Genomic DNA, 110127 nt, shown 5'->3' on the forward strand with positions numbered 1-110127 from the left:
ACTCGTGAGCGAACTCGCCGACCGGGACCACGAGGTTCTCGGGCTGACCCGCGACGACTCGGGCGACCGGGTGGTCGAGGAGGCGGGCGGCGTCCCCCGACGCGGGGACGTACTCGACCGCGAGTCGCTCCGCGAGGCGTGCGCGAGTGGAGGCGGCCCCGGAGCCGAGAACGGCGTCGACGCGGTGGTCCACGCCGCCACCGCCATCCCCACGGGGGAGAGTCCGACCGCCGACGACTGGGAGCGCAACGACCGCGTGCGACGCGAGGGCGCGCGCAACCTGACGGCCGTGGCGAGCGAGGCGGGGGCCGACCGGTTCGTGCAGGCCAGCGTGGTGTGGCTCGCTCGCCGACCGGACGGCTCGGCGTTCGACGAGTCGGCCGACCCGAACCCGGACCCAACCACGCAGTCGGCGCTCGACGCCGAGCGAATCGCGCGCGAAGCGGGGCGAGCGGAGGGCTTCGAGTCGGTCGTCCTCCGATGCGGGTTCTTCTACGCTCACGACTCGGCACACGTCCGCACCTTCGGCGAGCGACTGCTCGACGGGGAGATGCCGATTCCGGGCGGCGGCCTGCTCGGTCGCCGGGACGCCGACCTCTCGTTGCTCCACGCCGACGACGCCGCGACGGCCTTCGCGGCGGCGGTCGAGGGCGACGCCGCCGGACTGTACCACGTCGTCGACGACGACCCCGTGGCGACCGCGACGCTGTTGGGCGCGCTCGCCGACCGCCTCGACGCGCCCGACCCCCGGCGAGTGCCGAGGTGGCTGGCGAAGCACCTCGCGGACGAGGACGTGATTCGCCTGCTGACCAACCCGATGCCGACCAGCGCGGGGCCGTTCCGCAGGGACTTCGACTGGGAGCCGGAGTATCCCACGTATCGGGAGGGACTCGACGCGGTGGTCAGGCGGTGGCGGGCCGACGGGACGCTGGTCGAGACGCCGGACGGCTACGAGTGGCGCGGGAAGGGCAAGACGCGTCCGAAGGGCGAGGCGTGACTCCCGGAGCCGTTCACTCGCCGTCCACCAGCGCCGCCTCCAGCACCTCCATCGGATGTCGGACCTCGTAGCGCGTGCCGTGTTCCATCTGCATCGCGCAGGTGGGACACTCGGTCAGCCCGGTCTCGGCGTCGGCCTCGTCCATGTGTTCGAACATCTCCGCGCCGATCTCCATCGAGGCGTCGTACTTCTCGGCCTTCCAGCCGTACGTGCCCGAGATGCCCGAACACGAGGGGCCGACGTCCTCGGCGCTCGCGCCGTCGAGGCGGTCGAGAAGTTCGACCGCCTGCCCCGCGATGCCCTGATTCCGGGCGTGACAGGGCGCGTGGTACGCGAACCCGGAATCGTCGAGGTCGACCTCGGCGTCGTCGAGCGCGCCGTCGAGGTCCTCGTGAACGCGGAGGAACTCGGCCGCCTCGTAGGTCCGGGCCGCCACGCTCGCGGTGCCCTCGAAGTCGAACAGTTCAGGGTACTCCTGTCGGAGCGCCATCGAGCAGGAGGTACACGAGGCGACGACGTCGGCCCCGTCCTCGATGGCGGCGGCGAGTTCCCGGACGTTGGTCTCGGCCGCCCGGCGGGCGTCGTCGAGCATCCCGTTGGCGAACATCGGCGTGCCCGAACACTTCTGGGGCGGGACCAGCACTTCGTAGCCGAAGTGTTCGAGCACCCGGACCGTCGCCTTGCCGACCTCGGGCGTGTTGTAGTTGGAGTAACAGCCGTGGAAGTAGGCGACGCGCTTCTCGTCGGACTCGACGCGCGACCCTCCCCTCTCCGTCCACCACTCGCGGAACGTCTCGGTCGCGAACTCGGGGAACTCGCGCTCGCTCGTGACCCCCAGCAGTCGCTCGTTGACCGCCTGCACGAGCGAGTTGTTCAGCACGAAGTTGGCGAGTCGCGGGACCGTGCTGGCGAGGCCCGCCAGCGTGCCGTAGTTCGACAGCAGCCGGTTCCGGACGTACTCCCGCGAGAGTTTGTCCATCTGCTCGTCGACGTACTCCCCCCGAGCCGTGTTGTGCATCTGACTCAGGGGCACGTCCGAGGGACACGCCGAGTCACACCGCATGCAGTTCGAACACGACAGCACCGAGTCGTCGACGTCGTGGTCCTCCTTGCGCTTGAGCCGCCACTGCTCGGGCCCCTGAAACTTCGGGCCGGGGAACTCGTCGTCGACTTCCGCGACCGGGCAGTTGGTGTCGCAGGTCGAACACTTGTAACAGTCGTCGCTCCCCGGTCGGAGGTCCATCTCCTCGCTCGACTCGAACACCTGTACCGGTTCGAACTCGTCGGGGTCGGTCACGTCCTCGTCGCTCGCGTCGGTCACGTCCTCAGTTTCACTCATCGAGACACCTCCTTCGCCGCCGCGCGTCCGGCCGCCAGCCCCGTGGCCAGCGAGACGCCCGCGCCGGACTTCTCCGCCGCAAAGTCGTACCCGCCCAGCACCGCACCGGCGGCCCGCAGATTGTCGACCGCCACCGTCCCCGCCGAGTCGAGCGGTCGCAGGTCGTCGTCGGTTTCGACCCCGAACCGGGCGAACGCGTGGTCGCCGAACGCCCCGTCGGCCGACCAGTCGTAGCGGTCGTCGGGGTGAGCGACGTGGCAGTCGAATATCGGCTCCCGGACCCGCTCGCGGTCCGAGTCGACCCCCTTGCCGACGAGTCCGCCGGTCGCCAGCACGAACTGGTCGGCGTGGAACGGGACGGCCGCGCCGTTGCGGTCGACCCGGACGGCCCGGACGCGCTCGTCCTCGCTCCCCTCGTAGCCCACGACCGGATTTCCGGTCGTGAACCGCACCCCGGCGTCCCGGCAGGCCCGCCGGAGCGCGCCGTCGAGGCGCATCCCCGGGAGACTGGGCGGCCCGGTCGGCACCTCGAAGACGGCCGCGCCGAGTTCGGCTTCGAGGTCGGCCACCACGCTCGGGGGGTCGTGCTGGCCGAGCAGCGCCGGGAACCCCACGCGCTCGGCGTCGCCGAGGTGGGGTTCGACGGTTTCCGCGAGCGCGCGCCGGGCCGGGAGCGTGGTCGAGTAGGCGTCCCGCCCGCGCCCGGCGTCGCCGCCCCGGACCTCGACGCGCTCGTCGGCGTCGAGCGCGTCCGCGAGTCGAGTTCTGGCGGCGTCGGCCCGGAACTCGCCGGGGAACCGGACGGTCGCGCCCCGCACCTCGAAGGGGACGCCCGCCGCTCGGAGGTGGTCGGCCGCGAGGGGCGCGTCGAAGTCCGTGACGGTCTCGAAGCCCACCAGCAGGGTCGAACGGTCGTCGCTGGCGAGGCCATCGGCCACGGTCGCCGGATATCTGGCCGTGGGCTTGACCGTCCCGCCGTGGGTCGGCACCAGCGCGTTGCGGTCGGTGTGACCGCCCCGGTAGCGGTCGCCGACAACCTCGTCGAACAGCGCGAGCGCCTCCCGGACCGTCCCGACGCCAACGGTTCGATACGGGTGGCGCTCGGGCAGGCCGGGAATCGCGTCGAACGGGTCGGCGAGCGGTCCGCCGGACCGCTCGCCGACCTCGGGTTCGTCGGACGTGGATTCGCCGATAGCCGACTCGTCGGCCTCGGACTCGCCGACTTCGGGCCGATACCCCAGCACGTCGACCAGTCCGCTGGCGCTCTTCAGGGTCGAGTCCTTGTGCGAGACCACCCGGACCGCCGCGCCCTCGCGGGCGGCCGCGAGCGCGGCGACCATTCCGGCGAGACCGCCGCCCACGACGGTCACGTCGTCCTCAATCGCCATCGCTGACCTCCGCACCGCCCGAGTCGAACGCCCCGAAATCGAGGGGTCCGTCCCGCGTCGCGGGGTCGCGGTCCCGGTTCATCGTGGTCGCGTGGAGCGCGTAGTTGAGCGCGGCCTGCGAGAGCTGTTCGCCCCACAGCGCGTGGCGCTCGCCCGTCCAGCGCTCTTCGAACAGTTCGTCGAGCGCCGCGCGGGCCTGCACCTCGTCGTACTCGGGGTGGAGTTCGGCCGCCAGTCGGTGACAGCAAAAGCCCCCCTGACAGTTGCCCATCGAGGCGCGGGTCCGGAGCCGGACGGCGTTGAGGTCGGTGCCCGACTCCTCGATGGCGTCCCGGACCTCAGCGCGGGTGACGGCCTCGCAGTCACAGAGGACGGGGTTCGGCCCCTCGGTCGAAAGCACCTCGTCGGCGCGCGAGCCGAGGCGCTGGACGCTCCGGCGGCCGACCGGCGAGCGCAGGCCGAACTCGTCCATGTACTCCCGGAGGACCGAGAAGTCCTCGCTGCCGGGCAGCGGTTCGTCGGCGGTCCGACAGGTGGCGGAGACGCCGAGTTCCGCGCAGACGTGGTCGGCGACGTCCTCGGCCATCAGCCGGTAGGTCGTGAACTTGCCGCCGACGACGGTGGTGAAGCCGGCGACGCCGTCCCGGTCGGCGTGGTCGAGCAGGAAGTAGTCGCGGGTGACGTCGGTCGGGTCCTCGGTACCGGTGCCCGGCGGTTCGTAGAGGGGTCGCACGCCCCAGAACGACCGGACGGTCCGGGCCTCCGAGAGGATGGGGACGAGGTCCGAGAGTTCGTCTATCAGCAGGTCGACCTCCCACCGCTCCTCTGGGTAATCCTCCGGGTCGTCGACCTCCACGTCGGTCGTGCCCAGAATGGCGGTCGCCTCGTGGGGCACCACGATGTCGGCGTCGCCCTTGGGCTGGCACCGGTTGAGGACGGTGTCGACCTGCCGGCAGTTGGCCACCACCATCGCGCCCTTCGAGGGTCGGACCGCGACCTCGACGCCGGCCATCTCGCCGAGTCGCCCGGCCCACGCCCCCGTGGCGTTGACGACGTGGTCGGCCGTGATGCGCTCGCGCTCGCCGGCTTTGCGGTGTTCGCGTTCGCCCGGCCCGGAGTCGTGGCGCACCTCGACGCCGGCGACGCGTCCCGAACTTTCCGCCCGGAGCACGTCGACCACCTCGGCGTGGGTCTCGATTCGCGCGCCGTGTCGCTCGGCGCTGGCGGCGTTGGCGACGCAGAGCCGGAACGGGTCGACCGCGCCGTCCGGCACCCGAATCGCGCGCTTTACGTCCTCGGTGAGGTATGGTTCCTCCTCGCGGGCCTGTTCGGCGGTCAGTACCTCGGCCGGAATCCCGCAGTCCCGACAGGCCGCCAGCTTCTCCTCGAAGTAGTCGTCGGAATCGTCCGCCAGTTGGACGAACTGGCCGCCGGTCATCTCGACGCAGTGGGCGGCGATGTCCCGGAGGACGCGGTTCTCGGCGATGCACTCCTCGGCGCTCGCCCGGTCGGAGACGGCGTAGCGCCCGCCGCTGTGGAGCAGTCCGTGCATCCGGCCGGTGGTGCCGTGGGTCAGGTTGCCCTGCTCGACGAGGGTGACCTCGACCCCGCGCATGGCGAGGTCGCGGGCCACGCCACAGCCGGTCGACCCGCCGCCGACCACGACGACCTCCGTGTCCGTCATTCGGTTTGGCGTTGGCCGCCGGAGACTTGAGTGTACCGCTGTCGGCGACTCGTCGCCTCGCGGGCCGCGGACTCGCGCGGTCGCTCCCCGCAGAGTCGCTCGGTTACCCCTCGACGCTCTCGGGCCGACCGCGCCGCCGCGAGCGGCGGGCCGAATCGCTTCGCAAACGTGTTAACCCCCGGAGCGAAATCCTCCCGCATGGTCACTTCGAGCGCTCCGGGCAAGGTCTACCTGTTCGGGGAGCACGCGGTCGTCTACGGCGAGCCGGCGGTGCCCTGCGCCATCGAGCGCCGGGCGCGGGTCACCGTCACCGAGCGGGCCGACGACCGCATCCGGGTCCACGCGGAGGACCTGAGCCTCGACGGGTTCACGGTCGAGTACGGCAGCGACGCCGGCGGGACCCCCGACGTGAACGTTTCCGAGTCGGTGGTCGAGGCGGGCGTCCGGTACGTCGACGCGGCGGTCGAGCAGGCCCGCGACGCGGCCGACGCTCCGAGCGCGGGCTTCGACGTCGACGTCGAGAGCGAGATTCCGCTCGGCGCGGGACTCGGGTCGTCGGCCGCCGTCGTGTCGGCGGCCATCGACGCCGCGACCCGCGAACTCGGCGTCGAACTCGACGAGGCGGAACTGGCCGACCGGGCCTATCGTGCGGAGTTCGACGCCCAGGACGGCGAGGCCTCGCGCGCGGACACCTACTGCGTCACGGTCGGCGGCGCGGTCCGGGTCGAGGGCGACGACTGCCGGTCCATCGAGGCCCCGGACCTGCCGCTGGTGGTCGGTTTCGACGGCGGGTCGGGCGACACGGGCGAGCTGGTCGCTGGCGTGCGCCGACTCCGCGAGGAGTACGACTTCGCGGCCGACACGGTCGAGACCGTGGGCGACCTCGTGCGCTCGGGCGAGGACGCGCTCGCGGCGGGCGACCTCGAGGAGTTGGGTCGGCTCATGAACTTCAATCACGGACTGCTCGCGGCGCTGGGCGTCTCCTCGCGGTCGCTCGACAGCATGGTGTGGGCCGCCCGCGACGCGGACGCGCTCGGGGCCAAGCTCACCGGCGCTGGCGGGGGCGGCTGTATCGTCGCGCTCGACCCGACCGACGAGACCGAGACCGCGCTGGCGTTCACGCCCGGCTGCGAGGACGCGTTTCGGGCCGAACTCGACCGCGAGGGCGTCCGGGTGGAGGCGGCCTGAGATGGCGGGCGACATCGTCGTCCTCAAGCTCGGCGGGAGCGTCATCACGGAGAAAGACGACCCCGAGACGCTGGACGGCCCGGCGCTCGACGCGGCGGCCGACGCCGTGGCCGACGCGCTGGCGGCCGACGTTTCGAACCTCGTGGTGGTCCACGGCGCGGGGAGCTTCGGCCACCACTACGCCAGCCGCCACGGCGTCTCGAAGACCGAGGGCTCGCACGAGGCGGGCGCGGCGGTCGAGATACACCGCTCGATGCAGACCCTCGACGAGTTCGTGCTGGCTCGGCTCCACGACCGGGACGTGCCCGCCGTGCCGGTCCACCCGTTCTCGGCGGCCAGTCGGGACCGCGACGGGACGCTGACCTTCCCGACCGGGCAGGTCCGGACGATGCTCGGCGAGGGGTTCGTCCCCGTCCTCCACGGCGACGTGGTGGCCCACGAGGGCGCGGGCGTGACCATCCTCAGCGGCGACGAGGTGGTCGTCGAGGTCGCCGAGGCCGTCGAGGCCGACCGCGTGGGCTTTTGCTCGACCGTGCCGGGCGTCCTCGACGAGGCCGACGCGGTGATTCCGGAGATTCGGTCGTACGACGAGGTGGCCCCATACCTCGGCGACAGCGACGCTACCGACGTGACCGGCGGGATGGCGGGGAAGGTCCGGGAACTGCTCGAACTGGGCGCGCCCGCCTCCATCTTCGGTCCGGACGCGCTCGCGGAATTTCTGGCGGGGGAGACGCCGGGGACGCGAATCGACGCGGAGTGAGGTCGGGACGGAGAGTTCGGAGTGGCGACTGTTCGTGATTCAGCGTCGGCGCGTGCTGGCGCGGCCTCCGTGCCGCGCCGAAGCGCGCGAGGTCTTGCTGAGCGAAGCGAAGCAAGGCTCGGAAGACGCGGTTTGTCTTCCGGCGGCTGAGGACCGCAGCAACGCGAGGACCGCAAGCGGTTGGGGAGGCGTGAGGCTCGCGGTTGCGGTCGCGGTTGCGGTTGCGGTCGCGGTTGCGGTGCTGTGCGAGTGCGGTCGCTCATTTGTCTCGGCAATAGCTAGCTTCTTCGTCGCCGTCCACGAGTCTGCAGGGTCAACCACGACAGCGACCGTACCTAGCGCTTGCGCCGACGAGAACCGCGACAGCACCGCGACCGCAACGACAACCGCCGCGACCGCAACCGTCACCGCGACAACCGCCGCGACCGCAACCGTCACCGCGACCGTCGCTATTCTTGAGCCAATGAAACCCGCGACAGCGTCCGCAACCGCGTCCACACCGACAACCGCTAGTCTCGCTTCCGACCCGACTCCGAGAGATTCAAGGCTCGGCCCGCACCCATACCACTCGATGGACCACGACCACCTCGTCACGACGAAACAGCTCTCGCGGGCGGACGTCGAGCGCGTCCTCGACCGGGCGGCCGAGATCGACGCCGACCCGGCCGCGTTCGCCCAGCGCCACGACGACGCCATACTCGGATTGCTGTTCTTCGAGCCGAGCACCCGGACCAAGATGAGCTTCGAGACCGCGATCAAGCGGCTGGGCGGCGACGCGGTCGACATGGGGAGCGTCGACTCCTCGTCGGTCAAGAAGGGCGAGAGCCTCGCCGACACCGCGCGGGTCGTCGAGGGGTACGCCGACGCGCTCGTGTTGCGCCACCCGAGCCAAGGCGCGGCCCGGATGGCCAGCGAGTTCGTGGACGTCCCGCTGCTCAACGCCGGCGACGGCGCGGGCCACCACCCGACCCAGACCCTGCTCGACCTCTACACCGTCCGGGAGTCGGCGGGGCTGGACGACCTCACGGTCGGCATCATGGGCGACCTGAAGTACGGCCGGACCGTCCACTCGCTGGCCCACGCGCTGGCCAACTTCGACGCCGACCAGCACTTCGTGAGCCCCGAGAGCCTGCAACTCCCGCGAAACGTGCGCTACGACCTCCACGAGTCGGGCGCGAGCGTCCGCGAACACACCGAACTCGACGCGGTGTTGCCCGAACTCGACGTGCTGTACGTCACCCGCATCCAGCGCGAGCGCTTCCCCGACGAGAACGAGTACCAGCAGGTCGCCGGCGAGTACGGCATCGACCTCGACACGCTCGAGGCCGCCAAGGACGACCTGACCGTGATGCACCCGCTGCCCCGCGTCGACGAGATAGCGCCCGAGGTCGACGACACGCGGTACGCGAACTACTTCGAGCAGGCCCACAACGGCGTGCCGGTCCGGATGGCGCTGCTCGACCTCATGTTGGAGGGAGACCGATGAGCGACCACGAACTCCGCGTCAGCAAGATACGCGACGGCACCGTCCTCGACCACATCCGCGCCGGGCAGGCGCTCAACGTCCTCGCCATCCTCGGCATCGACGGCACCGGCGGGGAGACGGTCAGCGTCGGCATGAACGTCCCGAGCGACCGGATGGGTCGCAAGGACATCGTGAAGGTCGAGGGCCGCGAACTCAACCAGGACGAGGTGGACGTGCTGTCGCTCATCGCGCCCGAGGCCACCATCAACATCGTCCGGGAGTACGACGTGGTCGAGAAGCAGTACCTCGACCGGCCCGAGCGCGTCGTCGGCGTGCTGTCGTGCCCGAACCACGACTGCATCACCAACGCCGACGAGCCCGTCGACACCGAGTTCGAGGTGCTCGACGACGGCGTGCGATGTGCCTACTGCGAGACCATCCTGCGCGAGGATTTGGCGGCCCACATCGGCGTCGCGTAGGTTTCGGTCGCGGCCGTGGCGATTACGAGTCCGAGACCCGGTGCGGCGGTCAGTCCGCCGACGGCCCCCGACCGCCGCTTCGGCTCGCGCTCCGCACGCCGCGAACGTAGGTCGTGGCGAGGACGGTGGCGAGGCCGAGCGTTCCGAGGGCGCGGGCGACCGGGAGTTCGACTACCGGCGGGAGATTCCGGGGGAGGACGAACGCCTCGACCGCCATCACGCCGACGGCGAGCGCGAGCACCGCGAGCCACAGCCACATCGTCGCGTACCCGAGTTCGTCGAGGTGGGCAGTTTTCGCGGCGTGACCGACGGCGGCGACGCCGGTCAGGACCGGTGCGACCAGAAGTCGCCGGGCCGGGTGTATTACCAGAACACCGACGCCGAGCGTTATCGCGGTGAAGTACACGAGCATCGAGAGGGCGCGGTGTACCGGACGGCGACTACTCATCGCCGGGTGGTACTCGGCAGACAATAAAACGGTTTCCCGGGCGAGGCGCGGGGCGACCGGCGAGGGGGTTCCGCGCGGCAGGTCGAACCCCAGGCGCGTCCGACGAACGTTAGACTCGCGGGGAAACGCGACAGGTCGGGACTAACCGGCTCGAAACCTCGCGTTACGGCCGAAAACGGTCAGAACGGTCGAGTTCGTTTATTCGGCGCATCGGCGTAGACGCCCGGAGGATGAGACCACGAGCCGCGTTCGCCGTCGGACTCGCCGGGCTCCTGCTGGCTGGCGGGGTCGCCTCGGTCGCCGGCACCGCTCCCCTCGTCGAGCCGCACCGAGGGGACCGCGCGCCGAACGTCGCGGACCAGAGCTACGAGATATCGCTGGACAACGTCACCGTCGAGACGTGGCTACTCCGGGACGCCACGGTCCGAAACGCCACGGTCGAGGAGGTAGTCATCCACAACGCCACGACGCCCGACGGGGCGAGAGCGAACGTCACGCTCTCGAACGTCACGGTCGGCGAGTTCGCCGTCGAGCGGGGCCGACTGCTGAACGTGAGCGCGACGCGACTCGTCGTGCGGAACAAGTCGGTCCTCGACGTGCCCGGCGGGGAGTTCATCGACCCGAACGTCGAGAACCGGACCGTCAAGCGCCAGTGGACGCGCAACGCCACCGTGGCCGGCGTCGTCATCGACCGGATGCGCGTCGACGCGGCCGTCCTCTGCGCGAACGCCACGCTCGGCGAGCAGGCCGACGACCCCGCCGCGTTCGACCCGCAGGCCGGCGACGACGACCCCGCGATCACCGTCGAGAACGGCTCCGCCGAGGAGGCTCTGCTGATTCGGGGCCACGCGTCGGAGTGGCGGGTCGGGTCGGCCGACGGGCCGGCGGCCGAGAACGCGAGCCTCCCGCAGGGGTGCGAGCGCGGGCAGGGCGACGACGGCGGCGGAGATGGTGACGACGGAGGCGGAGAAGGCGACGACGCCGGGGGCGGCGACGGGGAGTAGCCGCGAGAGCGAACCACTTACCCCGCCGGCTCACCTACTTCGGGTCATGTTCGGCGTCGTCACGCGCAACGAGGAGGAACTGGAGTGGCCGGAGTTCGACGCGAGTTTCTACGAGGTCAAGGACGTGACCGGCCGGTCGGCCGAACCGGTGGCCGACGGGGTGAACATGGTGTCGTGTTTCGGCGACAACGCGGCGGTCGAGGCACGGCCGGAGCTCGCGCCCGTCAGCGACGCGGGCGAGCGCGCGACGCGCGAGCGACCCTACTTCGACTGGGCGTACGTCTGCCCGACCCGCGCGGACTACCGCGAGGGGATGTTGGAGATAATCGAGGACTGCGCCGAGGTCAACCCCGACGTGCGCCTCGACGACGTGGGATTTCCCCGCGCGGAGTACTGCCACTGCGAGCGCTGTGCCGAGCGGTTCGAAGCCAGCGAGTTCGACGACCGATTCGCGTGGCGCGCGGACGTCATCACGGAGTTCGTGGCGGAGGCCGCCGAGCGCATCCCCGGCCGGACCTACCTCACGCTCTATCCCGACCCGTATCCCGGCCACCTCTACGAGCGCTCGGGACTCGACCTCGACGCGCTCGCCGAGTACGTCGACGAGTTCGTGGTGCCGCTGTACGACATGGCCTACACCACGACCTACTGGCTCGAAACCATCGCCAGCGGGTTCGAGGACGCGCTCGACCGACCGTTCAGCGTGGAACTGTACGCGGTCGACGTGGACGTGGACAGTCTCATCCACGCGGCCGAAGTCGCCGAGGCCTACGGCGAAAACGTGCTGTTCGGCTACGACGCCAGCAACGCGCGGGCCGCGCTGCGCCGGATGCAGGCCGAATCGCGCGACGGCGTTTCGCACGGATAAAACGGTGAAGCCGGGTGTCGTCGGTTCGGAAACGGGTATCGATTTGTTGCGTTGGAGCTCCACAGCTCTCGAATTTCCCACTCTCGCTAGCTACCGGGAAGGTTTCGGCGAACAGGGCGGCCGCGAGAGCGTCCGGCAGTTCCCACTCGTCGCTAGCTATTGCCGAGACAAATGAGTGACCGCACAGCCCCGCAGCGCGGCCGCGAGCCTCGCGCCTCCCCAGCCTCGGGGCGCACGAGAGCGCCCCGCTACCGTCAGAGGCGAGCTCTGACGAGCCTGCGCGCGCTTCGCTTGCGCAGACCTCGCGCGAGATGGCGGACCACGAGGGTCCGCCAGCGCGCGCCACCGTGAATTGTGGAAACGCGCGATACCGAAATGGAGTCGCGGTGGCGCGTGCCGGCGCGCTCTCTCGTGAGCGCGCCGAACCGCGCGAGGGCTGAGTAGCGCAGCGAAGCGAGCAACGCAGGCGGTTGGGGAGGTGTGAGGCCCGTGCTGTGCGGTCGCGGTGCGGTCACTCATTTGTCTCGGCAGTAGCTAGCTTCGCCGAATTTTCACCATCCCAGTCTGTCGTCAGTTTCACCGAATTTTCACCATCCCAGTCTGTCGTCAGCTTCGCCGAATTTTCACCATCCCAGTCTGTCGTCAGTTTCACCGAATCTCTCCCGGAGGCCTCTCTCTATCCATTTCACTCTAGCGCGTACTCGCGCCACGCCAGCAAATCCTCCCTGTCGCGGGTCTCTTCCGGCAACTCCCCGAACCACCGCGCGTCGGTAATCTCGCCGTCGGGGTCCGCCGGGTCGGGCGCGACCTCCTCCTCGACCCGGACCTCGAACAGCGGGAGGACGCCCCACGTCGAGTACTCGTCGCACCGGAGGTCCACCCGGACGTTCATCGCCAGTCCGTCGCAGGTCGCGTCCGCGCTCGGGTCGACGCCCGCCTCCTCGCGGAGTTCGCGCTCGGCGGCCTCGCGGAACGACTCGCCGGCGTCGGGTTCGCCGCCGGGGACGACCCACATGTCCACGCCGGCGTGCCACACCAGCAGGAGTTCGCCCGAGGGCCGGTAGACCACCGAGTGCGCGCCGTAGGGAGCGCCGCAGTCGGCGATGCGCTCGGCCAGCGTCCGGAACCGCGACCGGGAGACCCGCCGGGAGTGGGTGCGGTCGAGGAACTCCTCGTGGGCGTCGGCGAGTCGGTGATGGGCCCGTTCGGCCTGCTGTTCGGCCTGCGTGGTCAGAAACCACAGGTCGTCGACCGACGTCATCGCGGCGACGGGTGCGGACGGACTGCTCGGGACGGGGGGACTGCTCGCGGCGGACGCGCGCAAACGTCGGAGAGTGTCATAATCCGGCGATTGTGGTGCCGGCCGAATAAGCCTTCGGCCGGGACGGCGCGACTCCACAAGGACTATACCCGCCGACCGAACACCACGGAGCGATGACCGAGCCCCGAGACCGAATCGGCGGTTCCGCGTCCGGGCGCGAGTCGTTCGAGTCGCGGCGTTCGCGGGCCGCCGTCGCCCTGTTCGCCGTCGGACTCGGGGTCGTCGTCGCGAGCAGCGCGCTCTACTTCTTCGGGGTCGGAGCGTTCTCGGAGCCCGCCGCCCCGGTGCTGGGGCTGGCGCTGGGGTTGGCGTTGCTCGCGCCGCTGTCGCTCGGGTCCCGTTGACCGCTGGCGCGGCGCGTCCGCCCGCTGGCGTCGATTCGGATTGGGGGGTGTCGGGCTCGCCGACCAGCCGTCGCCGCGCCGGGTTGCGGTTTCCTCGGCGAAAGCTTTACCCCCACAGTTGTCCTACCGGGGACACGATGACCGACCAGCGACCCCCGGAGCGGCACCTGAACTCCCCCGTTCCCGGAGGTGAGGGATGGAACTGATAATCACCGAGAAGGACAACGCCGCCAGACGCATCGCGGACATCTTGAGCGGCCAGTCCGCCGAGGCCGACCGCCGGAACGGCGTCAACGTCTACGAGTGGGGCGGCCGCCGGTGCATCGGCCTCTCGGGCCACGTCGTCGGCGTCGACTTCCCCGACGAGTACAACGACTGGCGCGACGTCGAACCCGTCGAACTCATCGACGCGCCCATCGAGAAGAAAGCGACCAAGGAGAACATCGTCCGGACGCTGCGCCTGCTCGCTCGGAAGGCCGACGCGGTGACTATAGCGACCGACTACGACCGCGAGGGCGAACTCATCGGCAAGGAGGCGTGGGAACTCGTGCGCGAGGTCAACGACGACGTGCCCATCAAGCGCGTGCGGTTCTCCTCGATCACCGACAACGAGGTGACCGAGGCGTTCGAGAACCCCGACGAACTGGACTTCGACCTGGCGGCCGCCGGCGAGGCCCGCCAGGAGATAGACCTCATCTGGGGCGCGGCGCTCACCCGGTTCCTCTCGCTGTCGGCGCGCCAACTCGGCGAGGACTTCATCTCGGTGGGCCGGGTCCAGTCGCCCACCCTCAAACTCATCGTGGACCGCGAGCGCGAGATAGAGGCGTTCGACCCCGAGGACTACTGGGAACTGTTCGCCGACCTGCGGAAGGCGGCCGACGCGGCGGCCGAGGCGAACGAGGCCGACGAGGACGCGACTGCGGCGTTCGAGTCCCAGTACTTCTATCTGGACGACGACGACAACGAGGCCGAGCGCGTCTGGGACGAGGACGCCGCAACGGCGGCGTTCGATGCGCTCGACTCGGCCAGCGAGGCCATCGTCGAGCGCGTCTCGCGGCGCACCCGGACCGACGACCCGCCGGCACCGTTCGACACCACGCAGTTCATCCGCGCGGCCGGGAGCCTCGGCTACTCGGCCCAGCGCGCCATGAGCATCGCCGAGGACCTCTACACGGCGGGGTACGTCACCTACCCGCGAACCGACAACACGGTGTACCCCGACGACCTCGACCCCGAAGAGCTACTCGACACGTTCGCGGGCGACCACCGCTTCAGCGACGACGCCGAGGCGCTGCTCGAACTCGACGACGTCACGCCCACGGAGGGCGACGAGGAGACCACCGACCACCCGCCCATCCACCCGACCGAGGACGTGCCCGCGCCCGGCGACCTGAGCGACGACGAGTGGGAGGTGTACGAACTCGTCGTCCGGCGGTTTTTCGCCACGGTGGCGGAATCCGCGCGGTGGGAACACCTCAAGGTCGTGGCGAGCGTGGCGGCAGACGGCACCGACCACCGGCTCAAGTCCAACGGCAAGCGCCTCGTGAAGGAGGGGTATCACGCGGTGTACCCGTACTTCAGCACCAGCGAGAACTACGTGCCCGACGTGACCGAGGGCGAGGCGTTGGCGCTGTCGGACGCCCGCATCGAGGACAAACAGACCCAGCCGCCACGGCGGTACGGCCAGTCGCGGCTCATCGAGACCATGGAGCAGATGGGCGTCGGGACGAAGGCGACCCGCCACGAGACCATCGAGAAGCTCTACGACCGCGGCTACGTCGAGGGCGACCCGCCCAGACCGACCCAGTTGGCGAAAGCGGTCGTGACGGCGGCCGAGGAGTTCGCCGAGTTGGTGGTCAGCGAGGAGATGACCGCCGAACTGGAGGAGGACATGACCGCCATCGCGGAGGGCGAGGCCGACCTCTCGGAGGTGGCCGACGACTCCCGGGAGTACCTCGAACGCGTGTTCGAGGAGTTACGGGACTCCCGGGAGGAGGTCGGCGACCTGCTGCGGGAGTCGCTGAAGGCCGACAAGACCCTCGGCCCCTGCCCGGAGTCCGACGACGAACTCCTCGTCCGCCAGAGCCGCAACGGCTCGTACTTCGTGGGCTGTGACGGCTATCCGGACTGCGAGTACACCCTGCCGCTGCCCAACACGGGCAAGCCGCTCATCCTCGACGAGGAGTGCGACGACCACGGCCTCCATCACGTGAAGATGCTCGCGGGCCGCCAGACGTTCGTCCACGGCTGTCCGCTCTGCAAGGCCGAGGAAGCCGAGGAGGCCGACGACGAGGTCATCGGCGAGTGTCCCGACTGCGGTGGGGACGAGGGAGGGGAGCTGGCGATAAAGCACCTCCAGAACGGCTCGCGGCTCGTCGGCTGTACCCGGTATCCCGACTGCGACTACTCGCTCCCGCTGCCCCGCCGAGGCGACATCGAGGTGACCGACGACCGCTGCGACGAGCACGACCTGCCGGAGCTCGTGGTCCACAGCGGCGACGAGCCGTGGGAACTGGGCTGTCCCATCTGCAACTACCGTGAGTTCAAGGCCCGCGAGAGCGAGTCGGGGACCGACCTCGAATCGCTCGACGGCATCGGCGCGAAGACCGCCGAGAAGCTGGCCGACGCGGGCGTCGAGAGCCTCGACGACCTCAAGGACGCGGAGGTCGAGACGGTGGCCTCGGAGGTCAGCGGCGTGAGCGAGGACAGACTTCGCGGCTGGCAGGCGAAGGCCGACTGACCGCTCGCAGGCGCTTTTCGGTCAGTCCGACCTGCGCGCCCGGCCGTCGAGCTGGTCTTCGAGCGCGCCGACCACGTCGGTCAGGTACGCCGTCCCCCAGATGGCGACGATGACGCCGCCGACCGTGTCGAACATGAGGTCGCGCATCGTGTCCTCCAGCCCGTACTGGGTCAGGACCGAGTCGACGCCGACTATCGAGGCGAGGCCGGCCACGCCGAACTCGAGGACCTCCCAGACGACGCCGAACGCCATCACGAACAGCAGGATGAACACGAACATGAACTTCGGCGGGAGTTCGACGTCGTCGCTGTGCTGGTCGATGGCGCGCGTCGTGGCGTAGCCGATGGCCGCCACCAGCGACGCCGAGAGGGTGTGGGTGACGCTGTCCCACCCGATGCCCATCACCATCGCGCGGCTCTGGTACGGGCCGAGCGTGCCGACCGCGTGGAGGAACACCGCGCTGGTTATCCAGAGCGTGAGGCCGGCGTCCATCGGGATGTCGTAGTCGCGTTCGAGGAGCGCCGGCAGGAACGTGACCGCGAGCGCGACTATCGCGTTGACCATCGTGCCGATGCTGCCCCGGACGAGGCCGAGGACGAAGACGCCGACCAGCACCAGCTCCATCACGCGGGTCAACTGGCCCTGTCGGCGCTCGGAGATGCGGAGGACGTCGCGGACCCTCATCGGCCATCACCCACGCCGTCGGGGAGTCGCGGCGCGACTCGCGCGACCCGCCGGAAGTACCACTCGAAGAGCACGCCCGCCACCCCGCCGACGACGGTGGCGGCCACGAAGTCCCACATCAGCCGGTGTTCGCTGTGGAGGAACGCCGTCCCGAGGTAGACGTCCGAGAGCCACTGGACCACCGACCACGCGCCGACGGTCGCTATCGTGGCGACGACCACGAACAGCACCGCGAACCACGCGGTCATCCTGACCGACGTGAACGCGTGGAGTTCGACGGCGACGATGAGCGCCAGCGCCGCCACCGAGAGGTAGGTCGCGACCCGCGAGGTCGCCACCATCGTCGACAGCGTCCGACCGAGTATCGGGAACGCGGCGAGCGCGAGCACCTCCCACGGGAGCATTACGGACCAGTCGCGGTTGGCGGCGGCCGGAATCAGCGCCAGCGCCACGACGAACGCCGCGAATCCCGCCCACAGCAGGTTCCCGAGCAGGAAGCTGGCGACCGCGACGAGCGAGAGGAACGCCACCAACGCCCAGCCGAGACCGGCGTTGATTCGCTCGTCCTCCACGATTCGGTCGAGGGTACCCGCTGGACGGCTCATAGCTGGTGCTATGCAACCCCGGGACAAGAAAGCACAGGTCGTGCGCGCGACCGCGGTCGCCGGCCCGGCGTCGCGGACGTCGCACCGAGGCGCTCACCCCGCAGGAAACAGCACGTAGGCCAGCGCGTACGACACCGCGGCGATGCTGACCGCCCCGAGTCCCGTCATGCCCCACGTGATGGTCTCGTGCCACTCCGCCGACAGCAGCGGTCGCGAGGGCAGGAGCCGCGGCGCGACGCCGACGATGGCCAGCGCGAGTATCGTGAACACGAAGTGATACGACACCTGCAGCGTGGGCGCGGGCATCGCCACCACGGCGATGGCGTAGGCGACGCCCACGGCCGCGCGGGCGTCCAGATGCGCGAAGACGCCCCGGTCCGTGACATGGAGGTAGACGAGCCCGGCGAACCAGATGGTCGCGAGTTCGACCCCGAACACCGCGAGCAGGTTGAGCGTCGGGTCGGCCGACAGGACCACCCGGTCGGCCAACATGCCGGGGTTCGCGGCGACGCCGCCCGGTAGCCACTCGTCGAGCGGGTAGAACAGGCGGGGCGGCGCGCCCGTGAACACGTCGCCGAACGGGTGGGAAAGCAGGCCGAGCAGTCCCGCGACCAGCAGGTCCCTCGCTCCGAGGTCCGTCCACCGGTCGGCGGCGAGCGAGACCGCGACGCCCGCGAGCAGGAACGCCAGCATGACGGCCCCGCCGAGCAGGTCGCTCGCGAGGAACGCGAGCGCGACCAGCCCGGACAGGACCAGCGCGGCCGCCATCCGACCCCGGTTCGACGCGGCCCAGGCGAACCCGACCGCCGCTATCGGCCCGACCACCAGCGAATGGGTGATCGAGCGGTGGACGACGTTGGAGGTCTCCCAGAACAGTTCGGGGAACGCCCGCGCGCCGGTGGGGTCGAGCTGCGCGAGGCCGAACGCCGCGTACAGCATGTCGACGTCCGGTATCGTGGCGAACGCGCCCGCCACGACGCCGAACGCCAGCGCGCGCTCGGCCGGCCACCGCCGCGCGGCTACGGCGGTCCCGAGTGCGAACGCCACCATCGCGTGCCCGACCATCATGGAGTCGAGGGTTGGCTCCGGTCGGATATAAGCCTCTTCCTCTCGAAGACGAGTTCTCGAAAACGTGAACGCGCGCGAAGTCGCACCGAACGGACGGCTCGGAACGCCGCGCGAGCGGTCGCGACCGGACGGGCGGTCTCCCCGTTCGCGGCCCGCGGGTCGACCGGTCGGACCGACCTCCCCCGATATCGGTCCGGTCCGGGTCGACCGCGGGACGCAACCGCCGTCGGTCGCGACCCCAGTAGCGATTCCCGCTGGTCCGGTCGTGCCGTTTCGGCCCGTCTCGCCCGTCGGACGCGCCCCCGTCGCGTCCGTCGGGGCGACTACTCGTAGGCCGGACGACCGGATAAACTGGTGCGACCGTTTCCTCCGTTCAATCCGGGAAACAGTCGGTTTCGAGCCGCTCGCCCGAGCCATTCGGGCCCAACGCCGGGTTACGTTCCGGCGTCGCCGGCCAACGCCGGCATAACGCGACCTGCCGCGTGGCAACCGTTTAAGTGACCGGACGGGGAAGGTCGTCGCATGGGAGACAAACCGCAGGTAGGCGAACTGACGCCGCCGGACAGGACGCTCATGGGGCCCGGGCCGAGCGAGGTCCACCCGCGGGTGCTCCGGGCGATGAGCACGCCGCTGGTCGGCCACCTCGACCCCTCGTTCGTCGAGATCATGGACGAGGTCCAGGAGCTGCTACGGTACACCTTCCGGACCGACAACCAGTGGACCATCCCGGTGTCGGGCACCGGGTCGGCCGCGATGGAGGCCGCCATCGGCAACGTGGTCGAACCTGGCGACACGATGCTCGTCCCGACCAACGGCTACTTCGGCGGCCGGATGGCGTCGATGGCCGAGCGCGCCGGGGGCGAGGTCGTCGAGGTCGACGCGCCGTGGGGCGAGCCGCTCGACCCCGACGACGTGGCCGACGCCCTCGCGGCCCACGACCCCGACGTGTTCGGGTTCGTCCACGCCGAGACCAGCACGGGCGTCCGCCAGCCCGACGTGCCCGAACTCACGGCGGCGGCCCACGACCACGACGCGCTCGTCGTCGCCGACAGCGTGACCTCGCTCGGCGGCGTCGAGCTGCGCGTCGACGAGTGGGACGTCGACGTGGCCTACTCCGGGCCCCAGAAGTGCCTGTCGTGTCCGCCGGGCGCGAGCCCGCTCACGCTCAACGACCGCGCCATGGACAAGGTGCTGGACCGCGACGAGCCCGCCCGGTCGTGGTACCTCGACCTCTCGCTGCTCGAAGGATACTGGGGCGACGAGCGCGCGTACCACCACACCGCACCCATCACGAACGTCTACGCGCTCCGGGAGGCGCTCCGGCTCGTCGCCGAGGAGGGCATCGAGGAACGCTGGGAGCGCCACCGCGAGGTCGCCGGCGCGCTCAAGGCCGGCGTCGAGGCGATGGGACTGGAGATGAACGCGCCCGACGACTACTGGCTGCCGAGCCTCAACGCGGTCCGGGTGCCCGAGGGCGTCGTCGACACCGACGTCACCGACTACCTCATCGACCAGTACGACCTCGAGATCGCGACCGGGCTGGGCGACCTCGACGGCGACATCTTCCGCATCGGCTGCATGGGCCACTCGGCCCGGCCCGAGACGGTGTCGTATCTGATGGCGGCGCTGGGCGACGCGCTCGACGCGCAGGGCGCGGACGTCGACGTGCAGGCGGGCCTGGCCGCGACCGCGGAGAAACTGGGCGAGCGATAGCGCGACCGCTCGGAGTCGCTTTCTCGACGGAGAAGTCGGTCGGAAAGACCGGCTGCCGGCGTCTCAGACCGCCGGTGCCGAGGTGGAGGGTGCGCGAACTACCTCGTAGTCACCACACTCTCGAACGCCGATGACGGCCCACTCGTAGTCGAGGTCGGCCGCTCGAAGCTCCCGCCGGAGGTCGGGGGCGTCCTCGTCCCACGTTACGAAACAGCGGAGGTCGCCCTCGTCGGGCGCGTCCGCTGCGTCGGCCAGCGACGTCACGCGGACTGCGCGCCACTTTCGCTCGGCGAGCAACTCGTCCCCGTCGCCGCAGACGGAGTAGCCGAGGTCGCTGAAGATGGTCCGAGCCCGTTCGATGGGTGGTGTGCTAACAGTGGCCATCCACGCGGTCCTACTCCGGGTGAGGTAATAAACCTTGGTACCCAGTGTCTCATTCTATCTGACTAACCCGACGGTCGCGAGCGGTGCCCGACCAGACGCGGCCGTTCGGGCCGACTGCGGCCTCGCGATGGCGTCCCCCGCGTCGAACGCTCCGCGACTCAGCCCCGAACGAACTCCGAGAGCTTCTCGGCGATGCCGCCGGTCCTGCCGAGCTTGAGGTAGTAGGCGTCGCCGCCGTCCTCGTAGTAGTTCGGGACGTGGCGCTCGACCTCGAAGCCGAGGTGCTCGTAGAAGCCAAGCGCCTGCTCGTTGCTCGCGCGGGCGTGGCAGGTCACGGCGTCGTGGGCGTCGGCCACGCGGCCGACGAGACGCTTTCCCATGCCCTCGCCGCGGAACTCGGGGTCGACCGCCAGAAAGAGGATGTAGCCGTCGCGCCGGACGGCGGCGAACCCCATCACGCGCTCGTCGCTCTCCCGGTCGGGGCGGGTCTCGGTGGTGACGAACAGGTAGACGGTCGAGCGTCGGTACGCGTCGGTGAAGAATCCCTTGCGCTGTTTCAGCACGCCGTCCTCGTTCCGGATGCGCTGCTTGAGCTGCCACGCCTCCTCGACGTAGCTCCCGTCACCCGGTCGGGCGATCTCCGAATCGACGTTGACGCTCACTACTCCCGCGTAGGTCCGTGGCCAATATAATTCCACCGCCCGTGGTCGGCTCGGCCGCGACCGCGGACCGCCGTGCGGGCCCGGACGCCGCGGCCGGATGGGGAAGCCTTTCCGGGTGCGCTCCGTTCGCCCCGACATGGGGTACGAACTCCGCGACCACACCGCGGACGTGGCGGTCGAAGCGACCGGCCCGACGCTCGGGGCGACGTTCGCCGCGGCGGCCGACGGGATGGCCGCGGCCATGTGCGACGGGATTCCCGACGCGGGCGGCGAGCGCTTCGCGGTCGCGGTGCGAGCCGAGAGCCGCGAGGCGCTACTGTTCGACTACCTCGACGAACTCATCTACCAGCGCGACGTGCGCGGCGTCCTCCCGGTCGACAACGACGCCGAAGTCCGCGACCCCGGTGGCGACGCCCCGAACCGGGACGGCGAGTGGGCCCTCTCGGGGACCGCCCGCGGCGTCGACCTCGCGGGGCTGGGCGCGCGCGACCTCAAGGCCGTCACCTACTCCGAGATGGCGCTCGAAGCGGTCGACGACGGCTGGCGCGCGTACGTCGTCTTCGACGTTTGAGGCGACGTACCGCGTGATTCGGACGGGCCGGCGCGGGGGCCGCGACGTTTACGGCTCCTCGGCCCTTCGACGCCGACGTGAACTGGCGACGATTCGCCGCCGCGGTCGGCCTCGCGGGACTGCTCGTTCCGGGCACCGCCAGCGCCCACGTCGACTACGTGGTCGACAGCGCGGCCGACGTCGGAAACGCGCTCGGCTTCCTCGCGGACGTACTTTCGGAGCCGACCAACGCCGCGCTCGTGGGCGGCGGCGGGGTCGCGGTCGTGGTCGCGGCGCTGGCGTACCTCCGATTCAGGCCCCTGGCGCGCGACCTCGACGTCCTCCGGGTGACGCTCCGGGGGTACGACGACCTCGTGCCGTGGATGCTCCGGCTCTCGGTCGGACTCCCGTTGGTCGGGGCGGGCTTCTCGGGCTACTTGTTCAGCCCGGCCGTGCTCGCGGACGCTCGCGTCCTGCAGCTCGCGGTCGGCTTCCTCCTGCTGTTCGGACTGGCGACCCGGCTCGCGGCGCTGGTCGGGCTCGGGGCCTATCTGGTCGGCCTGCTCGGCGAGCCGACGCTGCTGCTCGCCGGCGAGTACGTCGGCGGGTTGGTCGCGATCGCCCTGCTCGGGAGCGGGCGACCCAGCGCCGACCAACTCCTCCAGCGCGTGGCCGACGCCGAGGGGACGCTGTACGGCCGGCTCGACCCGGTCCACCGCGCGGCGGCGTGGCTCAACCGCGCGGCCGACCCGTACGAGGCGTACGCGCCGACGCTGGTTCGACTCGCGCTCGGGTTCAACTTCTTCTATCTGGGGTTCACCCAGAAGCTGTTCGCGCCCGGACCGGCGCTCGCAGTGGTCGAGAAGTACGACCTGACCGCCGTGGTGCCGGTCGACCCCGGCCTCTGGGTCGTCGGCGCGGGCCTGACCGAGATGGCGGTCGGTCTCGCGCTGTTCGCCGGCCTGTTCACCCGCGCGACCGCCGCCACCGCGTTCACGATGCTGACGCTCACGCTGTTCGGCCTGCCCGACGACCCCGTGCTGGCCCACGTCACCCTGTTCGGGATGGTGTCGATGCTGTTCATCACTGGGCCGGGTCCGCTCGCGGTCGACGGCTGGCTCCGCGACCGTCTGCCCGTCGGCGCGTCGCGCCCGCGGCGGGGCGCGGACCCGCCGTCCGGCGGGGGCGACGCCGACGCGTCCCGCCCCGAAGCCGACGCGTGAGCGGGCGACGACATGGCGAAACGTATTCCGGTCGGGCGACCAACCACCGGGTATGACCGCGAGCGACGACCCGACTACCTACGACGCGGGCGACGTGACGCTCCACGAGGTCCGCGAACACGTCTGGGAGATACCGAAGGACGGCGACATGCGCGTCCCGGCGCGGGTGCTCGCCAGCGAGCAACTGCTCGACCAGATTTCCGACGACGAGACGCTCCAGCAGTTGAAGAACTCCACGCACCTGCCGGGCGTCCGGAAGTACAACGTCTGCATGCCCGACGGTCATCAGGGGTACGGTTTCCCGGTCGGCGGCGTGGCCGGCATCGACGCCGAGGACGGCTGCATCTCGCCCGGCGCTATCGGCTACGACATCAACTGCGGCGTCCGGATGGTGAAGACGGACCTCTCGTACGAGGACGTGCGCGGCCGCGAGGCGGAACTGGTCGACGCCCTCTTCGCGAACGTCCCGTCGGGGCTCGGCGGCGGCGGCATCGTCGACGGCGACATCGACGCCATCGAGGCCATCCTCGACCGGGGGATGGAGTGGGCGCTCGAAGAGGGCTGGGCGGTCGAGGCGGACCTCGCCCACTGCGAAGACGGGGGCGTCCGCCACGACTCGGACCCCGCGAAGGTTCCCCAGAAGGCCAAAGACAGGGGGAAGAACCAGATCGGCAGTCTGGGGTCGGGCAACCACTTCCTCGAGGTCCAACGCGTGACCGACACGTATCTGGACGACGTGGCCGACGCCTACGGGCTTGAGGAAGGCCAGATAGTCGTCCTCATCCACTGCGGGAGCCGAGGGCTCGGCCATCAGGTCTGCACCGAGTACCTCCGGGACATCGAGAAGGCCCACGCGGGACTGCTCTCCCGGCTTCCGGACAAGGAACTCGCGGCCGCGCCCGCCGGGAGCCAGCTCGCCGAGGACTACTACGGCGCGATGTGCGCGGCCATCAACTTCGCGTGGGTCAACCGCCAGCTCATCATGCACCGCACCCGGCAGGTGTTCGAGAAGGTGTTCGGGAGCGACTGGGAGACGCTCGGGATGGACCTGCTGTACGACGTGGCCCACAACATCGCCAAGAAGGAGGTTCACACCGTGGAGAACGGCGAGGAGCGCGAACTCTACGTCCACCGGAAGGGCGCGACCAGAGCCTTCCCCGCAGGCCATCCCGAGGTCCCCGGCGCGTACTGCGACGTGGGCCAACCCGTCATCATCCCCGGGAGCATGGGGGCGGGCAGCTACGTCCTCCGTGGCGGCGAGGCGTCGATGGCCGAGACGTTCGGTTCGACGGCCCACGGCGCGGGCCGGACCATGAGCCGCACGCAGGCCAAGCGCGACTACTGGGGCGGCGACGTGCAGGACGAACTGGAGCAAGAGCACATCTACGTCAAAGCTCAGAGCGGGGCCACCGTGGCGGAGGAGGCTCCGGGCGTCTACAAGGACGTCGACGAGGTGGTCCGGGTGTCGGACGCGCTCGGCATCGGCGACAGGGTCGCGCGGACGTATCCGGTCTGCAACATCAAGGGGTAGCGGCTCGGGGGCGTCGTTTCCGACGCCGGAGCAGGTTTGATGTAGCGCCCGACCGATTCCGGAGGCATGGCCCTCTTCGAGATGGTCGTGGTGTTCGTCGTCGGACTGCTCGCCGGCACCGTGGTCCGGTGGGTCGCGGGGCTGGCGGCCGTCGTCGCGCTCGTCCTCGCGGTCCTCGGGTTCGCGACGCCCGAGATCGGTCTCGTGACCTACGTCCTCGACCAGTACTACCTCGGCAACGAACTCCTGTTCGTCGCGGGCTTCCTGTTCGGCATCGACGCCCAGCGCACGAAGGAGGCGGTCGAAGAGCGCTGAGTCGCCGGACGAGAGCCGCCAGAACTATCGGTTCGAGAGAATGTTGCCGTCGCGTCACGCGTCCGTCTGACGGATTTATTTGTGTCCGTATCTCGGTGTGTTCCCAATATGCAACGGGACCACCTCGACATGGAGACGGTGACCGTGGAGTTCGCCGCCGAGGAACTCGACGAGATAGACGACGTCGCGTTTCGCCACCATCGGGACAACCGCGAGGCCGCGATCCGGGACCTGCTCGACGAGTGGCTCAAGTCCCGCGAGGAGTGACGAGGTGGCTGTCGAGGGTCGTCGCCTCGGTACCGGGCGGTTTCGGCTTCGAGTCCGCGCCTTTTCGATACCGCGAATCTGCGCTGGAAACGCTCGGATGGCCGATTCGTCCGTCCTGTTGCGGTGGCGCGCGCGAGTAACGCGCGCGAGGGAGGGACCGCGTTCATGCGGTCCCGAGGCTGGGGAGGCGTGGGGTCCCTGCTGTGCGGTGCGGTACTCATCGGTCGAGGGAGACGCTAGCTTCAAACTGGCTCGAACGAGAACAGACGACGTCTCGGTGCTAGCTTCGGCCGAGACCTCGGAGTCACAGTACCGCACAACAACGCACAGCACCGCATGCGCCGGACCGGCGGCTCACCGAGCGTAGTCGGAGAGTATCGCCGAGCGCAGTCGGAAGGCGGAACCGACAGCCCGGGTCGAGAAGCAAGACCTTTGGCCCGCGCCGGACACCTTTCGAACATGATAGACGAGACGGTCGAGGAGATTCGGGAGATGCAGACCCACAGTTCCTCGGTGGTCGCGGTGAAGGCCGCCCGCGCGCTGGCGGGCCTGCTCGACCGCGAGTTCGCCTCGATAGCGGACTTCGAGCGCGACCTCGAACGCAACTCCTCGGCGCTCCGGCGGGCCAACCCCTCCCACGCGTCGCTGGTGACCACCCAGCGCGCGGTCGTCTCGATGGTCACCGACGCCGACCACGGCTCGGTCGCCGACGCGAAAGAGAGCCTCCAGTCCGCGATAGACGACGTGGTCGAGCAGGTCGAGACCGCAAAGCGCCGGGCCGCCGAGAACGCGCTGGCGCTCGTGCCCGACGGCGCGACGATTCTGACCCACGACTACTCCTCGACCGTGCTGGAGACCATCGAGCGCGCGGTCGCCGACGGGCGGTATCTGACGGTGTACGTCACCGAGGCTCGACCGCGATACCTCGGCCGCAAGACGGCTCGCACGCTCGCCGCGATGGACCGCGTGGACGCCCACCTCATCGTCGACGGGGCGTCGGGCCACTTCCTGCCGGACTGCGACCGCGTGCTGCTCGGGATGGACTGCATCGTCGACGACACCCTCTACAACCGCGTGGGCACCTTCCCGCTGGCCGCGACCGCCGCGCAGGTCGACGTGCCCGTGACCGTGATCGGCTCGTCGGCAAAGCTGGTCGGCGAGGGGTTCCGCTTCGAAAACGACTTCCGGTCGCCCAGCGAGGTGCTGCTCGAACCCGCAGAGGGCTTCGCCATCGAGAACCCCGCCTACGACGCGACGCCGACCGACCTGCTCGACTCGGTGGTCACCGACGAGGGCGTTCGGGAGTTCTGAGCCGGACTGAGTCGAGTCGCCTCCTCCGTGACGAATTGCTCCGTCTATCAGCCAGCTTTTTATCAGCGAGTGATAATATGGAGCCAACAGAGTCGACACCGATGGACAAATCTCACCGCGGAGTTCTCGACTCGGCCGCTTCCCGCCGGGGCAAGGGACAACCAAATCGCCGGACAGTCCTCCGAAGCATTGGAGTAGCGATAACCACTGTACTCGCTGGTTGTAGCGGGGAGGAACCTGAAGAGTCGGCGGAGCCACCCGAAACGACGCACTGGACGACTACAACGACAGTCAATCGGGAGGCGACAGTAACGGTTCGGGACCACGAAAATCGCAATCTCCTTCCCATCGTTACCGAGGACAACAGAGAGCGCAGTGCCCGAATCAAAGCTAAGGTTAAGGATTTGGACGGAATCGAGTCCATCGTTGTCCGTTTCGATAACGGACACATGGATCAGCCAAAGCAGGTCCATGAGGATTCAGGTGGTGGAGAGCAAATACCTGTCGTATATGACCTTCCACAGAGACTGATTGGCCCCGGCGAAAACACGTTCACCACGAGAGTTACCGATCAGAAGGAGCGGACACAGCAATACACCTCCACATTCACCCCTGAAACCCAGACCTGGAAAGTAGACACACCACACTCAGACTACTCCACAGACAGAAAATGGGACAACCTCCAATTCAACCAGCCACTGGAAGCATTCAACGGAAACACCATCAAAGAACAACAGGAAATCTGGAACGACGAAATGGTGTACCCAACGCTAATTGCTGATCTCCGAGACGGAGACAAACAACAAATACAAGAACAGTACAAAGGAAGCAAGTACGGAAGCAGCGTTGAATACCCTAACTCTGAGGAAGACGACGGGACATGGAACCTAAACGACTTCCAAAACACCGACAGAATACAGGAAATACTCAGCTTCGGAAGAAACGCACTCCACGTACACTACCTCGAAAACAATTTCACTAACTGGAGTACGGAAAACGACCACCTCGCATCAACACTCCAAAAAATCTGTAACGAACTCCACGACGAAAACCCGGACAACGAAAACATAATCGAAACCACATACGTCAACGAAGGCAACCACGGAACAGTAATGGCCTACGCAGACCCAGAAAAAACAGATACAGAATACACCCACTTCGACGGCGAAACACACGGAGAGTTCAACTGGTGGTTCGTCGACACAACAGACAACTGGACCCTACCAATCAACAACGATGAAACAAAAGTACCTCCAGGCGCCAGAGGAGGATACAACGCATTCATCCAAGGCTACAAAGGAGAAGAACAAGTAAGCGACACTTCAAGAATACAAACATACGAACAAGAGAAAAAGATAGCAGTACATCCACTTCTCGGGTTCATCGATCGAAGCGACACAGAACAGATAGACAAAACAGCTATCTCTATCAGTGACCCGGTACTCGAACAGATTTACAACAAACATATTCCGGAAGGCGAATCAGGTGACCCAATTATCGATATGGCGATGAAAGCCAGCCAACTACAGATAGAAACCGGAGAACACGTCCAAGTCTACGGCGACAACCTAGAATACAACGAAGAGGATGAAGTGTTCGAAGGCGTAGAGTACGCAATCAATGAAGGAAACATCTACAGCCTCCACAACATGAGTATGGATGCGGAAACACGGTTGACGAAGGACCGTGTTGACAGGTTCCTCGAAGAAGCCGCCGCATAAGTAATCTACCGCTCGCCCATCCACATATTCTAATTAGAAACTATTGAGATTCTAATCCCCATATAAACCATTTGGCCTACAGATTTTATTGTTATTTATAAAGGATCTCTCCCGGAAGAGTTGGTCAGGGACCGTTTCAGTTCGCGGAGCCAACGACGCCGTCTAAGATGGTGACGAATCCGAATAAGTCACTCCACCTCGACCCACTCCCCGTGCTCGTCGCTCTCCTGAATCGCCGCCAGTGCGCGCTGGACCGCCAGTCCGTCCGCGAAGTCCGGCTGATAGTCCTCAGACTCTCCCGCCACTGCCGACAAGAACTCGTAGTTCTCGTGGACGAAGGTGTGCTCCCAGCCGATGACGTGGCCCGGCGGCCACCAGTGCTCGACGTACGGGTCGTCCTCGTCGGTGACCAGAATCGTCTGATACCCACGGTCGCCCTCCCGCAGGACCTCCAGTTCGTTCAGTCGCTCCAGCGAGAACTTCAGACTGCCCTTCGAGCCGTGGACCTCGATTGCGTGGTCGTTCTTGTGGCCCGTCGCGAACCGCGAGGCCTCGAACGTCGCCATCACGCCGCCCGCCAGTTCGGCCTGCGCGGAGTAGGCGTCGTCGACCGTGACCTCGCGCGTCTCGTCTGAATCTTCCACGGGTCGCTCGTCGACGAACGTCCGGCAGTGCCCCGAGACGCGCTCGACGTCGCCGACGAGGAAGCGCGCGAGGTCGAGGGTGTGTGCGCCCAGATCGCCCAGCGCGCCGCTGCCGGCCATCTCGGCGTCGTTGCGCCACGACCACGGCTCCTCGGGGTCGACCAGCCAGTCCTGCAGGTAGCGCCCCCGGAAATGTCGAATCTCGCCGAGTTCGCCCGCGTCGATGAGGTTCTTCGCGTACTGGATGGCCGGCACGAACCGGTAGTTGAACGCGGTGGCGGTCGGGACTCCGTCCCCTGCCTTCTCGGCCGCCGCGGCCATTCGCTCGGCGCTTTCGAGGTCGTTGGCAAGGGGTTTCTCGCAGAGGACCGGCGTGCCGGCCTCCAGCGCGCCGATAGAGGGCTCGGCGTGGACGTGGTTCGGCCCGAGGTTGTAGAAGGCGTCGACCTCGTCGACCACGTCGCGCCAGTCGGTCGCCGTCCGCTCGAAGCCGAGCCGGTCGGCCGCGTCCGCGAGCGCGTCCTCGTCGCGACCGACCAACACGCTGCGTTCGACCTCCGGTGCCTCCGGGAAGAACATCGGCAGGCGAGCGAGCGCGTTCGCGTGGGCCTTGCCCATGAACCGATAGCCGAGAACTCCGACGCTGAGCGTCATGCTCTGCGTTTGGTCGGGGAGGGGTTTAGTATTTCAGGAACGAGTTAATCGTCGGCGTATCGGAGCGACGAGAGCCCTCACGACTCCGCGTCGGCCAGCACCGACCGCACCGCCGAGGCCAACTCCTCGAACTGGCCCATCCCCATCTCGTCGGTGGTGACGAACGCGCCGTGGTCGCCGACGATGACCCGCGTGAGGTAGCCCCGCTCGAACGCCCGGACCGTGAACAGGTACTCGCCGAGTTCGCTCGTATCGTAGTCGGTCTGGGTCCGGAACCCCAGTCGCTCGTCGTCGGCGAAGCCCACGATGTCCGCGCCCGCTTCGAGGTCCTCGCGGAGGTAGAGCTGTTGCTCGTCGGCTTCGGTGAAGTACGTCACGCTCCGGAGTTCGTCGCCGACCGAGGTGCGACAGCTACTGGTCAACTGCTCGGCGAGGTCGTCGGATGCTACGTCCCCCATGACAGCCGTAACGACGACCTGTGGAAAAGAACTGTCGGCGCTCGCAGGTCGCGGTCGGTCGGCCCGCACGCGGTCGCCCCACGTGGGGAAAAGCCTACAAGTGAGGAGGCGGTCGCTGAAGATAGATGGTAGAGATGATTCCACTGTTCGGACCGATTCCGGGCGGGATGGAGATGATGGTGATACTCCTCATCGCCGTCCTGCTGTTCGGCGCGAACAAGATTCCAAAACTGGCGCGCTCGACCGGCGAAGCGATGGGCGAGTTCAAGAAGGGTCGCCAAGAGATAGAGACCGAACTCGAAGAGATGACCGACCCCGACGTGAGTCCCTCCGAGTCGGAGGTCAGTCGGACCGACGCCAGCGTCGACGCCGACGCGAGCGACACCAGCGAAGCCTAACGACGACCACGACCGAGCCGTCGCCCGGTCGAATCGCAACCGAAATTACCACACCGAGGGACGCTCCGTAACGATTTCCGGTTTCTTCGACGCCGCGTTCGACCCCGTAGTTAAGGCGCTTCGGTACCACGTACGAGTACATGAGTAGCGAAGAGCTTCAGGACACCAACACGGAGGAGCGGTTCGCGTTCAAGAAAGAGGAGCACTCGGCGGTGCGGTCGGAGAAGGGGTTGACCGAGGAGGTCGTGCGCCTCATCAGCGAGGACAAAGACGAGCCCGAGTGGATGCTCGACCGACGCCTCCGGGCCTTAGAGCACTGGCAGGAGATGCCGCTGCCGACCGACTGGCCAGGCCAACCCGACCTGACCGAGCTGGACGTCGAGGAGATCGTACCCTACATTCGGCCGGACGTCGACAAACGTTCGGGCGCGGACGACTGGGAGGACCTGCCCGACGAAATCCAGGACACCTTCGAGAAACTCGGCATCCCGGACGCCGAGCGCGAAGCCCTCTCGGGCGTGGGTGCCCAGTACGAGTCCGAGGTCGTCTACCAGAACATGCAGGAACGCTGGGAGGAGAAAGGCGTCGTGTTCTGCAACATGGACGAAGCCGTCCAAGAACACGAAGACCTCGTCAAAGAGCACTTCATGACGTCGTGTGTCCCCCCGAGCGACAACAAGTTCGCGGCCTTGCACGGCGCCGTCTGGTCGGGCGGCAGTTTCGTGTACGTCCCCGAGGACGTGACGGTCAACATGCCCGTCCAGGCGTACTTCCGGATGAACAGCGAGGGGATGGGCCAGTTCGAACACACCCTCATCATCGCGGAACCCGGCAGCGAGGTCCACTACATCGAAGGCTGTTCGGCTCCGAAGTACGGCACGCACAACCTCCACAGTGGCGGCGTCGAGGTGTTCGTGGGCGAGGACGCCCACGTCCAGTACAGTACGGTCCAAAACTGGTCGAAGAACACGTTCAACCTCAACACCAAGCGCGCGCTCGTCGAATCGGGCGGGCGGATGGAGTGGGTGTCCGGCAGTATGGGCTCGAAAGCCACGATGCTGTACCCCTGCACCATCCTGAAGGGTCGCGGGGCGAGCGCGAACAACATCACCATCGCGTTCGCGGGCGAAGGCCAGAACATCGACACGGGCGCAAAAGTCTACCACAACGCCCCCGACACCAACTCCACCATCGAATCCAAGTCCATCAGTAAGGACGGTGGGCGGACGAACTATCGCGGTCTCGTCCACATCTCGGAGGGCGCGGAGAACGCCTCGACGAGCGTGGAGTGTGACGCGTTGATGTTCGACAACGAGTCGACCAGCGATACGATGCCGTACATGGAGATCGACGAGTCGAAGGTCGACGTCGCCCACGAAGCCACCGTCGGGAAGATCGGCGACGAGGACGTGTTCTACCTCCAATCGCGGGGGTTGGACGACGACGACGCCAAGCAGATGATCGTCTCTGGGTTCATCGAACCCATCACCGAGGAACTCCCCATCGAGTACGCCGTCGAACTCAATCGCCTCATCGAACTCGAAATGGAGGGCAGTCTGGGGTAGACCGCCGCACGGCGCGATTCCCGCTCCGTCGCCCGAATGCGATAGCTGTTTAAGCGAGAAGGAAAATCGTCGGATATGACCGGCGATTCCGCCGCGAGCGAGGACGACCGCGGCGGGCCGCCCGGAATCGACGAGGTGCTCACGCTTCTCAGCGACCGATATCGCCGCCACGCGCTCGCCTGCCTCGACGGCCTGCCCGACCCCGTGGCGCTCGAGGACCTGACCGACCAGGTCGCCGGCCGGGAGTTCCAGCAGCCCCCCGACAGAGTGTCGATGATAACCCGGACCCACATCGCGACCGCGCTCCACCACACTCACCTCCCGAAGTTGGAGGAGGCGGGCATCATCACCTACGACGACGACGCGGGGCAGGTAACCGAAATCACCATCCGGGAGCCGCTCACTGGCTTTCTCGACAAGGTGCGACGCCACGAGGGCTGAAGGTCGGCCACCACAACCCCAAAGTCGCTCTCTCCCGTCGGGGTGGGTATGGACGAACGAACCGACGCCGGCGGCTCGTCGTTCGGTCGCATCGCACTCCTCGCGCTCGCGTTCGCCGCGGGCTACGTCCTCGGCTCGCGACGCGGCGGGCCGTCGACCGAGTGGCAGGACGCCGACAGCGAGCCGACCGAGATAACCATCGAGGACGGACAGGGCGAACCGCCCGAGGAGAGCGAGGAGTAAGGAATTGGGTGTTCCGCGTCGTCGGTGCGTCAGTGAGAGGTGAGCCGTTCTGGCTCCGAGCTGGTCCGTTAGACGTAGGATTCGAGTTGCTACTACTGCTTGAGCCGAGGAGTCACCGCACAGCACCGCAGCTTGCAGCATCGCGACCGCCCGGCACCGCATCCGCCCGGCACCGCGACCGCATCCGCCCGGCACCGCGACCGCATCCGCCCGGCACCGCGACCGCACAGCAGGAGCCTCACGCCTCCCCAGCCTCGGCGACCGCATAAACGCGGTCGCCTCCCTCGCACGTTTTGGCGCGGCCACGAGGGCCGCGCCAGCGCGCGCCGGCGTAGACTGTGAGCCGTAGCGCGCGTCTCGACCGTCGCTCAGTCGTCGACGCCGGCTTCCGGCGACCAGTCGTCGAGCGTGCGCTGGACCGCCTCCTCGCCGACGGCCCGGGCCAGCGTCTCGAAGCCCGCCCGCTGGGCGCGGTCCTCGGACCCGGCCAGCAGCCGCGAGACGATGAACTCCGGCGTGGACTTGCCGACGGTCCCGAATCTGGGCTGGTAGTCCACCACGAGGTCGAGGTCCGCGTCCAGCCCCTCCGCGAAGATGCCGTCCTTCCGGGCCTTCTCGGGCAGTGGCTTGAGGTCGTCGGCGAGGTGGGTGACGAACACCCCGAGCGCGCCCCGGTCGACGGTCAGCCGCACCAGCCCGTGGAGCAGGTCGGCCGCGCTCCCGGGTTCGGTGATGGCCTCGAACTCGTCGACCAGCATCAGCGTGTTCGACCCCTCGGTCAGCGGCGGGACGATGCTTCGGAGCGTGGACTCCAGCACGCCCGCGTTGAAACTGGCGTGCCGCCGGTGGAACACGACGTCGTCGGAGACCGACACCTCTGCGGCCTCGGCGGGCACCGGCAGGCCCATCTGGGCGAGCAACGCGACCTGACACAGCGTCTCCAGCAGGGTCGTCTTCCCGCCGGAGTTCGCGCCGGTCAGGACCGCGACCCGGTCGCCGCTCGGCGGCGTCGGTCCCGCGTGGGCGGCCGAGTCGGCGGGCGCGCTCGGGTCGCCGCCGGACACGTCGTGGTCGCCCACCGCGTAGCTGACCGGCTGGACGTCCGCGCCGCCGGCTTCGAGCGAGACGTTCCGCGCGTTCCGGACCGCGAACCCCGACTCCACGAACGTCGGGCGCGCGAGGTCGAAGTCGACCGCGAACCGGGCCAGCGAGAGGTGGAACGCCAGGTCCGAGGTCGCGTCGGCGGCGGCGTCGACGGCCTCGCGCGACTCGGCGATGCGGCCCCGGAGTCGCCGGGCCACCGAGCGCTCGCGCTCCCCGACCGCCTCCCGGAGGTCGCCGGTCAGGTCCCGGAGCGTGGCGTCGACGAAATCGGTCGCGTCGACCGCCTCGTCGGGCGTGGCGTCCCGGACCCGCCGGTAGCCCGCTCCCGTCTCGCTCGACACGTAGTCGACGACGACCTCGGAGAACTCCGCGCCGCCGCGGGCCTCCTCGCGTATCTCGGCCATCGCGTCGAGCGAGTCCGCAGAGAGCGCCTCCGTCGCGTCGAGCGCGTCACGGAGGTCGTCGAGTTCGTCGTCGACGCCGCGGGCCACGTCGCCGCCGTCGAGGTCCCGGAGCGCGCCGGCGGCGGTTTCGAGGTCGTCGCGGTCGATGTCGGCGACGCGCGAGAACGCGCCCGACGACAGCCCCGCGTCCCGAAGCGCCAGCGCGGTCCGGACCGCGGCCTCCTCCGGCCCGACGGCGTCGTCCTCGGCGTACTCGGCGAACGCCGCGAGCACGGATTCGCGCGCCTCGTCGTCCAACTCGCGCCACGACTCGACCGCCGCCATCACGTCGACCAGCCGGTCCTCGGCGGCCTCGCGCTGTAGCAGCGGCGTCAGCACCCGGATGCGGTCGGCGGCGTCCTCGGTCACGGCGTAGTCGCTGGCCACGTCGAGCAGTTCCTTGTAGACGGCGCGGGTGTCCCGGGTCGACAGCACCGCCATCCCCTCGCCGCCGTTGGCTCGCCGGAGGATTCGAGTGGCTCGGCCGCGGGAGAGCCCCGCCGAGACGAGCGTCCGGACCTCGCCCGACTCGATGGCCTCGACGGCGCGCTCGGTGCCGAGGTCGGCTTCGAGGCGCTCTCGGGTCTTCGGCCCGACGCCCCAGTACTCCTCCAGTCGCATACCCGAGGGGTGACGCTCGCGCCTCTTAATGGTTGCAGAACCCACCGGGGCCCGCCAGGGTCCGGGCCGAACGACTCGCCCGCTCGACCTGTCCGAACGGACTCACGCCGCCTTTATCCGGGGCGGTCGGACTGACCGACGCATGGGTCGCTGGAGCGAACTCGCCGGGCGGCTGGACGACCGCGAGGCCGAGGCCGAGTGCGGCAGTGACGTCGGGCGCGAGCGACCCCCCTCGCTGGAGGGGTCCTCACTCCTCGGGGTCGACGGGCGGCTCGCCCGCGAGTTTCATGAGCGAGACGTTCCCCGACTGGTCGAGTTCGACGCGGTAGCCGTAGTAGGAGAACGCCAGTTCGGCCTGCGCGTCAGACGGCGGCGGTGCCGTGAAGAGTTTCTCGACGAGGTGGTCGACCTGTTCGTACAGCGGCGGCAGTTCGGTCACCTCGCAGCGTTCGAGGTTGGCGATCAGTCTGAGCAGGCTCCGGTTCGCTTCCTCGGCGTCGGGCGCGAGCTTTCGGTGATATATCTGCTTGCGTCCCTCGGAGTCGTCGTCGCGCTCGCTGTCGTCGGCCCGTTCGCGGGTCTCGGCGCCCGAGACGGCAGGCTCCCCATCCGTACTGCTTTCGTTCCCCTTTGCCATACCTTATACAGGACGCGAATCGGTGAAAGTGTCTCCCTGAGATTCTAGCGCGGGCGGGGAAAATCAACGGGTGGGAGTCCCTCAAGCTACGCGGGGCCGTCGACCGCCGACAACCATTTGTCGCCGCTCGTTGGCGGTACTGTCGATGTACAAGGCCCAGATTTCCGACGGCGAGCAGATACCCTGCGACGACTACGACCGGGGCGACGAGGGCGTCGAACTTCGGGGCGAGGACGGCGACTTCCTCGCGTTCGTGCCCTACGCTCACCTGCTGTGGCTCGGCGAGACCACCGAGGACGGCCAGACCAAGTGGTGACTCCCGAGGACCCCGGCGGGTATCGCCCACCGTCAGCGCCCCGGCGCTGTCGGGCGTCGCTCCGGGTACGGAGTCAACCCTCGTAGGCCGACGAGATCGGCGACCGGCAGGCGTTGGCCCGAATAGTACCTATTATTACGGATGGACCGCTACGGTGGCATAGAGTGCGCTCGACGAGTTGGATTAATCTGTTGCCGGTCGTGAATCTTCGCCCCGGAGTCGTGCGCGGCGGGGGGAGGCTCATCGACCGATGGGAGCCGACTCGCGCGAGCGGCGTCGCCGACCGCTCCCCGAAGCGGTCCCCGCGAGACCGTTCGGCCGCCGTCCGGAGCGGAACGGGAGACGAACATGAGTGAACAGTTACGCGAGGAGAAGCGGAAGATAGAGGAGCTCCACGAGGTCGCCTCCCGGATGGAGGCCTGCACGTCCGAGCAGGAGGTGTACCGCCTGGGCGTGGCGGCCGCCGAGGGCATCCTGGAGTTCGACATCTGTGGCATCGACGTCGAGGAGGACGGCTACCTCGTGCCGAAAGTGACCTCCTCGGAGATGCCCAACGACGGCTACGACGCGCTCGAGGCCGACACGGGGCTGGCCGGCCGGACGTTCCAGAACCGCGAGTCGTTCGTCATCTCCGACGTCCGGACGATGGACGAGGCCGAGCCCGTTCAGGAGCAGTACCGCTCCATCCTGAGCGCTCCGGTGGGCGACCACGGCGTCTTTCAGGCGGGCTCGCGCGAGGCCGGGGCGTTCGACGACGACGACCTCGAACTCGCGGAGTTGCTGCTGTCGCACGTCACCGAGGTCGTCTCCCGCATCGAGTCCCAGTCGGCGCTCCGCGAGAGCGAGGAGAAGTATCGCACCCTCGTCGAGGGGAGCCACGACGCCATCTTCATCCACCTCGACGGGGAGTTCGAGTTCGTCAACGACCGATGCACCGAGCTCTCCGGATACAGCCGGGACGAACTCCTCGAGATGGCGGTCTGGGATATCGTCCACGAGGGCGACTGCGACCGGGCCCAGCAACACATCACCGAGCGGGAGCCGGGCGACGACGACGCCACGCACTACCAGGTGCGGATACGGGACAAGAACGGCGACGTGCGCTACGTCGAGGTCAGCGCGCAGGCTATCACCTACGACGGCGAGCGCGCCTACCTCGGGTCGGCCCGGGACGTCACCGAGCGCAGACAGCGCAAGCGGAAGGTCGAGCGCCAGAACGAGCGGCTCAAGGAGTTCGCCAGCGTGGTCTCTCACGACCTGCGCAACCCGCTGAACGTCGCGCAGGGCCACCTCGAACTCGCGCGCGAGACCGGCGCGGACCGCCACTTCGAGAAGACCGAGGCGGCGCTCGACAGGATGGAGTCGCTCATCGGGGACCTGCTGAAGCTCGCCCGACAGGGCCAGGACGTCGACGACGCCGAGCGGTCGGACCTCGAATCGGTCGTCCGGCGGGCGTGGTCGACCGTCTCGACCGGCGAGGCGACCCTCGACGTGGCCGGCGACCTCGGCGAGATAGCGGCCGACCGCGGCCGCCTGCAGGAGCTGTTCGAGAACCTGTTCCGGAACGCCGTCGAACACGTCGGCGAGGACGTCACGGTCCGGGTCGGGTCGCTGGCGCGGGGCTTCTACGTCGAGGACGACGGGCCGGGCATCCCCGCCGACGAGCGCGAGAAGGTGTTCGAACACGGCCACACCACCGCCGACGACGGCTCGGGGCTGGGCCTCTCCATCGTCAAGAGCATCGTCGAGGCCCACGACTGGGAGGTGTCCATCTGCGAGAGCGAGGGCTGCGAGGAGCTGCCGGACCGCCCGGCGGACGCGCCCGGCGTGGGGACCCGGTTCGAGATAACGACGGACTGACGACGCCCGCCGAGTGCCTACCTGAATCCCCGGACCTCGCCGACCGACAGCGGACTCCCCGGCAGTTGCTCGGGTGGGTCCGGGTCGTTGTACGCCGACGGAGCCACGTCGTTGGGCGAGTCGGGGTAGAACAGCGACGCGAGCAGGTGGAGCTGTCGGCGACCCACGTCGAGTTCGAACTGTCCGCCGCCGTACATCCGGACGCCGCGCTCCGCGCAGTACTCGACGGTTTCGAGCAGCGACGAGACTGAGCCGAACCGGGAGGGCTTGACGTTGAGCCACGACGGCTCGAACGGCAACTCGCGGACGCTCCCGACGTCGGTGATGGGGTAGTCCCACGACACGCGGTCGCGGGCGTCGTCGAGCGCCGCCGCGGTCCCGTCGGTCCACGCCGGGTCTTCGAGAATCGCGTCGGGGAACGCCTCGGCAACCCGGAGATAGCGGTCGGGGTCGACGCTGCCCGCGACCTCGCTGTCCTCGTAGTGGGCCTTGAAGTCGACCACGCGCACGCCAGCGCCCGCGAGGTCGGCCACGAGGTCGTCGGTCCAGCCGTCGTCGACGTCGAGCTTGAACTCGAGGTCCGGGTCCCGGTTCGTCCACCGCCGGACCGGGCCGGCGGTCGGCGGGTCGCCGAGCGGCGGGCTGGTGACGAATCGGACGGGGTCGTACTCGCGGCCGAGTTCCGCCCCGAGGTGGGTGTCGTTCTGGCGGAGCGCGAGGTCGAGCGCGGCGCTCTCGAACGCCCACCGCCGGTAGTGGTGGAAGTGGTCGTCGTCGACCGCGCCGTCGAGAAAGAGGTCGCGGTCGGCCATCGCGACCGAGAACGAGTCGAGGGTGTACTCGCCCGCGAGGTCGAACGCGTCGGGAATCGGGTGGCGGTCGGCGTCGTAGGTCACGTCCTCGCCGCGCCCGACCGCGCCCTCGGGGCCGGACAGCGAGACCACGGTGGTCGCGCGGGTGAACTTGGTCGTCTCGCGCTCGCGGCGCTCGTAGTCGACCGACGCCACCGAGAGCGGCAGGTCGGCGAGTCGCTCGTAGAGGCTCACGCCGCGTCGTAGGACTCGCGGGGAGAAAGTCGTTGGCCCGCTGGAGCCCCCGCGACACTCGGCACGGCGGCGCTCCCGACCTCGCCGGCGGCTCAGAACGTGATTATCTCGAACTCGGCGTCGACCAGCGACCGGACGCTCGGATGACCTTCGTAGTCGTCGAGTCGCGGCAGGCCCGCGTCGTCGACCGCCTCGCCCACGCCGAACGCGTCGGTACAGTAGTCACAGACCGCGATGTCGTCGCGGACCGACCGGTAGAGCGCGTGGTACTCGTGGTCCTCGTCTTCGAGTTCGGGGACCCACTGGGTCCCGGCACCGTCGAATATCAGTTCGAGTTGGTCGCCCCGCGTCGAGGAGAACTCCCCGGCGGCCTGAAGCCCGTTGAGGACGCGACCCCGGTCGGCGTGCGATTCGGTCCCCGCCAGAATCACGATGGCTGCCTTCGCCATGCGACGCGTTCGACGGGGACGCGTAAGTATCGAGTGGCGGCCGCTCGCGTCCGCCCCGCGGTCGCGTCGGCGCTCACTGCTATCGTCGGCGCTCGGCCAGACACACCGTCACGATGGACTTGGCGATGGCTGCCCCGCCCGTGAGCGGGTCGAGTTTGGTCTCGCCCGCGCGCTCGTCGTACTCGATGGGGAGTTCGCGCACGTCGTAGCCCCGCATCAGCGGACGAATCAGCAGTTCCGCCGACAGCCCGGTGTTCTCGGTCCACGCGATGTCCTCGACCACCTCGCGGCGGTACGCCCGCATCCCGGTCGTGGTGTCGCGGACCCGCTCGCCCATCAGAAGGCTCGCGAGCGCCGCGAACGCCCGGTTGCCCAGTCGGTTGAGGTCGGGCATCGCCGCCGCACCCCAGTAGAGCCGGTCGCCGCTCACCACGTCGTAGCCCCGATTGATGGCGTCGAGGAACTCGGGGAGCTGCTCCATCGGGTAGGTGTCGTCGCAGTCGGTGGTCACGACGACCGGCCGGTCGGCCGCCAGCAGCGCCTCGCGGACCGCGACGCCGTACCCCTGTGGCTCCTGTCGGACGACTCGCGCGCCGCGCTCGCGGGCTATCTCGGGCGTGCGGTCGGTCGAGCCGTCGACGCAGACCACTTCCGCGCGGCCGTCGGTGACGCGCTCGACGTCGTCCAGCACCGTCCCGACCGCTTCCTCCTCGTTGTAGGTCCCCATGACGACGCTCAGGTCGTCGAAGGTGTACTCGTCCGCGTCGGTGGCGCTCGGGTCCGCGTGGCCCGCACGTTCGTCGCGGTCCGCGCCGTCGGGCGTCGCGTTCGGCGCTCCGTCCGTCCCAGGACCGTCGGTTTTCATGCTGTTCGGCCGTTGTGGCGGCCCGCATTTGTATTTTTAGGTTTGCCAAAAATGGACGGCAGCGCGGAGACCGCCCGGCGGGACGGGACCGCTCACCCGGGGGGATTCCGGTCCATGCCGGACTGGATGCCCGACTGCATGAACTGGGCGAGGATGGGACCGATTGTGGTGCTGGCGGTCCACATGGCCTCCTCCTCGACCGCGTCGTCGTCGGTCGCGACCGAGAGCAGGACGGTCCCGTCGTCGACCGTCAGCGCCCGGCCGGCGAAGTCGGCCGGATTGTCCTCGTCCATCACGACGACCCGGATGGGACTGTCCGCGAAGCGCTCGCGCTCGGCCTCCTCGGCGGTGACGACGGTGGCGTCCACGCCGTCGGCCGCTCGGTCGCGGAGCGCAGCCTCGATTCGCCCCGAGAGGGAGTCGCCCGCCGGCGCGACGAAGACGACCGTCGAGTCGGCCGTCCCTATCAACTCGGCGATGCGGTCGTCGATGGGTCGTCGGCCCCGGAGCGTCGAGACGGCGCGGTCGTCGGCGCGCTCGGTCGTGGTCGTCCGGAGTTCCGAGAGGTTCTCGAAGGCGCGCTCGCGCTCGCGGTCCAGTCGCTCGGTGAGCTGTTGGCGGGCCGCGGCCAGACTCACCGGTCGGTAGCGCTTGGGCGAGGACTCGGCGACCTCGGCCAGCCCGCGTTCGACCAGGTCGTCGGCCGCGCCGTACACCTGCGAGCGGGGCACCTCCGAGACGTCGCTGACCTCCTGGGCGGTCCCGGTTCCCAACTGCTGGAGCGCGACGAAGACCCGCGCCTGGTAGTTGGGCAGGCCGAGCCGTTTCAACGCCGCGACTGCGTCTTGCGTGCTCATGGATTGTGTCGGCCGAATCGCGTCCGTCGGTCGGCGTTTCGACCGCCGGCCCTATCAGTTGCCCGGGACTCGATTCGAGAGATTTAGTAGAAATGTACAATATTTATGTCGAATCGGGCGTTACGGTCGTCCGATGACGCTCGCAGACCGGTTCGCCGCGTTCGTGACCGACCACAGCAGGGCCGTGATAGCGGTCCTGCTGGTGGCCACGCTGGTCGTCGGCAGCGGCGCGGCCGATTTCGACGCGGGGCTCTCGATAACGAGTTTCGAGTCCGATTCCACGGAAGCCGCCAAGTACGACGCGCTCCAGCGCAACTTCACGACCGAGGGCGAGAACGCGACCACGGTACAGGTGGTGGTGCGCGGCGAGAACGTCCTCTCGAAGGCGTCGCTACTGGAATCGTTGCGCTTCCAGCGGGCCGCGCTCGCCGACCCCGAGGTGAACGCGACCCTGCGCGAGCGCCGGCCGATGACCGGCGTCTCGAACCTCGTGGCGACGGCGGCCGTCCGGGAGTCCCGCGCCGGGAACGGGTCGACCGGGGCCTCGGCGACGGCCGAACGCGGGACCCCTGTGTCGCTCGACGCCCAGATAGAGCGACTGGAGTCGATGTCCGAGTCGGAGGTCGCGGCCACCGTCGAGCGCGTGCTGGCTCCCGACGCGCAGGCGGCCGGCCCCGTCGACCCCTACTCGCTGTTGCCGACCGACTACGAGCCGGGGTCGACGACCGCGACCGGACGGGTGCTGTTCGTGTTCCAGGACACCAGCGGCGCGACCGGCGACGACCTGCCCGGGGACGTGAGCGACGCGCAACTCGCGCTACAGGACCTCGCCGAGACCACGTTCGAGTCGACCGACAGCTTCGTCTTCGGCTCGGCAATCGTCGACGAGGAGAGCACGCAAGCCACCGGCGAGAGCTTCGCGGTCATCTCGCCGGCCGCGCTCGTGTTGATGTTGCTCGCGCTCGGCGTCGCGTACCGGGACATCTTCGACGTGATTCTGGGCGTGGTCGGCGTCGGACTCGTGCTCGCGTGGATGGGCGGGTTCATGGGCTGGGCGGGCATCGGGATGACCCAGATTCTCATCGCGGTCCCGTTCCTGCTGGTCGGACTCGGCATCGACTACGCGCTCCACGTCGTGATGCGTTATCGGGAGGCGCGGGCCGACGACCCCGACGCGACGCCCCGGGAAGCGATGCGGCGCGGTCTCGCTGGCGTCGTGGTCGCCATCGGCGCGGCCACGTTCACCACGTCGGTCGGATTCCTCTCGAACGCGGTGAGCCCGCTCGCGTCCATCCGGGAGTTCGGCGTCGTCAGCGGCGCGGGCATCGTCTCGGCGTTTCTGGTCTTCGGGCTGCTGGTGCCCGCGCTCAAGGTCGAACTCGACGGCGCGCTCGAACGGGCCGGGTTCTCGCGCCGACGGCCGGCGTTCGGTCGCGGCGGCGCGGTGGGCGACGCGCTCGGCGTCGGAGCCGGCCTCGCCCGGCGCGCGCCGTACGCCGTCCTCGCGGTCGCGCTCGTGCTGGGCGTCGCGGGCGGCGTCGCGGCGACCGACATCGACACCTCGCTCGACCAGCGCGACTTCCTCCCCCGAGACTCGCCCGACTGGATGGACTCGCTGCCCGGCCCGTTCCAGCCCAGCGACTACGACCTCCGAGCGAACGCCGCCTACGTCGACGAGTCGTTCGCCCAGTCGCGCGACCGGTCCCGAGCCGAGTTCCTGATAGAGGGGCCGGTGACCGACCCGTCGACGCTCGACCGAATCGCGGCGGGGCGAGACGGACTGGCGAACGCGTCCACGCCGGCCGAACTGGCCGACGGGAGCCTCCAACTGACGGGGCCGCTCGACACTATCTCGTCGGTCGCGGCGTCGAACGAGACGGTCGCGGCGATGGTCGCCGAGGCCGACACCGACGGCGACGGCGTGCCCGACGAGAACCTGGCGGCGCTCTACGACGCGGTCTACGAAGCCGCGCCCGAGGCGGCCAGCGCTACCATCCACCGCGAGGGCGGGGAGTACCGTTCGCTCCGCCTCTCGGTGGGGCTGTCGGGCGGCGCGGACACCCGGACCGTCACCGAGGAGATGCGGGCGGTCGCGTCCGCGATGGAGTCGGGGACCGACCTGACGGTGACCGCGACCGGTCGACCCATCGTCGACGAACTGGTCCAGCGGGGCCTGCTCGCGACGCTGGTCGAGGGATTCGTCGTCACGTTCGCGGTCATCCTCGCGTTCCTGACGCTGATATTCCGGTATCGCTACGACGCGCTCACGCTGGGCGCGGTCGTCGTGGCTCCGGTCGTGCTGGCCCAGGCGTGGCTGTTCGGCACGATGTATCTGGCGGGCATCCCGTTCACCACGGAGACGGCCATCATCGCCGCCATCGGCATCGGCATCGGCGTCGACTACGCAATCCACGTCGGCGAGCGGTTCGTCGACGAGTTCGACGGCGGGGACGCCATCGCCGCGCTCGGTCGGACGGTGCGGGGCACCGGCGGCGCGCTGCTCGCCAGCGCCGTCACGACCGCCGGCGGGTTCGGCGTCCTCGTCCTCGCGCTGGTGCCCTCGCTCCGGCGGTTCGGGTTCGTCACCAGCGTCGCCATCGCGTACGCCTTCCTCGCGAGCGTGCTGGTGTTGCCGAGCCTGCTCGCGCTGTGGGTTCGGTACACGGAGTACGCGGGCGACGAATCCGGGGCGACCGCTCGAACTGACCTCGGTCGGGATTCGAGCTAGCGGGAACTGGAGAACGCGACCAGCACGAAGGCGACGAGGAGGGCGAGGAGGGTCGCGACGTACCGGAGGGCGATTCGACCCGACAGTTCCACCGTCTCCGAGGGGTCTGAAGGCGTGAACCACGCGGCGTAGCCGCCGGGGTCCGGGAGGACTTCCGCGCGCAATCGAGCCCGTTCGAAGGAGAGTTTCACCGCGAGGAACGACCCGGCCCACAGCAGGTCGAACGCCCACACCGGCAGGACGGGGTCGGTGAGCACTGCGACCAGGAGCGCGTAGAACAGGAGCAGGGGAAAGGCCGACGCGTACACGAGGACGAACCGGACGGGCAGTTCGAGCGTCATGTACGCCGACAGCTCCTCGTGTCGGCCGTGGCGGACGTAGCGCCGGTAGAGCGTGAGGACGTGCGTAGCGAAGATAGCAAACGCGATTCCGAGCACGACCGGCGAGGTGAACGCCGAGAACGCCGACAGGAACTCGAAGAGGTCGCCGGCTCCGCCTCGCCCCCCGATGGTCCGGTCGCCCGCCAACCAGCTCGACCCGATGGCCACCATTACGAACCCTCCCACGAACAGCACCGTCGGGATGATGACTCGCAGGTTCCGGGTGTAGACCGGGGGCAAGAACCCCGCGACGGTTCGGGGGTTCTCGCTCCAGTAGTCGTTTGCGACCGTGCCGGGCAACAGCGTGTATTCGCGCTCTTCGACCCGGTTTTCGGGTTGAGCGAACAGCGCGTAACCGCTGTAGACCACCAGCAACAACGCCGCGTCGAGCCAGTAGAGCAGTCCGAGGACGATGAACTCCCAGTCGAACACGAAGAATCCCAACAGCGGAAGCAGGTTGACGAGACTCAGCAGTCCGAACTCGATGTCGTCGTTCCTGTTCATCAATCCGGCTAGCGGTTACATGACATGTTAGATTAGATAATAGTGTCGATTGGTCGGAATCGAGCGTTCGCGCGCCCGACACCGCGCATCCGGAGACCGCCGTAGTACCGAGCAGTTCGGCTCTCGCCGCGTGGGTCCTGCGACCGGCAACTCCCGACACCTGCACAGCCATTTTGATATAGCGATATTCAGTTTACGAGTGTCGATTCCGACGGAACGACACGCGGTCGGGCCGTCGCTGTCCGGGTCCAGCAGAAGGCGTTCGAGGCTCCCCCGCAAAAATCGGGCGGCGTCCGCACGCCGTCTATAGAATCTTCTCCCTGTCGCGCTCCCTGAGCTTCGCGCTTTCGGGGCGGTCCCCAGCCACGTCCGAGTGGAGGTGACACCGCACCTCGCTTCCGTGTTCGGTCGTGGCGAGTTCCGGCTCCTCGCGCTCGCAGACCGTCGTCAGGCCGGCGGCTTCCAGCCGTCCGACCGCACCGTCCCGCTCGCCCGCGACGAACGCCGAGAGGGCTTCGCGGGCCACCGTCGCCACCGGGTCGGGAACGGACTCGCCGGTCGCATTCGCGACCCGGTCGGCGACGTGATTCCGGTACAGCGCGTCGACGACGGCGTCGTCGTCGGCCCGCTCGCCGGCCTCCCGGAGCGTCTCCCGCATCGCCTCGGGGTCGATGTCCCCGCCGGCCAGCCGAGTCCGCAGCCGGAACAGTTCCCGCCACGTCCGCTGGCCGTGAGCCCACTCCTCTGACGGGAGTATCTTCGGGCAACGCGGATGGAACTGACAGCCCGACGGCGGGTCTATCGGGGTCGGCACGTCGCCTTCCAGCGGGATGCGCTCGGAGGTCGCCGACGGGTCGGGGTTCGGGATGCTCGACAGCAGGGCCTGGGTGTAGGGGTGCGACGGGTTCGAGAACACGGCCTCGGTCTCGCCGACCTCCACGAGATTCCCGAGGTACATCACCGCGATTCGGTCGCTCACGTGCCGGACCACGCTCAGGTCGTGGGTGATAAAGAGCAGGGTGAGGTCCATCTCCTCGCGCAGTTCGCCGAGGAGGTCGAGTATCTCGACCTGCACGCTCACGTCGAGCGCGCTGGTCGGCTCGTCGGCCACGATGAAGTCGGGTTCGACCGCGAGCGCCCGCGCGATGGCGACCCGCTGGCGCTGGCCGCCGGACAGTTCGTGGGGGTGGCGGTCGAGGTACTCCGGACCCAGTCGGACCCGTTCGAGCAACTCGGTGGCGCGTCCCACTCGCTCGGTGGTCGAGTCCCCGATGTCGTGGACCGCCATCGGTTCGACGAGCGTCTTTCGGACGGTGTACCGGGGATTGAGCGACCCGAACGGGTCCTGGAATATCATCTGGGCCTGACTCCGGTACTCCCGGAGCGCGGCCGCGTCGAACTCGTCGACCGCTCGGCCCCGGTAGCGTATCGACCCGTCCGTGGGTTCGAGCAGCCGGAGGACGAGTCGGCCGAACGTGCTCTTGCCACAGCCGCTCTCGCCGACGAGTCCGACCGTCTCCCCGTCCCGAATCGCGAGGTCGACGCCGTCGACCGCCTTCACGGTTCGGACCGACTGGTCGGGCCGGAGCCGCCGCAGCAGGGAGTCGTCCTGCGCGAAGTGCTTGGTGAGTCCGGACACGTCGAGGAGCGGGTCGGCGCGCTCGCTCATGGGTCCTCCCAGATGCAGGCGCTGTAGTGGTCCTCGCCGACGGTCCTGAGTCGCGGGTCCGTTCGTTCACACTCCTCGACGCTGGCGGGACAGCGGTCGGCGAAGTGACACCCCGACGGGAACTCGCGGGGGTCCGGCGGTTCGCCGCCGATGGGGTCGAGCGACTGGGTGGATGCGGTGGGGTCGGGGATGCAGCCGAGCAGCCCCTGGGTGTAGGGGTGTCGGGGGTCCTCGAACACGGTTTCGACGTCGCCGTACTCCACGATGCGGCCCGCGTACATCACCGCGACCCTGTCACACAGCTCCGCGACCACGCCCATGTCGTGGGTCACGAGCAGGGTCGCCATCCCCAGCGAGTCCGTGAGGTCCCGGATGAGGTCGAGGATGCCCGCCTCGATGGTCACGTCGAGCGCCGTGGTGGGTTCGTCCGCGATGAGCAGGTTCGGCTCACAGGCCAGCGCCATCGCTATCATCGCCCGCTGGGCCATCCCGCCGCTGAACTGGTAGGGGTAGTCGTCGACCCGCACCTCGGGACTCGGGATGCCGACCTGCCGCATCAGTTCGACCGCCCGCTCACGGGAGGCCTCCAGCTTCAGGTCCTCGTGGACCCTGAGCGGTTCGCCGATCTGCCAGCCCACGTCGAACACCGGGTTGAGCGCGGACCCCGGCTCCTGGAACGTCATCGCTATCTCGTTGCCCCGGAGCGCTCGGAGTCGCTCGGGACTCATCTCCCGGACGTCCTCGCCGTCGTACAGTATCTCGCCGTCGACTATCTCGCCCGGCGACCGGACGAGGTCCATCAGCGAGAGGCTCGTGACGCTCTTGCCCGAACCGCTCTCGCCGACCAGCCCCAGCACCTCGCCCTCCTGTATCTCGAACGAGACGCCGTCGACTGCTTTCAGCTCGCCCTCGTCGGTGTGGAAGTGCGTGCGGAGGTCGCGGACGGACAGCAACGGGTCGTCGCGGGCGATGAGCTCCCACTCCTCGAGGTCCGATTCGTCGGTTCGTGCAGCGGTCGTGCCTGTCATTGGTCCACCAGTTGCGGGTCGTACACCTCGCGCAGGCCGTCGCCGAGCAGGTTGAACGCGAGGACGGTGATCATGATGGCGAAGCCGGGGAACACCGATATCCACCACTCCTCGGGCAGGTACCGGCGGCCGTCGGCTATCATCACGCCCCACGTCGGCTGTGGCGGCTGGACGCCCAGCCCGAGGAACGACAGCGACGCCTCGATGATGATGGCCAGCGCCACGTGGAACGTCGCCTGAACGATGACCGGGCCGACGGCGTTCGGGAGGACGTGTCGCCAGAGGATAGAGATGTTGCCGAGCCCGATTCCCTCGGCGGCCTCCACGTACTCGGACTCCTTGATGGAGAGGACTTCGCCGTGTATCAGGCGGGCGTACTGGGGCGAGAAGACGACGCCGATGACGAGTATCAGGTTCCACAGGCTCCCGCCCACGACGCCGATGATGGCGAGCGCGAGCACGAGCGCGGGGAACGAGATGACCACGTCCATGCTCCGCATCGCTATCTCGTCTATCCACCCGCCGTAGTAGCCGCCGATGCTCCCTATCGGGACCCCGAGCAGGACCCCGAGCAGGACCGCCCCGACCCCGACGGCAAGCGAGACGCGAGTCCCGAATATCATCCGGGACAGCACGTCCCGCCCGGTCAGGTCCGTGCCGGCGGGGTGGTCGAGCGAGGGCGACTGGAGCGACCGGTCGTAGTTCTCCTCGATGGGGCCGTAGGGTGCGACCAGCGGCGCGAAGGCAGCCGTGGCCACCAGCAGGGCGATGAGCCACAGCGACGCCCGACCCGCCCGCCCCATGCGGTCGTAGGTCCGCTTGGCGCTCCGGAGCCGGTCCGCGAGACGGTCGCGCCGCGACGGCCGAGGTACGTTTTCGGCGGTCATCAGTACTCCACCCTCGGGTCGAGATACGTGTACAACATGTCTACCACGAGATTCAGTACCACGAACACCAGCGCGACGAACAGGACGATGCCCTGGACGAGCGGCACGTCCTGAGCCGTCACGGCCTGATAGAGCAGGCGTCCGATGCCCGGCCACTGGAAGACCTGTTCGACGACGACCGCGCCGTTCATCAGCACGCCGACCTGGAAGCCGAACACCGTCACGACCGGGATGAGGCCGTTCCGGAAGGCGTGGACGACGACCACGATTCGCTCGCGCACGCCCTTGGCCCGCGCGGTCCGGACGTACTCCTCGCCGAGGACGTCTATCATCGACGAGCGAATCTGTCGGACCATGATGGCGGCGAACCCGATGCCGAGCGTCGCCGCCGGCGCGATGGCGTGCCGGAACCACGGGACGAGCCCCTGCGAGGGCGCGACGTAGCCGCCGGGCGGCACGAACGTCTGGCCGAACCACTGCTGCCAGAACAGCGAGAACACCAGTATCACGACGATGCCGACCCAGAACGCGGGGAGGCTGATGCCGGCGAACGAGACGAGTCGTCCCAGTTCGTCGACCCAACTCCCGTGGTACGCCGCGCTGACCAGTCCGATAGGAATCGCGACGAGGAGCCCCAGAACCGCCGCGATGAGGCCCAGTTGCGCGGTCGCCCACGCCGAACGCAACACGACTTTCGTCACCGGCTCCTCCATCGAGTACGACGTGCCCAGGTCGCCCTGGAGCGCGTTCGCGAGCCACCGGTAGTACTGGACGTGGATGGGCTGGTCGAGGCCGTACTTCTCGGTGACGTACGCGATCTGCGAGGGGCTCTGCTGGCCGGCCGGCAACAGCGACGACACCGTGTCGCCGGGCGTGAGCTTCAGCAACAGGAAGATGCCCACGGAGATCACCAACAGCACCGGAATCATCAGCAGGAGCCGCTTTACGAGGTAGTTCGTCCTGTTCATCCGTCGGTGTCGACCCTGCGAGCGACCCGCGCGAACGGTTCGGTGACGGTTCCACCTCGGGCGGCGGCGGCCGCGCGACGGGTCACGGCCACCACCCCATCTTTTCGAGGCCGTCGAGGTGGCCCTCGTCGTCGAGTTTCGCCTCGACGGCGTCGACGGTCTCGTGGCTCGTCTCGACGCTCCCGTCCGCGAGCGCCCCGACGAGGCCGGCTATCAGGACGGTCTGCTCCCGGAAGTTCCGGGGGTCGACCTTGTCGAGCGTGTCGCCGTGGGTGTGGCCCCAGCCCCGGAGCGCCCGGTCGTCGGAGGTCGTGACGAAGCAGGTCGGCACGCCCCGGCTGAAGAACGGCCAGTGGTCGCTGAACGGCACCGCGCCGTCGGCGGTCGCAATCGGGTGGTCGAAGTAGTCGGCGGTCCCCGCGACGACCCCTTCGAGCGCGTCGAACCCGTGGGTGTACGCTTCGAGGTCGCGGGACTGCGCGATGCCGTCGAGGTTGACGATGGCCTTCACGTCGTCGGTGTCCAGCTCGCGAGCGCCGTGGCTCGACCCGACCAGGTTTATCTCCTCGGAGCCGAAGCCGACCGCATGTATCCGGGTGTCCAGCTCGGACTCCACCTCGGCGAGCGCGCCCAGCACCGCCACGACGCCGGCGGTCCCGGTCCCGTTGTCGACCGCGCCTCGGCCGAGGTCGTGGGCGTCGACGTGGCTCGTCAGCAGTATCTCCGCGTCGGTGTCGGGACCGAGTTCGGCGTGGACGTTCCGGCTCGTCGCCGGCTCTATCGTCGCGGTCACGTCGAGGGTGAGCCGTCGGCCCTCGAACCGGCGCGCGAGCAGCAGTCCGACCTCCTTGCTCACCGCGACCGCCGGGATGGCACCGATGGGCTCGTCTTCGGTCCCGAGGCTCCCCGTCATCGGGAGGTCGCCGTCGAGCCGGCTCCGGAAGAGGAAGCCGGCCGCTCCGGCCTCGACAGCGCGGCCGTACTTCTCGGTCCGGTGGACGAACCGCTCGTAGCCCTCCGGCGTCCCCGCCGCGACCTGGACGATGCGCCCCTCGACGTCGGCGGCCTCGAAGTCCTCCGGGGTGCCGTACCCGAGGTCGAGGAAGGGGCCGGCAGCCGTCTCGCTCGGACTCCGGGGCAGCGCGAGGACGTCGAACGCCTCGCCCCCGTCGACCGCGAGCCGGCTCTGGCCGCGCTCCCAGCCGGTGACGTCGTATTCGGACAGCCGGACGTTCCGGGCCCCGACCGACTCGAACGCGTCGGCGGTCGCCTCGGCCGCGCGACGCTCGGCGTCGCTGCCCGGAAGGCGGCCGCCGATGCCCGTCAGCGCCTCGAGGTGCGACCACCCGACGTCGCTCGTGAACAGCGCCTCGACGTCCACGTGGTCGTGAAAACTCGCGTCGTCGCCGGTCATTCGTCGAGCCAGACGTCCGTCAGGATGATGCGCTGGTTCGGGTACACGTCGTAGTTGCGCACCGAACTCCGGGTGGCCTGGATGACGCTGGGCCACACGAGACCGATCCTGTCGACGTACTCGGTCGCCTCCTGCTCCAGTTGGGCGTAGAGGTCCTCGCGCTCGTCGCGGTCGGTGGTCTGGCGGGCTTGCTCGATGACGTCGTCGGACTGGTCGTAGTAGGTGACGTTGAGGAAGTGGCCGGTGTGGTACTTCCAGTACGCGAAGCTGTCGGCGTACATCTCCACGCTGAGCGTCTGGACGTTGCTCTCGAACTCGTCGGGCGACGGTCCCGGCGGCTCGTTGTCCCACTGGTTGAGCAGCGACCCCCACGCCGACGACTCCTCGACCGTGTTTATCTCCATGTCGATGCCGACGTCGGCGTAGTTCTGGCCCAGAATCTCCGCCACGTCCGAGAACGGCGGCTGGTTCGGGACGAGACACTCGAACGAGAGGTCGGTCTCGCCGGCCTCTTCGAGGAGCTGCTGGGCGCGCTCTGGGTCGTAGGGGTAGGTCTGAGTCGCCTCCTCGGAGTGGGCCCAGTGCCACGGCGGGAACACGCCCCATCCGGGTTCGGCGTAGCCGTTGTACGCGACGTTGACGATGGCCTCGCGGTTGACCGCGTGCATCATGGCCTGTCGGACCTTCTGCTTGCCGAACTCCTCCTTGTTGAGGTTGATGAAGTTCCCCATCCGGATGACGCTCGACGTCGACGCGACCGAGATGTCGTCGGCGCTCTCGAGGGAATCGGCGTCGCTGGCCGGGACGGGACTGGCGACGTCGACCTCGCCGGTCTCTATCTGGGTCATCCGGGTCGAGGACTCGGGCACGACCTCGAACCGGACGCCGTCGAGGTACGGGAGGGCCTCGTCGTCCGCCCCGGTCTCGAAGTAGTCGTCGAACGCCTCGAACGCGTAGTGGTCCTGCTTTTGCCCCTCCGCGAAGGTGTAGGGCCCGGTTCCCCACGTGCCCGTGCCCATGGTACCGAAGTCGTCGCCGTGTTCGTCGACCGCCTCCATCGGCAGGATGAACACCGACGTAAGCGTGTTCAGGAAGTCGGCGAACGGCTCGGCGAGCTCGAAGGTCACCTCGAAGTCGCCGGTCTGCTGGACCGTCTCCTCGGGGTCGATGCCGTCGCCCACGAGGAAGCCCTCGAAGTTCGACAGCGAGGTCGCGCCGTACTCCTCGTCGAGGATGCGCCGGAAGTTCTCGACGACGTCCTCGGCCGTCAGTTGCCGGTCGTAGGGCGGGTGGAACGTGACGTCCTCGCGCAGGGTCACGACGAACGTGGTCGCGTCCTCGCTCGCGTCGACCGACTCGGCGAGGTCGGGCACGACCTCACCGTTCGGGCTCAGGGCGACGAGGGAGTTAGCGTAGGCCCGTGCCAGCATCACGCCCTGGGAGCTGCGGGTCTTGTGCGGGTGCAAGGGCGCGGACGGGTCGGTCGATATCGCGGCGACCAGTTCCCCGCCTCGCGAGACTTCGCCCGCCGCCGTGGTCTCCGAGTCCGTCTCGTCCGACGACGGATCGTCGACCGTATCGGCGTCGGTCGTCGTGGCGTCCGTGGTGGCGTCACCGCTGGGTCCGCCCGAGCAGCCCGCCAGCATGGTCGCAGCGCCGGCCGACGAACCGCCTACTATTTTGATGAATTTTCGTCTATTCGAGCTACGGTCTGGCATTACTCTCCCAAGTTGCCCTTCCACACTTAGTACTTTTGTTGTATTCGATATTTAGGGCAGGATTTTTATTTCTCAGTCGGGTGGAACCGTAGGAACGCGCGACCGCGACGTCGGGCGGTCGAGGCAGCCGACCGCGTCCCGACGGCGACCGGCCGTCCCCGCGAAAGCTCCCGGCGAGCAGGTCGGGGACGCGCTCGTCGACCGACAGCTCGGACCGTCGGTAGCGGGCCCGTCGTCGGTGTCCGTCGCGGTGGAGTCCGGTCGCTCGTCCAGAACGACCTCGGCCGTTCGGGGCCGCCACCCACCAAATTGGATATAGCGATATGCAGTTTACGGGTTCGGCGTCGGACGCGCCCTCGTCCAGGCGAGACTCCGAGAAGTGCGTCACGAAGCGCTACGACAGCGAGTAGACGTTGCGCTCGTACACCTCGCGGACCCGGTCGCCCCAGTTGTGGGTGTAGGTGTCGATGATGTCCTCGGCCACGTCGCCGCGCAGGTACTTCACGATGCCCCGGTCGCCCGTCCGGTCCCGGAGGTGAGTCGTGAAAAAGTGCCGGAAGTAGTGGGGCGTGACGTTCTCCTCCGCGCCCCCACCCTGCCGGTGCCAGCCGTGGTCGGCGGCGTGAGACGTGACGACGTGGTGGACGATGTCCGGGGTTATCCGCGTGCCCCAGCTCTCCCGCGTGGTGGTGAACAGCGGGTCGGCGGGCGATCTCGGGTCCGGACGCACGGCGAGCCACCGCTTCAGCGCCCGCGTTAGCTCCTGGTCGACCGGAATCACGGTCTCGCGCTCGCGCTTGTTCGAGGCCGTCCGGGACTCGCCGTTGTACGGGTCGCCGACGTTGGGTTCGGGCGAGACGTACAGCGAGTCGTCCCGGCCGTCGAGTTGCCCCCGCGTCGGGTGGTCGGTCCCCGACAGCGAGAGGTCCCGCAGGTCGAGGTTGCAGAGCTCGCCCGCCCGAACCCCGGTCTTGAGCAGCGTGAGGACGATAGCGCGGTCGAGCGGGTGGGTCACGCCGGCGACGAACGTCCGCATCTCCGCGACCGAGACATCGCGCCGAGTCGGGTTGGTGTCGATGCGCTCGTCCATCTCCTCGACCACGAGCGCCATCGGATTCGCGTCGAACTCCCCGACCTCGGTCATGTAGTCGTAGAACCGGTGGAGGTACGAGGCGTAGGTGGCGACCGTACTCTCGGCGGTCCGACCCCGGAGTTCGTGTATCCACGACATGCAATCGCGGCGGGTCGCCGCCGAGACGGGCTTGTCGACGCCCATCGGATTCTCGGCGGGCGTCCCGAGGAACGCCTCGAACTCCCGGAGGACGCGCTCGTAGGCCGCTCGCGTCCGCTCGGTCTTCCCGTGGTAGGTCATGTCCTGCAGGAAGTACGCGATGGGGTCGCTCGCGTCCTCGGCGCGGCGCTGGTCAGTCGCCATGGTCCCCCGAGACGACCGCGTAGCCGCCGTGTCGACCGCTGTAGGTCACCCGGTTCTCGGTCTGGAGTCGCTGGAGCGTCTCGTCGAGTCGGTCCTCGACGTCGGCGGTGAGTCGCTCCACGAGGTCGTCCCACGAGCGATGTTCGGACTCCGAGAGGACCGAGAGCGTCCGTTCCTCGAACCCCCGGTCGCCGTCGTCGGCGTCGTCGCCGTCGCCGCTGGCGGGCGGGTCCCCGCCCGACTCCGGGCCGCCGACCGGTTCGAGGTCGAAGTCCCGCCGGCCGGCCTGTACCATCGTCCGGACGAACTCGCTCTGGCTCATGTCGAGGTCGTCGGCGTGTCGCTTCCACTCGGCCTTCTGGTAGGCCGGCACGAACGTCTTCACGGTCGTCCGAGACGTGTCGACGTCGCCCTCGTCGGTCATGTCCGGGGCGACTCATCCCACCACCTTCAAAGTAACCCATACTCGCGAATAAAAGCCCTTATTCTTGAGAGAGGTCCCGTATTTCCACGCCCTATTACAGAATATCCGTGAACGTAGGGCCGTAATTTCGCCTGACTAGTCCTTCCTACGCGCATCTAAAAACTCCGGCGAGCCGCGTCCAGTATGTGATTCTACCATCGCGTCCGGGCGGCTATCGACGGCGGGTTTGCTCGTCGGTGACCGCAGAATTGGGGTGGGTCACTGGTGTCGCGCAGGGAATGCGTACAACGCTTCGAGCCGGCGATTTCGACGGCGCGTCGTGCAGGGGCGTCTTAGCGGGGTCGACCACGGGGTGACGGCCTCGAAACCGGGTTGCGCGGGGTCGAAGTCGAGCGGATGTCCTCGGTCGCCGAGACGGACGCGAGTTCTGGACGCTTCGGTGGTGTCGACTCGGGTGCGTCGATTTCGGAATACGCAGTTCCGGGTCGCCGGTCGACGGTGTTCAGATACGCAGGTCAACTCCGTCGCCCGACGCTGCACGGATCGCGCTGTTGATTCTCGTCGCCGTCGGCGCGCGCTGGCGTCGTCGCACCCGTGGCGCGAGCGCTCGGCAGCCGCGGTTGTCTGCCGGCGTCTGCGCAAGCGACGCGCGCGCAGGCTCGACGGACGGATTGTCCGTCGGCGGCTCGTCGAACGAAGTGAGACGAGGCTCGTGGGCGTTGCTCGACGGCGTCCCGTTGAGCGCAGTCGGTCGAAATCTTCGATTTTCGTGAGCACGAGAGCACGCCCTCGGACGACAGCGAAGCGACCAGTACCGTCTGTCGGTGGCGTCGGGAGTGACTGCGGCCGAGGTGGTGAGCGCACCGGGAAATCTCGAAGACCCGTCCATCGGTCTCGTGTTTCGAGCAGATACGTCCGGGCGGACGGTAACTCTTCCAATCCGGCGCGTCGGTGCGTCTACTGCCCGCCCTCGGCGGCTCTCGAAGTGGAATTGTCGAATGTTCGCCAGCTCTCGGGCCACGTTGCAGGTCCGACTCGTAAACCACATTCCGCTATACCAAGTCGGTGCGTTGCGGTATCGATTCCGCTCGTATCGAACCCACCGCGAGACGGTCCGACGGCCGGGAATCAGTATATCGCCATCTCCGTCTCGGTTTCCGGCCGCGCGAACAGGTCCATCACGCGGTCGGCCGCCGGGCCGGTCTCCTCGTAGTTCTCCATCAGCACCGTCTCGCTGGGGAACAGTCGCTCGCCGACCGCTAGCCCATGCTCGCGCGCCGTCGAGCCGGTTACGGTCAGGTAGACGCCCACGCCGGTCCCGGCGATGGCGGCTTCCTCCTCCTCGTCCTCGCCCGGGTAGCAAAAGTCCAGCGTCGCCGCGTTCCGCGTGCCGAGTACCGCCTCGACGAGGCGCTCGTACCGCGGGGAGATACAGAGGTCGCCCTCGTAGTCGGTCAGCAACTCGCGAGTGGGGTCGGCCCCCTGCGGGAGCGCGTCCGGCGTCGCCAGCAGCGTGTGGTAGACCGTGTCGCCCATCCCGGCGACGACCCGAACGTCGGTGTCGTGGGGGTCGATGCGGGCGTTCACGTCGGCGATTCGGGTCAGCGGGTCGGGCCGGAGTTCGACGACCTCCTCCAGCACGAGGTCGGCGCTGTCGAACCCGAGCGCGAAGTCGTGCTTGCGCAGCGCCCGGAACGGTTCCTCCCGGCCGACGAGCCGCAGGTCCACGTCGCCGGCGGACACGGTCACGCTGTCGAAGACGATGCGGCGGGGCTTGCCCGCGCGGTCGTCGCGCAGGAGCGTGAAGTCCGGTTCGGTCGGTTCGCCGAGCCGACTGTACTCGGCGAGGCGCTCGTAGACGTCGCCCTCCGGCGTCTGGTCGCCCTTCGTGACAGCCTTCTCGTACCGCAGCGTCGAGATGACGTCGTCGGCCACCCGCTCGGCGTCGGCCTCGGCGGCGACCCGGTTCAGGACTGCCTCCAGCGGCCGGCCCTTGCGCGGCACCGCTACGGAGATCGTCTCGGTCATTACCGGCTCGAAGGCACGCCGGTAGTAAACGCGTTCCGCTTGCGGTCGTCGACAGTAGCGGGCCGAAGCTCACACGCCGTCGACGTCGTGGAACTCGAAGCGCGCGCCGTCGGCCCAGCTCTCGGTGACTCGAACCCGCCAGTCGTGGGCTTCGGCGATGCGGCGCACGACCGCGAGCCCGAACCCCGTCCCGTCCGGTTCCGTGGAGTATCCGCCCTCGAAGACGAGTTCGCGGTCCTCCGGCGGGATGCCCGGGCCGTCGTCGGCGACGTAGAATCCCGGCGCGTCGTCGAGGTCGCCCACGACCACGGTCCCCTCGGTGGAGGCCGGTCCGTCGGACGACGCGGCACTGTCCGGGAGGCCGTGCTCGACGGCGTCGTCGCCCTGCGGGCGACTGCTCGCGGAACCGTGTTCCACGGCGTCCTCGTGAGTCCCCGAACGAGGATTCGTCGAGCCGTGCTCGACGGCGTCGTCGCCCTGCGGGCGACTGCTCGTGGAACCGTGTTCCACGGCGTTCCGGAACAGGTTCTCGAACAGCGCGCGGAGCCGGCGGTCGTCCGAGACCACGGTCCGGTCGGTCTCCACTCGGAGCTCCATCCCGGGCGTCTCGACGGTGGTCCACGCGTCGGTCGCCACCTCGTCGAGCGCGACGGGCGCGGGGTCGGCCACCGTGTCGCCGCGCCGCGAGAGCGCCAGCACCTCCTCGATGAGCCGCTCCATCCTGGTGTGGGCGTCCGCGACCGCCTCGAAGTGGCGGTCCGCGTCGGTCTCGCGCGCGAGGTCGAGGTGGCCCTGCGCGACGTTGAGCGGGTTGCGCAGGTCGTGGGAGACGATGCTGGCGAACTCGTCGAGCCGATTGCGCTGCTCGGCGAGCTCGGCGGTCCGGTGTCGGAGCCGGCCGTGCGAGACGCCGAGCAGGCCGCCGCCGAGCGCGCCCACCGCCATCGTCGTCAGCACGACCGACGCGGGCTGGAGCAGCGGCCTACCACCCACCGACTGGAGCAGCGACACCCAGCCCGCCAGCAACCCCATCGCCGCGCTGCCCGCGAGGCTCCACAGCCAGACGACGCCCGCGTGGTCGACCGGCAGGTCCGCCGTCCGGAGCCAGCCCCCGAGCGCGACGACGAACAGCGAGAAGCCGACGGGGACGGCGAACCGGACGAACTCGTCGACGGCCATTTCGGTCCGCGTGACGAGCAGCCCCACCGAGGCGACGAGCAGCCCGACGCCGAGTCCCACCACCGACCACTCGCTGAGACTCCCGTCGTCGGACTCGGTCGACGCATCCGTACTGCCGGACTCGGAGAACATGGGGCCGGGTCAGTTCCCGAAGACGTCGCTGATGCGGTCGCGCCACTCCTGGATGCCCGCTATCTCCTCGCGGATGTCGGCGATCTCGGCGTCCACGTCGCCGATATCGCCCTCGACGCTCTCGACGCGGGCGGTGAGGTTCTCCTCCAGTGCGTCGACGTCGGCCGACAGCGACTCGACCTGCTCGGAGACGTCGGCCACCTCCTCGGCCACGTCGGTCACGTCCTCGACCTCCTCCCGGACTCCCCGGAGTTCGTCTTCGAGCGATTCGAGGTCGTCGCCGACCGCCGTCACGTCGTCGGTGTTCGCGCCGACGAGCTCCTCGAGTTCGTTCAGCCGCTCGTCGAGCGCCTCGGCGCTGTCGGCGAACTCCCCGACGTCGTCGAGTTCGGCTTCGAGCGCCGCGACCGACTCCCGGAGCTCCTCGACAGCCGTCACGTCCTCGCGGAGGTCCTCGACAGCCGCTACCTCCGATTCGAGGTCGGCGAGGTCGGACCGGACCTCGTCCCCCAGGTCGCGAACGTCCCCGCGAATCTCGTCCTCGAACGCCCGGAGGTCGTCCTCGAGGTCGTCGATGGCCGCTTCGGCGTCGTCGAGCGCGGTCTCCACGTCCGCGACGTCGTCCTCTACGTCCACGACGTCTTCCTCCACATCTGCGACGTCGTCTTCTACGTCCGCGACGTCGTCCTCCACGTCCGCAACGTCGTCTTCGACGTCGGTCACGTCGGCCTCGACCGCTTCGAGGTCGTCGTCGAGGTCGTCGACGCGCGCGGTCGTCTCGTCGGTCTCGGTCCGGACGGCCTCGACCTCGCTCTCGAACGCCTCGACGTCGGCCCGCACCTGCGCGAGGTCGTCCTCGAACTCCCCGAGGACGTCCGCCGCCGCGCCGTTCTCGTCGATGAACTCCTCCAGCGCGTCGGTGTACGCCGACAGGTCCTCGACCCGGGACTGGAGGTGTCGGATGCGGACGTTGGTGCTCTCGGGGGTCTCGACGTCGAGTTCGCGCTGGATGGCGTTCAGGTCGTCGTCGGAGACTTCCCCGGCCCGAATCTCGTCGGCGAGCGCGGCCGCGACGCTCCCGGGGCTCGGCGGCGACGCGTCGGGCTCGGCGACCTCGGTCTCGGCGGCCGCCTCCGAGGGCGGCGTCGAGTCCGCGCCGACCACGTCGCTCCCGACGGTGGACTTGGCAGAATCAGGCGCGTCGTCGCCCGCCCCGGCGGCCTCCTCGGCCACCTCGGCGGCCTGTTCGGGCGAGACGGCGTCCGAGTCGGCCGTCGAACTCCCGCGGTCGTCGACCGGCTCGACGTCGCGGTCGGGCGCGTCCGGGTCGGCTGCCAGCGGGTCCTCGTCGTCGGCTGCCAGCGGGTCCTCGTCGTCGGGCGCGTCCGAGTCGGCCGCCAGCGGGTCCTCGTCTTCGGCCGGTTCGTCCTCACCGTCGAGTCCGAGGTCCTCCTCGCCCGTCACGACGTCGCGAGCGAGCTGGCTCTCCTCCTCCGAGACGATGTCGGTTATCGTGTTCCCGTCGGGACCGCCGACCTCCGACGGGCCCGAATCGGCTGCTAGCGGGTCTTCGTCGTCGGCTGCCAGTGGGTCCTCGTCGTCGGCCGCCAGCGGGTCCTCGTCGTCGGCCGCCAGCGGGTCCTCGTCGTCGGCCGCCAGCGGGTCCTCATCGTCGGATTCGGCGAGCGGGTCGTCGTCCTCGCCCGCCGCCAGCGGGTCGTCCGATTCGGCGAAGGGGTCGTCCTCGCCGGCGGTCCCCGAGTCGACCGTGACCGGCGCGACCTCATCGATGGTGGCCGGGCCGAGGAACGACGATGGGTCGTCGTCCTCCCCGAGACGGACGCCGTACACGGTCACCAGCTCCTCGCCCGGTTCGAGTTCGCGCTCGAACTGGACGCGGTGGTCCTTGTACGCCGTCCAGTTGTCGTTCTCGTAGTCGGGGTGGAAGCCGACGTTGTCCATCGGGAACGACTCGGGCACGTCGTCGGCGAGTCGGAGGGTAACGCGTTCCTCGCGCTCCGACCGGACGACGAACTTGACCGCCGGGACCGCGAACTCCTCGCCCTCGAACGACTTCTCGACGACGACGCCGCTCTCGGTCGTCGTCACCACCTCGGTCATGCTATCACTCATACGATTCACATCCCAGAACGGACTTATAAATCACACGCCCCGAAAACGGGAAGTCCGCTCGGCGTCGCCGACGACGGCGTAGTTATTAGGTCACACCGGCCGTAATCGGCCCCATGTTACTCGCTGGCGCGAACGACGGCGTGTACCGCGCGGCCGAGCCCCGATTCGACGACGCCGAGCGCGTGCTCGACTCGGACCGAGCGATGCGCGTCCGCCGGTTCGACGGCTGGGACGGCGTCTTCGCCGCGACCACGTCGGGGTTGTATCGCTCGACCGACGGCGGCGACTCGTGGACCGACCTCTCGGTCCCGCGCGAGGAGGTGTACTCGGTGCTTGGCGACCCCGCCGGCGAGCGCCTCTACGCGGGCACACACCCCGCGCACCTGTACGTCTCCGACGACGAGGGCGAGACGTGGCGCGAACTGGAGGGGTTCCAGGACCTCCCGTCGCGCGAGGAGTGGCACACGCCGCGCCACCGCGACGAGGCCCACGTCCGGAGCCTCCGCGCGCACCCGGACGCTCCCGGCCGCGTGGTCGCGGGCGTGGAGGTCGGCGGCGTCCACGTCAGCGACGACGGCGGCGAGACGTGGACCGAGCGCAAGCGCGGGGTCCACGACGACGTCCACCACGTCCTGCTCGTCGGCCCCGACGAGTACGTCGCGTCCACCGGGAACGGCCTCTACCGGACCACGGACGCCGGACGGACGTGGACGCGGCTCGACGGGGGCCTCGACCGCCGCTACTTCCGGGAGGCGTTCGTCCACGACGGTCGATTCTACGCGGCGGCCGCGCGCTCGTCGCCGGGAACGTGGCGGGGCGAGCGCGGCGCGGACGCGGCGCTGTTCGAGGCCGACGCGCCCGGTAGCGAACTCCGGCCCGTCCGCTATCCCGGCGAACCCGAGGCGGTCGTGCTGGCGTGGACCGCCCACGACGGCGCGGTCGTCGCGGGCACGAACGACGGCGACGTGCTAGTCCGGACCGACGGCGAGTGGGTCGACGGCGGCCGGATTCGGTCGGGCGTCCGGTCGCTTTGCGTGACGGCGTAGCGACTGCCCGGGGTCGTGGCGGCGACGCCCGCTCGGGCGAATCGGAGTGAGGTCGCGAGGTGTGGGTGGCGGTGCCACCAGGTCGGTGACCGTGTCGCCGGTGGGACGGGCGAGTCGCCGGCGGCCTGCTCGCGACCGCACGCGGCGTCCGGACCAGCTGGTCGCGCCCTCGTATTCGAATCCGGAGGGGAGTACAGACGTTCGGGTCGGGTCACTCGGCCGGTTCGAGGGCCACGTTCCGGAACTCGAAGCGCGCGCCGCCGGCGTCGCTCTCGACGACCTCGCACTCCCAGCCGTAGACGGCCGCCAGTTTCCGGACGAAGGCCAGTCCCAGCCCGGTCCCGCCCTCGTCGCCGGCGGTCGTGAACCCGGCCTCGAAGACCGCCTCCCGCTCGTCGGGAGGGATGCCGGAGCCGTCGTCGGCGACGTAGAAGCCGTCTTCGAGTCGGCCGACGCGCACGGTCAGGCCGGACCCCTCGCTTTCCGCGGCGTCATCCGGCTGGTTACTCGTGGAGCCGTGTTCCACGGCGTTCTCCAACAGGTTCCGGAACAGGTGACGCACGTACGTCTCGTCGGCCTGCACCACGTCCTCGACGTCGACTTCGAGCGTCGCGTCGGCCGCGCCGACCTCGTCCCACGCGTCGCGGGCGACCTCCGAGACCGGGACGGCGTTGCACTCGCCGACCGCCTCCTGGCCCCGGGTCAACACCAGCATCACGTCGATGATGTCCTCCATGCGGTCGAACGCCTCCGTGACGTACTCGACCGCGTCGGCGGTCGCGTCCGTCGCTCCCGAGTCGGACGACTCGGAGCCGGCGGCCGGGAGCTGCTGGCTGTATATCTGGCCGATGGTGACGGGATTGCGGAGCTCGTGGGCCAGCATGCTGGCGAACGATTCGAGCCGGTCGTTCGACGCCTCGAGCTTCTCGACGGTCTCCTCGAGTTGTCGTTCGCGCTCCTTGGGCTCGGTCACGTCCTGGGCCATCGTCATGCCCGCGAACACGGTCCCGTTCTCGTCGGTTATCGGGACCGCGTGGACGAGCCACTCCCGGCCGGCGTACGACAGTTCGACCGACCGCTCCTCGCCGTCGAGTGCCGCCCGGAACGCCGGTTCGAGCGCGTCGGCGGTGTCCTCGTCCCAGGCCGCCCGGAAGTGGCGGCCTTCGAGGTCCGCGGGCTCGAGGGGAATCCTGTCGAATCCCTTGCCGGCCGCCAGCGCGTACTCGGACTCGCGGTCGAACAGGGTCACGATGCCGTTCGGGAACGACTCCGCGAGCGTGCGGTACCGGCGCTCGGACTCGGCGAGCCTGCGCTCGGACTCGATGCGCTCGGTGACGTCCTGGGACATCGCGAGCGCGGCGAACGCCGTCCCGTCGTCGTCTCGAACCGGGACGACATGGAACCGATAGACGCCGCCGTCGCTCTCGAACTCGAAGGAGCCGGTCTCCCCGTCGAGGGCCGACTCGAACCGCGGGACGAGTTCGTCGGCCAGCTCGGGCGATAGAACGTCCCTGACCGGCCGTCCCTCCAGTTCCGCTGCCGAGGGGACCGCCTCGTCGACCGGACTGCCGCCGACGGTCCGATAACACAGGGTCTCGTCGACCAGCGCGACCGCGCCGTTGGGGAAGTGCTCGGCCAGGGTCCGGTAGCGCCGCTCGGACTCCTCGAGGTCGCGCTGGCGCTCCTTGCGCTCGGTCACGTCCCGGAAGTACACCGACAGCCCCGTCTCGGAGGGGTAGGCGTGGACCTCGTACCACGCGTCGAGCGGGTCGGGGTAGTAGAACTCGAAGGAGGTCGATTCCTGGCTCTCCATCGCGGTGCGGTACTCCTCGCCCAGCGTCGAGTCGGTCGCCCACTCGAAGGCCTCCCAGAGGTTCCGGCCGACCAGTCCCTCGCCGTCGTAGTCTATCAGCTCCTCGGCGCGCTCGTTTGCGTGGGTTATCCGCCACTCGTCGTCGAGGGCGTAGAACGCGTCCGTGACCCGACCGAATATCTCGTCGAGTTCGGCCTCCAGTCGCTTGCGCTCGGTGACGTCCGAGATAATCCCCTCGATGGCGGCGAGGTCGCCGTCCTCGTCGAAGACGCCCCGGCCGTGGCTCCGCACCCACCGTCGCTCGCCGTCGGCAGTCTCGATGCGGTAGGTCACGGAGAACGTCTCCCGGTCGGCCACGGCCGTCTGGACGGCCTCCCACACCGCCGGCCTGTCCTCGTCGACCATCACGTCCTCGCCCCAGCTCACGTCGCCGCGCTCGAACGCCTCCGGGTCGTAGCCCGTCAGGTCGCGGCAGGCGTCGCTGACGAACGCCATCGGCCAGTCGGGCTCGTTCCGACACCGATACACCATCCCCGGAACGTTGTCGACGAGCGTCGAGAGCTGTCGCTTCCGCTCCGCGAGCGCTCGCTCGCGCTCGCGCCGGTCGGTCACGTCCCGGACGACGCCGATGCGGCGCGCGTCGTCGGAGCCGGGCAGCATCGCGAACGTCGCCTCAACCGGGACGCGGTCGCCGGACGCGGTGTCCAGTTCCGCCTCGATTCTATCGGTCTCGGTGACGCCGTCGCGCATCTCCGCCTCGACCCGCTCGGCGCGCCGGCGCACCTCCTCGTCGACGACCAGCGAGACGTGTTCGCCGAGCAGTCGCTCGCGCGAGTAGCCGGTCAGCTCCGCGTACGCCTCGTTGACCAGCCTGAATCGCCCGTCCTCGTCGACGACGTAGACGCCGTCGTCGACCGCCTCCACGATGGCCTCGTAGCGTTCGAATTGGCTCCCGCGCTCGCCGCGGTCGCCGGAGGGCTGGCCGCCGGCGTCGCGTACCACGCCCGCGAGCCCACGGACGCCCCCGTCCTCGACGAGCGGGCTCAGCCGCAGCTCGCACGGAATCCGGTCGCCATCGGCTGTCCGGACCGCGACCTCGAGCGCCCGGTCGCCGTCGGCCGGCGTTCCCTCCCCGTCGGCCGGCGTCCCCTCCCCGTCGACCGCGCGTTCGAGGGCCGAACGGTCGTCGGCGTCGAGGATGACCGAGACGGACTGGCCGAGCAGTCGCTCGCGCGAGTGGCCGGTCAGTTCGACCAGCGCGTCGTTCGCCCCGACGAATCGACCCGCCGCGTCGAGCTGAAAGATGCCGTCCCCGACCGCGTTCACGAGCCTTCGATAGCGCTGGAGAGTCTCCCCCTCGGCCGGGTCGCCCCAGAAGGCCGACTCGGACGCCTCTGCCCGTTCACTCATGTAGCGAAAGATGAGCCGCCAAGTCGGATAAGTCTTCGCGTGACCGCCTCACGAGGCGGTTTCGTCCGGGTCCGTTCGGTTCGAACGCTCGGTCAGTGTTCGGGCGCGAGGGCGTCGACGGTGGCGTCGAGGTCGCTCGGTTCCGCGCCGCGCGGGAACGAGACCGCCACGCTGTCGACGCCCTCGATGGCCTCGAACGCCCGGAGCTGCTCGCGGGCGTCCTCGGGCGTGCCGACCGCACCGAGGTCGGTGAGCAGGTCGTCGTCGATGGCGGCCAGCGCCGCCTCCCGGTCGCCGCTGCCCCACGCGGTCGCGACCGCCTCGGCGGTCTCCTCGTAGCCCTGTCTGGCCAGCGCCTCCCGGTAGAAGGTGCCCATCGCGCCGACGTAGAACGCGAGGTGCTGGCGCGCGAGACGCCGGGCCCGGTCGCCGTCGTCCAGCGCGGCGCAGGTCAGCGAGAGGGTCACCCGCACGTCGTCGGGGTCCCGACCGCCGAGGTCGGCCCCGCGCCGGAGGTCGGCGAGCCGGTCGCGAACGCCGTCGGGGGTGAGCATCAGCGCGTGCCAGCCGTCGGCGAACCGGCCGGCGAGTTCGACCGACTTGGGACCCATGCCGGCCGCGTCGATGGGGACCGGGGCCTCGGGCGGCCCGCACCTGAGCCGGAAGCCCCCGAGGGTGAAGACGTCCCCGTCGTAATTGACGGTCTCGCCCGAGAGGACCGCCCGGACGATTTCGACGTACTCGCGGGTCCGGCGCAGGGGTCGCTCGAAGCGCTGGCCGTGCCACCCCTCGATCACGGCGGGTCCGGAGGGGCCGAGTCCGAGCCGGAGTCGACCGCCGGACAGCTCCTGGAGCGTCGCGGCGGTCTGGCCGACCAGCGCCGGCGACCGCGAGTAGACGTTCAGAATCGAGGGGCCGATGCCGATGTCGTCGGTGCGCTCGGCCACCGCCGAGAGGACGGTGGCGGCGTCCCGGCCCCACGTCTCGGGGAGCCACGCGCGACGGTAGCCCCGCGACTCGGCGCGCTGGGCGAGCGAGACCAGCGCGTCGAGGCTCGGCTGGGCCGCGACCGGGAGGTGGACGGTTCGGTCTGTCATGGCCGGACCCACGGACGCCCGCACCATAGTTCCCCGCCAACGCCGCGCGGTGGAAACGCCGTTTACCCGCGCCGGGATTGTTCGCCTGCCCGCCCGGAAGCAACCAGAAACGGTTTCTCTATCCTCGTAATTAACCTATTTCAGTCCCCCGATAAACTGAAGTTCGTTACGGCCCTCCCTCCGTGCGTGCGCTTCTGGGCGACCGCCTCCGGCGAGCGACGACTGACGCTCTCGGCCGGCGAGGTCACTGGCGCGGTCGGCGACTCGGTCACCGTGCTCCCGGTCGTGGTCGCGGTCTCGGCGCTGACCGAGCTTCGGCTCTCCGTGCTGTTGCTCTGGTTCGGCGTCTTTCAGGTGGTGTGGGGTCTGCGATACGGCGCGCCCGTCTCGGTCGAGCCGATGAAGGCGCTGGCCGCGCTGGTCATCGCGGAGTCGCTGTCGGTGCCGGAACTCGCGTTCGCCGGAGTGCTCGCGGGCGCGGTCCTGCTCGCGCTCGGCCTCGCGGGCGCGCTCGGCTCGCTGGCCGACCGCATCGACGCGGCGGTCATCCGCGGCGTCCAGCTGGCGGTGGCGCTCGTGCTCGCCCGGACCGGACTCGAACTCGGCGCGGCCGCGCCCCGGACCGCGCTCGCGGCCGGCGCGGTCGGCGTCGCGGTCGTCGCGCTCGGCCGCCCGCGAGCCAGCGCGCTGGCCGTCCTCGGACTCGGGGTCGCGCTGGCCGGCGCGGAGACCGGCCTGCCCGCGGTCGCGGTGCCGGCGTTCGGGCCGGCGCTCGCCGCGACCGCGTTCGCGCCGACCGCCGACGCGCTCTCGGCGACCGGCGCGCAACTCGCGATGACCGTGGGCAACGCGGCGGTGGCGACCTCGCTGTTGCTCGACGACCTCTACGACGCCGACGCCTCGCCCGACGAGCTCGCGACCAGCATGGGCGCGATGAACCTGCTGGCGGTTCCGCTGGGCGCGCTCCCGATGTGCCACGGTTCGGGCGGCGTCGCGGGCAAGTACGCCTTCGGCGCGAAGACCGCTGGCGCGAATCTGATACTCGGCGCGCTGTACGCGCTGGCGGCGCTGGTCGCAGTCGACCTCGTGGCCGCGTTCCCGATGGCGACGCTCGGCGTGGTGCTCGTCCTCGTCGCGGGCCAGTTGGGGAAGGCGAGTCTGGACACCGACTCGCTGGGACTGACCGCGGGCGTCGGCGTGGTGGGGCTGGTCGCGAACGTCGGCGTGGCGTTCGTCGCGGGCATCGCGGCGTCGGCGGTGCTGTCGCGGCTGTGAGCCGGTGATACGCCGCCGAAAATCCGACGGACGAGGCCCGGACCGGGGGTAGCGGCCCGGGAGCGGTCGGTCCGGTCGCGTGTCAGGTGACTCGGGAACGATTCCGGCCGTCCTGCGAGCGCGGCGGGGCGACCGTCGCGAGAGTTCAGCGGGCCTCGCGACTGGACGGTCAGGCGTCGAGGTCGACGTTCCAGACCCGCCAGTCGCCCCGTTCCGCGCCGCGGCCGGGCGCTCCGTCGGACTCGCCGCGGCGGAGTTCGACCGAGGCTGCGACCGTGGCGACGCCGGCGACGTCGACGTCCGCCGCGACGCGCGCCCTCGTCGGCCCCTCCTCGACGACGGTCGTCTCGGTGACGTCCGTGGGAACCGACCGCAGGACGAGGGTGGCGAGGAAGTCGGTCAGGAGCATCGAGAAGACCATCGCGACGTCTCCGGCTCCCTCCAGCGGTCCCTCCGGGTGTATCGACTCGTCGGCCTCGTCGAACTCGCCGTCGCCGAACCGCTCCAGGAACGCTGCCGTCACGGCCGTCGGGGATGTTTCGTCCATGGGACGGAGTTATTCTATCGGCGTAAAATCGGTTCGGATACCGGCCACGCAGGCGTCCGGGCTGCTCGCCGAGCCCCGGAAGACACCGGGTTTCACGGTGGAGCGGTCCGACGCTTCCCCCGTGAATCTCCACTGGCACCGCCGGGACCTCCGGGTCGCGGACAACCGCGCGCTGGCCGAGGCGGCGGCCGACGACCGCGTGCTGCCGGTCTTCGTCCTCGACCCCGACGTGCTGGCCCACGCCGCGCCGCCGCGAGTCGCGGCCATGTGCGACGCGCTCGAATCGCTCCGCGCGGACTACCGCGAGCTCGGCGGCGACCTGCTCGTCGCCGAGGGCGACCCGCGCGAGGAGCTCCCCCGAATCGCCGACGAGTACGGAGCCGAGGCGGTCTACTGGAACCGCGACTACTCCGGGCTCGCCCGCGAGCGCGACGGCGCGGTCCGACTCGCGCTCGACGACGCCGAAATCTCGCGGGCGGCCTTCCACGACGCGCTCCTCCACGAGCCGGGCTCCATCCGGACGAACGCGGGCGACCACTACTCGGTGTTCTCGTACTTCTGGAAGAAGTGGCGCGACCGCGAGACGGACGCGCCGATAGGAGCGCCCGACGAGGGCCGGGTCGCCGCGCCCGACGATTCCTCGCCGATTCCGACGCCCCCGGACCTCGGCTTCGACGCGCCCGAGGCCGAGGTGCCCGCGATGGGGACCGGGGCCGCGCGCGACCGGCTCGACTCGTTCTGTACCGACGCCATCTTCCGGTACGCCGAGGGCCGCGACGACCCGGCCACCGACGGGACCGCGCGGCTCTCGGTCCACCTCACCTGGGGCACCGTCGGCGTCCGCGAGGTCTGGCGCGCGACCGAGGCGGCGATGAGCCGCGCCGACGGCGACCCCGAGCGCGCAGACGACGAGGAGGGCACCGAAGCCGCCTCGGTCCGGGAGTTCCAGCGCCAGCTCGCGTGGCGGGAGTTCTACGCCCACGTCCTCGCGGCCCGCCCCGACATCGTGACCCGGAACTATCGGGAGTACGAGAGCGACATCGAGTGGCGCGACGACGAGGCCGCGTTGCAGGCGTGGAAGGACGGGCGGACGGGGTATCCGTTCGTGGACGCCGGCATGCGCCAGCTTCGGGCCGAGGCGTGGATGCACAACCGGCTCCGGATGGTGGTCGCGGCGTTTCTCACCAAGGACCTCCTGGTCGACTGGCGGGAGGGCTACGACTGGTTCCGCGAGAAACTGGCCGACCACGACCCCGGCAACGACGCGGGCGGCTGGCAGTGGGCCGCCTCGACGGGCATGGACGCCCAGCCGTACTTCCGAATCTTCAACCCGACGACCCAGGGCGAGCGCTACGACCCCGACGCGGAGTTCATCAAACGCTACGTCCCGGAACTCCGCGACGCGACCGCCGACCAGATTCACGGCTGGACCGAACTCGGCGACGCCGAGCGCGAGCGCATCGCGCCCGAGTATCCCGCGCCCATCGTCGACCACGCCGAGCGCCGCGAGGAGGCTATCGCGATGTTCGAGCGAGCGCGCGGCGAGTGAGCGCCGGTCACGGGACTCGATTCGGTGCGTGTTCGTCCCCCGTCACCGGCGCGCGGTCGCCACCACCGCCTGTCCGTACGCGACGCCGCCGTCGCCCGGCGGGACGCGGTCGGGACCGAGAAACCGGAGGCCCGCGGCTTCGACCCGGTTCCGGACGCGGCGGGATATCGCGTCGTTGTACGCCACGCCGCCCGTGAAGCCGACGCAGTCGAGCCCGCGGTCGGACGCGGCCTCGACCGCGAGGTCGGCGAGGCCGCGGGCCAGCGCGTCCTGAGCGGTCGCGGCGACGTCGGCGCTGGGCGCGGTCGCGCCCAGCGCGTCGAGGTCGGCGACGAGTCGCCGAACGTCGACGACTCGACGGCCCTCGCGGGTCGCGTACCGGACGGCCACGTCCCGAACGCTCCCCCGGCGCGCGAGCGCTTCCAGCCGCTGGGCGGGTTCGCCCTCGTAGCGGCGACGGTCGCAGGTCCCGACGAGCGCGGCCACGGCGTCCAGCAAGCGCCCGGCGCTGGTCGTGGCCGGCGCGTTCACGCCGCTGGCGGCCTGCTCGCGCACGACCGCCGCCTCCGAGCGGTCCGCGACCGCGCCGGTGGTCACGAGGCGGTCGTCGACCCGGTCGGAGTCGTCGAGCAGCCCCGCCAGCGCCCGCGCGGGGTACTCGACGGCGGCCTCGCCGCCCGGCAGCGGGAAGGTGTCGAGGCCGCCGACCCGCTCGAAGTCGCCGTAGGTCGCGTCCAGCACCTCGCCGCCCCAGACGGTGCCGTCGGGCCCGTAGCCGGTCCCGTCGGCGGTCACGACGACCGCCCGCTCGACGCCGTGTTCGGCGCACAGCCCGGCGGCGTGGGCGTGGTGGTGCTGGACGGCGACCGGTCCCGAGAGTCCCTCGTCGGCGTATCGGTCGGCCGCCTCGGTCGTGAGGAACGCCGGGTGGCTGTCGCAGGCCACCACCGACGGCTCGACCCCCGTCAGGTCCGTCAGTCGCTCGACGGCGTCCCGGTGGAACCCGAGCGCGTCGGGACCGGTCACGTCGCCGACGTGCTGGGAGGGGACCACCTCGTGGCCGTCCGACACCGCGACGGTCGCGTCCCGCTCGGGGCCGACCGCGAGGACGCTCGGTGCGTCCTCGCCGCCCGCGGGGTTCGGGAGTCCGACGGGCGTCCACCCGCGCGACCGACGGAGGAACCGCCGGGACCCGTCCACGACCCGGACGACGCTGTCGTCGCACCTGGCGACGACCTCGCGGTCGTGGACCAGCGCCCCGTCGACGACCCCGTCGAGGCGCTCGCGTATCCCCTCGACGGTCGTGACCATCGGTCGCCCGGGCAGGTTCGCGCTCGTCATCACGAGCGGGCCGTCGACGCCGTCGAACAGCAGGTGGTGGAGGCCGGCGTACGGGAGCATCACGCCGACGGTGTGGAGACCGGGCGCGACCGCGTCGAGCCACGGCGGGGGTTCCGCGTCGGCGTGACCGGCCTCAAGCAACGCGATTGGCCGGCGGACGTCGGTCAGAGCCGCCGCCTCCTCGTCGCCGACCGTGGCGAACTCCCGGGCGGCCGCCAGCGACTGGACCATGACCGCGAAGGGTTTGGCGGGCCGACGGGTCCGGTCGCGGAGTCGCTCGACGGTGGCCGGGTCGGTCGCGTCGCAGACGAGGTGGGTCCCGCCGACGCCCTTGACCGCGAGTATCTCGCCCGCCGCCAGTCGTTCGGCCGCGCGTCGAACGGCGTCGCGGCGTCTGGCGACGGTCCGACCGTCGGTTTCGTACCGGAGCGTCGGCCCACACTCCGGACAGGCGACCGTCTGGGCGTGGTAGCGCCGGTCGGTCGGCGACTCGTAGCGCTCGCGACACCCCTCGCACATCGGGAACGCGTCCATGGCGGTCCGCGCCCGGTCGTAGGGCACGCCCCGGACCACCGTGAACCGGGGCCCGCAGTCGACGCACGCGGTCGCCCAGTAGCCGTGGTACCGCGAGTCCGGGTCCCGGACGTCGTCGAGACACCGGTCGCAGATGCCGGTGTCGGGCGGGACCGCCACTCCGGCCGCGCCCGACCGCTCGCCGGCACGCTCGTTCGGGCTCCCGGTCGAGTCCCTGATATCGAAGTCCTCGATTCCGTCGGGGTCGGTCCACTCGACCTCGACGTCTTCGACCCGCGCGAGCGGCGGGGCGTCGGCCCGGACCGCGTCGAGTACCGACTCGACGGCCTCGCGGGGTCCCTCGAAGGCGGCGTCGACGCCGTCGCCGGTGTTACGGACGTAGCCGCCGACGCCCGCCTCGGCGGCTGTCCGGTGGACGAACGGCCGGAACCCCACCGCCTGTACGACGCCGGTGACGCGGACGTCCGCACGTGTGCGCTCGGTCATGGTCACCTGTCAGTGCTGGTGGGCGTGGTCGCTCGTGGGGGAGTCGCCCCCGTGACGGTCGTGGCTGTGACCGTCCTCGCGGACCGCCGCGAGGCGGTCCGCCAGCGCGTCAACGCCCTCGTCGTCGCGGGCGTTCGTCTCGAAGACCGGCATCTCCGGGTCGAGTTCCGCAACGTCGGCGCGCATGGTCGCCACGTCGGCCCCGACCGCGGCGGCGACGTCGGTCTTGTTGACCACCGCGGCGTCGCAGGCCTCGAACAGCAGGGGGTGTTTCCGGACCACGTCGTCGCCCTCGGTCGTGCTCACGACGAGGACGCGGGCCTGCGCGCCCAGCGGGAAGTCAGCCGGACAGACCATGTTGCCTACGTTCTCGACGTACAGCCGGTCGAGTTCCGCGAGGTCGAACTCCTCGACGGCGTCGCCGAGCAGGTTCGGGTCGAGGTGACACTCCTTGCCGGTGGTGACGTTGGCGACGGCGACCCCGTGGTCCCGGAACCGGCTGGCGTCGTCGTCGCCGGCCACGTCGCCGACGACGACGCCGATTCGCTCGTCGTCGGGCGCGCGCTCGATTAGTCGCTCTATCAGCGTGGTCTTGCCCCCGCCGGTCGCCCCGAGGAACTCGGCGACGAACACCCCGTGGTCGTGGACCACCCGCTCGTGGAGGGCTTCGGCCTGCTCGCGGAACCGCGCCAGCACGTCCTCGCCGTCGGTAGCGTCGCCGTGGTCGTGGTCGTCGTCGTGACCGAACCGGTGCGTTCTGGCGACGGGGGGCGCGTCCGCGTCACCCAACACCTGGTCGAGCAGTCGGTCGATTGGCGTGCGATGCGTCGGCGTTCGTCGGACGGGTCGGAGTCGCGTCGGGACGTGATAGGTCATGGGTTCGATTCGGGTTTCGCGTCGCCCGACTCGGACGCTCTCGGGTCCGAGTCGGGTATCTCGATGCTGGTCAGTCGACACTCCTCGCCGCGGGTGAACTCGACGCCGGAGCCACACTCCGGGCAGCGGGCCGCGGGCACCACGGCGGCTGTTCCCTCGAACCCCGGCGGTTCGCCGGTCCAGCCGCAGTCACACGCCGCTCGCGCGGGGACCGTCTCTATCTCGACGGTGGCCCCCGCGGCGGGCGTCGCCTCCGCGACGGTCTCCAGACAGAACCGCAACTGGTCGGGGTTGACGTGGGTTGCCTCGCCGAGTTCGACCGCGAGCGCCTCGATTTCGTCGGCGTCGTGGTCTGTGGCGGCCTCGACGGCGCTGTCGAGCAACGCCCCCGCCACGCTGAGTTCGTGCATGGTCAACAGATTCGGGGGAGCTGTCGGCCCTCGGGTTCGCTCAGGTACCGCCGCCCGAAGCCGGTGTCGAGCACGACCCGACCCCGGTTCTCGTCGGTGACCTCGCCGATTATCGCGGCCGCTTGGCCGCTGGGGGTGGCGCGGAGCGCCTCGACGACAGCCTCGGCGTCGTCGGGTGCCACCCCGAAGACGACCTTCCCCTCGTTGGCAACGTCGAGCGGGTCGATACCGAGCAGCTCGCCCGCCGAGGCGACCGGCTCGCGGACCGGGATGGCCGTCTCGTCGAGGGTCGCGCCCACGTCGGCCTTCCGGACCATCTCGTTTATCGCGGTGGCGAACCCGCCGCGAGTGGGGTCTTTCATGGCCGTGACCTCGCCCGCGTCCAGCGCGGCCGCCACGAGGTCCCCGACCGGGGCGACGTCGCTTTCGAGGTCGCCGACGATGTCGAACCCCTCGCGGGCGGTCAGCAAGGTGATGCCGTGGTCGCCGAGCGGTCCCGAGACGACGAGCTTGTCGCCGGGCGAGAGGCCGGCGTCGGTGACGTGGCCGCCCTGCGGGACGACGCCGACGCCGGTCGTGTTGACCACGACGCCGTCGACCTCGCCGCTGCCCATCACCTTCGTATCGCCGGCCGTGATGCGACATCCCACCTCCTCGCAGGCCGCCTGCATCGAGTCGAGGACGGAGTCGAGCAACTCGACCGACGTGCCCTCCTCGACCACCAGCGAGCAGGTCAGCGCGAGCGGGTCGGTCGCGCCCATCACCGCGAGGTCGTTGACCGTGCCCGCGACCGCGAGCCGGCCGATGTCGCCGCCGGGGAACGAGAGCGGCGAGACGACGTGACTGTCGGTCGTGACGACCAGCGACCGGTCGCCGACCTCGTGGACTGCGCCGTCGTCGAGCGCGCCGAGGCCGACCGCGGGGGCGTCGGCCTCCCCGTCGTCGTCACCGTTCGCGCCGAACCGCGGCACCACGCGCTCTTCGAGGAACCGACGGGTCTCGCCCGACCCCGCGCCGTGGGCCACCGTGACCGACTCGCCTCCGTCGTCGGTTTCGAGCCCGTCTCCGTCGCCGCTCATAGGTCGGGTTGCCCTCCGTACTCGTAGTGAATCTTGCAGGTCCCCTCGTCGGAGACCATGCACGCGCCGACGGGGTTCGAGGGGGTACACTCCTCGCCGAACAGGTCACACTCGTCGGGCGAGGCGGTCCCGGCCATGATGTCACCACAGATGCACTCCTGCGTGAGGGGGTCGGCCTCGCCCTCGACCGCCTCGACGTCGAACGCCCGGCGGGCGCTGTACTCGGCGTACTCGTCGCACAGGACGAAGTTCGCGTCCGGGATGTCGGCGATGCCGCGCCACTCGCCCGACGTGCGCTCGAACACCTCCCGGATGGCGGCCATCGCGGTCTCGTTGCCCTCCCGGGAAACGCACCGCGGGTAGGCGTTGTCGAGCCCGCCCTCGCCCTCGACGACGAACTCCAGCAGTCGCCGGAGGCCGTAGAGCACGTCGACCGGTTCGAAGCCGCCGACGACGACCGGGAGGTCGTACTCCGCGACGAACTCCTCGAACAGGCCGTAGCCCGTGATAGTCGCGGCGTGGCCCGCCGCGAGGAAGCCGTCGACGTCGGTGTCGGGCATCTCGGCGACGACCTCCATCGCGGGCGGGACGTACTTGTGGGCCGACAGCACGTAGAAGTTCTCCGGCGGGTCCGCCTGCAGGACCGCGGCGGTCGGGGCGGCCGTGGTCTCGAAGCCGGTGGCGAAGAAGACGACGTCCTCGCCGGTTTCCTCGGCGAGTTCGACCGCCTCGCTCGCGCTGTAGACGACCTCGACGTCCGCGCCCGCCGCCTTCGCGTCCGCGAGACTCCTGACGGTGCCCGGAACCCGGAACATGTCGCCGTAGGTGGCGACGGTCTTGCCGGCCTCGGCCAGCGCCACCGCCTCGTCTACCTCCGGCATGTTCGTCACGCAGACCGGGCAGCCCGGCCCCATCGTGATAGAGAGGTCGTCCGGGAGCATGCTCCGCAGGCCGAACTCGGCGATGACCTGTTCGTGGCTCCCGCAGACGTGCATGATTTCGACGGGCTGGTCGACCTCGGCCATCAGGTCCGCGAGGTCGTCGGCGAGTTCCCGGGCGGTCTCGGGGTCCCGGAACTTGAGGTCGGCGGCGTCAGTCGTCATCGCTACTCCCCACGTCGGATTCGGCCTCGCTCGCGGTGCCGATGTCGAGCTCCGTACCCTCGGGCGCGCCGATCTCGTCGAGCGCCTCGTCGGGCGCGTTCTCGAACAGCGACTCGTAGATGGCCATCGTCTCCTCGACCTCGCGCTCGGGTATCTTTCGAATGGCGAACCCCGCGTGGTTGAGCACGTAGTCGCCGACCTCGACCTCGTCGCCGACCACGTCGAGTCGCACCCGGCGCTCGACGCCCCAGAAGTCCGCGACCGCCTCGTGGCCGTCTATCTCCCGGACCTCGCCGGGGACGCCCAGACACATCAGGCGTCACCTCCCTCGCCGAGGTCGACCTGCGTGCCGACGAGTTCGGGGTCCGACGGTAGCAGCCGGTCGGGCCGGAGCCGGCCCTTGACGTGATGGCCGTCGGCTTCGTGGTCCTCGATGGCTTGCTTGTCGATGCGTTCCTCACAGTCGGTACAGTACCAGTGTCCGTTCATGGTGAATCAGTCGAGCGTCGCATTACGGCGGATTCGCGGTGAGTCGTGTCTCGATGCGCGATACCAGTTCCGGAAGCGCGGCCTCGACGGGGTCCGAGAGTCCCACCCGCGGCTCGACGCTGTGGGGAACCGCCCCGACCAGCAACACCTCCTCGGGAAGGTCGTAGGCGGCGTCGCCGACGGCCAGCGCGTCCCCGAAGCTGAAGTCGTGCATCGTCACCTCCGGGGCCTCCTCGGCGGGGTCGGTCAGCCGGAACTCCCGGACGGTCCCCGGCTCGTCGTCGAGCGAGAGCGCGTCCACGACGACGGCGCGGTCCGCGCCGCTCATCGCCTCCAGCGCGAGGAACGCCGTCGTCCCGGCGTGGGTAGCGATGGCGTCGTCGGGGAGCGGCCGGTCGGCCAGTGCCTCGACGGCGTGGTAGCCGACGCCGTCGTCGCCCATCACCATGCTGCCGACCCCGACCACGGCCTGCGTGGCGGCGTCGCCGTCGCTTGGGGCGCTCACGTCCCCGCTGGCGGCGTCACTGCTCGTCATCATCGTCCTCCCGGAGGACGTAGGCGTCCATCTCGCCGAACACCATCGACCGCAAGACGTCCCAGTTGCTCGGCAAGACCGCGAAGTAGACGTGGCCGAACACCATCGCCACCACGAGGAAGAACACGAGCAGGTGGACCTGTTTGAGCACCACCATGCCGACCCACGCGTCGAGGAATCCCAGCACCTCGACCCACCAGACCGGGTCGGCCCGCATCTCGGCGTACATCCCGAAGCCGGTCAGCACGAGCACGCCGAACAGGATAGATATCCACCAGAAGAACGTCTTCTGCATCGGATGGTAGGCCACCCAGTCGCGCTCGGACTCGTCGTAGGTCTGGCGGGCCTCGTGGTAGCCGGGGATGTAGGACTTCAGCCCGACGAACGCCTGCCCGATGTGTATCGCTTCGCGCACGTCGGCCAGTTCGGCGAGCTGCCGGTGGCCGTCGGCGTAGACGTGGTACAGCGGGAACAGCACGAACAGGAAGGCCATCAACAGGATGCCCGCCCAGAGGTGCAGGCCGAACGCGAGGTAGTAGCCGTCCCACGGGGCGACGTTGAGCGGGCCGTAGGTCCCGGTCCAGATGGCGTAGCCGGTCCCCATCAGCACGAACATCAACAGCGCCTGCGTCCAGTGGGAGAGGCGCGCGCCGAAGCTGTGGCGCTCGACGGTGACCCGGCCCTTCAGCGCCTGAATGCGGTAGTAGCGGTCGTCGGCCTCCTCGGGTGACGCGAACGCCGAGCGGACGAGGCTGGCCAGCCGCGACCGACTCGTGGAGTCTTCCTCGCTCTCGGACTCCCGGGCGGTCACGGGTCGCCACCCTCCCGAGCGGCGTCGTCGACCGACTGGCCCGCGATGGGGGTGTCCGCGCAGGCGCTGGCGGCGCTGCCGGGCGAGGCGGGGGTTATCTCCTCGGTGTAGCTGGCGTCGGGGCTCTCGACGTGGACCGAGCAGGCCAGACACGGGTCGAACGACCGCACCGTCCGCATCACGTTGATGGGGTTCTCGACGTCCTGGACGGTCATGCCCTCGACGGACTGCTCGAAGATGCTGGGAGTGCCCGACTCGTCGCGGGGCCCGAGGTTCCACAGGGTCGGGGTGATGATCTGGTAGTTGGTGATGGTCCCGTCCTCGACCTTCACCCAGTGGGACAGCGCCCCCCGGGAGGCCTCCCAGAGGCCGACGCCCTCCCCGCTGAAGTCGTCGTCCCAGCCGGTGTTGACCGTGCCGTTCGGGTCGATTTCGTCGAGGAGTTCGAGGATGCGGTCCCGGAGGAGCAGCGACTCCTGGGCGCGTGCGACGAGCCGGTTGAGCGTGCTGCTCTTGGTCGGGTCCCCGCCGAGCGTCGCCCGCAGGTCGAAGGGGTCCTGCTCGGTGACGACGAGCCGGGCCAGCGACCCCGTCTCCATGTTCATCCCGTCGTAGCGCGGGGCCTTCCCCCACGAGTAGGCATCCTCCTTCTCGGGGGCTGGCTTGGGCGGGGACTCGTCCATCGGCGAGCCGCCCGAGTCGTCGGTGTACCACGACCGGGCCGTGCTCTCGGTGATGGCGTTTTTGATCTCCTCGTCGCTCGGATGGGAGAGTTCGCCGTCGACGTACACGCCCGAGGGGACCCGGTCGTTGCCGTTCTCGTCGGGGTAGATGCCGTTGCAGTAGTACCGGCCGGGTCCGACCCCGAACTCGTCGGCCCCCGCCTCCTTGGCGGCGAGGAGGATGGAGACGGCGTCGTGGAGTCCCTCCCCCAGCGAGGGGTCGAACTCGCCGTTGCGGACGTTCTCGAGCACTTGGGGCACGGCGTCGGTCGGGCCGAGCCAGTCGCTGACGAACTCGACCTGGTCGCGAATCTGTTCGAGCTTCTCTATCGTCGGGTTGGCCGACATCCCGCCGGGCGCGTAGGTCAGCGGGTGAGGTGCCTTCCCGCCGAACTCCGCGAACCCCTGCAGGAGCTTGCGCTGGGCTTCGAGGGCCTTCTTGTACCCCTCGCCCTCCATCGGGTCGAGGCGGGTCAGCCCGGTGTCGGCGACCGCGTCGCTGTAGTCGGGGCCGACCAGCGCGAACATGTGGACGGCGTGGTTCCACAGCGTGGCCATGCGCTCGAGCAGGTTGCGCATCTTCCGGGCGGTCTCGGGAATGCCGTCGAAGACGCCGGCACTCTTCGCGGCGTTCTCGATGGCCAGCAGGGAGGTCTGGCGGTGGACCGTGAAACAGACCCCACACACCCGCTGGGTGAACACCGGGGCGTCCGAGGGCGGCCGGTTGAGCACCACCAGTTCCATCCCGCGGAACATGTCCATGTGGCTCTTTGCGGCCGTCACCTCGCCGCCCTCGACTTCGAGGGTCGTGCTGTGATGTCCTTCGATGCGGGTCGTCGGGTCGATCTCTATCTCCGGCATTGGTCACTCCTCCGTGTCGGGCGTCGCGTCGCTCTTGCACGCGCAGTCGCTCCCACAGCCACAGCCGTCGGCCCGCTTCTCGGCCCCGTCGCCGTCGGCCGGGTCGTCGGCCGGGCCGTCGCCGTATCCCATCGCCTTCCGGGCGGCGTGGGCGGCCGTGCCGGCGACCGTCGCGCCGACCGCGGCCTTGCCGGCGGTCTCGAAGTCGGTCACGCCGAGACCCTGTTTCTCGATGGGGCTGTAGAACGGCGTCATCCGGTCCCAAAAGCCCGGTTCCATACACCCGATACAGGGCGCGCCGACGTTCCGGCAGACGCTGGTGCCGTCGTTCCACAGCCTGACGGAGTCGTCGCAGTGACAGTACGGCCCCTTGCAGCCGACGGTGTAGAGGCACTTCTCGGAGTCCTCGCCGACGTGGTCGACGAACTCCCCGCGGTCGAAGTAGCCCCGCCGGGAACACTGGTCGTGGACCAGCGGGCCGTAGAACGCCTTCGGCCGGTTGAACTCGTCGAGGTCCGGTTCGTGGCCGTTGAGCAGGGTCGCCACCGTCAACAGCACGTAGTCGGGGTGGGTCATACAGCCGGGGACGTTGACGACCGGGAGTCCCGAGTTGGCGGTGAACTCGGGTCCGAGGACGCCGTCGTCGCCGTCCTGATGGGTGTACTGGACGCCCTTCGCGCCGGTGACGTTCGGGTCCATCCACGGGCCGTCAGCGGCGTCGTCGTCCATCACGGCGGGAGCGCCGTTCTGGGCCGACTGCCACCCGCCGTAGCAGGCGCAGGTGCCGATACCCATCACGTACTCGGCCTCGGGTGCGAGTTCCATCACCCAGTCGACGATGGGCTTGGGACGGCCCTGCTCGTCGCGTCCGAACGTGGCGGCCGAGGGAATCTTGGTCGGGATTGCGCCCTCTATCATGAGGACGTCGGGCGAGTCGCTCATCGCCTCGATGGCGTCCCGTCCGGTTTCGGCCATCAGCTCGGGGTGGTAGGTCACGTCGAGCTTGAACCTCGAAATCGCCTCTTCGAGGCTGGGAGAAGCACCCTGCAGGGTCGACATCGTACACGCCGAACAGGTCTGGCCCTGGAGCCAGACGACCTCCTTGGACCCGTCCGTGGCGCGCTGGAGTGCAGACGCGACTTCGGTGCTGTATTCGGTGATGACGGAGCCGGCAGCGACGCTGCCGACGAGTTTCAGGAAGTTCCGCCGAGTCGAGGACGGTGACGATGCCGCGGAAGACTCAGACATACACGGAAGTTTCTCATTCCGTACTTAAATTTTTCTCGACAGTTCCCAGTGCGTGGGACGCCGATGACCCGTGCGGGGTGGCGAGACCGCCGACCGGATTCACGGGTTGGCGGCCTGAGACGCCGAGCGCGAGCCCGCGACGAGGACTGACGCCGGGCGCGCGTCGGCGGAACTCACCCCTCGGTCGCTGTCCGGTAGTCGTCGGGGTCGCCCGAGAGCGTCGTGAGGGTGTCGTAGAGCAGTCGGACGCCGACCACGGCCAGCGCCGTCCCGCTCCAGAGCGCGACCCCGGCGAGGACGACCGCCCCCGGAAGCCACTGGAGGGCGTTTCCGGTGGCCCACCGGGCGCGCGAGAGGACGACGCCGGCCGCCGCCACCGCCCCCGCGAGCCACGGGCCCGCGCCCAGACCGAGCAGCGTCTCGACCGCGAACCCGTAGAAGACCGTCGTCTCGACGACGGCACCGGTGACCGCGACCGCCAGTTTGCGGGAGACCGGCTGTTCGAGCACGAGTAGCGACGCGTCGCTGGTAACCACGCCGCCAGCGAACCGGGACGCGAGTCCGACCAGCATCATCGTCGCGCCGAACGCGACGAACCCGTACAGCAGTCCGTCCACGAGCGGGCCGACCCCCGGCACGCGGAAGCCGAGGCTCGACGAGTCGCTGACGGCGGCGATGGCGGCGAGAACGCCGAACACGGCCCAGTTTCGGAGGAGAATGGCCCGAATCCGGGACCAGTCCAGTTCGTCGCTCGCGGCCCGCCGCCGGTAGACGCCGACCGTCGGGATGCCGAACGCGAGCGCCAGTCCGAGAACCGAGAGGGCAGTCGAGAGGGACACGTCGGGTTCTCCGACCGACGCACAAAAAGCGTTGCGTGCCCCGGACGGGTGTCCGCGAACCCGCATATCGGCGGCGCGACTACTGGCTGTAACACTTAACCACGTGGCCGTTGCCGGGCGAACGGGGGAGACGCATGGCGACATACGAGCTACCGGAACTGCCGTACGACTACGACGCGCTCGAACCGGCCATCGACGGGCGCATCATGGAACTGCACCACGACAAACACCATCAGGGGTACGTCGACGGCGCGAACGCCGCCCTCGACAAACTGGAGGAGATGCGGTCGAGCGGGGACTTCGGCGACGTGCGCGCGGTCAAGCGGAGCCTCGCGTTCAACCTCTCGGGCCACGTCAACCACACCGTGTTCTGGTCGAACATGCACCCGGACGGCGGCGGCGACCCCGGCGGGGAGTTGGCCGACGCGTTCGACGACCACTTCGGCGGCGTCGAAGGGTTCAAGCGGGACTTCTCGGAAGCCGCGAAGGGCGTCGAGGGGTCGGGATGGGGAATGCTCGTCTACGACCACGTCGCGGACAGACCAATCGTCGCGGCGGCAGAGAACCACCAGAACCAGCATCCGCAGGGCGCGACGCCCCTGCTCGTCTGTGACGTGTGGGAACACGCCTACTACCTCCAGTACGAGAACGGTCGCGGCAAATACGTCGACAACTTCTGGGACGTGGTCAACTGGGACGACGTCGAGCAACGCTACCGGCAGGCCCAGCAGGCCGACCCGATACCGACCGCGACCAGGTAGGTCGGCCCGATACCGACCGCGACCGGGACGTCGGCGCGTTCGAGCGGTCGACTGGTCGGCCCGCCCGAGAAATATAAGTATATTTACTTTAATTCAGTTCACCGGGCAGCGGCTATTTTCGACGTAGCGACGCTAAAGGGCTCTATTTCGACTTTCCGGGGGATGCGTTACCAAACGACTACTCAAGCTTTAACACCGAGACGTGGCATATGTAGGATGGAGGAGCAACCAATGTCCGAACAATCCAACCCCGAACTGCCGCCGCTTCCGTACGACTACGACGCGCTCGAACCGCACATCAGCGAGCAGGTGCTGACGTGGCATCACGACACCCACCATCAGGGGTACGTGAACGGACTCGACAGCGCCGAGGAGACGCTGGCCGAGAACCGCGAGAGCGGCGACTACTCCGGCACGGCGGGTGCGCTCGGCAACGTGACCCACAACGGCTCGGGTCACTACCTGCACACGCTGTTCTGGGAGAACATGTCCCCGAACGGCGGCGGCGAGCCCGAGGGCGACCTGCGCGACCGCATCGAGGCCGACTTCGGCTCCTACGAGGGCTGGAAGGGCGAGTTCGAGGCCGCCGCGAGCGCGGCCGGCGGCTGGGCCCTGCTGGTCTACGACCCCGTCGCCAAGCAGCTCCGCAACCTCGCGGTCGACGGCCACGACGACGGCGCGCTCTGGGGCGCACACCCCATCCTCGCGCTCGACGTCTGGGAGCACTCGTACTACTACGACTACGGTCCCGACCGCGGCGACTTCGTGGACAACTTCTTCGAGGTCGTCGACTGGGACGCCGTCGCGGACAACTACGAGACTACCGTCGGCAACCACGAGTAAGCAGTCGCCGCGTCGAGTCGTGAGCTCGCGTTTTTCTTCGCCCGCTACGCCCCCAGTCCCGACTCCCCGCTCTCCGGTGGCGACCTACTCCGGCGCGAACGCCTCGATCGGATAGTCGGCCACGACGCCGCGGATGGTTTCACAGAGCGCTCGGTAGTCGTACCCGCCCTCCGTCGGGTCGAAACTGGCGAACGTGCCGAGCTTCGCGTCGCCGTCGCTCAGGAACGTCCGGAACAGTTCGAACTCGTCGAACCCCCGGACGGTGTACTCGTAGTCTGCGTAGTAGAGGTCGCCGTACGTGTCGCGAGTGACGTAGCCGTACCGCTCGTTGTCCACGAACTTCGCCACGTCGACGTCGGACACCTTCCCCTCGATGTCGTCCCGGAGGTACATCACCTCGTGGCCGTTCCGGTCGAACAGCCACACGTCCCTGAGGGCGTCGCCCCCGAACGACGAGAACGCCTCGACCAGGGCGGTCTTCGGCCCGTTTTGCCCCTCGTTTACATTTCGCATATAGCGTCGTTCTGCGAAGTGGGATGGCTTAAAAATTGGGGCGCGGGACCCGTCAACGGCGCGCCGAGACGAACGATTTACCCGCAGTTCGCCCGTACGTCCGACCATGCCGCGCTCCAAGTCCGACTTCGACCAGCTACACCCATGCGACTTCTACGAACCCGACGAACTGCTCGACAGCGACCGGATGTACACGGTGTACGAGATCGCCCGGTTATTGCAGGGACTCGACCCCGACGCCGAGATCGAGGCCGAGACCGAGGCCGTCCTGCTCGACTGGGCCATCCCCTGGGTCGTGTTCAACGCCGAGGACCTCGTGGTCGCCGAACCCGAGCGCGACGACGAACCCGGCTACTACGGGCTGAAGACCGACGACTGACGATGCGCCTGCTCGTGACCGGCGGCGACCGCGTCGACGCCGGCAAGACGACGTTCACGACCGGACTGCTCGACCGCGTCGACGGCGTCGGGTTCAAGCCCCGCGCGGGCAACGACTACTGGTTCGATCACGACGACTACCGGCGCGCAATCGAGGACGGCCGCCTCTACGGGAAAGACGCGAAGCGACTCGCCGACGCCAGCACCGGGTCGTTCGCGCCCGAAGACCTCAATCCGGTCCACCGGCTCTGGCGGCCCTCGCCCGGCCCCGACACCGGGCTCGTGGGCCAGGCCCACCGCGCGTTCGTGCTCGACCGCGTGGTCGAGTCGTTCGTGGTCAACGCCCACGCCGACGTTCCGGACGCCGCCCGGCGGCGTCTGCCGCTCGACGACGCGCCCGAAGTCGGGACGGTGGCGGAACTCGACGACGTGACCCGGCGGCTCCACCTCCCGGCGTTCGAGGGGTTCGCCGACCGCATCCGCGAGGTGGAGTCCGACGCCCCGTCCCGCTCGGGCCCGGACCGAACCCCCGCCGGCGCGACCGTGGTGGAGTCGTACGCCGACGTGGCGGTGCCGATTCGGGGCCTGTCGTTCGACGCGGTCGCGGTGGTCGAACCCGGCCGGCTGCGCGCGTACGACGGCGACCGCTTCCTACGCGCCTGCGAGGTCGCGGGCGGGAGCCCGCGCGACGGCCGAATGGAGGTCCACACCGACGAGGTGACCGACCTCGCGGACCCGAGGGCGACCGCCTCGCTCCCCGCGCTGGCCGACGCCGACCGGGGCGACCCGGCGTCGGTCGCCCGGGCCTACGGGGCGGCCTACGACGAACTGCTCGCGGTCGCCGAGGGATAGGAATCTGCCGTCCTGAGTAGCGGTCAGAGTCCGATGTGGGAGGTCGAACTCGGCATGTCGTCGTCATCGTCGTCGGTGGCCCACGAGGGCAGGTCCCTGTCGTCTCCGTCCTCGTCGTTCGCGCCGTCGCCACTCGCTTCCTCAGCCTCGTCGGCTCCGTCGTCCCCATCCTCGATGCTCCCCTCGTGGGCGAAGTCGTAGCTCTCGTCGGTGAGGTACGCGTCGCCGTCCTCGACGGTCACCTCGACGTCGACCAGCGTGGTGTCGGCGGCCTCGCCGTTGTCGCAGTAGCCCGAGCAGGCGTCGAACATCGAACCGTGCTTCGGACAGAGTATCTCGCCGTCGCGCATCGGTGCGCCGAACCCCCGGTCGAACCGCTGGGCCTCGTGCGTACAGCGGTTGACCCACGCCCGGACCGGTTCATCGCGGTCGTCCTCGCAGGGGACCAGGATTATCTCGTCCGGTTCGCCGTACTGGTCGCGAACCGTGAACAGCCACGAGCCCTCGTCGCGGACGGTCTCGACAGCCGTGAGTCGCGCTCCGTCGGCCATGTCCGGCGTGGACGCACTCGCCGGATAAAAGTCCCCGGCCGGCGTCGACGGCGACCACGGCTGGTCGCGCGCCCGAATCCGGCCGACCCGGAAACGCTTTTTTCGGTCGCGGACATCGCCGACGTATGAACGCCGCGTTTGCCGCCGGAATCGTGCTCACGGTCGCCGGACTCGCGGGATACGCCGTCGGCGTGACGGTGGCGTATCCCGGCCGGGCGTTCTCGGTGACCGGCGTGATGGTCGGGGTGACGCTGCTGTCGGTCGGACGCGGTAGCGCGTGGGCCGACCCCGACGAAGCGTCGCCCGAGGGCGAGTCGCTCGACCAGGGAGGTGATTCGGCGTGACGGTCTCGGCGGTCGTCTACTCGCCCGACGGGACGACGTCCCACGCCGACCTCGAAACCGCGCGCGCAGCCGATGGCACGACGTGGGTTCGCGCGTCCGAGTCGACCCCCGGGGAACTCGACCGGGTCGCCGAGGCGTTCGGCATCCACTCGCTGTCGATCGAGGACCTTCGCAACGGCGTGCGACCCAAGACCGAGGAGTTCGACGACCACACCTTCGTCCTGCTCAAGACCGCGAGCCTCCGCCACGGCGAGACCACGTTCGACGAGGAGTTGCGCACGGAGACGGTCGGCTTCTTCGTCGGCGACGACTGGCTGGTCACCGCGTCGACCGAGCGAGTCGGGGCGGTCGAGCGCGTGTGGGAACTGGTCACTCGCGAGGAGGGCCGGCTCCTCCGACAGGGGCCGGACTTCGCGGCCTACCGGGTGGCCGACGCCATCGTCGACGACTACTTCGACGTGCTCGACCGCATCGAGGACCAGATAGAGGAAGTCGAGGAGGTCGTCACCACCGCGACCGACGTCGAGACCCTAGAGATTATCAACGACGTCCGCCGGGAACTGCTCTCGCTCCGGAAGCTGCTGTGGCCCTCCCGCGAGGCGGTCGGCTACCTCGCTCGCGGCGACCCCGACCAGATTCGCGAGCCGACCGAGAAGTACTACCGTGACGTGTACGACCACGTGGTCCAGCTGGTCGACCTGACCGAGACCTACCGCGATCTGGCCAGCGGCGCGCGAGACATCTACCTCAACTCGCTGTCGCTGTCGACCAACGAGGTGATGAAGACCCTGACCGTGGTCGCGACCGTCGTCCTCCCGCTGACGTTCGTCGTCGGCGTCTACGGCATGAACTTCTCGGACAGCCCGTACAACATGCCGGAACTGACGTGGGCGTTCGGCTACCCCGCAGTCATGCTGGGCATGGCCGGCGTGGCCGTGATTCTCGTGGCGTACTTCCGGCGGTCGGGCTACGTCTGAGAGATAGCCGTCCGAGACCCGGCTTCGGGCCAAGCGCCACCGGACAGCGAAACGGTGGCAGTTAAGCCGAGCGAGCGCCACCCCGGGAACGATGACGCGACTGGCGACGCTCGAAGCGCGCACCCCGCCGATGGCCGCGCTCGCGGTCTCGGTCGCCGCGATCAGCACCAGCGCCATCCTCGTCCGGTTCAGCGACGCGCCCAGCGTCGTCAAGGCGTTCTATCGGGTGCTGTTCACCACGCTGGCGCTCGCGCCGTTCGCGGTCACGCGGTATCGCGAGGACCTCCGGGCGCTGTCCGGTCGGGACGCGCTCTGGGCCGTCGTGACCGGCGTCGCGCTCGCGGCCCACTTCGCGGCGTGGTTCGAGAGTCTGGAGTGGACCACGGTCGCCGCCAGCACGACCCTCGTGCAGGCCCAACCGCTGTTCGTCGCAATCGGGGCGGCGGTCCTGCTCGACGAGCGCGTCACCCGGCGGATGGCCGCCGGCGTCCTCGTCGCGGTCGGCGGCGTCGCGGCCATGTCGCTGGGCGGCCTGCTGTCGGGGGCGGCGCTGGCGGGCGCGCGGCCGCTCTACGGCAACGGCCTCGCGCTCGTCGGCGCGGTCATGTCCGGCGGCTACGTGCTCGCGGGGCGGTCGCTCCGCCAGCGCGTCGCGCTCGTCCCGTACGTGACGGTGGTGTACTCCGCCTGTGCGGTGGTCCTGCTCGGCGTCGCCGTGGTCGAGGTCGACGCCGGCGGCCCAGTTGCGACCGTCGGCGCGCTGACCGACTACCCCCTCGAGGAGTGGCTGCTGTTCGCCGGCATGGCGGTCGGGCCGGGCGTCTTCGGCCACACCGTCATCAACTGGGCGCTGAAGTACGTCGAGTCCAGCGTCGTCAGCGCCAGCCTGCTCGGTGAACCCGTGGGGTCGACCCTGCTCGCGCTCGCGCTGCTGGGCGAGGTTCCCGACGCCTTCACCGTGGCGGGCGGCGCGGTCGTCCTCGCGGGCATCTACGTCGCGGCGTCCGGACGGCCGGCGGGCGGGTAGACCGAAGACGATTCCGAGCGACTCACCCGTCCTCGTAGTGGGTGGTCTCGTCGGCCGCCGGGAACATCACCGTCTCGTCCATGTCGAGAAAGCTCGCGGCGTCGGCCTGTACCGCCTGGCCGGGCTCGGACTCGAAGGCGTCGTTCATCGCGCCCGGGTCGTCGAACCAGAGTTGGGCCACGTAGTCGTAGCCCGCCGCCTCGGGGTCCAGCGGGACCGAGGAGCTGTACCGCCGGAGGTCGGGCAGGTCGTTGACGAGCGGCGCGTGCTCGTCGTGCATGTACTCGATGCACTCCTCGTGGCTGGTGTCGTCGTCGCGCGCGGCGAGGATCACCATCTTGCAGCTCATGGGTGTCCGGATATTCGGAGCGTGAAGTGGTCAAAGTTGGGATTCGACGCGTGATTCGGCGAGTACTGCAGTTCGGCGCGCGAGCAACGCGCGAGGGACGACCGAGCGGAGCGAGGGAGGAGGCTGGGGCGGACGAGGGCCGTGCTGTGCGGGTGCGGTTACTCATCGGTCGAGGAAGTAGCGAGCTCAGAGATATCGATGCAGGAGAGGACGGCAGCGAGAAGCTAGCTACGTCCGATGCCAACGAGAGACCGCACAGCACCGCGACCGCACCTCGCGCGTTTTGGCGCGAGATGAACTCGCGCCAGCACGCGCCGACTACTCGACGTGTCGGCAGTGACGGGGCCAACTATCCAGATTCGAGACGCTGCCGTAGTCGAAACCGTGAAACCCGGGTCGTCCCAACTCACGAGTACCGAAATGACCCTCACGAAGCGAATCATCCCCTGCATCGACGTCGACTTGGACGACGAGGGCAACCCCGCAGTCTACACGGGCGTCAACTTCGAGGACCTCCAGTACACCGGCGACCCCGTGGAGATGGCCCGCGCGTACAACGAGGCGGGGGCCGACGAGTTCGTCTTTCTCGACATCACCGCGAGCGCGGAGGGCCGCGAGACGATGCTCGGGGTCGTCGAGGACGTCGCCGACGAGGTGTTCATCCCGCTGACGGTCGGCGGGGGCATCCGGACCACCGACGACATCAAAGAGACCCTCCGGGCCGGGGCCGACAAGGTCTCCATCAACTCCGGCGCGATAGCGAATCCCGACCTCGTCGAGGCGGGCGCGGAGGCGTTCGGCAGTCAGTGCATCGTCATCTCGCTCGACGCCAAGCGCCGGTACGACGAGCGCGGCGACCACTACGTCGAGGTCGACGGCGAGTCCTGCTGGTTCGAGTGCACCGTGAAGGGCGGCCGCGAGGGGACCGGCCTCGACGCCGTAACGTGGGCCGAAGAGGCCGCCGAGCGCGGCGCGGGCGAGCTGTTCGTCAACTCCATCGACAGGGACGGCACCGAGGCGGGCTACGACGTTCCCCTGACGAATGCGGTCTGCGACGCGGTCGACACCCCGGTCATCGCCTCCTCGGGCTGTGGCGGCCCCGAAGACATGTACGAGGTGTTCACCGAGGCCGGCGCGGACGCGGGGCTAGCGGCCTCCATCTTCCACTTCGGCGACTACTCCATCAGCGAGGTCAAGGAGTACCTCGACGAGCGCGACGTGCCCGTCCGCCTCTGAAAACGGCGTGTCGGGCCGGGGGCCGGTCGATTCTACCGGACCGGTGCCCGAAGTGCTTCGGTCTCGCCGTCGTCGGTCTCGTTGCCGTCGGCGACGGTGGTCCCCTCGCCGAGGTCGCCGTCACCCACGCCGCCGCCCAGCACGCCGAGTCCGATGGTGGCGTTCTCCGCGCTCACGCTCCCGGCTTCGACGCTATCGAGCGACGCGTTCCCGACGGTCATGTTCTCGACGGCGACCGTCGGCTCGCCCGCGACCTCGGCGGCGTCAGCGCCGCCGGGGGCGAAGCTCGCGTTCACGTCGCCGACCTGCGCGCTGTCGACGTAGCTGGAGTTGACGACGAGCGACTCGACGAGCAGGCCGTCGAGCGACGCGTTCTCGACGGTCGCGTTCTCGTCTTCGGGCGGGGCCTCGCCGTCGAACAGCTGCTCGACGAGCGTCTCGTTGCGGAACGTGACCTCGCGGAACGTCACGTTCTCGAACGTGCCGTTGACGACGGTGAGGTCGGTCGCGGTTGCGGTCCCGAACTCGTCGCCCTGGTCGGTGACGTTCTGCTGGAGGTTTATCTGCTCGAACACGGCCTGCTGGACCGTCACGTCCGAGAAGTTCAACTGCTCGACCGTGAGATTCCCGTAGGACAGTTCGGTCGCGTTCCCGTCGTCGTCACCCTCGTCTTGGACCGCGAGAGGGGCCGAGGCGTCGACGGTCGACTGCGAGCCTGCTCCGGGGTCGGCCGCGGCCGGGGCGGTGGCGAGCACCGAGGTCGCGCCGGCGAGTAGTACGACTGTGGCGAGTGCGATTGCGCGCGTTCTCATGCGGGACGAGGTTTTCCGACTCGCCCAATAAACCGGCGCGACCGTTTCGGGGTTCCGTGGCGGATTACCCGGATTACGCCGGCCTTACTCGCCGGGCGCGACCACGAAAGAGCGTCGAGAGCGTCTCAGGCCGCGTTCTCGTAGGCGTCGCGGAACGCTGCGGTCTTGTCCTTGATGTCGCCCGCCGCGGTTTCGAGCGCGTCGACCGGGTCGCCCTCCTCGGTCTTGACGGTGAGGATGGGCTCGGTCTGTCCGCCCGACTGCTCGGGGTTGACGTCGTAGGTCGCGGCCGCGACGCCGTCCTGTTCGAGCAGCGTCCCCTTCAACACGTTCATGAACGTGTGGTCCTCGCCGCCGATCTCGATGGAGAGCTCGTCGTCGGCCTTGTCGATGACCCGTAGTTCCATACCCGTCCGTTCTGGTTTCGCGCGCTTGAACCTTGCGGAACGCCGAGTTTCGGAGCCGAGCCGGCGAGCGTGCCCCGGGGCGAGCGCGGGGTCGAGTCCAACCACCAATTTATACCCTGGTGTGCGAAACGTCGCGTATGGTCGAGGTCCCGTCGTGGCGCGCGGTCGGACTCCCCGGGTGGCTGCCCGCGCCCGAGCAGGTCGCCGTCCCGGTCGTGCTGGCGCTGGCGCTGGCGCTGGTGTGGTCGCTCGACGAACCCCGCGGTCGATGGGGCCGGCGGCTCCGGTCGCGGTTCCTGCTCGGTGTCCCGTGGGGCACGCTCGTCTCGGTGGTGGGCGTGCTCGCGGTGTACCTGTTCGTCCAGCAGGGGCTCGCCCGCTGGCGCGCGCCGCTGGCGGTGCCGTTCTCCTCGTGGTCGTACTTCTACCCGCTGGGGTGGCTGCTCGCGCCGTTCTCCCACGCCGGGCCGGGCCACCTCGTCGGCAACCTCACCACGACGCTCGCGGTCGCGCCCCTCGCGGAGTACTTCTTCGGGCACTTCCCCCGCGAGCGCGGGACCAACCCCTTCGCGTCGTGGTCGACGAACCCGTGGGTTCGCGCGTTCGCCGTCTTTCCGCTCGGGGTGTTCCTCGTCGGACTGGCGAGTAGCCTGTTCGCGTGGGGCCCCGTCATCGGCTTCTCGGGCGTGGCGTTCGCGTTCGTCGGGTTCGCGCTGGTCCGATACCCCCTGCTGACGGTGGTGGCCGTGACGGGCCAGGGGGTCGTCCGGACGGTGTATCGCGCACTCCGGGACCCCGTGGTGGTCGGGTCGGCGTCGTCGAGCTACGGCGCGCCGTGGTGGTACGGAACGGCGGTGCAGGGTCACGTCCTCGGGCTCCTGGTCGGCGTCGCGCTCGGCGTGGCCGTCCTCCGCCGGCGCGACGAGCGCCCCAGCGCGCTCCGGCTCTGGACCGGCGCGCTCGTGCTCGGCGTCTCGATGAACGTCTGGGCCGTCTGGTGGTATCGCGGCGAGAGCACGTACGTCCTCTACCGGGGACTCGGCGTGGCGTTCGTGATCGCGCTCGCGGCGGTGACCGCCCTCGCGGCGACCGCCGACCGGCGGCCCCTCGTCGCCGAGTCGTCCCGATGGCCCCTCGTCGGTCGGGCCTCCGGGTGGTCGGGCGTCGGCGACCTGACCCGCCGGCAGGCCGGCCTGCTCGCGCTCGCGCTCCCGCTGGCGGTCATGGTCGGGGTCGCGCTCCCGGTCAACGCCACGGCGCTCGGCGACGCGGGCGTGCCGGGCGACGGTCCCGCCGTCGAGGTCGGCGACTACGCGGTCACCTACGCCGAGGGCGTCGAGAACCAGAAGGTCTCGGTGGTGGACGTGTCGGTGCTGGGCGAGACCACCGGCGTCACCACCAGCGGCGTCATCGTGGTCAACGAGGAGCGCGAGATATGGACTCGCGAGGTCTCGAAGGGCCGACTCGGCTTCTCGGGGCGGGCGGCGGTCCGGGTCGGCGGCGTGGGCTGGTCGGAGGTCGTCCGGGTCCAGCGAGCGGGCTGGTCGGTCCTCGACGGCGGGACGACGTATCAGGTGTGGCTCCGCGGCCCGGACGACGCCAACTGGACGCAGACGTACGCCTCCGACCCCGCCGTCGCGGGGCCGACGCTGGCTAACTCGACGGTCGCGGTCGTCCCGCAGGACGGTGACTTTCTGGTCCACCTCCGGCGGAACAACTCGACGGTCGGACAGGCCCCGATGCCCGAAGCCGGCGGGAACGTCACCGTCGACGACGTCCGGTTCGAGCGCAGGGACGGCGACCTGTTCGCCGCCTACGACGAGACCCGGATTCGCGTGGCGTCGGCCGAGAGCTACGAGTGACGCAAAATTTGAGCGGCTACTCCCACCGAATACGGAACGCCTCGGCGTCTATCGCCGCGCGCTCGCTGGTCTGGTGGTCGAACTGCCGGGCGAGCGCGAGTTCGACCCGGAAGGCGTGAGTCACCTCGCCGCCCTCGTCGTCGGCGAACGCTTCCACGAACGCGCGACTGCCCGAATTGTGGAGCGAGTACGAAATCGACGCCACCTCGCTCGCGGTCGCCAGAAACGCGCGGTCGGCGTGTTCGTTGCCCGACTGCGCGCCGAAGGGCGGGTTCATCAGGACGGTCGTCTCGGCGGGAGACGGACGCAGCGGCGCGCGCGCCGCGTCGGCCAGGAGCCACGAGACGTGAGTCGACGGGTCGACCCGGGACTCGTTCTCGCGGGCCCGCGCCAGCGCGGCGGGGTCGCGGTCGAGCGCGAGCACGCGGGCCGGCCGCCGGCAGGCCGCGCCGAGCGCGAGCATCCCCGTGCCGGTCCCGAGGTCGACGACCGTCCGCCCGGCGAGGTCGCCCTGCACGCCCGCGAGGTGGACGAGGTGGGCCGCGACGTCGGCGGGCGTGGGGTACTGCTCGAACGCCGCGCTCGGGTCCGCGAACCCCTCGACTCGGGAGAGTCGGCGCTCCAGCGCGGCCTTGTCCATGGTCGGAAGTCGGGGTCGGGCGACGAGAAGGTTCGGATTCGCTACGTACGACGAACGGCAATCGCTAGAATAGTACGAATAGTAACTAGAAACGCAGTTTCGTTTCAGAAAGCCCCCGCCTGCTCGCGGTCGCTCCGGCGGATATTCTCGCGCCTCGCTTCGCTCGGCGCTCCGAATGGGGCCGCCGGAGACGACCACGCCCTTCGGGCGCGAGCGGGCGGCCCCTTTCAGTCCCGCCCGAGATTGGTGTCGCCGGGCGCTCGCCGGCAGAGGGTCCACTGGGCGCTTTCGGACGGAAGGCGGACCGAGCGCGTTCGAGCAGAAGACGAATCGGGGTGAATGTGTGACCGAGCGCGGCGGGTCGAGATCGCTCGTCGGCTTCAGTTCCCCAGCGCGATGGGACCGGCCACGTCGAGAGCGACGCCCTCGCGGCGGGCGCGCTCGGCGACCGCCGCCAGCGCGGGCCGGACCTTCGACTCGTCGGCCACGTCGTCGAACGCCACGGTGAGGGTGTTCGCCCCGAGGAACGACGCCGCGCGCACGTACTCGCGGACGCGGTCGGCCTCGTCCTGGGTGGCGAGCGAGCAGTCCTCGCCGAAGCAGGCGTCGACGACCACGCGGGCCGGCACGAGGTCGTCGGCGTCGAGTTCCCGCTTCAGTTCGCGGAGGTCGGCCGGGGCGGTCGACTGAATCGCGTCGGCGTCGAGACACACTGGCGTCGCGTCTTCGACGCGACAGCCCTCGATAGCGGTTCGGACGTCGGCGGAACGGGTGGCGCTCATCGTTACCGACACATACCCATTGCTCATACAAAAAAGTTTTTGAATGCACAGTAGTAATCACCAAGCGGAGTCCCGCGCCGACCCCGTACGGTCTGCTCTCGCGTCAGGGCGGCCACGTTTCAGAATCGAGACCGAGTGGCGGGCGACCCGCCGGCGCGAGGACGGCGCTCGCTCCGGTTGGCTGCCGGCGTCACCACGTCCCGTGGAAGGTGTCGAAGGAGAGTTCGTCGAGCGGTTCGTTGCCCACGGCGATCTCGTACTCGCCGGGCGTGAGCATCGGCTTGTGGAACTGCGGGCCGTCGTCGGTCGTGATGCGCGGACAGCCCGTGTTGACGAACGCGTCCATGTCGAAGTTCCGGAGGCGGTCGGGGGTCACCTCGTCCATCGTGATGAGGTAGGCGTCGTCGTTGTCCTCCAGAATCTCCTCGGCCTGTTCCCACCGTCCCTGCCCGATTTTCGTGCAGAAGATGACGCCCCACTTCCGGGCGTCCATCGCCTTGTGGACGGCGGCGTAGCGCTGCTTGAGGAACTTCTCGGTGTCGGCGACCGTGACGACGTTGTTGACCGGGTCGGCGATGACGACCTTCTTGTCGGGGTGCTCCATGGCGAGGCCGAGCGGGTGGAACTTCCCGCCGCCGACGTAGAGGACGTGGTCGGCGTCGATGTCGGCGCTGGCGTAGTTGCAGCCCAGCACCTGCCCCTCGTGGGTCAGCCGGTCGTCGCCCTTCCGGGTCCGGACGTCGAACCCGCGCTCGTCGAGCCACGACTTCATCTCCTCGAAGCGGTTCATGTGCTGGGCCGTGGTGACCAGGCCGACGCTTGGCGCGTCCGGCGACGCTTCGGCGTCCGGACTCGGAAGTTCGTCGAGCGACTCCTCCATGATGGGGAACACGTCGACGTTCGAGAACAGCGGGACGTAGATGACCTTGTCGGTGTTTTTCATCGGCGAGTGGCCGAAGTGGACGAACACGTCGGTCCGCTTCATCAGGAAGGTGTCGAGGTCGCAGGCCCCGTAGCAGGGCTGGCCCGACAACATCACGGTCACGTCGTCGGGCACCAACTCGCGGATGTCGTCGGCGACCTGCGGCCCCCGTCGCTTCAGCCCCTCGGGGAACTGCAACCCGACCTTGGTGGCGTCGCGCTCCTCGACCGCCTCGACGATGCGGTCGAGTTCGTAGTCCCACTCCCGGTCGTGCTTGAGCGACATCCCGGTGTTCCGAAGGTCGCCCTCGCTGTACTCGCTCTCTTGGCTCATTGCAACCGGTTTGTCGTCGTGGACGTTTAAGCACGGTGTTCTAGGCGTGTTCGGGCGTCGACGGGTCGGGCGTTTTCGGCGGCAGAGTGACTGCTGTTCTCGGTGACGGCGTGGATGACGCCCGCAGCGCACGCTCGGGACGCCCGTTGCAGTTCGGTGCGCGCTGGCGCGAGTTCAGCGCGCGTGGCCTCGTTGACTCCCCGGTCGGTGGTGACGGTCGGAGGCCGCGCCGGAGACGGCGACTGAGTTGAGCGCGACGACGCCGTTCGCTGTTCGTCGCGGGCGGGTTACGTCGCGTCAACTCGTCCCCTCTTCGACGACCGCCTCCCCGAACGACGCGAAGTTGACGACGACGAACAGAATCGTCAGTAGTCCAGCGAGTACGACAAAGGCCAACGACCATCGACGTTGCGCTGCTGGTGACATGTTCCACCGGGCAGCCGCCCATCTCGTCGACACCATCCCCGAGAGGAACAACGAGACGCCGATAGCCGCGATATGGACGCCGCCGAGCGCCGACGTGCGGACGAGCAAGAGCCCCACGCCGGCGAAGACCGCTCCAACGGTCATGGTGAGGGCGGGTAGCACTCGGAACGTACTACCGGATTCCGGATTCGAAGCGCGAGCCATGCGTGTATATAGCCGAGAGACTGTATAAACGCTCTCCACGAGACTGTATGAACGCTCTCGCCGAGATTGTAGCCGGACGCTATCCGACCACGCCGACTGGAGCGGGCCCAAACCACCGACCCCGTCGCTGTGCGAGATACGCGCCCCGACTCCGCAAGTCGCGCGCGTCGCTACTCGTCGGTCGTCGCGCAGAAAGAACCGAGAGTCCGCCCGCGAGCGCCGACTCAGATGCGGCCGACGTTCTCGACTTCCACGCTCTCGACGTCCTCGACGTTCGAGAAGTTCTCCTCGACGGCCTCGGTTCCGCCCGTGTCGTCGGGGACGATGACCGTCGGCAGCAGGGCGACGAGGCCGAACGCCACGTCGTCGCGCTCGAAGCCGTTTATCTTCGCGCCCTCGGGCAACGCGTCTTCGAGGCGCTCCTGGAGGTCGTCGAGGTCGATTTCGGGGCTCTCCGGCATGACCTTGATCTTGGCGGCGACCTTTCCCATGGTTACGGCCCCATGAACCCGCAGTCCGGGCACTCGTAGAGGTTGCTCTGCTTGCGACACTTCGCGCAGCGGTAAATCTGTTGCCCGCACTCCGGACACTTGAACGAGGCGGCGTTCGTCCCGGAGATGTTGATCCCACAGGAGACGCATCGCCGCGCCTGCCTCTGTTCGGACTGGCTCATACCCTCTCTTTCCGGTGCGCGACTTTAAACCGTTTCGATAGCACCGCCGCCGACTCGCGGAGCGTCGCCGACGCGAGGAGCGCGATATCCACGGCTGGGCCGCTCTCCGGGGGATTCGTCGGAGATGCCCCGCGAAAACGCTCGGAGATGCGAAACGTGATTCTTAAGGGGCGAACGGGCGACGTTTCGGGTATGAGTGACGAACAAGAGGCCGACGTGGCTGACGACGAAGAGACACAGACGGAAGAGGTAGCCGAGGAAACGCAGGACGAAGCCGAGGAGGCCGAGTCCGGACTGTCGGAGGGCGACTTCGTCCGCCTCGACTACACCGCGCGCACCGTCGAGGACGGCAACGTCGTCGACACCACCGACCCCGAGGTCGCCGAGGAGGAGGGCCTCGACGAGGAGGGCCGCGAGTTCGAGCCTCGAACCATCGTGCTCGGCGAGGGCCACATCTTCGAGAGCGTCGAGGAGGCCGTCGTCGGTAGCGAGATCGGCGACGCCGGCGAGACCATCATCCCCGCCGAGGAGGCGTTCGGCGAGCAGGACCCCGAACAGGTCCGGACCGTCAGCGTCGAGAAGATTCCCGAAGACGAGCGCTACCCCGGCGCACACGTCGACGTCGACGGCGAACACGGCTACGTCGAGACCGTCATCGGCGGGCGGGCGCGCGTCGACTTCAACCACCCGCTCGCGGGCGAGGACGTCGAGTACGACTACGAGGTAGTCGAGGCGGTCGAGGACCGCGTCGAGCAGGCCCAGGGCCTCATCTCGATGTACCTCGACGCCGACCTCGACATGTGGATAGAGACCGACGAGGTCGAGGAGGAGGTCGCGGTCGAGTCCGACGACGAGGACGCCGAACCCGAGACCGAGACCCGGACGGTCGACAAGGAGACCCTCTACATCGAGAGCACGCCCCAGCTGGCGATGAACCAGCAGTGGATGTTCCAGAAGCAACAGATCGCCCAGAACGTGATAAACCAGCTCGGGCTCGACCGGGTCATCGTCCAGGAGACCATCGACGGCGGCGGCATGGGTCCGATGGGCGGCATGATGGGCGGCGGCATGGGTGGCATGGGCGGCGAAATCGAGGACGCGCTCGAGGACGCCGACGTCGACGAGGACGAAATCGTCGAGGAACTCGAAGGCGAACTCGACGACGAGTAAGCCCGCGAATCGGCGTTTTCCGTTTTTTCGCTCCCGATAGCGCCACGTCCAGCGGTCGCCTCGGCCGGGAGTCGCGAGCGTCGGGAAATCGTCGCGTGCTACCGATGGATGGAGGGCCGAGCGAGCGGTCACCGAAGGGGGAGCGCCGGCGGGGACCGGGCGTCCGTGGAGGGGTGGGCGGCGGAGACCGCAGGGCGGCCGGATGTCAGAGGCGTCGGACCGCCGGTCGCCGACGACCGCGGCGGACCGCTGGCGGCCCCGAAGGGCCGGCGGCGACCGCGCCGCCCGCGACCGGCGGTGGCTCGGAGGCCGTCGTCGGCCTCCACTTCGTGGTCGGCCCGCGTTCGTATTCAATTCTATCGAGAAACTATAGAGACAATAGATAGTATCGAAACTATCGATACTATCGATACCGCCGCCCGGGCTAGGGGACGCGACGCTGTCCGAATCGCTCGTCCCCCGGTCGTTGCCCTACAGTTCCCGTATCTGGTGGCGGAACGCCCGCAGGGCGTCCTCGCCGGTGTCGGTCAGCCGCACCTGCTTGCGACGACCGACGTCCTCGACCGCGACGTAGCCGTCTTCGAGCAGTGGCTCGACGACGTTGGCGTTCAGGAGCGCGAACTTGGCCTTGTCGTTGGCGGGGTCGCTGTCCGCGATGAACGACAGCCCCTCCGCCTCGGCGAACTCGATGACGTCCTTCTTCTTGACGGTGTAGGCGTCGGTGTTCGTCTCCGCGAGGAAGTCCATCACCGCGACCTGGTCGGGCGTCGGCGACTCGATGGGGTAAGTCGGAAGCACCTCGTCGTCGGCGTAGCCGTAGCTCTGGCGCTCCTCGCGGTCGGCGTAGCGGTATCCCTCCGGGTGGACGTAGTAGGCGGTGGCGTCCGTACACATGCAGGCGATGGTCGCGCCGACCGCCGAGAGCTTCGACCCGCTGGAGACGTTCACCCGGACGATGTCCTCGTCGTGTTCGGCCACGAGCGTCGTCACGACGCCGAGCACGTCGTAGATGTCGAAGAGGTCGACCGACCGCGAGCGCAGCGACGCGCCCAGTTCGGCGAGTCGGTCGCGGACGTCGTCGTGGTAGTCGGGCGCGTCCAGCCGGTCGTCGTGTTCGAGGAGGTAGACGACGTCGACGTCGTACTCCTCGGCCGGGCCGACGATGCGGTCGTACTCGAAGCCGAGCGGGGCGATGTGGACCTCGTCGATGGACTGCATGGCGGTCGTCTCGACTGCCGAACGCCGGGCGTATAAGTGGTCGTCATCCGCCCCGACAGTGGCCCGTCTTCGTTCGAAATCCGACCGCAGCGGGGCCGGGACTCGCGAACGCGGGCGTCCTCACGCGATGTCCCGGCTCGTGTCGATGCGGACCGACTCGGTGAGTTCCAGTTTGATGGTCTCGGGCAGCGCCCGCCCGCCCCGGAACTTCGGGACGGCCAGCCGGGTCTCGACCGCGTCACCGGAGTACTCGGTGTGGAGCTGGAACACCACGTCGGCGACGTGCTCGGTCAGGTCGCGGGCGTCGGCGACCGAGCGCCCGTCGAGACAGTGGAGGAAGGCCAGACTCCCCGTGTTGTGGAGGTGGTTCTGGAGGTCGTTCAGGAAGTTCCGGTAGCGGCTCCCGTCCTGGCGCTCCAGCGGGTCGACGGGGTCGACCACGAGGTTCGACCCCTCGGACAGCCGCCGGAACAGCCGCCGGGAGTGGTCGAGCGGCGCGTCGCCCTGAATCCGGCGCACGTCGGGCGAGCCCGTTCGCTCGGCGGTCCGCTCTAGCGCCTCCGCGACCGCGGTCTCGTCGCGGTCGGTCGAGAGGTACAGCGTCTCGCGGGCCGCCGTGAACTGATAGAGCAGGAGCTCGGCCTGACTCGCTGGCGGGGCCGAGACCGTGACCACACTGCCCTCGGGCAGCCCGCCGTCGAGCTTGCGGTCGAGCACCTCGATGCCGGTCGGGAGACGACGTGTCACGTGATTGGACGCCGGTCCGCGCCTCTCATAAGCATTTGGGCTGCAGGGCTGACACGACCTCGTCGTGGGCCGTCCGGACTCGCTCGTCGGCCAGCGGCGCGACCGACGCGCCGGCCCCGACGTCGGGGACGACCCCGAGCACCTCGCAGTCGAGCAGGTCGGCGACGCCGGCCGGCGGAGCCTCGGCGCGCGAGACGACCGCGCCCGCGACCGGGAGGTCCAGTTCGCGGGCCATCGCGGCCGTCTTGGCGGCGTCCCGGAGACAGGCGGGCTCGGGCGTCGTCACGACCACGGCGGCGTCCGCGAGCCGGAGCGGCTCGACCGCGTCGGGCCCCGCGCCGGCGGGACAGTCCAGCAGGACGGTCCCGCGGGTCGCTCCGAGTCGCGCGCTCAGCGACGGTGAGGACGACGCACCCACGCGACTGTCGCTGGCCGCCGGAAGCACCGCCGCCCCGGCGGCCGGCGGGCCCGCGGTTCCGGCCACCATCCCCGGCGGCCAGCCCGCGGCTACGGCGTCGACGCCCGGGTCGCGCGAGACGCCCGCCAGCGCGTGGAGGTCGGGCATCTCCGGGTCGGCGTCGACCGCGAGCGCCGCCTTCCGCTGGCGGACCAGCGCGGCCGCGAGTCCCAGCGTGGTGGTCGTCTTGCCACACCCGCCCTTACCGCCTGCGATGGCCAACATGGCCCGGATTCGTCCCGCCCTCGGATTTGAAGCTTGGGGTGAGAAGGGAGGGCGGGTTCGGAACTCACAGGTACCGCGACATCCGGTGGGTCGTCCCCATCGGGTTGACGACCGTGAAGCCGGCGCGTCGGTAGAGGCTCTGTGCGCCGCGCTTCCACGGCTCGACCGTGAGCCAGACGTACTCGACGTCCTCGCGGGCGGCCTGGCCCATGCCGACGCCCAGAAGCCGAGTGCCGATTCCGGCGCGCTGGTAGTCTTGGTGCACGAAGATGGCGAGTTCGTGTCGGTCGGTCCCGTCCGGGACGAACGTGACGTGACCGACGAGTCGGTCCTCGTGGAGCGCGACCACGTTCGCGCCGTCGAGCACGTCGCCGAGCCACTCGCGGACGGCGTCGGTGCCGACCGGCGGCGTCCCCTGGGCGCGCTGCGAGGAGTCGAAGTCGTCGTACATCGCGACCAGCCCCTCGAAGTCCGCCTCGCGGTAGGGACGGACCAGTATCTCTCGGTCCTCGCGGTCGGCGAACGAGACCGGTGGCGGCTCGGGGGCGATCCGGGTCGAGTTGGCGTTCGAGATGGTCTCTCGGAGCGAGGCGAGCGCGTCCTGGAGCATGGTCGGGTCTTGCTACCGTTAGTCATGGTTCTGTCGCCCGGTCTAATAAGCGTGTGCCTCGCTTCCGGGTCGTGTTCAGAGTGGGATGTGGCTGGAAACGGGCTCTCGAACGCCCTCAGTGCGCTCTCAGATAACAGGACCGTCACCACAGCCTCGAACGCCCTCGGCGCGCCCTCAGACAATAGGACCGTCACCACAGCCTCGAAAGCCCTCGGCGCGCTCGCGGTCGCTCTGCGAGATATTTTCGCGCCTCTCCGCACCGCCCGGCGCGAAAATAGTGGCTCGCAGAGACGACTGAACTACACGCGACCGCGCCTCGCCCGTTCAGTCCACCGAGGAAACCGCACCGCACCCGCACAACCCCGCTCCGCAGCTGCGCCGCACAGCGAGAGCCTCACCCCTCCCCAGCCTCGGCGAGCGCATAAACGCGCTCGCCTCCCTCGCGCGTTCTGGCGGACCACGAGGGTCCGCCAGCGCGCGCCAGCGTGGAAAACGAAGTCAGCGCGCACCGGTCGCGTCCGGACTACCGTGACCGAGTTCTCTCCCGCATCTCCCAACACCGGCTTCGAGCGTCGCGTTCCGTGACGCGATTCCGAGGACGAGGAGGGTGAAATCGATTCGGGAGCGCACTCGCAGGGCTCCCGCGCCGGACTCAAACGTCGATTCGGTCGCCGATTTCCGCTATCTCAAGTCGCTCGGGGAACTCGAAGCTCCGGGCGTGGTCGTGGAGCCCGGTCGGGTCGGCGGTCAGCCCCTTCCACATGTCCCAGTGGCTCGGCAGGAATCGGTCGAACTGGAGGTCGCTCGCGGCCTCGATGGCCTGATTCTCGTCGTTGTACCACCGGGTTCGCTTGGGTTCGCGCGTCTCCTTGTCCGGAATCTGCCCGACACTCCCGAACGCCAGAATGCCGAGGTCGACGTCGTACGCCTCGCCGACGCGCTCGAACGCTTCGCAGGGCTTGGTGTCGCCGCCGTGGAATATCGTCCGGCCGTCGTACTCGAAGACGTAGCTGACCGGGTGGCTCGCGTCGGGGTCGTTCGCGGGTTCGACGTGGACCGAAACGGCCCCGACCTCGAACGACTCGCCTTCCTCGACCTCCCGGAGTTGGTCGTCGGCCACGTCCCACTCGTCGGTCCAGCCTTCCTCGCGTGCGACCGCGAGGCTGTCGTCGGGTCCGTAGAAGGTCGCGCCCGTGCGTTCGAGGATGGGCGCTTGGCTCGGGCCGTGGACGTGGTCGGTGTGCTCGTGGGTGGCGAACACGGCGTCGGCCTCGGCCACGTCGGTCGGGTCGAAGGGAATCGGAATCATCCGAACCGTCCGGGGCGGGTCGCCGGTCCCGAGGTACGGGTCGACGAAGACGGTGGTGTCGTCGGCCTTCAGCACGAAGCCGTTGCAGCCGAGATACCAGACCGCGACGCCCTCGGGGTCGGCCTCGGCGACCGCACGCGGGAGCCAGTCGCCCCAGTCGCTGTGAACGCTCATGCGCGAGGAATCGCCGAGAACCCGGGTAAGCCTTGCGTTCCCGGCCCCGGGCGTCGCGCACGAAACCGGGTCGGCTCGCCGGCGGACTCAGAAGCTCCGGAGTCGGACCTCGTCGCGGTCGATCTCGGCGATTCGGTCGGCGTCGACGGTGTAGGCGTCCTCGCTGTGGCCCTCCCAGCCGAGCCGGGTCTTGACGCGCTGGGCGAGCCCCGGGTGCGGGTCCACGTACAGCATGTCGTCGTCCTCGTCGACCTCCGTGACGACCCCGACGTGCTCGTCGTTGGCGTCGATGACGTCCTTGCCCACGTCGGCATCGTCGAGGACGATGGTCCCCTCGTCGGCGGTCATCCCGGCGTCGGCCCTCGTCCCCTCGTCGGCCGCCACGTCGTCGTCTATCATCGGCTCGCCGCCCGCGGTCGTCTCGTCAGTCGTTTCGACGTCGCCCATCGTGGCGTCGGTCGCGGTTCCGGTCGTCTCGCCGGCCGTCGTCGTCTCGTCGGTCGCGGTCGCCGTCGTCGCGGTTCGCGTTCCCGTGCCGGCGGCCATCTCCTCGTCGCGGTCGATGGTGATGCCCTGGATTTCGGTGTCCTGGTCCATCGCGTCCGAGCCGACGAGCATCGTGTCGACCAGCACGGACTCGACGGTCTCGGTGCTCACCGTCTCCTCGTCGACGAGCTCGAAGGTGAGCCGCTTGCGGTCGACCATCTCGTCCCGGACCACCCGACGCTCGTAGAGTTCGGTCAGGATGGTCTCGTCGTCGGCGAACTCGCTCTCGACGTGCCCGCCCTCGATGACCTCGTCGGTCGCGACGGTGCCGCCGAGGATGTCGCTCTCGAGGATGGTGCGCTGGACGCCTTCGAGGTCGACGCGGCTTTCGAGGGTCTCGGACTCGACGGTCTCGGTCTCCTCGACGTCGCGGTCGACCACGCGGGTTTCGACCGACCGACGTTCGAGGAGTTCGCGGGTCACCTCGCGCGTCTCGTCGACGTCGACCGTGATGACCTCGTGGTCGGTCACGTCCAGCTCCTCGATTTCCTCGTCCCACGCGGTCGCCTCGCTGTCCTCCACGATGGCGACGCGCTCCTCGTCGGCCTCGCCGAAGTGGACGCCGACTATCTCCCGTCGGACGAGTTCGGTGTCGACGACGTCGTCGCGGACGATTTCGCTGTCGACGACCTCGCTCTGGAAGGTCTCGGTCTCCTGTACCGTGCGCTCGACGACCTTCGTCTCGGTGATCTGGGTCTCGACCGTCTCGCCGTCCAGCAGCGCCTGCTCGACGTCCTCGTCGTCGAGCGTGGCGCGCTCGATAGCCTCGGTCCGGTTGACCAGCTCGAACTGGTCGGGCCCCGACCGGTCGGTGTGTCGGACGAGCGCGAGCTCGTCGTCGCCGAAGCGGTCGTGGAACTCGTCCCAGTCGGCCGCCTCGACGTCCTCGTCGGCCGCGTCGGGGTGGTAGACGTACGGCTCGGACTCGCCGGAATCCGTGGTCCGGTAGCCGGGTCGCGCCCCGCTGTCCTCGATCCACGAGCGAATCGTCTCGCGGTCGGTCGTCACGTTCGTCGTCGGGTCGGTTCCCCCACCTGTCTCTGTCGTTCTATCGTCGGCCATGATTCCCCACCAACCAGCTAATCGCTACGAGTGGACTTAGGCGTGGTTGCCGAGCGTCCGGGACGGTCGCGGAAAAGTGGGTGCGCGGCTCAGTCCTCGCAGCAGCCGCCGGCCTGCTGGCCGAAGTCGACCGCGAGCGGCTCCGAGATGGCGTCGTTGACGGCCTCCAGCTTGGTCTCGAGTTCGCTCTGGGCGTCGAGGTACGCCTCCATCACGGGCAGCGAGTGGAGCTCCTGCTGGGCGCGCTGGACCTCCTGGACGTCCTCCTGGGTGGCCTCGCCGGTCTGGCGCGCCAGCATGAACTCCTGACGGAGCTGCTCGAACTCCTCGACCTTCTGCTGGGCCTCCTCGTCGTCCTCGACGGCCTGCTTGGTCTCCTCGAACCGCCGGTAGGCGGGCGTCTCGGTGATGGCCTCCCCGAGTTCCTCGCCGAGCTGCTCGACGCGGGACTGGTCGACGGCCTCGGCCTCGACGTCCGCTTCGGTGTCGACGCTCATGTATCGGCGGTTGGGACTGCGACGTTTTCAACCTGCCGGATACGTCGTGAGGGCTGTGGGCGTTCGAGGTCCGGTCGACCGAAACGCGGGGTCGAACCCGGAGAGCGGACGAGCATCGCCGCTCGGAAGCGCGTCCCACCACGTCGCCACGTCGTCGCTCGCGCGCTGGCGCGGTCACGAGCGACCGCGTCCGAGCGCTGGCCCCCACCGACCCGACAGCTTTAATTGACCTCGTTACCCTCGCGATTAGTAACTGGGTGGAAATTACCACATGCCAGCCAAGACCGGCGGGTCGCACTCGTTCGCCGCGTTCACCAGCATGATAGTCGGAACAGTCATCTCGCGGTACATCTGGGAGATGCTCCCGCCGTTCGCCCGACTGTCCGAGCGGGCCGGCGCGCTACTGCTCGACGTGACGGGCGTGACCTACCCCGCGGAGTTCGCCGGGGGACTCCTCATCGCGTCGGTGCTGGCGTTCGTGTGGGGCGTCCTGTATCACCTCAAGCGCCACTGATGCGACGTTGTCGGGGCTCGGGGCTCACGCCTCGTCGAGGCAGTCCGCGTAGAAGGCGACCTGATAGGTGGGGGCCAACGCCGCGACGACCGTCGTGACGGCGACCGAGACCGCCACCAACACCCCGAGGACGCCCACTCCGAGTTCCGGCGTCGCCGGAGCCATCGGTTCGGCCGACTCGTACGCGCCCCCGGCGACCGCCACGGCGACGCCGGCGACGCCGGTGACGCCGCCCAGAACGACCAGGACCGCCGTGTAACCGAGCGTCGAGACGGGATTCTCGCGAACCAGATCGGCGCTTCGCTGGAACGCCGCTCCGACTTCGAGGTCCGAGACCACGATCGCCGGCGCGTAGAACTGCACCACGAACAGTATCAGCGACGACGCGAGGACGCCGACGAGCCCCACGAGCGCCGAGAGGGCGAGGCCGCTGACGCCAGCGTCGGTACTGGCGAGCAGGCCGACCACCAGCAGGACCGCGACGGATACCGCGACGCCCAGCGCCACCACCAGCACGCCGAGCAGCACCATCGCGCCGAGAATCGGGAGGTAGTTCGCCCGCCCGCCGGCCGTGAACGTCGCGAGCCCCGTGGGTCCGTCGAGTCCCTCGTGGGCCATGGCGAGCAGTCCGCCGACGAACAACGGCGCGACGACCAGCGCGGCACCCGACGCCGTCACCGAGGCCAGCGCGGCCACCGACGGCGGGAGTACGAGCGTGACGCCCGTGACCGCGACGTTCGCCAGCGCGGCGGCGAACGCCACGCCCAACAGTACCGCGTTCCGCCGGAGCGCCCCGACCGCCGTCGAGAACGCCGAGATGGCACCCATGACCGACGTATCAGATAGCCGGCGGTTAATCCTGTCGGTGGTGGGCGGTCACGCCTCGCGCGGTACCGCATAGCTCTTGGCCGTCGCCCCCGAGCGGTCGAGCATGAGCGACCGAACCGAGAACCGCGCCGTCGTGCTCGCCTCCGGCGGGATGGACAGCGCGACCGCCGCGTACGAAGCCGCCGCCGACGGGTACGAACCGCACCTGCTGCACACCTCCTACGGACAGGCCACCGAGGACAAGGAACGCGAGTGTGCGCGCCTGCTCGCCGACGAGATGGACGCCGAGTTCCGCCGGGTCGAGACGGGCCACCTCGCGCGCATCGGCGGGTCGAGCCTGACCGACGACGAGATGGCGGTCGAGGACGCGGACCTCGACGCCGAGGACGTGCCCTCGTCGTACGTCCCGTTCCGGAACGCCAACCTGCTCGCGATGGCGGTGTCGTACGCCGAGGCCAACGATTGTGAGGCCGTCTTCGTCGGCGCGCACAGCGAGGACTTCTCGGGGTATCCCGACTGCCGGCCCGCCTTCTTCGAGGCGTTCCAGCGCGTCGTCGACGTCGGGACGAAAGCCGACACCGAAATCGCGGTCCGCGCGCCGTTTGCGGAGTGGACCAAGGCCGACATCGCCGAGCGCGGGGCCGAACTCGGCGTCCCCTACGACCTGACGTGGAGCTGTTACCGCGCCGAATCCCCGGCGTGTGGCACCTGCGACGCCTGCGCGTATCGGTTGCAGGCGTTCCAGCGCAACGGCGTCCGGGACCCAATCGAGTACGAGGAGCGCCCCGAGTACGCGGACTGACCGCGCCGACGGGGCCGGGCCGAGCGAGGCCCCGACGCCGGTTTGGGTGCGCTTAAGTATCACGACCCGGAAGCGACGGGTATGGACGACCACGACGACGAACACGGCCACGACGTAGAGGGACTCGACCGCGTGACCTCGCCGATGCAGTCGTACTCGACCCGGGCGGTCGGCATCGGGCTGGCCGTCCTTGCGGTGGGGCTGGCCGTCGCGTTCGCCCTGCCCCTCGTGGCGGCGTGAGCGCTCGGCGACCGCTCTTCCGAGATCGGGAACTCCCACTCAGTCGAGTTCGCGCGCCAGCACGTCCCGCAACTCCGCGATTTCTCCCGCAGCGTAGGTCAGCGTCTCGTCGCCGACCGTCAGTTCCAGTTCGCCCGAGCCGTCGGCCGCGCCCACGTTCGCGACCGGGGCGACGCCCGCGAACCGCTCCCGTACTGCCGCGGGGTCGGTGGTCTCGACGACCGCGCGACCCGGCGTCTCGGCGAACAGGGCGTCGAGACCCTCGACCTCGGCCGAGAGGCCCGCGTCGGGAGTGACCATCTCGGCGAGCGCGACCGCGAGGCCGCCGTGGCTCACGTCGTGGACCGCCAGCGTCGCGTCGCGGTCGGCGACCTCCGCGAGCGCGTCGACGACCGCGCGGGGATTCATGGGGAGCGCGGGGAACCGGTCGCTCCCGCCGAACTGCGCGAGGTACTCCGACCCGCCGAGCGCGAGACGCTCGTCCCCCTCCTCGTCCGGCCCGCCCACGACGAGCAGGGTTCCCTCGCCCGCGAGCGCGGCGGGCGGGGCGTCGTACCCCTCTTTCGTGCCCGTCATCGCAAGCGTCGGCGTCGGGGGAATCGGCCCCGAGGGCGAGTCGTTGTACAGCGAGACGTTGCCACCGACCACTGGCGCGTCGAGTGCGGCGCACATGTCCGCGAGGCCGTCGACGATACCTTTGAAGCCGCCGTACACCTCGGGCTTCTCGGGATTGCCGCCGTTGAGACAGTCGACGGCGGCGAGCGGCGTCGCGCCCTTGGCGGCCAGATTGGTCGCGTTTTCGAGCGCCACCGCCCGCGCGCCGTCGTAGGGCGCGGCGTCCGTCCAGTTCGGGTCCGCGCCCGACGAGAGTGCGAGTCCGATTTCGGCGTCTCTGAGCGCCAGCACGGCCGCGTCGTCGCCCGGCCCGGTCGCGGTCCGGACCTGCACCTCGTGGTCGTACTGGCGGTAGACCCAGCGCTTGCTCGCGGTGTTGGGGCTGGCGACGACGGACTCGAACGCCTCGCGCGGGTCGACCGCCGGCAGGTCGCGGTCGGGCTGGCTCGGCTCCGTCGATTCGAGGTCGTTCGTCGGCGCGCCGTCGCCGAGGAACTCGGCGTCGGCGTCCACGACGGTCTCGCCCTCGAAGGTGCAGACGTAGTTGCCCGCCGTGACCTCGCCGATGACCGAGCAGCCGAGGTCGTACTTCTCGGCGATACGCTTCACGTCCTCGACGTTCTCCGGGCGGACCTCGTAGGCCATCCGCTCCTGGGACTCGGCGAGCAGGATTTCGAGCGCGTTCATGTTGGGCTCGCGCTGGTGGACCCGCTCCAGCTCGACGTGCGCGCCGAGGCCACCCTTGGCGACCATCTCGCTGGTCGCGCCGCCGAGTCCCGCCGCGCCGAGGTCGCGGGCGGCTTCCACGAGACCGGCGTCGAGCAGCGTCTCGTTGGCCTCGACGAGCAGCTTCTCGGTGTAGGGGTCGCCGACCTGCACCGCCGGCCGGTCCTCGGTCTCGGCGTCCTCCGAGAGGTCCTCGCTGGCGAAGCTCGCGCCGCCGAGGCCGTCCCGGCCCGTGGCGTTGCCCACGAGGACGAGCTTGTTGCCGGGTTCCTTGGCGTCGGCGGTCACCAGCCGGTCGTCGTCGAGCAGGCCCACGCAGGCCACGTTGACCAGCGGGTTGCCCTCGTAATCCTCGTGGAAGGCGGTGCTTCCGGCGACCGTCGGCACGCCGATGGAATTGCCGTAGTCGCTGATGCCCTCGACGACGCCCTCCAGCAGGTACCGGGAGTGCTCGCGGTCGAAGTCGCCGAAGTACAGCGAGTCCGCGAGCGCGATGGGGTACGCGCCCATCGAGAGGGTGTCCCGGACGATGCCGCCGACGCCGGTGGCCGCGCCGTCGTACGGGTCGACGAACGACGGGTGGTTGTGGCTCTCGACCCCCATCGTGATGTAGGTCGCGTCGCCCTGCGACGAATCGGGAGCGACCGCGACGACTGCGGCGTCGTCGCCCGGCCCCACGACGACCTGTTCGCCCTCCGAATCGAACGCCGAGAGGAGGGGTCGCGACGAGCGATACGCGCAGTGTTCGCTCCAGAGGTTCTCGAACAGCGCCGCCTCGGCCGGGGTCGGCTCGCGGCCGAGTTCGGCGACCACGAGTTCGCGGTCGGACTCGGAGAGGCTCATTCACTCCCCTGTACAGACAGCGCGGATTAATGCCTTTCTATGTGCAAGGACGTGTATTCAGTCGGGGGCTAGCCGTCTGCGTTCGACGCGACGGCTCCCTGTCGACTCGCCCGGTGGAGGAAGCCCCGTCTTGGCGCTCTGTTGATAGGATAGCCGGACAGCTGGTGGTTCTCGACGACGCGCACGCGCCTTATAAATCATATGTCGCTATACCAAATTTCCGCGTGCGTAGCCCGGCTAGTTCTCGTCGGGCGGCCGTGAGCGTCACTCCCCCTCGGTCAGCGGCGCGCGCCGATACGACCGGGTATCGAGCGCCCCGTCGAGTTCGATTTCCAGCCGTTCGTCGCCGATAGCGAGGCGGACCAACACGCCGTCGTCGAGTTCCTCGCTCTCGAAGTCCCACGAGGTCGAACCGTACTCCAGTTCGAGCGTCCTGTAGTCGATGCCGTGGTCGTGCAGAAACGCGACGGCGGGCGGTCGCGTCAGCGCGTAGAAGAACGCCGGAATTCGGAACGAGACGCCACACTCCCGACAGTACGTCCCGGCCATCACCAGCGTCGAAGTGTCCCCGGGCAGCGTCTCGACCCCGGCGTCCGACTCCGGGCGGCGCGCGGCGAGGTTCGGCCCGCCGAGATGGCCCGAACAGTGGGGACACACGTCCCAAGAGACGGATTCGAGATACCACAGCGCCCGTCGGTTGGCCCACGCGAACAGTTCGTCGAGGTCGCGGTCCCGGTAAGCGTTGAACGAGAGGGTCATGTCGAACAGGACGCCGTGATTCGGACACGACACGGTGATTATTCCGTCCTCGACCGTCGCTTCCAGTTGTTCTTCGTCGGCCGGGCAGGTCCAGTCGACCGGCCCCGATATCGGCTCGTGACTGCCCGAGAACGTCCGGGCGTACACCTCGTCGACGACGCGCGACCCGGCGGTGGTCAGCCAGTAGCGTCCCTCCTCGCCCCGAACGAACTGGTCGCGGAGTTCGTTGACGTGGTAGTTGAACCGCCCGCCGTCCTCGACGTCCACCGCCGACCGGAGGTCGCTGTAGCTCATCCCCCGGTGGTCCCAACTGGGCCGGCGCGTCTCCGCGAGCGCCAGCAATATTCGAATCCGCAGCGGGTTCGCCAGCGCGGCGAGATTGTCCGCAACTGCTTCCGGGTCGACGTCTTCGCCCATACGCCGCCATCACGAGCGTCTTACATTGGCCTGTCGTTCGATGGCCGGCGCCGAAGCGCGGCGTTTTCGTTCCACCCGTGGCCGACGGAGTAAATGTAGAGACATATACCAAAAGATGTTTCTCCAATCACTTATCCCCAAACCGTCGATACACTGTCACCGCAAGGGATGACCGAAAGAATGGAATCCGACGACAGCGCGCATACGGCGAACGAGCAGAGCGACACGAGCGAGTCGGTCCGAGCCAGACTCGGATTCGAGCATCCGGCCACGGTTTCGGTCGACGAACCGGTCGACCTCACGATTACGAACGTTCCGGTCGAGACGGTCGACGTCAGGGTCTCGCTGACCGACCGGAGCGACCGCGAGTGGAGTTCGGCCGCGACTTACGACGCTCCCGGCGACGCGCTCGACCTCACGTCGGCGTCGGCGATGGACGGTGAGATAACGGGCGGCGTGACCGGACTCGTTCAGCGAGCGACGCCGGCCGAGGGGTCGACCCGGTACGAACCCGACCGCGACGCGTGCGACGAGGTGACCGTCCGCGTCGAGCGCGACGGGAACGTGCTGGGTTCGACGACCATCGAACGCACGTTCGGGAGCCCGGAGGTCGCGTCCGAGGCGGTCGACGACGAGTCGTTCGTCGGCAGAATCTACGAGCCGTCGGGACCCGGACCGGCACCGGCAGTGGTCGTCCTCCACGGGTCGAGCGGTAGACCGGCGGACGGGATAGCGCAGTTACTAGCGTCACGCGGATTCGTGGCGCTCGCGGTGCAGTACTTCGACTGGCAGGGCCGACGCGACGGTCTCCCGGCGGAGGTCGCGGAGATACCGCTCGAATCCGTCGAGAGCGCGGTCGAGTGGGTGCGCGAACGGGACGGCGTTCGGGGCTCCGAGGTGGGTCTGTTCGGAACGTCGAAGGGCGGTGAACTCGCGCTCCTCGTCGGAAGCCGCCTCGATTCGGTCGGTCCCGTCGTCTCGGTCAACGGAAGCGGTGTGGTCTGGGCGGGTATCTCTCGCCGGGAGTTCCCGCCGGGTCCGTCGTGGACCGCAGACGGCGACCCGGTTCCGTACGTTCCGTACACCGACGACCACTCGGTGTGGGACGTCGAACCGCCGATGGAGATGGAGCCCGGATACTCGCAGTCGCTCGACGACGCCGACGGGGAGGCGATCGACGAGGCGACGATAGCCGTCGAGTCGATAGCCGGCCCGGTACTCCTCGTCTCGGGCGGAGCCGACAGCATGTGGAACTCCGTGCGACTCCACGAGGTCGCGGCCGACCGGCTCGACCGTCACGACTGCGAGTACGAGCATCTGGTGTATCCGGACGCGGGACACGCGATCACGCCGCCGTACGTGCCGACGGCCAACCGCGCCCGGACGCGGCAGTTCGTCATGGGCGGCTCGGCGGAGGGTTACGCCGAAGCGGACGGCGAACATTGGCCGCGCGTCGTCGAGACGTTCGGGACGCTCCGGGAGTGATGGCCGGGAGGACCGACCTCCCGGGTCAGTCCCGGTCCGACCGCGAGAACCGCTGGCGGACGCCGTCGTAGAGACCCTCGACGCGCCGCGCGAGTCGCCCGCGATTGGTGACCGCCTCGCCGACGGCCCAGACGAGGAGTATCGCGAGCGCTCCCGCGAGCAGGGTCGCGCTCCAGACCGGCAACCACGTCGGCGTGGCCCACGGGACGACGTGGTGCCAGCGCTCGGCCAGTCGGGTCGCCGGGTCGGCGATCGGCGTCCCGGCAGTGAATCGCTCGACCGCGGCGGGAACCGACGGGAGACCCGAGACGCCGGCCCCACTCCCGCCGCGAAGTTCGTACGCGCCGGTCGCGTTTTGGTCGGCGATAGTCGGGCCGCCGGGTTCGTCGCCGAGGCGGGTCCGCTCGGCGTCGTAGGTCGCCCACGGCACGGTGGTCTCCCAGACGACTTCGCCCGTCTGCGTGACCTCTATCACGCGGTGGTTCATCGAGTCCACGACGAGCGTGTTGCCGTTCGGGAGGCGGTCGGCGTCGCGAGGCCAGTTCAGCCCGCCCGAGAGCGTCCACGTGCGTTCCCACTCGCCGTCCGACGAACCGCCAGCGCGCTCGTACTCGACGATTCGGTCGTTCTCGG

General features: G+C 69.2%; 108 protein-coding genes (2 of these 108 running past the window's edge). 41 read left to right on the forward strand and 67 right to left on the reverse strand.

Translation table 11 applies throughout. The features are described 5' to 3' along the window. Window positions 1-997, forward strand: the 3' portion of a protein-coding gene (locus EPL03_RS16580) for an NAD-dependent epimerase/dehydratase family protein (RefSeq protein WP_135830457.1). It extends 44 nt beyond the left edge of the window; only the last 997 of its 1041 coding nucleotides appear in the window; its start codon lies off the left edge, out of view; its stop codon occupies window positions 995-997. A gap of 13 nt (window positions 998-1010) precedes the next feature. Here the strand turns inward: EPL03_RS16580 and EPL03_RS16585 are convergent, their stop codons facing one another. From EPL03_RS16585 to glpA, 3 genes are read right to left on the reverse strand one after another with little or no spacing between them, the layout of a single operon-like run. Further along, a complete protein-coding gene (locus EPL03_RS16585) occupies window positions 1011-2336 on the reverse strand; it encodes an anaerobic glycerol-3-phosphate dehydrogenase subunit C (RefSeq protein WP_135830458.1) in 1326 nt (441 codons plus the stop codon). Then, window positions 2333-3724, reverse strand: a complete 1392-nt coding sequence (gene glpB, locus EPL03_RS16590) for a glycerol-3-phosphate dehydrogenase subunit GlpB (RefSeq protein WP_135830459.1) — start codon at window positions 3722-3724, stop codon at window positions 2333-2335. Before glpB ends, EPL03_RS16585 begins: the two co-directional genes overlap by 4 nt. Beyond that, window positions 3714-5408, reverse strand: a complete 1695-nt coding sequence (gene glpA / locus EPL03_RS16595) for an anaerobic glycerol-3-phosphate dehydrogenase subunit GlpA (RefSeq protein WP_135830460.1) — start codon at window positions 5406-5408, stop codon at window positions 3714-3716. The genes glpB and glpA overlap by 11 nt, the downstream gene beginning before the upstream one ends. A gap of 198 nt (window positions 5409-5606) precedes the next feature. Between glpA and mvk the strand changes: the two genes are divergently transcribed. The 4 genes from mvk to pyrI all read left to right on the forward strand — a co-directional run bounded on the left by mvk (window position 5607) and on the right by pyrI (window position 9300). Further along, a complete protein-coding gene (mvk, locus tag EPL03_RS16600; RefSeq protein ID WP_135830461.1) occupies window positions 5607-6596 on the forward strand; it encodes a mevalonate kinase in 990 nt (329 codons plus the stop codon). Between the two features lie 13 nt (window positions 6597-6609). Continuing rightward, the gene (locus tag EPL03_RS16605; RefSeq protein WP_135830596.1) at window positions 6610-7356 is read left to right on the forward strand and encodes an isopentenyl phosphate kinase; all 747 of its coding nucleotides are present in this window, start codon (window positions 6610-6612) and stop codon (window positions 7354-7356) included. Between the two features lie 571 nt (window positions 7357-7927). Further along, window positions 7928-8842 carry an aspartate carbamoyltransferase gene (gene pyrB / locus EPL03_RS16610; protein WP_135830462.1) on the forward strand — a complete coding sequence of 305 codons (915 nt, stop codon included), beginning with the start codon at window positions 7928-7930 and terminating at the stop codon, window positions 8840-8842. Further along, on the forward strand, window positions 8839-9300 hold the full coding sequence (gene pyrI / locus EPL03_RS16615) for an aspartate carbamoyltransferase regulatory subunit (RefSeq protein ID WP_135830463.1): 462 nt from the start codon (window positions 8839-8841) through the stop codon (window positions 9298-9300). Before pyrB ends, pyrI begins: the two co-directional genes overlap by 4 nt. A 49-nt stretch (window positions 9301-9349) precedes the next feature. Here the strand turns inward: pyrI and EPL03_RS16620 are convergent, their stop codons facing one another. Next, window positions 9350-9748 (reverse strand): hypothetical protein, encoded by a 399-nt coding sequence (locus EPL03_RS16620; protein ID WP_135830464.1) that lies wholly within the window; start codon window positions 9746-9748, stop codon window positions 9350-9352. 230 nt (window positions 9749-9978) lie between these two features. Here EPL03_RS16620 and EPL03_RS20185 point away from each other — a divergent pair, with 230 nt between their 5' ends. Both EPL03_RS20185 and EPL03_RS16625 read left to right on the forward strand, forming a co-directional pair. Beyond that, a complete protein-coding gene (locus EPL03_RS20185) occupies window positions 9979-10752 on the forward strand; it encodes a hypothetical protein (RefSeq protein WP_168216293.1) in 774 nt (257 codons plus the stop codon). A gap of 46 nt (window positions 10753-10798) precedes the next feature. Beyond that, window positions 10799-11620: a hypothetical protein gene (locus EPL03_RS16625; protein ID WP_135830465.1), complete on the forward strand. Its 822-nt coding sequence runs from the start codon at window positions 10799-10801 to the stop codon at window positions 11618-11620. A 685-nt stretch (window positions 11621-12305) separates the two neighbouring features. On the opposite strand, the gene EPL03_RS16630 is transcribed toward EPL03_RS16625, so the two are convergent. Further along, window positions 12306-12881 (reverse strand): NUDIX domain-containing protein, encoded by a 576-nt coding sequence (locus EPL03_RS16630; RefSeq protein WP_135830466.1) that lies wholly within the window; start codon window positions 12879-12881, stop codon window positions 12306-12308. 173 nt (window positions 12882-13054) lie between these two features. Here EPL03_RS16630 and EPL03_RS16635 point away from each other — a divergent pair, with 173 nt between their 5' ends. Then, a complete protein-coding gene (locus EPL03_RS16635) occupies window positions 13055-13285 on the forward strand; it encodes a hypothetical protein (protein WP_135830467.1) in 231 nt (76 codons plus the stop codon). 196 nt (window positions 13286-13481) lie between these two features. Next, window positions 13482-16025: a DNA topoisomerase I gene (locus EPL03_RS16640; protein WP_135830468.1), complete on the forward strand. Its 2544-nt coding sequence runs from the start codon at window positions 13482-13484 to the stop codon at window positions 16023-16025. A gap of 21 nt (window positions 16026-16046) precedes the next feature. Here the strand turns inward: EPL03_RS16640 and EPL03_RS16645 are convergent, their stop codons facing one another. From EPL03_RS16645 to EPL03_RS16655, 3 genes are all read right to left on the reverse strand, one after another. Further along, entirely contained in the window at window positions 16047-16709 is a 663-nt protein-coding gene (locus EPL03_RS16645) for a hypothetical protein (RefSeq protein ID WP_135830469.1), read from the reverse strand. Further along, the gene (locus EPL03_RS16650; RefSeq protein WP_135830470.1) at window positions 16706-17314 is read right to left on the reverse strand and encodes a hypothetical protein; all 609 of its coding nucleotides are present in this window, start codon (window positions 17312-17314) and stop codon (window positions 16706-16708) included. Before EPL03_RS16650 ends, EPL03_RS16645 begins: the two co-directional genes overlap by 4 nt. Window positions 17315-17407: 93 nt before the next feature. Further along, the gene (locus EPL03_RS16655; RefSeq protein WP_210425028.1) at window positions 17408-18382 is read right to left on the reverse strand and encodes a metal-dependent hydrolase; all 975 of its coding nucleotides are present in this window, start codon (window positions 18380-18382) and stop codon (window positions 17408-17410) included. Between the two features lie 522 nt (window positions 18383-18904). Here EPL03_RS16655 and EPL03_RS16660 point away from each other — a divergent pair. Further along, window positions 18905-20095: a pyridoxal-phosphate-dependent aminotransferase family protein gene (locus EPL03_RS16660; protein ID WP_135830471.1), complete on the forward strand. Its 1191-nt coding sequence runs from the start codon at window positions 18905-18907 to the stop codon at window positions 20093-20095. A gap of 63 nt (window positions 20096-20158) precedes the next feature. On the opposite strand, the gene EPL03_RS16665 is transcribed toward EPL03_RS16660, so the two are convergent. Both EPL03_RS16665 and EPL03_RS16670 read right to left on the reverse strand, forming a co-directional pair. Beyond that, on the reverse strand, window positions 20159-20479 hold the full coding sequence (locus EPL03_RS16665; RefSeq protein ID WP_135830472.1) for a DUF7116 family protein: 321 nt from the start codon (window positions 20477-20479) through the stop codon (window positions 20159-20161). A 158-nt stretch (window positions 20480-20637) separates the two neighbouring features. Beyond that, window positions 20638-21141, reverse strand: a complete 504-nt coding sequence (locus EPL03_RS16670) for a GNAT family N-acetyltransferase (protein WP_135830473.1) — start codon at window positions 21139-21141, stop codon at window positions 20638-20640. Window positions 21142-21277: 136 nt separating this feature from the next. On the opposite strand from EPL03_RS16670, the gene EPL03_RS16675 reads away from it, so the two are divergent. The 7 genes from EPL03_RS16675 (at window position 21278) to EPL03_RS16705 (ending at window position 28059) form a co-directional block, all read left to right on the forward strand. Next, window positions 21278-21712 (forward strand): archease, encoded by a 435-nt coding sequence (locus EPL03_RS16675; protein ID WP_135830474.1) that lies wholly within the window; start codon window positions 21278-21280, stop codon window positions 21710-21712. A gap of 77 nt (window positions 21713-21789) precedes the next feature. Then, on the forward strand, window positions 21790-22914 hold the full coding sequence (locus EPL03_RS16680; protein ID WP_244605298.1) for a DoxX family protein: 1125 nt from the start codon (window positions 21790-21792) through the stop codon (window positions 22912-22914). A 52-nt stretch (window positions 22915-22966) separates the two neighbouring features. Continuing rightward, window positions 22967-24445, forward strand: a complete 1479-nt coding sequence (locus EPL03_RS16685; protein WP_135830475.1) for an RtcB family protein — start codon at window positions 22967-22969, stop codon at window positions 24443-24445. A gap of 66 nt (window positions 24446-24511) precedes the next feature. Next, a complete protein-coding gene (locus tag EPL03_RS16690) occupies window positions 24512-24760 on the forward strand; it encodes a hypothetical protein (RefSeq protein ID WP_135830476.1) in 249 nt (82 codons plus the stop codon). Between the two features lie 108 nt (window positions 24761-24868). Beyond that, window positions 24869-25027: a ribbon-helix-helix protein, CopG family gene (locus EPL03_RS16695; RefSeq protein ID WP_135830477.1), complete on the forward strand. Its 159-nt coding sequence runs from the start codon at window positions 24869-24871 to the stop codon at window positions 25025-25027. Between the two features lie 459 nt (window positions 25028-25486). After that, on the forward strand, window positions 25487-26338 hold the full coding sequence (locus tag EPL03_RS16700) for a translation initiation factor eIF-2B (protein WP_135830478.1): 852 nt from the start codon (window positions 25487-25489) through the stop codon (window positions 26336-26338). A gap of 77 nt (window positions 26339-26415) precedes the next feature. Then, entirely contained in the window at window positions 26416-28059 is a 1644-nt protein-coding gene (locus tag EPL03_RS16705; RefSeq protein WP_135830479.1) for a hypothetical protein, read from the forward strand. Between the two features lie 188 nt (window positions 28060-28247). Here EPL03_RS16705 and EPL03_RS16710 read toward each other — a convergent pair whose 3' ends face one another. Then, the gene (locus tag EPL03_RS16710; RefSeq protein ID WP_135830480.1) at window positions 28248-29357 is read right to left on the reverse strand and encodes a Gfo/Idh/MocA family protein; all 1110 of its coding nucleotides are present in this window, start codon (window positions 29355-29357) and stop codon (window positions 28248-28250) included. Window positions 29358-29434: 77 nt separating this feature from the next. After that, window positions 29435-29815 (reverse strand): DUF7522 family protein, encoded by a 381-nt coding sequence (locus EPL03_RS16715; protein WP_135830481.1) that lies wholly within the window; start codon window positions 29813-29815, stop codon window positions 29435-29437. 125 nt (window positions 29816-29940) lie between these two features. Here EPL03_RS16715 and EPL03_RS16720 point away from each other — a divergent pair, with 125 nt between their 5' ends. From EPL03_RS16720 to EPL03_RS16735, 4 genes are all read left to right on the forward strand, one after another. After that, window positions 29941-30213 (forward strand): Sec-independent protein translocase subunit TatA/TatB, encoded by a 273-nt coding sequence (locus EPL03_RS16720; RefSeq protein ID WP_135830482.1) that lies wholly within the window; start codon window positions 29941-29943, stop codon window positions 30211-30213. A gap of 140 nt (window positions 30214-30353) precedes the next feature. Beyond that, window positions 30354-31778, forward strand: coding sequence for a Fe-S cluster assembly protein SufB (sufB, locus tag EPL03_RS16725; protein WP_135830483.1), 1425 nt, complete (start codon window positions 30354-30356; stop codon window positions 31776-31778). Between the two features lie 75 nt (window positions 31779-31853). Continuing rightward, window positions 31854-32219, forward strand: coding sequence for a DUF7344 domain-containing protein (locus EPL03_RS16730; RefSeq protein WP_135830484.1), 366 nt, complete (start codon window positions 31854-31856; stop codon window positions 32217-32219). Window positions 32220-32267: 48 nt separating this feature from the next. Further along, window positions 32268-32462 (forward strand): hypothetical protein, encoded by a 195-nt coding sequence (locus EPL03_RS16735; protein ID WP_135830485.1) that lies wholly within the window; start codon window positions 32268-32270, stop codon window positions 32460-32462. A gap of 368 nt (window positions 32463-32830) precedes the next feature. On the opposite strand, the gene EPL03_RS16740 is transcribed toward EPL03_RS16735, so the two are convergent. Further along, window positions 32831-34630, reverse strand: coding sequence for a MutS-related protein (locus EPL03_RS16740; RefSeq protein ID WP_135830486.1), 1800 nt, complete (start codon window positions 34628-34630; stop codon window positions 32831-32833). A 247-nt stretch (window positions 34631-34877) separates the two neighbouring features. Then, window positions 34878-35267: a HalOD1 output domain-containing protein gene (locus tag EPL03_RS16745; protein ID WP_135830487.1), complete on the reverse strand. Its 390-nt coding sequence runs from the start codon at window positions 35265-35267 to the stop codon at window positions 34878-34880. 145 nt (window positions 35268-35412) lie between these two features. Here EPL03_RS16745 and EPL03_RS20190 point away from each other — a divergent pair, with 145 nt between their 5' ends. Both EPL03_RS20190 and EPL03_RS16750 read left to right on the forward strand, forming a co-directional pair. Next, window positions 35413-35583, forward strand: a complete 171-nt coding sequence (locus EPL03_RS20190) for a hypothetical protein (RefSeq protein WP_168216294.1) — start codon at window positions 35413-35415, stop codon at window positions 35581-35583. Between the two features lie 348 nt (window positions 35584-35931). Next, window positions 35932-37443 carry a PAS domain S-box protein gene (locus tag EPL03_RS16750; RefSeq protein ID WP_135830488.1) on the forward strand — a complete coding sequence of 504 codons (1512 nt, stop codon included), beginning with the start codon at window positions 35932-35934 and terminating at the stop codon, window positions 37441-37443. Between the two features lie 17 nt (window positions 37444-37460). Here EPL03_RS16750 and EPL03_RS16755 read toward each other — a convergent pair whose 3' ends face one another. The 4 genes from EPL03_RS16755 to EPL03_RS16770 form a co-directional block, all read right to left on the reverse strand. Then, entirely contained in the window at window positions 37461-38489 is a 1029-nt protein-coding gene (locus EPL03_RS16755) for an enolase-like domain-containing protein (protein WP_135830489.1), read from the reverse strand. A gap of 92 nt (window positions 38490-38581) precedes the next feature. Then, complete coding sequence (locus EPL03_RS16760) at window positions 38582-38938, reverse strand: hypothetical protein (RefSeq protein ID WP_135830490.1); 357 nt, start codon at window positions 38936-38938, stop codon at window positions 38582-38584. A gap of 79 nt (window positions 38939-39017) precedes the next feature. After that, window positions 39018-39665, reverse strand: coding sequence for a dolichyl-phosphate hexose transferase (locus EPL03_RS16765; RefSeq protein WP_244605300.1), 648 nt, complete (start codon window positions 39663-39665; stop codon window positions 39018-39020). Between the two features lie 230 nt (window positions 39666-39895). Next, window positions 39896-40660: a TrmB family transcriptional regulator gene (locus EPL03_RS16770; RefSeq protein WP_135830492.1), complete on the reverse strand. Its 765-nt coding sequence runs from the start codon at window positions 40658-40660 to the stop codon at window positions 39896-39898. Between the two features lie 133 nt (window positions 40661-40793). Between EPL03_RS16770 and EPL03_RS16775 the strand changes: the two genes are divergently transcribed. Then, a complete protein-coding gene (locus tag EPL03_RS16775) occupies window positions 40794-43388 on the forward strand; it encodes an efflux RND transporter permease subunit (protein WP_135830493.1) in 2595 nt (864 codons plus the stop codon). Here EPL03_RS16775 and EPL03_RS16780 read toward each other — a convergent pair. From EPL03_RS16780 to EPL03_RS20195, 12 genes are all read right to left on the reverse strand, one after another. Continuing rightward, window positions 43385-44272: a DUF6498-containing protein gene (locus EPL03_RS16780; RefSeq protein ID WP_135830494.1), complete on the reverse strand. Its 888-nt coding sequence runs from the start codon at window positions 44270-44272 to the stop codon at window positions 43385-43387. The two genes, EPL03_RS16775 and EPL03_RS16780, sit on opposite strands and share 4 nt — an antisense overlap. Window positions 44273-44576: 304 nt before the next feature. Continuing rightward, window positions 44577-45941, reverse strand: coding sequence for an ABC transporter ATP-binding protein (locus tag EPL03_RS16785; protein ID WP_135830495.1), 1365 nt, complete (start codon window positions 45939-45941; stop codon window positions 44577-44579). After that, window positions 45938-46969, reverse strand: a complete 1032-nt coding sequence (locus EPL03_RS16790; RefSeq protein ID WP_135830496.1) for an ABC transporter ATP-binding protein — start codon at window positions 46967-46969, stop codon at window positions 45938-45940. The genes EPL03_RS16785 and EPL03_RS16790 overlap by 4 nt, the downstream gene beginning before the upstream one ends. Beyond that, window positions 46966-47856 (reverse strand): ABC transporter permease, encoded by an 891-nt coding sequence (locus tag EPL03_RS16795; RefSeq protein ID WP_135830497.1) that lies wholly within the window; start codon window positions 47854-47856, stop codon window positions 46966-46968. The genes EPL03_RS16790 and EPL03_RS16795 overlap by 4 nt, the downstream gene beginning before the upstream one ends. Continuing rightward, the gene (locus tag EPL03_RS16800) at window positions 47856-48824 is read right to left on the reverse strand and encodes an ABC transporter permease (RefSeq protein WP_135830498.1); all 969 of its coding nucleotides are present in this window, start codon (window positions 48822-48824) and stop codon (window positions 47856-47858) included. The genes EPL03_RS16795 and EPL03_RS16800 overlap by 1 nt, the downstream gene beginning before the upstream one ends. An 82-nt stretch (window positions 48825-48906) precedes the next feature. Beyond that, a complete protein-coding gene (locus EPL03_RS16805; protein ID WP_135830499.1) occupies window positions 48907-50238 on the reverse strand; it encodes a M28 family peptidase in 1332 nt (443 codons plus the stop codon). Next, the gene (locus tag EPL03_RS16810; RefSeq protein ID WP_168216295.1) at window positions 50235-51884 is read right to left on the reverse strand and encodes an ABC transporter substrate-binding protein; all 1650 of its coding nucleotides are present in this window, start codon (window positions 51882-51884) and stop codon (window positions 50235-50237) included. Before EPL03_RS16810 ends, EPL03_RS16805 begins: the two co-directional genes overlap by 4 nt. Window positions 51885-52350: 466 nt before the next feature. Then, window positions 52351-53391: a tyrosine-type recombinase/integrase gene (locus EPL03_RS16815; RefSeq protein ID WP_135830501.1), complete on the reverse strand. Its 1041-nt coding sequence runs from the start codon at window positions 53389-53391 to the stop codon at window positions 52351-52353. Continuing rightward, entirely contained in the window at window positions 53381-53815 is a 435-nt protein-coding gene (locus tag EPL03_RS16820) for a DUF5805 domain-containing protein (protein WP_135830502.1), read from the reverse strand. Before EPL03_RS16820 ends, EPL03_RS16815 begins: the two co-directional genes overlap by 11 nt. A gap of 1128 nt (window positions 53816-54943) precedes the next feature. After that, on the reverse strand, window positions 54944-55843 hold the full coding sequence (locus EPL03_RS16825; RefSeq protein ID WP_135830503.1) for a hypothetical protein: 900 nt from the start codon (window positions 55841-55843) through the stop codon (window positions 54944-54946). A 69-nt stretch (window positions 55844-55912) separates the two neighbouring features. Beyond that, window positions 55913-57154 carry a sensor histidine kinase gene (locus tag EPL03_RS16830; protein WP_135830504.1) on the reverse strand — a complete coding sequence of 414 codons (1242 nt, stop codon included), beginning with the start codon at window positions 57152-57154 and terminating at the stop codon, window positions 55913-55915. A gap of 9 nt (window positions 57155-57163) precedes the next feature. Next, complete coding sequence (locus tag EPL03_RS20195; protein WP_168216296.1) at window positions 57164-59287, reverse strand: hypothetical protein; 2124 nt, start codon at window positions 59285-59287, stop codon at window positions 57164-57166. A gap of 113 nt (window positions 59288-59400) precedes the next feature. Here EPL03_RS20195 and EPL03_RS16840 point away from each other — a divergent pair, with 113 nt between their 5' ends. After that, window positions 59401-60333, forward strand: coding sequence for a WD40/YVTN/BNR-like repeat-containing protein (locus EPL03_RS16840; RefSeq protein ID WP_135830505.1), 933 nt, complete (start codon window positions 59401-59403; stop codon window positions 60331-60333). A 211-nt stretch (window positions 60334-60544) separates the two neighbouring features. On the opposite strand, the gene EPL03_RS16845 is transcribed toward EPL03_RS16840, so the two are convergent. Together EPL03_RS16845 and EPL03_RS16850 are read right to left on the reverse strand one after the other, a co-directional pair. Further along, window positions 60545-63556: a PAS domain S-box protein gene (locus EPL03_RS16845; RefSeq protein WP_135830506.1), complete on the reverse strand. Its 3012-nt coding sequence runs from the start codon at window positions 63554-63556 to the stop codon at window positions 60545-60547. A 92-nt stretch (window positions 63557-63648) separates the two neighbouring features. Beyond that, on the reverse strand, window positions 63649-64653 hold the full coding sequence (locus EPL03_RS16850) for a TIGR04024 family LLM class F420-dependent oxidoreductase (RefSeq protein ID WP_135830507.1): 1005 nt from the start codon (window positions 64651-64653) through the stop codon (window positions 63649-63651). Window positions 64654-64839: 186 nt separating this feature from the next. Here EPL03_RS16850 and EPL03_RS16855 point away from each other — a divergent pair, with 186 nt between their 5' ends. Further along, complete coding sequence (locus tag EPL03_RS16855; protein ID WP_135830508.1) at window positions 64840-65928, forward strand: putative sulfate/molybdate transporter; 1089 nt, start codon at window positions 64840-64842, stop codon at window positions 65926-65928. Between the two features lie 169 nt (window positions 65929-66097). On the opposite strand, the gene EPL03_RS16860 is transcribed toward EPL03_RS16855, so the two are convergent. Further along, entirely contained in the window at window positions 66098-66475 is a 378-nt protein-coding gene (locus tag EPL03_RS16860) for a hypothetical protein (protein WP_135830509.1), read from the reverse strand. 121 nt (window positions 66476-66596) lie between these two features. Between EPL03_RS16860 and EPL03_RS16865 the strand changes: the two genes are divergently transcribed. Beyond that, window positions 66597-68024 (forward strand): cryptochrome/photolyase family protein, encoded by a 1428-nt coding sequence (locus tag EPL03_RS16865; RefSeq protein WP_135830510.1) that lies wholly within the window; start codon window positions 66597-66599, stop codon window positions 68022-68024. A 42-nt stretch (window positions 68025-68066) separates the two neighbouring features. Here the strand turns inward: EPL03_RS16865 and hypF are convergent, their stop codons facing one another. The 12 genes from hypF to EPL03_RS16920 all read right to left on the reverse strand — a co-directional run bounded on the left by hypF (window position 68067) and on the right by EPL03_RS16920 (window position 79358). Then, complete coding sequence (hypF, locus tag EPL03_RS16870) at window positions 68067-70385, reverse strand: carbamoyltransferase HypF (protein WP_135830511.1); 2319 nt, start codon at window positions 70383-70385, stop codon at window positions 68067-68069. Between the two features lie 9 nt (window positions 70386-70394). Beyond that, window positions 70395-71261, reverse strand: coding sequence for a hydrogenase nickel incorporation protein HypB (hypB, locus tag EPL03_RS16875; RefSeq protein WP_135830512.1), 867 nt, complete (start codon window positions 71259-71261; stop codon window positions 70395-70397). Next, window positions 71258-71671, reverse strand: a complete 414-nt coding sequence (locus EPL03_RS16880; RefSeq protein ID WP_135830513.1) for a hydrogenase maturation nickel metallochaperone HypA/HybF — start codon at window positions 71669-71671, stop codon at window positions 71258-71260. The genes hypB and EPL03_RS16880 overlap by 4 nt, the downstream gene beginning before the upstream one ends. Window positions 71672-71673: 2 nt before the next feature. After that, window positions 71674-72750 (reverse strand): hydrogenase expression/formation protein HypE, encoded by a 1077-nt coding sequence (hypE, locus tag EPL03_RS16885; protein ID WP_135830514.1) that lies wholly within the window; start codon window positions 72748-72750, stop codon window positions 71674-71676. Next, window positions 72747-73853, reverse strand: a complete 1107-nt coding sequence (gene hypD / locus EPL03_RS16890) for a hydrogenase formation protein HypD (protein ID WP_135830515.1) — start codon at window positions 73851-73853, stop codon at window positions 72747-72749. Before hypD ends, hypE begins: the two co-directional genes overlap by 4 nt. Further along, window positions 73843-74166, reverse strand: coding sequence for a HypC/HybG/HupF family hydrogenase formation chaperone (locus EPL03_RS16895; protein WP_135830516.1), 324 nt, complete (start codon window positions 74164-74166; stop codon window positions 73843-73845). The genes hypD and EPL03_RS16895 overlap by 11 nt, the downstream gene beginning before the upstream one ends. Continuing rightward, window positions 74166-74342, reverse strand: a complete 177-nt coding sequence (locus EPL03_RS20200) for a hypothetical protein (RefSeq protein WP_168216297.1) — start codon at window positions 74340-74342, stop codon at window positions 74166-74168. Before EPL03_RS20200 ends, EPL03_RS16895 begins: the two co-directional genes overlap by 1 nt. A gap of 22 nt (window positions 74343-74364) precedes the next feature. Next, window positions 74365-74880: a hydrogenase maturation protease gene (locus EPL03_RS16900; RefSeq protein WP_135830517.1), complete on the reverse strand. Its 516-nt coding sequence runs from the start codon at window positions 74878-74880 to the stop codon at window positions 74365-74367. Further along, window positions 74864-75688, reverse strand: a complete 825-nt coding sequence (locus EPL03_RS16905; RefSeq protein ID WP_168216298.1) for a cytochrome b/b6 domain-containing protein — start codon at window positions 75686-75688, stop codon at window positions 74864-74866. The genes EPL03_RS16900 and EPL03_RS16905 overlap by 17 nt, the downstream gene beginning before the upstream one ends. Then, window positions 75685-77271: a nickel-dependent hydrogenase large subunit gene (locus EPL03_RS16910; protein WP_135830519.1), complete on the reverse strand. Its 1587-nt coding sequence runs from the start codon at window positions 77269-77271 to the stop codon at window positions 75685-75687. The genes EPL03_RS16905 and EPL03_RS16910 overlap by 4 nt, the downstream gene beginning before the upstream one ends. A 3-nt stretch (window positions 77272-77274) precedes the next feature. Next, window positions 77275-78519, reverse strand: a complete 1245-nt coding sequence (locus EPL03_RS16915) for a hydrogenase small subunit (RefSeq protein WP_135830520.1) — start codon at window positions 78517-78519, stop codon at window positions 77275-77277. Between the two features lie 173 nt (window positions 78520-78692). Continuing rightward, entirely contained in the window at window positions 78693-79358 is a 666-nt protein-coding gene (locus tag EPL03_RS16920) for a hypothetical protein (protein WP_135830521.1), read from the reverse strand. Window positions 79359-79492: 134 nt separating this feature from the next. Here EPL03_RS16920 and EPL03_RS16925 point away from each other — a divergent pair, with 134 nt between their 5' ends. Then, the gene (locus EPL03_RS16925) at window positions 79493-80119 is read left to right on the forward strand and encodes a superoxide dismutase (protein ID WP_135830522.1); all 627 of its coding nucleotides are present in this window, start codon (window positions 79493-79495) and stop codon (window positions 80117-80119) included. A 231-nt stretch (window positions 80120-80350) separates the two neighbouring features. Beyond that, window positions 80351-80962: a superoxide dismutase gene (gene sod / locus EPL03_RS16930; RefSeq protein WP_135830523.1), complete on the forward strand. Its 612-nt coding sequence runs from the start codon at window positions 80351-80353 to the stop codon at window positions 80960-80962. Window positions 80963-81046: 84 nt separating this feature from the next. Here sod and EPL03_RS16935 read toward each other — a convergent pair whose 3' ends face one another. Beyond that, window positions 81047-81475, reverse strand: coding sequence for a DUF7522 family protein (locus EPL03_RS16935; protein WP_210425029.1), 429 nt, complete (start codon window positions 81473-81475; stop codon window positions 81047-81049). A 106-nt stretch (window positions 81476-81581) separates the two neighbouring features. Here EPL03_RS16935 and EPL03_RS16940 point away from each other — a divergent pair, with 106 nt between their 5' ends. After that, window positions 81582-81854, forward strand: a complete 273-nt coding sequence (locus EPL03_RS16940) for a DUF5827 family protein (protein ID WP_135830524.1) — start codon at window positions 81582-81584, stop codon at window positions 81852-81854. Window positions 81855-81856: 2 nt separating this feature from the next. After that, window positions 81857-82705, forward strand: a complete 849-nt coding sequence (locus EPL03_RS16945) for an ATPase (protein ID WP_135830525.1) — start codon at window positions 81857-81859, stop codon at window positions 82703-82705. 23 nt (window positions 82706-82728) lie between these two features. Here the strand turns inward: EPL03_RS16945 and EPL03_RS16950 are convergent, their stop codons facing one another. Beyond that, a complete protein-coding gene (locus EPL03_RS16950; RefSeq protein ID WP_135830526.1) occupies window positions 82729-83256 on the reverse strand; it encodes a Rieske (2Fe-2S) protein in 528 nt (175 codons plus the stop codon). A gap of 125 nt (window positions 83257-83381) precedes the next feature. Here EPL03_RS16950 and EPL03_RS16955 point away from each other — a divergent pair, with 125 nt between their 5' ends. The 3 genes from EPL03_RS16955 (at window position 83382) to EPL03_RS16965 (ending at window position 85604) form a co-directional block, all read left to right on the forward strand. After that, entirely contained in the window at window positions 83382-83600 is a 219-nt protein-coding gene (locus tag EPL03_RS16955) for a hypothetical protein (protein ID WP_135830527.1), read from the forward strand. Beyond that, window positions 83597-84577 (forward strand): magnesium/cobalt transporter CorA, encoded by a 981-nt coding sequence (gene corA, locus EPL03_RS16960; RefSeq protein ID WP_135830528.1) that lies wholly within the window; start codon window positions 83597-83599, stop codon window positions 84575-84577. The genes EPL03_RS16955 and corA overlap by 4 nt, the downstream gene beginning before the upstream one ends. Window positions 84578-84668: 91 nt before the next feature. Beyond that, a complete protein-coding gene (locus tag EPL03_RS16965) occupies window positions 84669-85604 on the forward strand; it encodes a DMT family transporter (protein ID WP_135830529.1) in 936 nt (311 codons plus the stop codon). A 22-nt stretch (window positions 85605-85626) separates the two neighbouring features. On the opposite strand, the gene EPL03_RS16970 is transcribed toward EPL03_RS16965, so the two are convergent. Further along, on the reverse strand, window positions 85627-85953 hold the full coding sequence (locus tag EPL03_RS16970; RefSeq protein ID WP_210425030.1) for an EthD family reductase: 327 nt from the start codon (window positions 85951-85953) through the stop codon (window positions 85627-85629). A 420-nt stretch (window positions 85954-86373) separates the two neighbouring features. On the opposite strand from EPL03_RS16970, the gene hisF reads away from it, so the two are divergent. Beyond that, window positions 86374-87189: an imidazole glycerol phosphate synthase subunit HisF gene (hisF, locus tag EPL03_RS16975; protein WP_135830530.1), complete on the forward strand. Its 816-nt coding sequence runs from the start codon at window positions 86374-86376 to the stop codon at window positions 87187-87189. Between the two features lie 32 nt (window positions 87190-87221). On the opposite strand, the gene EPL03_RS16980 is transcribed toward hisF, so the two are convergent. Continuing rightward, a complete protein-coding gene (locus EPL03_RS16980) occupies window positions 87222-88001 on the reverse strand; it encodes a hypothetical protein (RefSeq protein ID WP_135830531.1) in 780 nt (259 codons plus the stop codon). 125 nt (window positions 88002-88126) lie between these two features. Next, on the reverse strand, window positions 88127-88408 hold the full coding sequence (locus tag EPL03_RS16985) for a DNA-directed RNA polymerase subunit L (RefSeq protein ID WP_135830532.1): 282 nt from the start codon (window positions 88406-88408) through the stop codon (window positions 88127-88129). A gap of 137 nt (window positions 88409-88545) precedes the next feature. On the opposite strand from EPL03_RS16985, the gene EPL03_RS16990 reads away from it, so the two are divergent. Continuing rightward, window positions 88546-90270: a rhomboid family intramembrane serine protease gene (locus tag EPL03_RS16990; protein ID WP_135830533.1), complete on the forward strand. Its 1725-nt coding sequence runs from the start codon at window positions 88546-88548 to the stop codon at window positions 90268-90270. Window positions 90271-90286: 16 nt separating this feature from the next. Here the strand turns inward: EPL03_RS16990 and EPL03_RS16995 are convergent, their stop codons facing one another. From EPL03_RS16995 to EPL03_RS17020, 6 genes are all read right to left on the reverse strand, one after another. Further along, window positions 90287-90910 (reverse strand): METTL5 family protein, encoded by a 624-nt coding sequence (locus EPL03_RS16995; protein WP_135830534.1) that lies wholly within the window; start codon window positions 90908-90910, stop codon window positions 90287-90289. A 380-nt stretch (window positions 90911-91290) separates the two neighbouring features. Further along, window positions 91291-91692: a hypothetical protein gene (locus EPL03_RS17000; protein ID WP_135830535.1), complete on the reverse strand. Its 402-nt coding sequence runs from the start codon at window positions 91690-91692 to the stop codon at window positions 91291-91293. Between the two features lie 190 nt (window positions 91693-91882). Next, entirely contained in the window at window positions 91883-92947 is a 1065-nt protein-coding gene (gene dph2, locus EPL03_RS17005) for a diphthamide biosynthesis enzyme Dph2 (RefSeq protein ID WP_135830536.1), read from the reverse strand. A 297-nt stretch (window positions 92948-93244) separates the two neighbouring features. Then, on the reverse strand, window positions 93245-93517 hold the full coding sequence (locus EPL03_RS17010) for a hypothetical protein (RefSeq protein WP_135830537.1): 273 nt from the start codon (window positions 93515-93517) through the stop codon (window positions 93245-93247). Between the two features lie 284 nt (window positions 93518-93801). Continuing rightward, window positions 93802-94068 carry an elongation factor 1-beta gene (locus EPL03_RS17015; RefSeq protein ID WP_135830538.1) on the reverse strand — a complete coding sequence of 89 codons (267 nt, stop codon included), beginning with the start codon at window positions 94066-94068 and terminating at the stop codon, window positions 93802-93804. A 2-nt stretch (window positions 94069-94070) separates the two neighbouring features. Beyond that, window positions 94071-94250, reverse strand: coding sequence for an HVO_2753 family zinc finger protein (locus EPL03_RS17020; protein ID WP_135830539.1), 180 nt, complete (start codon window positions 94248-94250; stop codon window positions 94071-94073). Between the two features lie 192 nt (window positions 94251-94442). On the opposite strand from EPL03_RS17020, the gene EPL03_RS17025 reads away from it, so the two are divergent. Then, on the forward strand, window positions 94443-95420 hold the full coding sequence (locus EPL03_RS17025; protein ID WP_135830540.1) for an FKBP-type peptidyl-prolyl cis-trans isomerase: 978 nt from the start codon (window positions 94443-94445) through the stop codon (window positions 95418-95420). A gap of 471 nt (window positions 95421-95891) precedes the next feature. On the opposite strand, the gene EPL03_RS17030 is transcribed toward EPL03_RS17025, so the two are convergent. From EPL03_RS17030 to EPL03_RS17060, 7 genes are all read right to left on the reverse strand, one after another. Continuing rightward, window positions 95892-96638 (reverse strand): HFX_2341 family transcriptional regulator domain-containing protein, encoded by a 747-nt coding sequence (locus EPL03_RS17030; RefSeq protein ID WP_135830541.1) that lies wholly within the window; start codon window positions 96636-96638, stop codon window positions 95892-95894. A gap of 120 nt (window positions 96639-96758) precedes the next feature. Continuing rightward, the gene (locus EPL03_RS17035; protein WP_135830542.1) at window positions 96759-97385 is read right to left on the reverse strand and encodes an RAD55 family ATPase; all 627 of its coding nucleotides are present in this window, start codon (window positions 97383-97385) and stop codon (window positions 96759-96761) included. Between the two features lie 25 nt (window positions 97386-97410). Beyond that, complete coding sequence (locus EPL03_RS17040) at window positions 97411-98067, reverse strand: MinD/ParA family ATP-binding protein (protein WP_135830543.1); 657 nt, start codon at window positions 98065-98067, stop codon at window positions 97411-97413. 64 nt (window positions 98068-98131) lie between these two features. Further along, window positions 98132-98677, reverse strand: a complete 546-nt coding sequence (locus EPL03_RS17045; RefSeq protein WP_135830544.1) for a GNAT family N-acetyltransferase — start codon at window positions 98675-98677, stop codon at window positions 98132-98134. Window positions 98678-99329: 652 nt separating this feature from the next. Further along, on the reverse strand, window positions 99330-100160 hold the full coding sequence (locus tag EPL03_RS17050; RefSeq protein ID WP_135830545.1) for an MBL fold metallo-hydrolase: 831 nt from the start codon (window positions 100158-100160) through the stop codon (window positions 99330-99332). Window positions 100161-100247: 87 nt separating this feature from the next. Further along, the gene (locus EPL03_RS17055) at window positions 100248-101768 is read right to left on the reverse strand and encodes a hypothetical protein (RefSeq protein WP_135830546.1); all 1521 of its coding nucleotides are present in this window, start codon (window positions 101766-101768) and stop codon (window positions 100248-100250) included. Window positions 101769-101857: 89 nt separating this feature from the next. After that, the gene (locus tag EPL03_RS17060; RefSeq protein WP_135830547.1) at window positions 101858-102265 is read right to left on the reverse strand and encodes a YlbF/YmcA family competence regulator; all 408 of its coding nucleotides are present in this window, start codon (window positions 102263-102265) and stop codon (window positions 101858-101860) included. 271 nt (window positions 102266-102536) lie between these two features. Between EPL03_RS17060 and EPL03_RS17065 the strand changes: the two genes are divergently transcribed. Continuing rightward, window positions 102537-102779: a hypothetical protein gene (locus EPL03_RS17065; protein ID WP_135830548.1), complete on the forward strand. Its 243-nt coding sequence runs from the start codon at window positions 102537-102539 to the stop codon at window positions 102777-102779. A 24-nt stretch (window positions 102780-102803) separates the two neighbouring features. Here EPL03_RS17065 and EPL03_RS17070 read toward each other — a convergent pair whose 3' ends face one another. Then, the gene (locus EPL03_RS17070; protein WP_135830549.1) at window positions 102804-103607 is read right to left on the reverse strand and encodes a DUF7847 domain-containing protein; all 804 of its coding nucleotides are present in this window, start codon (window positions 103605-103607) and stop codon (window positions 102804-102806) included. Between the two features lie 103 nt (window positions 103608-103710). Between EPL03_RS17070 and queC the strand changes: the two genes are divergently transcribed. Both queC and EPL03_RS20205 read left to right on the forward strand, forming a co-directional pair. Continuing rightward, entirely contained in the window at window positions 103711-104409 is a 699-nt protein-coding gene (gene queC, locus EPL03_RS17075; protein ID WP_135830550.1) for a 7-cyano-7-deazaguanine synthase QueC, read from the forward strand. Window positions 104410-104490: 81 nt separating this feature from the next. Beyond that, the gene (locus EPL03_RS20205; protein ID WP_168216299.1) at window positions 104491-104649 is read left to right on the forward strand and encodes a DUF7550 family protein; all 159 of its coding nucleotides are present in this window, start codon (window positions 104491-104493) and stop codon (window positions 104647-104649) included. A 39-nt stretch (window positions 104650-104688) separates the two neighbouring features. Here EPL03_RS20205 and purL read toward each other — a convergent pair whose 3' ends face one another. Both purL and EPL03_RS17085 read right to left on the reverse strand, forming a co-directional pair. Continuing rightward, window positions 104689-106833, reverse strand: coding sequence for a phosphoribosylformylglycinamidine synthase subunit PurL (purL, locus tag EPL03_RS17080; protein WP_135830551.1), 2145 nt, complete (start codon window positions 106831-106833; stop codon window positions 104689-104691). Between the two features lie 264 nt (window positions 106834-107097). Then, window positions 107098-108009 (reverse strand): ArsR/SmtB family transcription factor, encoded by a 912-nt coding sequence (locus tag EPL03_RS17085; RefSeq protein ID WP_135830552.1) that lies wholly within the window; start codon window positions 108007-108009, stop codon window positions 107098-107100. 180 nt (window positions 108010-108189) lie between these two features. On the opposite strand from EPL03_RS17085, the gene EPL03_RS17090 reads away from it, so the two are divergent. Beyond that, a complete protein-coding gene (locus tag EPL03_RS17090; RefSeq protein WP_168216300.1) occupies window positions 108190-109494 on the forward strand; it encodes an acyl-CoA thioester hydrolase/BAAT C-terminal domain-containing protein in 1305 nt (434 codons plus the stop codon). A gap of 25 nt (window positions 109495-109519) precedes the next feature. Here EPL03_RS17090 and EPL03_RS17095 read toward each other — a convergent pair whose 3' ends face one another. After that, on the reverse strand, window positions 109520-110127 hold the 3' end of the coding sequence (locus EPL03_RS17095) for an aryl-sulfate sulfotransferase (RefSeq protein ID WP_135830554.1). Its footprint extends 808 nt past the window's final position; the window shows 608 of its 1416 coding nt (coding positions 809-1416); its start codon lies beyond the right edge, outside the window — the gene reads right to left on this strand; its stop codon occupies window positions 109520-109522.

This window comes from Halorussus halobius (assembly GCF_004765805.1).
Taxonomy (GTDB): Archaea; Halobacteriota; Halobacteria; order Halobacteriales; family Haladaptataceae; genus Halorussus; species Halorussus halobius.

What these genes read in the sequence shown, in the direction of transcription:
- EPL03_RS16790 (WP_135830496.1), bottom strand. Translation starts at nt 46,969, where the DNA reads ATGACAGGCACGACCGCTGCACGAACCGACGAATCGGACCTCGAGGAG.
- glpA (WP_135830460.1), bottom strand. Translation starts at nt 5,408, where the DNA reads ATGACGGACACGGAGGTCGTCGTGGTCGGCGGCGGGTCGACCGGCTGT.
- EPL03_RS16750 (WP_135830488.1), top strand. Translation starts at nt 35,932, where the DNA reads ATGAGTGAACAGTTACGCGAGGAGAAGCGGAAGATAGAGGAGCTCCAC.
- EPL03_RS16910 (WP_135830519.1), bottom strand. Translation starts at nt 77,271, where the DNA reads ATGCCGGAGATAGAGATCGACCCGACGACCCGCATCGAAGGACATCAC.
- EPL03_RS16715 (WP_135830481.1), bottom strand. Translation starts at nt 29,815, where the DNA reads ATGGGGGACGTAGCATCCGACGACCTCGCCGAGCAGTTGACCAGTAGC.
- EPL03_RS16695 (WP_135830477.1), top strand. Translation starts at nt 24,869, where the DNA reads ATGCAACGGGACCACCTCGACATGGAGACGGTGACCGTGGAGTTCGCC.
- EPL03_RS17030 (WP_135830541.1), bottom strand. Translation starts at nt 96,638, where the DNA reads ATGCAGTCCATCGACGAGGTCCACATCGCCCCGCTCGGCTTCGAGTAC.
- EPL03_RS16850 (WP_135830507.1), bottom strand. Translation starts at nt 64,653, where the DNA reads ATGACAGACCGAACCGTCCACCTCCCGGTCGCGGCCCAGCCGAGCCTC.
- EPL03_RS16685 (WP_135830475.1), top strand. Translation starts at nt 22,967, where the DNA reads ATGACCGCGAGCGACGACCCGACTACCTACGACGCGGGCGACGTGACG.
- purL (WP_135830551.1), bottom strand. Translation starts at nt 106,833, where the DNA reads ATGAGCCTCTCCGAGTCCGACCGCGAACTCGTGGTCGCCGAACTCGGC.
- EPL03_RS16965 (WP_135830529.1), top strand. Translation starts at nt 84,669, where the DNA reads ATGACGCGACTGGCGACGCTCGAAGCGCGCACCCCGCCGATGGCCGCG.
- hisF (WP_135830530.1), top strand. Translation starts at nt 86,374, where the DNA reads ATGACCCTCACGAAGCGAATCATCCCCTGCATCGACGTCGACTTGGAC.
- hypD (WP_135830515.1), bottom strand. Translation starts at nt 73,853, where the DNA reads ATGACGACTGACGCCGCCGACCTCAAGTTCCGGGACCCCGAGACCGCC.
- EPL03_RS16980 (WP_135830531.1), bottom strand. Translation starts at nt 88,001, where the DNA reads ATGAGAACGCGCGCAATCGCACTCGCCACAGTCGTACTACTCGCCGGC.
- sufB (WP_135830483.1), top strand. Translation starts at nt 30,354, where the DNA reads ATGAGTAGCGAAGAGCTTCAGGACACCAACACGGAGGAGCGGTTCGCG.
- EPL03_RS16645 (WP_135830469.1), bottom strand. Translation starts at nt 16,709, where the DNA reads ATGAGGGTCCGCGACGTCCTCCGCATCTCCGAGCGCCGACAGGGCCAG.
- EPL03_RS17045 (WP_135830544.1), bottom strand. Translation starts at nt 98,677, where the DNA reads ATGCTCCAGGACGCGCTCGCCTCGCTCCGAGAGACCATCTCGAACGCC.
- EPL03_RS16775 (WP_135830493.1), top strand. Translation starts at nt 40,794, where the DNA reads ATGACGCTCGCAGACCGGTTCGCCGCGTTCGTGACCGACCACAGCAGG.
- EPL03_RS16655 (WP_210425028.1), bottom strand. Translation starts at nt 18,382, where the DNA reads ATGATGGTCGGGCACGCGATGGTGGCGTTCGCACTCGGGACCGCCGTA.
- EPL03_RS16830 (WP_135830504.1), bottom strand. Translation starts at nt 57,154, where the DNA reads ATGTTCTCCGAGTCCGGCAGTACGGATGCGTCGACCGAGTCCGACGAC.
- queC (WP_135830550.1), top strand. Translation starts at nt 103,711, where the DNA reads ATGAGCGACCGAACCGAGAACCGCGCCGTCGTGCTCGCCTCCGGCGGG.
- EPL03_RS16800 (WP_135830498.1), bottom strand. Translation starts at nt 48,824, where the DNA reads ATGAACAGGACGAACTACCTCGTAAAGCGGCTCCTGCTGATGATTCCG.
- EPL03_RS16660 (WP_135830471.1), top strand. Translation starts at nt 18,905, where the DNA reads ATGGGAGACAAACCGCAGGTAGGCGAACTGACGCCGCCGGACAGGACG.
- EPL03_RS16640 (WP_135830468.1), top strand. Translation starts at nt 13,482, where the DNA reads ATGGAACTGATAATCACCGAGAAGGACAACGCCGCCAGACGCATCGCG.
- EPL03_RS16665 (WP_135830472.1), bottom strand. Translation starts at nt 20,479, where the DNA reads ATGGCCACTGTTAGCACACCACCCATCGAACGGGCTCGGACCATCTTC.
- EPL03_RS16745 (WP_135830487.1), bottom strand. Translation starts at nt 35,267, where the DNA reads ATGGCAAAGGGGAACGAAAGCAGTACGGATGGGGAGCCTGCCGTCTCG.
- EPL03_RS20190 (WP_168216294.1), top strand. Translation starts at nt 35,413, where the DNA reads ATGTACAAGGCCCAGATTTCCGACGGCGAGCAGATACCCTGCGACGAC.
- EPL03_RS16825 (WP_135830503.1), bottom strand. Translation starts at nt 55,843, where the DNA reads ATGACCGAGACGATCTCCGTAGCGGTGCCGCGCAAGGGCCGGCCGCTG.
- EPL03_RS16955 (WP_135830527.1), top strand. Translation starts at nt 83,382, where the DNA reads ATGAACGCCGCGTTTGCCGCCGGAATCGTGCTCACGGTCGCCGGACTC.
- EPL03_RS17050 (WP_135830545.1), bottom strand. Translation starts at nt 100,160, where the DNA reads ATGAGCGTTCACAGCGACTGGGGCGACTGGCTCCCGCGTGCGGTCGCC.
- EPL03_RS17055 (WP_135830546.1), bottom strand. Translation starts at nt 101,768, where the DNA reads ATGGCCGACGATAGAACGACAGAGACAGGTGGGGGAACCGACCCGACG.
- EPL03_RS17040 (WP_135830543.1), bottom strand. Translation starts at nt 98,067, where the DNA reads ATGTTGGCCATCGCAGGCGGTAAGGGCGGGTGTGGCAAGACGACCACC.
- EPL03_RS17020 (WP_135830539.1), bottom strand. Translation starts at nt 94,250, where the DNA reads ATGAGCCAGTCCGAACAGAGGCAGGCGCGGCGATGCGTCTCCTGTGGG.
- EPL03_RS16950 (WP_135830526.1), bottom strand. Translation starts at nt 83,256, where the DNA reads ATGGCCGACGGAGCGCGACTCACGGCTGTCGAGACCGTCCGCGACGAG.
- EPL03_RS20200 (WP_168216297.1), bottom strand. Translation starts at nt 74,342, where the DNA reads ATGAACGGACACTGGTACTGTACCGACTGTGAGGAACGCATCGACAAG.
- pyrB (WP_135830462.1), top strand. Translation starts at nt 7,928, where the DNA reads ATGGACCACGACCACCTCGTCACGACGAAACAGCTCTCGCGGGCGGAC.
- EPL03_RS17000 (WP_135830535.1), bottom strand. Translation starts at nt 91,692, where the DNA reads ATGAGCGCCACCCGTTCCGCCGACGTCCGAACCGCTATCGAGGGCTGT.
- pyrI (WP_135830463.1), top strand. Translation starts at nt 8,839, where the DNA reads ATGAGCGACCACGAACTCCGCGTCAGCAAGATACGCGACGGCACCGTC.
- EPL03_RS16720 (WP_135830482.1), top strand. Translation starts at nt 29,941, where the DNA reads ATGGTAGAGATGATTCCACTGTTCGGACCGATTCCGGGCGGGATGGAG.
- EPL03_RS16780 (WP_135830494.1), bottom strand. Translation starts at nt 44,272, where the DNA reads ATGAACAGGAACGACGACATCGAGTTCGGACTGCTGAGTCTCGTCAAC.
- EPL03_RS17025 (WP_135830540.1), top strand. Translation starts at nt 94,443, where the DNA reads ATGAGTGACGAACAAGAGGCCGACGTGGCTGACGACGAAGAGACACAG.
- EPL03_RS16945 (WP_135830525.1), top strand. Translation starts at nt 81,857, where the DNA reads ATGCGCCTGCTCGTGACCGGCGGCGACCGCGTCGACGCCGGCAAGACG.
- EPL03_RS16820 (WP_135830502.1), bottom strand. Translation starts at nt 53,815, where the DNA reads ATGACCGACGAGGGCGACGTCGACACGTCTCGGACGACCGTGAAGACG.
- EPL03_RS17085 (WP_135830552.1), bottom strand. Translation starts at nt 108,009, where the DNA reads ATGGGCGAAGACGTCGACCCGGAAGCAGTTGCGGACAATCTCGCCGCG.
- EPL03_RS16620 (WP_135830464.1), bottom strand. Translation starts at nt 9,748, where the DNA reads ATGAGTAGTCGCCGTCCGGTACACCGCGCCCTCTCGATGCTCGTGTAC.
- EPL03_RS16635 (WP_135830467.1), top strand. Translation starts at nt 13,055, where the DNA reads ATGACCGAGCCCCGAGACCGAATCGGCGGTTCCGCGTCCGGGCGCGAG.
- hypE (WP_135830514.1), bottom strand. Translation starts at nt 72,750, where the DNA reads ATGAGCGGCGACGGAGACGGGCTCGAAACCGACGACGGAGGCGAGTCG.
- mvk (WP_135830461.1), top strand. Translation starts at nt 5,607, where the DNA reads ATGGTCACTTCGAGCGCTCCGGGCAAGGTCTACCTGTTCGGGGAGCAC.
- sod (WP_135830523.1), top strand. Translation starts at nt 80,351, where the DNA reads ATGTCCGAACAATCCAACCCCGAACTGCCGCCGCTTCCGTACGACTAC.
- EPL03_RS16730 (WP_135830484.1), top strand. Translation starts at nt 31,854, where the DNA reads ATGACCGGCGATTCCGCCGCGAGCGAGGACGACCGCGGCGGGCCGCCC.
- EPL03_RS16690 (WP_135830476.1), top strand. Translation starts at nt 24,512, where the DNA reads ATGGCCCTCTTCGAGATGGTCGTGGTGTTCGTCGTCGGACTGCTCGCC.
- EPL03_RS16735 (WP_135830485.1), top strand. Translation starts at nt 32,268, where the DNA reads ATGGACGAACGAACCGACGCCGGCGGCTCGTCGTTCGGTCGCATCGCA.
- EPL03_RS16895 (WP_135830516.1), bottom strand. Translation starts at nt 74,166, where the DNA reads ATGTGTCTGGGCGTCCCCGGCGAGGTCCGGGAGATAGACGGCCACGAG.
- EPL03_RS16700 (WP_135830478.1), top strand. Translation starts at nt 25,487, where the DNA reads ATGATAGACGAGACGGTCGAGGAGATTCGGGAGATGCAGACCCACAGT.
- EPL03_RS17060 (WP_135830547.1), bottom strand. Translation starts at nt 102,265, where the DNA reads ATGAGCGTCGACACCGAAGCGGACGTCGAGGCCGAGGCCGTCGACCAG.
- EPL03_RS16810 (WP_168216295.1), bottom strand. Translation starts at nt 51,884, where the DNA reads ATGCTGGCGGGCTGCTCGGGCGGACCCAGCGGTGACGCCACCACGGAC.
- EPL03_RS16625 (WP_135830465.1), top strand. Translation starts at nt 10,799, where the DNA reads ATGTTCGGCGTCGTCACGCGCAACGAGGAGGAACTGGAGTGGCCGGAG.
- EPL03_RS16770 (WP_135830492.1), bottom strand. Translation starts at nt 40,660, where the DNA reads ATGAGCACGCAAGACGCAGTCGCGGCGTTGAAACGGCTCGGCCTGCCC.
- EPL03_RS16880 (WP_135830513.1), bottom strand. Translation starts at nt 71,671, where the DNA reads ATGCACGAACTCAGCGTGGCGGGGGCGTTGCTCGACAGCGCCGTCGAG.
- EPL03_RS16710 (WP_135830480.1), bottom strand. Translation starts at nt 29,357, where the DNA reads ATGACGCTCAGCGTCGGAGTTCTCGGCTATCGGTTCATGGGCAAGGCC.
- EPL03_RS16795 (WP_135830497.1), bottom strand. Translation starts at nt 47,856, where the DNA reads ATGACCGCCGAAAACGTACCTCGGCCGTCGCGGCGCGACCGTCTCGCG.
- EPL03_RS17015 (WP_135830538.1), bottom strand. Translation starts at nt 94,068, where the DNA reads ATGGGAAAGGTCGCCGCCAAGATCAAGGTCATGCCGGAGAGCCCCGAA.
- EPL03_RS16765 (WP_244605300.1), bottom strand. Translation starts at nt 39,665, where the DNA reads ATGGGGACCTACAACGAGGAGGAAGCGGTCGGGACGGTGCTGGACGAC.
- EPL03_RS17070 (WP_135830549.1), bottom strand. Translation starts at nt 103,607, where the DNA reads ATGGGTGCCATCTCGGCGTTCTCGACGGCGGTCGGGGCGCTCCGGCGG.
- EPL03_RS16915 (WP_135830520.1), bottom strand. Translation starts at nt 78,519, where the DNA reads ATGTCTGAGTCTTCCGCGGCATCGTCACCGTCCTCGACTCGGCGGAAC.
- EPL03_RS16585 (WP_135830458.1), bottom strand. Translation starts at nt 2,336, where the DNA reads ATGAGTGAAACTGAGGACGTGACCGACGCGAGCGACGAGGACGTGACC.
- EPL03_RS16845 (WP_135830506.1), bottom strand. Translation starts at nt 63,556, where the DNA reads ATGAGTGAACGGGCAGAGGCGTCCGAGTCGGCCTTCTGGGGCGACCCG.
- EPL03_RS16995 (WP_135830534.1), bottom strand. Translation starts at nt 90,910, where the DNA reads ATGGACAAGGCCGCGCTGGAGCGCCGACTCTCCCGAGTCGAGGGGTTC.
- EPL03_RS16675 (WP_135830474.1), top strand. Translation starts at nt 21,278, where the DNA reads ATGGGGTACGAACTCCGCGACCACACCGCGGACGTGGCGGTCGAAGCG.
- EPL03_RS16935 (WP_210425029.1), bottom strand. Translation starts at nt 81,475, where the DNA reads ATGCGAAATGTAAACGAGGGGCAAAACGGGCCGAAGACCGCCCTGGTC.
- dph2 (WP_135830536.1), bottom strand. Translation starts at nt 92,947, where the DNA reads ATGAGCCAAGAGAGCGAGTACAGCGAGGGCGACCTTCGGAACACCGGG.
- hypF (WP_135830511.1), bottom strand. Translation starts at nt 70,385, where the DNA reads ATGACCGAGCGCACACGTGCGGACGTCCGCGTCACCGGCGTCGTACAG.
- EPL03_RS16900 (WP_135830517.1), bottom strand. Translation starts at nt 74,880, where the DNA reads ATGATGACGAGCAGTGACGCCGCCAGCGGGGACGTGAGCGCCCCAAGC.
- EPL03_RS16630 (WP_135830466.1), bottom strand. Translation starts at nt 12,881, where the DNA reads ATGACGTCGGTCGACGACCTGTGGTTTCTGACCACGCAGGCCGAACAG.
- EPL03_RS16940 (WP_135830524.1), top strand. Translation starts at nt 81,582, where the DNA reads ATGCCGCGCTCCAAGTCCGACTTCGACCAGCTACACCCATGCGACTTC.
- EPL03_RS16925 (WP_135830522.1), top strand. Translation starts at nt 79,493, where the DNA reads ATGGCGACATACGAGCTACCGGAACTGCCGTACGACTACGACGCGCTC.
- EPL03_RS16815 (WP_135830501.1), bottom strand. Translation starts at nt 53,391, where the DNA reads ATGGCGACTGACCAGCGCCGCGCCGAGGACGCGAGCGACCCCATCGCG.
- EPL03_RS20195 (WP_168216296.1), bottom strand. Translation starts at nt 59,287, where the DNA reads ATGAGTGATAGCATGACCGAGGTGGTGACGACGACCGAGAGCGGCGTC.
- EPL03_RS16650 (WP_135830470.1), bottom strand. Translation starts at nt 17,314, where the DNA reads ATGAGCCGTCCAGCGGGTACCCTCGACCGAATCGTGGAGGACGAGCGA.
- EPL03_RS17090 (WP_168216300.1), top strand. Translation starts at nt 108,190, where the DNA reads ATGGAATCCGACGACAGCGCGCATACGGCGAACGAGCAGAGCGACACG.
- EPL03_RS20205 (WP_168216299.1), top strand. Translation starts at nt 104,491, where the DNA reads ATGGACGACCACGACGACGAACACGGCCACGACGTAGAGGGACTCGAC.
- EPL03_RS16985 (WP_135830532.1), bottom strand. Translation starts at nt 88,408, where the DNA reads ATGGAACTACGGGTCATCGACAAGGCCGACGACGAGCTCTCCATCGAG.
- EPL03_RS17010 (WP_135830537.1), bottom strand. Translation starts at nt 93,517, where the DNA reads ATGACCGTTGGAGCGGTCTTCGCCGGCGTGGGGCTCTTGCTCGTCCGC.
- EPL03_RS16860 (WP_135830509.1), bottom strand. Translation starts at nt 66,475, where the DNA reads ATGGACGAAACATCCCCGACGGCCGTGACGGCAGCGTTCCTGGAGCGG.
- EPL03_RS16840 (WP_135830505.1), top strand. Translation starts at nt 59,401, where the DNA reads ATGTTACTCGCTGGCGCGAACGACGGCGTGTACCGCGCGGCCGAGCCC.
- EPL03_RS16740 (WP_135830486.1), bottom strand. Translation starts at nt 34,630, where the DNA reads ATGCGACTGGAGGAGTACTGGGGCGTCGGGCCGAAGACCCGAGAGCGC.
- EPL03_RS16785 (WP_135830495.1), bottom strand. Translation starts at nt 45,941, where the DNA reads ATGAGCGAGCGCGCCGACCCGCTCCTCGACGTGTCCGGACTCACCAAG.
- EPL03_RS17065 (WP_135830548.1), top strand. Translation starts at nt 102,537, where the DNA reads ATGCCAGCCAAGACCGGCGGGTCGCACTCGTTCGCCGCGTTCACCAGC.
- EPL03_RS16760 (WP_135830490.1), bottom strand. Translation starts at nt 38,938, where the DNA reads ATGGCGAAGGCAGCCATCGTGATTCTGGCGGGGACCGAATCGCACGCC.
- hypB (WP_135830512.1), bottom strand. Translation starts at nt 71,261, where the DNA reads ATGACCTATCACGTCCCGACGCGACTCCGACCCGTCCGACGAACGCCG.
- EPL03_RS16990 (WP_135830533.1), top strand. Translation starts at nt 88,546, where the DNA reads ATGGTCGAGGTCCCGTCGTGGCGCGCGGTCGGACTCCCCGGGTGGCTG.
- EPL03_RS16805 (WP_135830499.1), bottom strand. Translation starts at nt 50,238, where the DNA reads ATGACCGGCGACGACGCGAGTTTTCACGACCACGTGGACGTCGAGGCG.
- EPL03_RS16705 (WP_135830479.1), top strand. Translation starts at nt 26,416, where the DNA reads ATGGAGCCAACAGAGTCGACACCGATGGACAAATCTCACCGCGGAGTT.
- EPL03_RS16970 (WP_210425030.1), bottom strand. Translation starts at nt 85,953, where the DNA reads ATGAGCTGCAAGATGGTGATCCTCGCCGCGCGCGACGACGACACCAGC.
- EPL03_RS20185 (WP_168216293.1), top strand. Translation starts at nt 9,979, where the DNA reads ATGAGACCACGAGCCGCGTTCGCCGTCGGACTCGCCGGGCTCCTGCTG.
- glpB (WP_135830459.1), bottom strand. Translation starts at nt 3,724, where the DNA reads ATGGCGATTGAGGACGACGTGACCGTCGTGGGCGGCGGTCTCGCCGGA.